This window comes from Flavobacterium olei, assembly GCF_039749035.1.
GTDB lineage: Bacteria > Bacteroidota > Bacteroidia > Flavobacteriales > Flavobacteriaceae > Flavobacterium > Flavobacterium olei.
The window spans coordinates 1-107352 of the sequence record NZ_JBDKWC010000010.1 but is presented as its reverse complement, the minus strand read 5'-3'; the positions used below and the strand labels follow the sequence as shown (position 1 = coordinate 107352).

The following is a 107352-nucleotide window of genomic DNA, read 5'->3' as shown; positions in this document are numbered from 1 at the left end:
ATTGGTAGACACGCTGGACTTAAAATCCAGTGAACAGCAATGTTCGTGCGGGTTCAAGTCCCGCTCTGAGTACTAAAACTTCAATTGGCTTTTGCTAGTTGAAGTTTTTTTTTGCGATAAATTCAAATGGTTTTAAATTGTTTATTTTTACATGATTATTTCACATGTAGTTCCAATAATATTGTAAGTTGGTAAACATTTGGATCTAAAGCCTGAACTTTTGATATTTAAGATTATCTATTATGAAAAGAATATATATACTGATCTCTTTTATGATGTTTGGATTGACTTCAAATGCACAGAATCCAGAAATTCAAAAATGTATCGAATCGTTTTTTGAAGGATTTCATCAGCGTGATTCAATTAAAATGAAGTTAGTTTGTTCGGATAAAATGATTCTGCAATCGATTAATGAAAGCACAGTGAGAGGAAATAAATTATCTGTAGAAAATACTGAACAATTTTATAAATCCATCGCGGAAATTCCTCCCAACATGAAGTTTCAGGAAAAAATATTAAATTATTCCATACAATTTGATGGTGCAATGGCTCACGTCTGGGCACCTTATGAATTTTATTTAAATGATAAGTTAAGTCATTCAGGAGTAAATGCTTTTACGCTTTACAAAGAAAAAGACTTGTGGAAAATAATCTATTTAATAGATACCAGAAGGAAATAAATTAAGCTTTTAAGAAAACTGTTTTATAATACAAACAGATATCCTTGATGATGCACTCCGGACATTTTGGCTTAGGTCTGCATATTTCTCTTCCATGAAAAGAAATTGCCATTCCAATTTCTGTCCAGATTTTTTTTGGTAGAATCGCCATCAAATCTTTTTCAATTTTATTACCATCTTTATTCTCTTTTACAATTCCAATTCTTGGTGCAACTCTAATTACATGTAAATCAGTTATGATTCCTTCAGCAGGATTCCCCGTTTCTCTTAAAATTACATTTGCTGATTTTCTTCCCACGCCTTTTAAAGCTGTCAAACCTGACATTGTTGTCGGAATATCTTTGTCATTTTGGATGACATCTGCAATTTCTAAAATCCATTTTGCCTTCGTAGCGTGATTTCGAACTTTGCTAATAAATGGCATCAATTCATCAAAATCAGTTTTGGTTAAACTATTTAATGTCGGATATTTTTCAAATAATGCCTTGGATACATTATTAATATTAGCATCAGAATCTTGTGCCGACAAAATTACCATTACTAATAATTGATAAGTATTTTCATATTCCAAAGGATGTTTTCTCCCTTTGTATTTTTTTAAAAGAGGTTTTAATTTAGTATCCCAATCTGATTCTTCTTCAAATAAATTCATTTTTTTAAACTTTAGTGTCCATAATTATTGCTTATTTACATAAAGTTAAGAATTTTTGATAAACTCCAGAATCTTTTTAATCACATTTTGATTTCCTAATATTTTTCTGTGACCAAGTCCTTCTGTTAAATAAAGTTTTCCTTTTTTTAAATTTTCGTGAATGTGAATTCCGGCTTTAACGGAAACTTCAGGATCATCTTTATCGTGGATTACCAGAACAGGAATATCGATTTCTCGTGCTGCTTTGTAAGCTGAGAAATCATCCATTTTTACTTTGTATTTATTTTCGAAATGATTTTTTAATAAAGTGCTCATTTCCTTTTTTAAACCTAATTTAGATGTAAATTCATTCAAAATATCCTGAACAATATCTCCGCTTCCAATAACTATTGCTTTCTGAACCTTCAGTCCATCTTTAATGGCATTCAAAACTGACATTCCTCCTAAAGAATGCCCTATGGCAATTTCAAATGGTCCAAATTGTTTTTCGATTTCCAAAATAGAAGCGATAAACTCAGACATTATTGTGGTTTTTCCTTTTGATTTTCCATGTGCCGGGGCGTCAAAACTTACTGTTGAATATCCATTTTTTAAAAGTTCATCAGCAATTTTAAAAAGTTGGGTTCCTCGCCCGGACCATCCGTGAACCAATAAAATTTTACGTTCACTTTCGCCGTACTTATAGATAACTATATTCTTATTTATAGTGGGAATAGTAATAAATTCCTGTATGCTTTTAGTGTCCATTTCCAATTCGCGTTTCGGAACTTTATGTTTTATTGGTGTTGTAAAAATCTTTGCCGCAAATGTTGTTCCTAATTTTGTAGATATAAGCTCGCTAATTTTCGCAGATACTTTGATAATCGCGGGAATTTTTAAGGATTTAGTGGGATTAGATGCCTTTTTTGCCATTTCAATAAAACTTATTTAGATGAAGGATATTGCCTGTTTTTTTGCTAAATTTAATAAACATAAAAGTAGCATATAAATGATTGCTTCTTAAAAATATTCACAAAATTAATTTCTGAATGGAAATATTTCATATAAGTGCCGAATGTTATCCCATGGCGAAGGTTGGTGGTCTCGCTGATGTTGTTGGGGCATTACCAAAATATCAAAAATTTGCCGGACATGAGGTACAAGTTATTGTTCCTTGTTATGATACTAAATTTAAAAGTGAAAATAATTTCGAATGTGTTCATAAGGGAACGGTAAAATTGGGAAATTTTAATTTTCCATTTAATGTTTTAAAAGAAGTAACCGGTAAACTAGGTTACGAATTACATCTGATAGAAATTAATGAATTATTTAATCGTCCAAACGTGTACGGATACGAAGACGATATCGAAAGATTTTTATCTTTTCAGATAGCAACCCTAGACTATATTCTGTCGAGAAAAAAAGTTCCTGAGGTTATCAACTGTCACGATCATCATACAGGTCTCATTCCATTTTTATTACAATTTGCCTATAAATACGACAGTTTAAAAGAGGTGAAAACAGTTATAACAATTCATAACGGACTGTACCAGGGATGGTTTGGGTTTGATAAATTATATTACCTGCCGGAATTCGATTTAAAACATGTGGGATTTTTAGAATGGAATAATTCAATCAATTCCTTAGCAGTAGGAATTAAATGTGCCAATGCCGTAACAACAGTTTCTCCAAGTTATTTAAATGAAATTAATGTTTCTGCTAATGGTTTAGAATCGTTGTTTAACTCTGTTCGAAATAAATCAAAGGGAATTTTAAATGGAATTGATTTTGAGGTATGGAATCCAGCGAAAGATAAAATGATTGAAACCAATTATTCAATTGAAGATTTTGAAACAGGAAAGAGAAAAAATAAACAAATGCTCTGCGAGCAATTTGATCTGGATCTTTCTAAACCATTATTTAGTTTTATTGGCAGATTGTTTGAAGAAAAGGGCGGAGACTTACTGCCACATGCAGCTACTTTGGCTTTATCTGAAAATTTTGAAGAAATAAATATTTTGATATTAGGTTCGGGAAATTCAGAAATTGAATCGCAATTAAACCAATTACGAAATGATTATAAAGGGAATTATAATGTGTTTATAGGCTATAATGAAGATTTGGCGCATTTAATCTACGCAGGTTCAGATTATATTCTAATGCCATCGAGAGTTGAACCGTGCGGACTAAATCAGATGTATGCAATGCGCTATGGGACAATCCCTATTGTGAGAAGAACCGGAGGTTTACGTGATACGGTTATTGATTTTGGAGATAATGGAAATGGTATTTGTCATGATCAGGCATCTGTTGCAGATATATGTTATTCTATCAATCGGGCAGTAAAACTGTATAGTGATAAGACTGAATTTAATACAGTTTTAAAAAGAGGCATGTTAGCAGACCATTCCTGGGAGAGTGTATGCCAGGAATATATAGAGATATACAACTTAATAATTCAGCAAAATGAAATTTAAAAAGAAAAATGTAGTTGCCATTATTTTAGGAGGAGGACAGGGATCGCGTTTGTTTCCATTAACAGAAACAAGATCAAAACCTGCTGTTCCAATAGGAGGAAAATACCGTTTGGTTGATATTCCAATTTCCAATTGTATTAATTCAGATATTTTTAAAATCTTTGTTCTAACCCAGTTCAATTCGGCTTCATTAAATGCTCACATTAAAAACACTTTTAATTTTAGCATTTTTAGTCAGTCGTTTGTAGATATTTTGGCAGCAGAACAGACACCCGATAATCCTACCTGGTTTCAGGGAACGGCAGATGCTGTGAGGCAATGTATGTCTCATTTTATGAAACACGATTTCGATCACGCTTTAATTCTTTCCGGCGATCAGTTGTACCAGATGGATTTTAATGAAATGCTTGAAGCTCATATTGCTGCTGACGCTGAAATTTCTATTGCAACTCTGCCTGTAAATGCCAAAGATGCTCCGGAATTTGGAATTCTTAAAACAGACCATGAAAATAATATCCATGCCTTTATAGAAAAACCAAATGCTTCATTATTACCGGAATGGGAGTCTGAAGTGAGTGAGCAAATGCAGGAGAAAGGTAAAAAATACCTGGCTTCGATGGGAATTTATATCTTTAATAAAGATCTTCTCGTTGAATTGATGGGTGATCAGGAAACCAAAGACTTTGGTAAAGAAATTATTCCGCATGCCGTGGGAAAACATAAAATCCTTAGTTACCAGTATGAAGGATATTGGACTGATATCGGTAATATAGAGTCTTTTTTTGAAGCTAATATTGGATTAACAGCCGACATACCAGAGTTTAATTTATTTGATAATGAAAATAAAATATTCACCCGACCAAGATTATTACCTCCTTCAAAATTTAGAAATTCAATTATAAATCAATCTTTAATTTCTGAGGGATGTATTATTAATGCGAAAGAAATTAAAAGTTCTGTCATTGGAATTCGCTCGAGAATTGGCGAAGGAACTATTTTAGAAAACTGCTACGTTATGGGTAACGATTTTTATCAGGATTTGGATGAATTGAACCACGAGAGCACGGTTAATAAAATTCATATGGGAATTGGTGAAAACTGCTATATAAATAACGCCCTTGTTGATAAAAATGTACGTATTGGAAACAATGTGCATATTTCCGGAGGCAAACATTTAGATAATTTTACAAATGAATTGTATAGTATAAAAGACGGAATTGTTGTTATTAAAAAAGGAGTTACGCTTTCAGATAATTTTAGAATTGAATAAAATATTAAATTAAAATTACTCGTTTCTATTCCAAAATATGACCTTAAAAACCAAATATGAATAAAGTAACCGCACATTCTCTTTTTACTGATTTTGATATAGATTTATTCAAAGCCGGAAAACACTTTAGATTATATGAAAAATTAGGAGCGCACTTAATCGAAGTTGAAGGAATAAAAGGCGTGTATTTTGCAGTTTGGGCTCCAACGGCTCATTCGGTTTCAGTAGTTGGTGATTTTAATTTTTGGACACAGGGAGAACATAATCTCAATGTAAAGTGGGATTCTTCAGGAATTTGGGAAGGTTTTATTCCGGGAGTTTCTAAAGGTGCTCTTTATAAGTACAAAATTCAATCTAATACAGATGGCATAGTTACCGAAAAAGCAGATCCATTTGCATTATACTGTGAAAAACCTCCGCATACGGCATCTGTTGTCTGGGATTTGGAGTATAAATGGAAAGATGGTGATTGGATGATAAATCGTCAGCAAAATAATGGTCTGGACAAACCTTATTCTGTTTACGAAGTACATTTAGGTTCCTGGAAAAGAGCAGATAACAATCGGTTTTTATCATATTTGGAACTTGCGGAAGATCTGGTAAAATATGTCAAAGAAACGGGTTTTACACATGTAGAATTTATGCCGGTAATGGAATATCCATATGATCCTTCGTGGGGTTACCAATTAACAGGCTATTTTGCGCCAACTTCAAGATTTGGAAAACCTCAGGACTTTATGGTTTTGGTTGATAAACTTCATGAGGAAGGAATTGGTGTTATTCTGGACTGGGTTCCGTCTCATTTTCCTGATGATGCGCATGGATTAGGTTTCTTTGATGGCTCTAACTTATACGAACATCCGGATCGTCGAAAAGGATATCATCCGGACTGGAAAAGTTTAATTTTTAATTATGGAAGAAATGAAGTCCGCGCTTTCTTAATAAGTAATGCAGTATTCTGGCTTCAAAATTATCACATTGACGGACTCAGAGTTGATGCTGTAGCTTCGATGTTGTACCTCGATTATTCCAGAGAAGAAGGAGAGTGGGAAGCTAATATTTATGGTGGCAGAGAAAATCTGGATTCTATAAGTTTTCTTAAAGAATTTAATGAAGTAATCTACTCTAATTTTGATGGAGTTCAGACTATTGCCGAAGAAAGCACTTCCTTTCCTATGGTATCAAGACCCACATCTGTTGGAGGTCTTGGTTTCGGAATGAAATGGATGATGGGCTGGATGCACGACACATTAAAGTATTTTCAAAAAGAAACTGTTTATAGAAAATACCATCAGAATGATTTAACTTTTTCGATGACGTACGCATTCACGGAAAACTTTATGCTTCCATTTTCACATGATGAAGTGGTTTACGGTAAACAATCTCTCATTTATAAAATGCCTGGTGACGAATGGCAGCGTTTTGCCAATTTGAGATTATTATATGGCTATATGTTTACTCATCCGGGAACAAAACTTTTATTTATGGGCTCGGAGTTTGGTCAAACAAAAGAATGGAACTTCGGGCAAAGCTTAGACTGGCAATTGTTAGAGTACGATTTTCATATTGGTATAAAAAGATTAATTACAGATCTGAATCAGTTATATAAATCCCGTCCTGCATTATATGAAAAGCAATTTTCGGGAGAAGGTTTCGAGTGGATTAACTATTCGGATCATCAAAATGCGGTTATGTCTTATATCCGAAAAGGAAATAATAGGGAAGAAAATGTAATTGTAGTTTGCAATTTCACTCCCGTTGTTCGCGAGAAGTATAGAATTGGTATTCCACAAAAAGGGAAAATAAATGAAATTTTTAATACAGATTCCAAATTTTATGGCGGAAGCGGTTTAGAGAATCCAAAATCATTAAAAATCGAATCTGCTGCATACGATGGCAGAGATTTTTCCGTAGAATTAATTTTGCCTCCTTTAAGTGTTACAGTTTATTCTGTAACTCCATAATTCCACACTATTCATTCAATGAGATTTTATCATTTTATGAATTTAAAATTATCAAATTGTAGATTTTAGTGTTTGTAATTTAAGACACATTCAGAAAAAACGTTTTCGTGAATAAACCTTTTATTGATAGGGCTTTATAAACTTTTTTTGTATGTTTGAAAAGAAAGATTACTTTATAAATTAACTCATCGCAAGCATGATTACAAACACATCATTAGAATATAAAGGCGATTTATATCCATCAAAAATTGTTTCTTATGAACATGAAGGAGATTCGATTTTTTTCAATACAGATAATAAAGTAATCCTTAAAGTTACTATTTTAAGAGATAGTTTAATACGTTTTAGATTTACCACAAAAGGTTATTTTAGTAACGATTTTTCATATGCTATTGATAAAACGCAACTGCATGGTTATAATTTTCTGGAACTTACTGAAGAAGAAACTTTTTTCCAGATCAGAACCAGTAAGGTCAAATGTAGAATTCAGAAATCAGACTTACGTCTTGCTATATATGATTTGAATGATTTTCTTATTTTGGAAGATGAACTGGGTTTTCACTGGGAAGAAAGTTACGAATATGGCGGGAACATCGTTAAAATGAGTAAGTTTTCTAAAGATGGCGAATGTTACTACGGACTCGGAGACAAAGCCACTCAAATGAACCTCAAAGGAAAAAGAATAGAAAATTTTGCTACCGATCAGTACGCGTATCAAAAAGATCAGGATCCGCTTTACAAAGTCGTTCCATTTTATATTGGTTTGCATAACAAGCAATCTTATGGTATTTTTTTCGATAATACTTTTAGAACTTTCTTTGATTTTTGTCAGGAAAGAAGAAATGTGACCAGCTTTTGGGCAGAAGGCGGCGAAATGAATTACTATTTTGTTTACGGCCCCCAAATGCAGGACGTTGTCACAACTTATACAGATTTGACAGGAAAACCAGAACTGCCGCCACTGTGGGTTTTAGGATATCACCAATGCAAATGGAGTTACTATCCTGAAAGCAAAGTCAAAGAAATTACTTCAAAATTTAGAGAGCTTAAAATTCCGTGTGATGCTATTTATCTTGATATTGATTATATGGAAGGCTTTCGATGCTTCACCTGGAACAAAGATTACTTTCCCGACCCTAAAAAAATGGTTGCCGAATTAGCCGAAGATGGTTTTAAAACAGTTGTGATTATTGATCCGGGAATTAAAATTGATAAAGATTACTGGGTTTATAAAGAAGCACTTGAAAAAGATTATTTCTGTAAAAGAGCAGACGGTCCCTATATGAAAGGAAAAGTCTGGCCTGGAGAATGTAATTTTCCAGATTACACAAATCCCACAGTCAGAGAATGGTGGGCTGGTTTATTTAAAGAATTAATTTCAGATATCGGAGTGAAAGGGGTTTGGAATGACATGAATGAACCTGCCGTTATGGAAGTGCCAAATAAAACTTTCCCAATGGATGTTCGTCACGACTACGACGGAAACCCTTGCAGCCACAGGAAAGCACATAATATTTACGGAACTCAAATGGCAAGGGCAACTTATCATGGTGTAAAACGTTTTGCATATCCTAAACGTCCGTTTGTTATTACAAGATCTGCCTATTCGGGTGCGCAGCGATACACTTCTTCCTGGACAGGAGATAACGTTGCAACCTGGGAACATTTATGGCTTGCCAATATTCAGGTACAGAGAATGTCAATCTCCGGAATGGGATTTACAGGTTCTGATATTGGGGGTTTTGCAGAGCAGCCAACCGGAGAATTATACGCCCGATGGATTCAGTTAGGTGTTTTTCATCCGTTTTGCAGAACACATTCGTCTGGAGACCATGGAAATCAGGAACCATGGGCATTTGATGAAGAAGTAATTAATATCACCAGAAAATTTGTCAGTCTTCGTTATCAATTACTTCCTTATTTATATACAATGTTTTGGCAGTATATTGAGGAAGGAATCCCAATGCTTAAACCGTTAGTATATTTCGATCAGGATGATACGCAGACGCATTATCGTAATGATGAATTTATTTTTGGAAATCAAATTTTAGTTTGTCCGATTCTGGAGCCTAATGCTGTAGGAAGACGCATGTATATACCAAGAGGAGAATGGTACAACTACTGGACAAACGAACTATTTATCGGTGGAAAAGAAATCTGGATTGACACGAAATTTGATGAAATTCCGGTTTTTGTAAAAGCTGGAGCGATTATACCAAAATATCCGGTGCAACAATATGTAGGCGAGTTAGAATTTGATGAGTTAACACTTGATGTTTATTACAAAAACGGCAAAGAACAATCTGCAGTTTATGAGGATGCGCAGGATGGATATGACTACAAAAAAGGACGCTTTAGCCATTTATCTCTTCGTACCATTGGTAAGGAAAAAGAATTTATAATTCAACTTCACAAAGAAGGAAAATATGATACGCCTTATAGTAAATATAAAATCAATTTAATCGGACTGCCTTTTAAAGTCGCTGAAGTCGAAATAGATAATGAAAAAGTAGATTTTTCGAAAATTAATTTTGATGAAAATAATTCATTAATCGTTGAAAAAGAGTTTAGTGAACTTCATATAATTGGTGAATAGTTAAATTTTGGTATTTTTTATGTTAATTATATAAATGTTAATTTTAAGCAAATTGTATTTTTACTTAAAAATAAGCATTATGAAAAAATATATCTTTTTAGGAATTTTTGGCGCCCTTGCTATAGCATGTGCTACGAATCCAATTACCGGAAAACAAAATTTAAATTTTGTATCAAATAATGAATTATTTCCCTCTTCATTTCAGCAATATAATCAGTTTATAACTGAAAATAAAGTTATAACTGGTACGGCAGATGCGAAGCGCGTGGAAACTGTTGGATATAAAATTAAAGCTGCAGCAGAGAAATATCTTAATTATTTGGGTCAGCCTCAATACTTAAAGGATTATCGCTGGGAGTACAAACTTGTTGATAATAAAGAAGTAAACGCATGGTGTCTGCCTGGCGGAAAAATTGTGGTTTACTCTGGTATTTTGCCTGTTACACAGAACGAAGCTGGTCTGGCAACTGTTATGGGGCATGAAGTTTCCCACGCACTTGCAAATCATGGAGCGCAAAGAATGAGTGCTGCTCAATTACAGCAAATTGGTGGTGTAGCATTGGATGCTGCAACAAGCAATAAATCTGAATCTACAAGACAAATATTTTCTCAGGCTTACGGAATTGGTTCAGAAGTAGGAGTAATGCTTCCTTTTAGCAGAAGCAACGAAAGCGAGGCCGATCAAATTGGTTTGACTTTAATGGCTATTGCAGGCTATAATCCGGATGATGCGATTGCTTTTTGGAGCAGAATGTCTGCAAAAAGTGGAGGAGCGGGTACACCTGAATTTATGAGTACACACCCGTCTGATGCTACCAGAATTGCAAATATTAAAAAGTTAATTCCTGAAGCGAGAGCGACTGCTTTAAAAGTTGGAACTATCAAATAAGTTTTAAAAAGAAGAAATATCAAAGCTGTACGTGTTGTACAGCTTTTTTTTGGTTTAATAATTTATTAATACAGTAATCCAATAATTAGTATTCAATTATCATAAAAAATAAATACATTCGTATCGCATAAAAAAAATATTTTCTAAATGAAAAACCTACAAAAAGGAGATAAGAAGTTATTAAATGCGTGGGCATTTTATGATTGGGCTAATTCAGTTTATACTTTGACAATTGCGTCGGCAGTTTTTCCCATATTTTATGAAGCTTTATTCTCAGATCGCGATCATTATATTGATGTTTTCGGGATGCATCTTAAAAATTCTGCATTAATTAGTTTTATTACTGCTGCGGCATTTTTAGTAGTTTCTTTTATTTCTCCATTATTATCCGGAATAGCAGATTATGTGGGAAATAAAAAATCTTTTATGAAATTTTTCTGCTACATGGGAGCTTTATCCTGTATGGGATTATACTGGTTTGATCTTGATAATATTTATGTTGGCTTGCTTTTTTACTTTTTAGGATTATTAGGTTTTTGGGGAAGTTTGGTTTTTTATAATTCCTATCTCCCGGATATCGCATTTGAAGAACAACAGGATAAAATTAGTGCCAAAGGATATTCTTTAGGATATATAGGAAGCGTTATTTTGTTAATTATTAATCTGGCTATGATCATGAAGCCACAAGTTTTTGGGATTACCGGAACAAGTGGGGAAGCTGCAATGAAAGCCATGCGTTATTCTTTTATAATGGTGGGAGTGTGGTGGATACTTTTTAGTCAGTATACGTATTATTATTTACCAAAAGGAAGTAAGGAAACGGGAAACAAATTAACTGGAGATGTTATTTTTAACGGATTTAAAGAATTAAAGAAAGTTTGGGCGAGTCTTAAAAATATTGTTCCGTTGCGCCGTTACCTCGGCGGATTCTTTGTCTCCAGTATGGCTGTTCAGACTGTAATGCTGGTGGCTACTTATTTTGGTGCTCAGGAAATTCAATGGTCATCTAAAGAAGAAAGCACAACCGGATTGATCATTTGTATTCTCTTAATACAATTGGTGGCTGTTGCGGGAGCGATTTTAACTTCAAGGGCGTCAGCAAAATGGGGCAATATTCCCACGTTGATAGTGATCAATATTTTATGGGCAGTTTTCTGTGGTTTGGCATTTTTCATTACGCTTCCATTGCATTTCTATATTATGGCAACATCGATTGGTCTGGTTATGGGCGGAATTCAGGCCTTATCAAGATCAACCTACTCTAAACTACTTCCCGAAACAGAAGATACGACTTCGTTTTTTAGTTTTTACGACGTAGCCGAAAAAATTGGAATCGTTATCGGAATGTGTGTTTACGGAATTATTGACCAGATTACAGGAAGTCCGCGTGCGGCAATTGTAATTTTGGCAATTTTCTTTATTACGGCTATTTTTCTTTTAAGAAGAGTAAATAAAAAAGACGTTTCTGTTTAGAAACGTCTTTTACAATAACCATATTGACGAATTGCAATAATTATTTGATTGATGATAGTTTTGTAATTCGTTTTTTTTTGAAAAATTATCCTTTTGCTATACTTCCTGAGCCTGAAACTTTGACATCCCGTTTTTCAGGGTTTCCAGTATATTTAATATCTCCTGATCCAGAAACTCGTGCCATTAAACTTTCGCTGCAGTTTATATTTACATCTCCAGAACCTGAAACATTTATTGTCGCATTTTTAGATTTCAGATTTGCTGCTTCGATATCTCCTGAACCTGAAAGTTTAATTACTAAATTATCTGAACTGCCTTTTAATTTAATATCTCCTGAACCGTTGAGACTAAGATCAAAAGAATTTGATACAACATCCAAATCAAAATCACCTGAACCGGATAATTTGGCGGAGAATTTATCGCTTTTAATGGGCGATTTGGCTATGATATCTCCGGAACCAGATAGACTAAGTTCAGAAATTTTTTCAAATGGAACAGTAATTTCTACTTTTTTTCCCATGCTCGGATGTAAATTAGTCCCCTTCTTTGTATAAATTTTCAGAACATCATCTTCAACTTCAACAATAATTGCTGACAGGATATTTTGTTCTCCTGTTATACTGATTTTACCTTCTTTTCCTGCAACTAAATCAATATCAAAAAACCCTGATATTTTAATTGCGTCATATTCTGAAGTTGTTCGGGTTTCAGTAACTACATTTCCGTTTCCGTTTATTTTTTTCTGCGCGTTTGCAGTTAAGCTAATTAAAAGTGTACCGTAAATTATTGGTAAAATGAATTTTTTCATTGTTTTGATTTTGAGATGATTAGTTTTTAAGTAGTGAAATATTTCCGTAGTTCGAATTGATATTGATCTTGTTCTGTCCTTTTTTCTTATAAAAACCGCTGATTCTTTTGCTGTTGCTTTTAATTTCTGAAACCCCTATATCCAAACTATTATCATGTTTGATATTGGAGTATTTTGCCGAGATATCAAAGTCGAAGGCATAATTGGGAACATAACCTATTGATATATCAGTATATCCGGAATTAATAGTTACATTTCCGGCTTTTTCACTGATTGTTGCAATACTAATTTTACTGTAATTAGTATCAAAACTAAAGTTGCTTGAGATTTCACCCACAATAATAGTTAAGTAATTCCCGGAACCATTTAATGAATTGATTTTTTGGAATTTAAGGGTCCCGTAATTGCAGTCGGATTTTATATTTTGTCCGTCACCAAGATTTACATCGGTATAATTTGCATTTAAATTCAGGTTTCCGGAATCATTAATTTTTAATCCCGAGTATCTGGCATCGATAGATCCGGTTTTAATGTAATCGACATTTGAATTCTGACAATAAGCAATTTCAATCTGATTGCCGGATCCATTTAGTTTTCCTAAAGTAACCTTTCCGTACTTACAGTTAATATTTGCAGTAGATTCGAGGTTTGAAGTTAGAATATTTCCATATTTATTAACCAGTTTTACCGATCCGTTTTTCGGAATTTTTATCACATAATTAATTTCAAAACTATTATTGCTTCCTTTACTTTTTAAAGATGAATGTCCAATGTTGGTCACGGCAGAAACCATTCCTTTTAGAGCTGTAATAGTTATATCAATACTGTTTAGACGTTCGCTTACCCAATTTTCATTCGGACCGTTTACTTTTATAGTAATATCAAGATCAATTTTATCTTCATCCCAGGTTGAGACAGAAATGTTGCCGTATTTATTATCAATATCGATTCCGGCATTCGAATTTACGATATATGTTTTCTTAATATTTTTTTGTTTGGTGATAAAAGTATCATCATTTGAAAATCCCAGAAGAGGAAGTAATGTAAATAAAATTAATAAGTTATAATGTTTTTTCATCAGAGGTTTTTTTAAATTTTTCGTTTTCTTCAATTCTTTTTAAGACAGTTTGCAAAAAAGAGATCCGCGTTTGAAGATTACTTATCATTGCGTAAATAATTTGTTTATTTTCACCGTTTTTTTGCAGTTCATTTATGATTTTTTGATAATCAGCATCAAAAGTTTTCATTTGATGTAAGGCATCATTTATAATCTGCTCATTTTCAGGTGAACTTTTTTCTTTTAATTTAATCAGTTCATTATCAATCAGAATATTAAAAATAGAATCTGTTCGTTGCGTTTCTTTAGAGGCAAATTTGAATTCCTTTGGTTTTTCATTTTTATAAAAAAGAGAAATTCCAATCATTAAAACAATAGAAGCAGCAATTGCTGTCACAAACCCATATCTTTTCTTTGGTTCTCTTTTGTTTAATTTCTGCAGAAAATCCATGTGATGATTGCTGTCTAATTCCTGAATATCCCATTGGTTTTCAAACTTTCTGAATAATTTGTCTAAGTCGTCTTTTTGATTTTCCATAATTCCAATTCATTTTATATTTCTTCCAATTTCTTTCTCAAACTATCTTTTGCTCTGCTCAGGGTCGTTCTGCAATTTGCATAAGTGATATTTAAAATTTCGCAAATTTCTTCCTGGTCATAACCTTCAATGTAAAAAAGAGTCAGCACCATTCTGTAATTGTCTTTCAGCTGCAGAATAGTATCGAGAACCTGTTTTACTTTTAAATTGTTCAAGTCAATATTATCAGAGATAAATCCGTCATTTTCCTCAATTTTATAAAGCTGTTTACTCAAATCTTCTACCTGAAAAGAATTGTTTTTTTTATAAAAATCGATACTGTAATTAATGATTATTCTTTTTAACCATGCACCAAAAGCCACTTCTTGTTTATAGTCATTCATTTTTGTAAAAGCCTTTAAGAAACCTTCCTGCATGACGTCTTGTGCAAAATGTTCATCTTTTACAATACGATATGCCACATTATACATCGCTTTGCAATAGCGGTTGTAAATTTCAAACTGCGCCTTTTGATTATGGTTTTTACACAGCGCAATTAGTTCTTCGATATTTTGGTTATTTTTATTCAAGTAGTAGCTTTTGGTTGTATAAAGGACTCTGCTTTTTTTGGTATGTTACAGTTTTTATAAAATTAATTTTATTTTTTTTTGAAATGATAAAATGAAACAATCAAATTCAAATTTTAGGGCTGACTTCTTTTGCATTTGGCACAATGATTGTCTATTTTTACGGCCTGCCTTGTAATAAGAAAACAAAAGATGTTTTAGGTTCAACTTAACAGAAGAAGAAACTTTTTACAGGCAGCATAAACTTTTTAATGACAAAACGACTTATATATTATTATGTCAAACCATAAAATACTTACTATTGACAATCTGTCACTTCAGGAATTCGACTCAGAGGCAGAATTAATTCCTTTATTGACACCAGAAGACGAAGAGGAAATGAACAATGAAGAGCTTCCGGTTTCGCTTCCAATTTTACCTTTACGCAATACCGTTTTATTTCCGGGAGTTGTTATTCCGATTTCTGCGGGAAGAGATAAATCTATTAAGTTGATTAACGATGCCAATGCAGGCGGTAAAATTATTGGTGTTGTTTCTCAGATTAACGAAGAAGACGAAGATCCGTCCAAAGACGATATACATAAAATAGGAACTGTAGCGCGTATTTTACGTGTTTTGAAAATGCCGGACGGAAACGTGACGGTAATTCTGCAAGGAAAAAAACGCTTTGAAATTGAGGAAGTTGTTTCGGAAGAACCGTATATGACCGCTACAATTAAGGAAGTTACAGAGGAACGTCCGGAAGAAAGTGATTCTGAATTTACGGCCATTTTAGATTCTGTAAAAGAATTGGCAATCCAGATTATTAAAGAAAGTCCAAACATTCCTTCTGAAGCTACTTTTGCGATTAAAAACATTGAAAGCCAGTCGTTTTTAATCAATTTTGTTTCTTCTAATATGAATTTATCTGTAAAAGAAAAACAAGGTCTTTTATCGATAAACGGGTTGAAGGAACGTGCATTAGAGACATTACGTTATATGAATGTCGAACTTCAGAAATTAGAATTGAAGAATGATATTCAGTCAAAAGTTCGTTTTGATTTAGATCAGCAGCAGAGAGAATATTTTCTTCATCAGCAAATGAAAACCATTCAGGAAGAATTGGGAGGTGTTTCGCAGGAAGAGGAAATGGACGAAATGGGGCTGAAAGCTAAAACCAAAAAATGGGACGAAAAAACGCAGAAACATTTCGAAAAAGAATTATCTAAAATGCGTCGTATGAATCCGCAATCGCCTGATTTTGGAATTCAACGAAACTATTTAGAATTATTTTTAGAATTGCCATGGGGTGAATTTTCGAAAGATAAATTTGATTTAAAACACGCCCAGAAAATTTTAGATAAAGATCATTTCGGACTTGATGAAGTGAAGAAAAGAATGATTGAGCATTTAGCAGTCTTAAAACTGCGAAATGATATGAAATCTCCCATTATATGTTTAACAGGACCTCCGGGAGTTGGTAAAACTTCAATCGGACGCTCCGTTGCAGAAGCATTAGGACGCGAATATGTACGTATTTCACTTGGTGGTTTGCGTGATGAAGCAGAAATAAGAGGTCACAGAAAGACTTATATTGGGGCAATGCCAGGAAGAATTATTCAAAGTCTGAAAAAAGCCGGAACATCTAATCCTGTTTTTATTCTGGACGAAATTGATAAATTATCCAGTGGAAACAGCGGCGATCCTTCGTCTGCGTTATTAGAAGTTTTGGATCCGGAACAAAACAGTTCTTTTTATGATAATTTCCTTGAAATGGGTTATGATTTATCTAAAGTAATGTTTATTGCGACTTCTAATAATATGGGAGCAATTCAGCCAGCTCTGCGAGACAGGATGGAAGTAATAAAAATGTCCGGTTATACTATTGAAGAAAAAGTTGAAATCGCAAAAAGACATTTATTTCCGAAACAATTAGAAGCACACGGATTAACTTCAAAAGAATTAACAATTGGTAAAAAACAGTTAGAAAAAATTGTTGAAGGTTATACGAGGGAATCAGGTGTCCGTAATTTAGAAAATAAAATTGCGCAGGTAATCAGAAATGCTGCAAAATCTGTGGCGATGGAGGAAGAGTATAATAAAAAAGTTACTGACGAAGATATTGTCAAAATTTTAGGAGTTCCAAGACTGGAAAGAGATAAATACGAAAATAATGATGTTGCAGGGGTTGTAACCGGTTTAGCGTGGACAAGCGTTGGAGGAGACATTTTATTTATAGAATCTTTAATTTCTGAAGGTAAAGGATCTTTAACAATTACAGGAAACCTTGGAACAGTAATGAAGGAATCTGCCACAATCGCATTAGAATACATTAAGGCGAATGCAAAGAAATTGGGGATTGCTACAGAACTTTTTCAGAAATATAATATTCACCTACATGTTCCGGAAGGGGCAACCCCAAAAGACGGGCCAAGTGCAGGTATTGCAATGTTAACCTCTTTAGTTTCTCTTTTAACACAAACGAAAATAAAGAAAAGTCTGGCAATGACGGGTGAAATTACACTGAGAGGAAAAGTGTTGCCAGTTGGCGGTATTAAAGAAAAAATCCTGGCAGCAAAAAGAGCTAATATTAAAGAAATTATTTTATGTCACGAAAACAAAAGTGATATCGATGAAATAAAAGCAGAATACTTAGAAGGATTAACGTTTCATTATGTGAAAGAAATGAGCGAAGTTTTGGCATTAGCTTTAACCGATCAAAAAGTAAAAAATGCTAAAGTGTTGAAATAATCTGAAAGTAAATTTTACACTTTAAATAAATCCGGATTCCAATTTTACCATTGGAATCCGGATTTTTTATTTCTATTACTCCATTTTAAAACATTTATTTATAAGATTTTACTACAGTAATCAATCCGATAATACAGTGAAAACATGGCATAATTGTTGATTTTATATAGTTATAAAAATTATTTTATAAGTTATATAATTTTATCTTTGCCGTTGCGTTATTCCCATATAGGAGCGCCAAGAACAAAATGCTTAAAAAAATTGTTTTACTGTTTACAATCTTCGTTTGTTCGTATTCGTTCGGGCAGGTCGGAGGGCGTTACACCTATCAATTTTTAAATCTTACCACTTCGCCGAGGCAGGCAGCACTAGGAGGAGATATTATTACAATATATGATGAAGATGTTAATCAGGCCATGTCGAATCCAGCACTTATAAACGCAGACATGGACAATCACCTGGCGATGAATTACGGTAGTTATTATGGAGAAGCTTCTTATGGTACCGCTTCGTATGCTTATACTTATGATCGTCATCTGCAGACTTTTTATGCCGGTGTAACTTATGTAAATTACGGTACATTTGAAGGTTATGATGAGAATGGGCAGTCAACATCAAATTTTACCGGTAGCGAAGGGGCGTTATCATTAGGTTATGCTTATAATGTTCCTTTTACAGATTTATATTTCGGAACCAATGTTAAGTTAATAACTTCTTCGCTGGAAAGTTATAATTCGATCGGAGGGGCAGTAGATTTTGGGTTTTTATATCTTATGGAAAAGAATAATATTAATCTGGCGCTGGTAATTCGAAATATTGGTACTCAGTTTACAACATACTCAGGAATAAAAGAAAATTTACCATTTGAAATTGTTGCCGGGGTCTCACAAGAATTAGAACATGTTCCCATTCGCTGGCATCTTTCGCTTGAAAATTTACAGCAGTGGAATATTTCTTTTTCGAATCCGGTTCGGGGAGAAACGAACATCGACGGATCAACCAATCAGGAGAAAGTTTCATTTGTAAATAATGCTTTGCGACACGTAACATTTGGAGTTGAACTTTTTCCAAAGAAAGCATTTAATTTTCGCGTGGGCTATAATTTTAGAAGAGGAGAAGAACTCAGGGTCGAAGAGCAACGTAACTTTTCTGGAGTTTCACTGGGCTTTGGTTTAAAAATGAATAAGATAAAATTTAATTATTCGTACTCAAGATATACATTGGCAGCAAATACAAGTCTTTTCGGTTTAACTTTAAATTTTCAGTAATTATATGAAACTATTCTATTTGGTTTTATTTATGACAGTGAGTTTTTTTACGGGTTCAAAACTCTCTTTCAAAGAAGATGATGCTATTTCTACTGTAGAAATGGAAAGAATTAATAACAGAATAAGTGTTATTAAAAACATGATTAATATTGATCATAAATACAATCAGAAAATTGCCTTTTTGATAGATATGAAAGTTCCTTCAGGGAAAAATAGATTTTTTATCTACGATCTGGAGAAAAATCAAGTTATAGATCAGGGGCTTGTAGCGCACGGCTCTGGTTCTGAAACAGGAATTAAAGGAATGCTTAAATTTAGCAATATGCCCAATTCCAACTGTACTTCTTTAGGCAGATATGCTATTGGTGCAACTTACAAAGGTATTTTCGGAAAAGCATATCGCCTTTTCGGATTAGAAGAAAGTAATAATAACGCTTTAAAAAGAGCTATAGTGCTGCATCATTATTCTGCAGTACCCTACGAAGAGCAGGATTATTATATCAGCAACAGCCACGGATGCCCAATGGTTAATGAGCAATTCTTCAAGAGAATAGAAAAGATAATTGATAGTTCTAAGTCGAACATTCTTATGGATATTTATTATTAAAGTATATTTTTGGGTATTATAATTAGAAAACTTTTTATTCTCCAAACAGATTGTTTCGGGAATAAAAAGTTTTTCTATTACAATATAATCGCAAAAATCATTTTTTTTTGCGTTGTTCTCTTTTTGAATTATGGACTTTATGCTGTCTTTCAATTATAAAAAAAGCCATGATTATGTTTGACTAAAAAACAGATTAGGAAGCGCGATATTTTTTCATTGTTATTTTGATGTTCCATATAAGGAGAAAGATGGCTACATTTGCAATAGTTTTGGCTGTCTATTGGTTAGAAAAAAATATTTCAAAACAATAGTCCGGTTAATTGATATATCTCAGTCGGATATTATGATGAGTATTTATTATTAGAAAAATAAACAGTCTTTAATAGAATAAAAAATTTAAAAATAAAAAATTGAGAAAAATTACCATTGCTATCGACGGATTTTCATCTACAGGCAAAAGTACACTTGCAAAACAATTGGCCAGAGAACTTGAATATGTTTACGTAGATACCGGCGCAATGTATCGTGCGGTGTCTTACTTTGCAATGCAAAATAATTTAATTGGAAGTGATTTTTTTAAAATAGATGCATTAATTGAAGCTTTGCCTCAGATTAAGCTGGAATTTAAATACAATTCAGATTTAGGTTTCGCTGAAATGTATCTGAACGGAGAGAGTGTTGAAAAACAAATAAGAACAATTGAAGTTTCAAATTTTGTAAGTCAGGTTGCCGCAATTTCTGAAGTCCGGACAAAATTAGTAGAGCAGCAACAGGAAATGGGAACCAATAAAGCTATAGTTATGGACGGTCGCGATATTGGTACAGTAGTTTTTCCGAATGCCGAATTGAAAATTTTCATGACAGCCAGTGCTGAAACACGTGCCCAAAGACGTTTTGATGAACTGCAGCAGAAGGGGGATACGGTATCGTACGAAGAAGTTTTGAAAAATGTAACAGATCGTGATCACATGGATACGCACCGGGAGGATTCGCCTTTGGTAATTGCTGACGATGCTATTGAAATTGATAATTCTTACTTAACTAAAGAGGAACAATTTTCTGCTGTTTTAGAACTTGTAAAGGATGTTGTTAAAACTGAGTAATTTTTTGTAGATAATATTTTTAATGTTAGTTTTACCGCTTCATTTTTACTAAAAAGACAAAATCATTTTATGGGTATTAAAAACAGATTGATTTTAATGAGCTTTCTTCAATTTTTTGTTTGGGGAGCCTGGCTTATAACAATTGGAAATTATTGGTTTGGAACAAAAAACTGGGAAGGAACTCAATTTGGACTCGTATTTGGAACCATGGGAATTGCCTCTCTTTTTATGCCCACTCTAACGGGGATTATTGCCGACAGATGGGTAAATGCAGAAAAACTTTACGGAGTATTACATATTTTATACGCAGTAGTTTTGTTCGGAATTGCACAAGTTACCACGCCGGATACATTTATTTTAGTAATGCTTTTGGCAATGTGCTGTTACATGCCGACAATTGCTTTAAGCAACTCCATATCTTATACTTCGCTTAAGCTGAATAATAAAAACATAGTTAAGGATTTTCCGCCCATTCGTGTTTGGGGAACCATTGGTTTTATTGTAGCCATGTGGATTACCAATTTAAGCGGAAGTAAAGCTACAGAATATCAGTTTTATATTGCCGGAATCGGTGCTTTAATTCTGGGTATTTATGCCTTCACTTTACCAAAATGTGAGCCACAGCGTTTGATTAAAGAAAATGCAACCTTAACCGAAACATTGGGACTGGAGTCTTTTAAATTATTTGTAAATTATAAAATGGCTTTGTTCTTTGTCTTCTCTATGTTTTTAGGAGGAGCACTTCAATTGACAAATGCTTACGGTGATGTCTTTTTAGATGAGTTTAAACACTTTCCTAAATATGCAGATTCATTCGTAATAAAGTATTCTACCATAATTATGTCGATTTCTCAGGTTTCTGAGACGTTGTTTATATTAGCGATTCCTTTCTTTTTAAGACGTTTTGGTATTAAACAAGTTATGCTTATTAGTATGCTGGCGTGGGTTTTACGTTTCGGATTATTTGCTTTTGGAGATCCTGTAGGCGGATTATGGATGATTATCCTTTCTTGTATTGTTTACGGAATGGCATTTGATTTCTTTAATATCTCAGGTTCTTTATTTGTAGAAAGTAATACCGATTCTAAAATTCGTTCCTCTGCACAGGGATTATTTATGATGATGACCAATGGAGTAGGAGCAGTTTTAGGAAGTTTGACTTCTGGCTGGGCAATCGATCGCTTCTTTACAAAGTCTTTTTCTAATACAACAGAATTAGCTGGATTTTTACAAACGGAAACTACTAATTATAAAATGCTGGAATTTGTAAAAAGCCAGGGAAATGAAATTTCTGCAGACGGAATATTTTCTAATCCGGTTTTAATGAAGGATTGGCATACCATCTGGCTATCTTTTGCAGCTTATGCTTTGATTATTGCAATTGCGTTTGCGGTTTTATTTAAGCATAAACATGACCCTAAGGAATTGGAGAATTTGAGTCATTAGAAAACACATATATTATATCGAACCCGACAGGCTTTTTAAAACCTGTCGGGTTTTGTTGTTTTAGAATGAATACGAAAATCTCCCTATTCTTTTTTAAGTCAGACAAACAATTTCATATTCCTCAGATCTTGTCAAAGTTTTAAAATTCAACAAAGAAAAAATCTTGAACAGTATTCATTAGTTTTTTTTAAAACTGATGGGTTTTATTTTAAATATTGATTCAAAATTATTTTGTAAGTTTAGAAAATAGTATTAATCTTGCAATATTATTAGTAAGAAATTTTTTAATAATTATTAAAAATTAAAACAACTTATTTATGGAGAATTATTACAAACCGTCCGGCAAATTTTCGTCAATTTTTATCTTGTATTTTTTGCTGGCTGTTGCCATACCATTTCCCATTTTGGGATTGATATATGCATATTGCATTTGGTACATTCCTTTTGTGTACATAAACTTTTTTATTACAATTGGATTTGGATTTATGGTTGGATTTATAATATCTGAATTCGTAATCAAAAAAGGAAAAGTCAGAAATCCGCTTTTAGGAGTATTTATCGGAGTAGCCGGAGGATTATTAGCGTTGTATTTTCACTGGGCGATTTGGATTGATTTGGTTATCAATGCCGGAGAAAGTTATGGTTCTAAGAGAATCGGGATCACAGTTAGTAATATCGACTTCCTGCAGACATTTTCATTAATATTTAGACCAGATTTAGTATTTCAATTTATGGGGGAGATAAATGAATATGGAACCTGGGGTATTCGCGGTGCAACGGTAACCGGAACTTTTCTTTGGATTATTTGGTTAACAGAACTTATAATAGTGATTGCTGTTTCAGGTTTTTTACCTTATTTGGAGGCCAAAAAACCTTTTTCAGAATCGACCAATTCATGGTATGAGGAAATGGTGCTTCCTGCATTTAGTTACATCGAAAACAAACAGCAGATCATTGCTTCGATAACACAAAGCAACCATGCCGACTTTGAATCGCTAAGCAATGAAGTTAATAAGGAAGAAGATAATCACAGTATCTTTACGCTTTATAAATCTAAATCAGGAAAAAACTACTTATCGATAGAAAACAAAACCTCAAAAACAGACAAAAACGGGAAAATATCATTTGATAATCATCAGATTGTAGAATATATTGCTATAAATAGTGAGCTTTCAAAATTATTATTGAATAAGTAATTCAAAGCTTTGTCAAAGTTTAAAAATTTGACAAAATTAATCGCAAAATAAGATTGACAAGTTCGTTTAAAACTAAAAACTTCTAATTTAATCCCGATAGTCCCGATGCTTAGGGAGAAATTATTATGTCTCGTTTTTTTTAACGAGACATAAAAGATTGCAACGGATAACGGAGCAAAAGCCCAGCAAAAACATAAATTGTCTGCTCCTGAGCAATACCCTGAGAATCATTGCTGATTTATTTTGTAAGTCCAAATATTTGTAGTAATTTTGCAGACCTTTTGGCAAAGAAGAGTTTCCTTTAGGTATCAACTATTTATGTAAAACAACTTCTGTTTTTTCTACTGCTTTATGAAACTCGAGGAAAACAGAATACAAATTTTTTATCAGCATGTCTGAACAATTAAAATCACAAGAAGAGTTTTTAGCAAATTTTAACTGGCATAACTTCCAAGAAGGAATTGATGCAGTAGATGAGAAAAACTTACAAGAGTTTGAAGAACTAGTATCAAAAACTTTCATCGCTACTGATCAGGAAGAAGTAGTTGAAGGAGTTGTTGTTAGAATTACAGATAGAGACGTTATCGTTGATATCAATGCTAAATCTGAAGGTGTTATTTCTTTAAACGAATTCCGTTACAACCCAAACTTAAAAGTAGGTGACAAAGTAGAAGTATTAATCGACATCCGTGAGGACAAAACAGGTCAATTAGTATTATCTCACAGAAAAGCACGTACTATCAAATCTTGGGATAGAGTTATTGCAGCTAATGAAACTGGAGAAATCGTTAACGGTTTTGTTAAATGCAGAACTAAAGGAGGTATGATCGTTGACGTATTCGGTATCGAAGCTTTCTTACCAGGATCTCAAATTGACGTTAAGCCAATTAGAGACTACGATGTATATGTAAACAAAATGATGGAATTCAAAGTGGTAAAAATTAACCACGAATTCAAAAACGTTGTTGTATCTCACAAAGCGCTTATCGAGGCTGATATTGAAGTACAGAAAAAAGAAATCATCGGTCAATTACAAAAAGGACAAGTATTAGAAGGTGTTGTTAAAAACATTACTTCTTATGGTGTATTTATTGACTTAGGTGGTGTAGACGGATTAATTCACATTACTGACCTTTCTTGGAGCAGAATCAACCACCCAAGTGAAGTTCTTGAATTAGACCAAAAATTAAACGTTGTAATCCTTGATTTCGATGATGAGAAAACAAGAATTCAATTAGGATTGAAACAATTAAACGCTCACCCATGGGATGCTTTAGACTCTAACTTAACTGTTGGTGATAAAGTTAAAGGTAAAGTAGTTGTAATCGCTGATTACGGTGCTTTCATTGAAGTTGCTGAAGGTGTTGAAGGTTTAATCCACGTTTCTGAAATGTCATGGTCAACTCACTTACGTTCTGCTCAGGACTTCGTGAAAGTTGGAGATGTTGTTGAGGCTGTTATTTTAACTTTAGACAGAGATGATCGTAAGATGTCATTAGGTATCAAACAATTGACTCAGGATCCATGGACAGATATTACTTCTAAATACCCAGTAGGTTCTAAACATACAGGTATCGTTAGAAACTTTACAAACTTTGGTATTTTCGTAGAATTAGAAGAAGGAATTGATGGATTAATCTACATTTCTGATCTTTCTTGGACTAAGAAAATCAAACACCCATCTGAGTTTGTAAACGTTGGTGAAAAACTTGATGTAGTAGTATTAGAATTAGATGTTGACGGACGTAAATTATCTTTAGGTCACAAACAAACTACTGCTAATCCTTGGGATCAATATGAAGATTCTTTCGCTGTAGGAACTATCCACAACGGTGAAATTTCTGAAATTGTTGACAAAGGAGCTACTGTAGAATTCGGAGATGATATCGTTGCTTTCATTCCTACTCGTCACCTTGAAAAAGAAGACGGAAAGAAATTGAAAAAAGGTGATACAGCTGATTTCAAAGTAATCGAGTTCAACAAAGAATTCAAAAGAGTAGTTGCTTCTCACACTGCTATCTTCCGTGAAGAAGAAGAGAAAAACGTGAAAGCTGCAACTGAAAATACTTCATCTAACTCTACTACAAATGCACCTGCTGCAACTTTAGGAGATAACAATGATGTATTAGCTGCATTAAAAGCTAAAATGGAAAAAACGGAGAAAAAATAATTCTTAGTTTCCTCTAAATAGAAAGTCCCACAGAAATGTGGGACTTTTTTTTTGCGAATATTTAAAGTATGTCTTTATTTATTAGTTTGAAGTCTTCTACAGGCAATTTCAATTCTAATAAATAAAGACATTTGCCATGGTTTTTAACTGTCTGTTTTTAAGGATGTAAAGGTCGTTATGAATTCTTTTTTAAACAGGAAAATTTCAATGTGCTTTCTTATTTTGATAAACTATTTGCTTAATTAAGATAAGTCGATTAAACAGACATAAATTTAATTATGTGTTTAGAGCTAATCATTATAATTTTTTGTCCTATTGGAATTTCATGAAACACTGTAATTTGATTTTAGAGTTATTTGAGATTGATATTTATAAAGCTGTTGTTATGTTAATTGTAAGCCTCAAAATTATTTCTTTTTTAATTATAATGATTTATATACTCCACATATAAATAATTATAACAATTATTCAATTTAAATCAACGTTATGAAAATTTTTAATTTGCTTTTAGTTTTTATTATAGGAGGTTTTGTAAGTTATGGACAGACTGGTATAGGGACTGTATTACCAAACAGATCTTCCCAATTAGATGTATTTGCTGCAGATAAGGGAGTGTTAATTACCAGAGTGCAACTCGAGAGTACAGTTAGCATGAATCCCATTAGCAACAGTGGCTCATTGCCTGCCAGTCTTATGGTTTTTAACGAGGCAACAGCAGGTGTTGCACCTTTTAATGTTAGTCCTGGATATTATTATTGGCACGATAATAAATGGAACAGAATCGTGATTTCCTCTGAAATAAATACTGCGACAGGTACTGTAATTTTTAATCCCACTACAAATGTTTTCACATATATTGATCAGAATGGGAGTCAACAGACCATTAATATTCAGGATTTAATTAAAGCAAATGAAACTGTAACAACATTAGTTAATAATACTGATGGTACACACGTTTATACCAGTGAGGATAATACAAAAACAACGATCGATGTCGTTGGCGATATTACAACAAATGCGTCCTCTGTCTTTAATAATAGTAATGTTTTAAATGAATTAATTAAGATTATACGTAAAGATGAGACGTTAACAAGTCTTGTTTACGATAGTGCAGCCAATACTTTAACCTATAATGCAGAAAATGGAACACCAACCGTTGTAAATTTGCTGAATATGGTACAGAAGGCAGAAACGCAAACTTCTTTGGTATATGATGCGGCTGCAAAGACACTTACATATAATCCGGAAAACGGAATACCAACCGTTATTAATCTGATTGATCTGGTTGGGGATACAGAAACAGTGACAACATTAGTTAACAATACTGATGGTACACACGTTTATACCAGCGAGGATAATACAAAAACAACGATCGATGTCGTTAGCGATATTACATCAAATGCATCCTCTGTCTTTAATAATAGTAATGTTTTAAATGAATTAATTAAGATTATACGTAAAGATGAGACGTTAACAAGTCTTGTTTACGATAGTGCAGCTAATACATTAACCTATAACGCAGAAAATGGAACACCCACCATTGTAAATTTGCTCAATATGGTACAGAAGGCAGAAACGCAAACTTCTTTGGTGTATGATGCGGTTGCAAAGACACTAACATATAATCCGGAAAACGGAACACCAACCGTTATTAATCTGGTTGATCTGGTTGGGGATGCAGAAACAGTAACAACATTAGTTAATAATACTGATGGTACACACGTGTATACCAGCGAGGATAATACAAAAACAACGATAGATGTTGTTGGCGATATCACAACAAATGCTTCTACTATATTTAAAAATACAGATGTATTAAGAGAAATAAATACAATTGTTAAAAATGCCGAAACACTAACAACTTTGGATTTTGACCCTGCAACAAGTACTTTGAATTATAATGATGAAGACGAAAAGGAGAAAACAATCAACTTGTCTTCTCTGAAAACTATTATAAAAGAGGGAAGCAATACTACAGTTTCAGGAGCTGGTACAGCTGAAAACCCATACCGAATAGATACTCCATTTCAAAATGCTAGTCAAACAACGAGTACTGCAATTGACGCATCTCCAACTACAGTTGCAATTCCGGCTGAAAATGTTCAGGGAGCATTAGTTAATATAGCAACAGAATTAAAAAATAAATGGGATTTGCAAGGAAACGCTGGTACAGTAGCGGGCACAAACTTCTTGGGGACAACAGATAATGTTGATTTAATTTTTAAAAGAAATAAATTCGTGAGCGGACTACTTAGTCAGAACAACACTTCTTTTGGATACAGAGCTTTACCAGTTAGTGATCCCTCACTGGGTGTCAACAATGTTGCTTTAGGTACAGATTCTATGTCAAAAAACGTTAGTGGAAGTAGTAATATCGCGATGGGATATCAATCTCTTTATAATAATATCAGCGGAAGTCAAAACACAGCTTTAGGAAAACAAGCACTCTTTAAAAACACCACAGCAAGCGATAATACATCACTAGGATTTAAAGCATTATTTTCTAATACTACCGGAAATAGTAATACAGCGGTTGGAAAGGAATCGCTTTTCATCAACGACTCCGGAACAGGCAATACAGCCATGGGAGTATCGGCATTATATAAAAATGTAATAGGAAATAATAATACAGCAAATGGTTTTGAAGCTCTTTATAATAATCTGGGCACCAGCAATGTTGGATTCGGATCTGGAGCGTTAAGAAATGGGGGCGCTATTGACAATAATGTTGCAGTCGGTTTTCAGGCGCTTACTTATAATACAGTGAGTAACAATACGGCAGTCGGATATAAAGCATTAGCGGCAAATACATCCGGGATAAATACATCTGTTGGGGCGCAGGCATTAACAGCCAATACTACAGGAAGTTTCAATGTTGCATTAGGGGCTCAGGCATTATTTAAAAGTGTTACTTCAAATAACAATATAGCTATTGGATATCAGACTTTATACAGTAATACATTAGGATTTGGAAATATTGCTACCGGAGCTCAGGCTTTATATACAAATACGATCGGTACTAATAATACGGCAAATGGTCATCAGGCGCTTTATTTTAATACTGGAGGATATGAAGCTGTAGCAGTAGGGAAACAATCGCTTTACTCGAATACAACCGGAGCATACAACACTGCTGTAGGTTCAGAAGCTTTATATTCAAATATTACCGGTAATTATAATACTGCAATCGGATACCGTGCACTTCAAAATAATACTACCGGGACTATGAATACTGCCAGCGGTTTAGAAGCGCTTCAATATAATACAACCGGAAGTTATAATACAGCAGATGGTCGTGATGCACTTCGCAGTAATACTACCGGTATGAATAACACTGGAATGGGATGGAGTACTATGCTATGGAATACCACAGGAAGTGATAACGTAGCAATTGGATATCAGGCAGGATTAAATGTTAATGCAACCGGAGGCGCAACAGCGACCAATGTAAACAAATCTGTTTTATTAGGAGTTAATACCAGACCCTTATCGGACAACGGAGTTAACGAAGTGGTAATAGGTTATGGGGCTCTTGGAAGAGGATCGAACACAGTTCAAATTGGAGATGCAAATATGACAAATATCGGTGGTCAGGTTCCATGGTCTAATCCTTCTGATCTTCGTTTAAAAAAAGACATTGAAACCAGTAATTTCGGTTTGAACTTTATTACAAAGATTCGACCTGTCGTTTATCATATGAAATCTGGAAATCAGAATCTCCAATCCGGATTTATTGCTCAGGAAGTGGAAGACGTAGCGAATTCTATTGGTTATGAATTTAGTGGAATTGTAAAACCTGCGGGAGAAAATGATTTTTATAGTCTACGTTACTCAGATTTTGTTATTCCATTGGTTAAGGCAGTTCAGGAGCAGCAGCAAAAAATCAATGACTTGGAGGAGCGCCTTCAAAAACTGGAAGCATTGGTAAATAAAGTAAATTAATTATAACCAATACCAAAAATAAGATCACGAATAATTACCATAAAAAAGTCCCACATTAAGTGGGACTTTTTTATGGTAATTATTTAATATGTGCAAATTAATTTTTTTTTCTTATAACCTGTTTAAAAATATTTTTTTTTGTAATTTAGATCACTGAAATTCAATTTGTTATAATGTATAAAAAAAAGATCCCCTTTATTTAAGATCCCACGCTCTGTACCAGTACAAATTAAAATTATTCAATTTTAAATATGACTGTAGTTCAATAATAATATTTTTTAAATTTTTAAAATAAACAAATTATGATATAATTCTTTTATAACCCTACTATTATAAAAATTAAATACTTCTCATAATTTATCTTCAAAACGGATATACCTTTTTTATTATCCAATTAATTTAAGCCCTGCTATATTTCTCCTCGTACTAGATAGTTATTTTAGTATTTCAATTAATTAGTTTTCAAGTTAAGAACTACTTTACCTGGATTCAATCTAGCATAGCTATGACAGCTCACTAGATATCTGTCCGAATTCATTCAATTATAGTGGTTATTTTAATTGAACCTTCTTTACTCTAAGAATATTACCGCTGTACAATTTGTTGTAATAATGCACTATATCATAAGCTGTATAATGTTATTTTTAAAGTAAGTAATAAAAAAAATAATTTTTACCTGAATTTTCTTTATAATTAAATTTATTTTGTAAGTTTACACTACTGAAAATTAGATAGTTATTATATTGGAGTTTTTGTAAGCTCTTTAATAGACGCTAAATACAAAATTGTATTTCTGACCCTGCATTTTTACAAATGCATATTATTTAAAAGTTTAAATTTTAAGTAATCACTTTAAATTTTATTTCAACACTACGCATTCCCTTATTTTATTAAATCAGAATATTGTTTTAACTGAATTATTATTTAATATGTAAATCAATAAAGTATGACAATAAATTACTCTCATTGACATTGGTTTATCAATGTTTTATTCACATCTTCTTAGACGCCTACGTTAATTTTTCTCCGAGATCTTAATTATCATAATTTTTATCCGCACTTATAATCATATCGTAAGAACTTAATTGGTCACTTTTATGTGCTAATTAAATTTTTCAAGTACTACATTTTACGCTTTTAGATTTGTTCCGTACAAGAAAATTACGATCTCATGGCAACGCTAATTTTATCCGCCATACCAATAAATTTCAATTTTTTGCACGCTAATAATTATAAATTAGGCACAGTAGTTTAAGGACTTTTACCTAATATTTTCAGTGTTTATTTTATACAGATTAACATTCACTATAAATAATTGTAACCCATTTATTAATTTAAAGCAAACTTTATGAAAATTTTACTTTTACTCTTAGTTTTTATTTCCGGAGGGTTTATTAATTATGCACAGGTTGGCATTGGTACTATATTGCCAAATAATTCCTCACAATTAGATGTTGTAGCTGCCAATAGAGGAATCTTAATTAGCCGGGTGCAGCTCGAGAATACCACAAGTATGAAACCAATTAATAATACTGGTTCATTACCTTCGAGTTTAATGGTCTTTAACGAGGCCACAGCAGGTGTTGCACCTTTTAATGTTACTCCGGGATATTATTACTGGTTTAACAATAAATGGAATAGAATAGTAATTTCGACAGAAATGAATACCATCGAGGGAACAGTAGTTTTTAATCCTGTTACCAATGTCTTTTCTTATATCGACCAGAATGGGAATCAACAGACCATTAATATTGAGAATTTAATTAAAGCAAACGAAACTGTAACAACATTTGTTAATAATGCTGATGGTACACATGTATATACGAGTGAGGACAATACCAAAACAACGATTGATGTTGTTGGCGATATTACCACAAATGCTTCTTCTGTTTTCAATAATAATAATGTTCTAAATGAATTAATAAAAATAATTCGAAACGATGAAACATTAACAAGTCTTGTTTATGACAATGCGGCCAATACTTTGACTTACAATGCTGAAAATGGAGCTCCGACAGTTTTGAATTTACTGGATTTGGTGAAAGGAGCTGAAACACAAACGACATTGGTTTATGATGCTGCAGCGAAAACACTGACTTATAATTCTGAAAGCGGAACGCCAAATGTAATTAATTTGGTTGATTTGGTTGGAGATAACGAAACTGTAACGACATTAATCAATAATGCTAATGGTACACATGTTTATACTAGTGAGGACAATTCTAAAACAACCATTGATGTTGTGGCAGATGTCACAACAAATGCTTCGACGGTTTTTAGCAATACCGCAGTTATCTCTGAATTAGTACCAATAATAAAGAGTAATGAAACATTGACAAGTTTTGTATATGATAGCGCGGCTAATACTTTGACATATAATGCCGAAAGCGGAACGCCAACGGTTCTAAATTTACTCGACATAGTGCAAGGAGCTGAAACACAAACGACTTTAGTCTATGATGCTGCCGCAAAAACCCTGACTTACAATCCGGAAAACGGAACACCAGTGGTGATTAATCTGGTGGATCTGGTAGGAAATGCGGAAACTGTTACTACATTAACTAATAATACTGATGGTACCCATGTGTATACCAGCGAAAATAATACCACCACGACAATAAATGTCGTTGACGATGTTACAACCAATGCTTCTGCCATTTTTAGCAATACAAATGTTGTAAACGAATTAATTCCAATTATAAAAAACAATGAAACACTGACCAATCTTGTTTATGACAGCACAGCCAATACTTTAACCTACAATGCAGAAAGCGGAACGCCTACTGTTTTAAACTTACTTGCTATAGTGCAGGGAGCAGAAACTCAGACGACTTTGGTATTTGATGCAGCTGCAAAGACCCTGACTTACAATCCGGAAAACGGAACACCAGTTGTTATTAATCTGGTGGATTTAGTTGGAGATGCCGAGACTGTAACCACATTAGTTAATAATCCAGACGGTACACATGTTTATACCAGTGAAAATAATACCACAACCACAATTGATGTTATTGGTGATATTACCACAAATGCCTCAACTGTTTTTAGTAATACAGCCGTTTTAAACGAATTAAATACAATAGTTAAAAATGATGAAACACTTACAACCTTGGATTATAACGCTGCAACTAGTACTTTAAATTATAAGGATGAAGACGGAGTAATCACTCCAGTCAATTTATCCGCTCTGACACCCGTTATAACAGCAGGCACTAACGTAACGATAACCGGAACAGGTTCTGCTGCAACTCCTTATATTATCGATTCTCCGCTACAAACAGCAATCCAAACCCCGAGTACCGCAATCGCAGCTTCGGCAACTACAATAGCCGTTCCTTCGGTAACCGTGCAGGGAGCGATAGGAGACTTAGCAACTGAGTTAAAGAAGAAATGGGACATCAAAGGAAACGCTGGAACAGTAGCCGGTACAAACTTTTTGGGAACTACAGATGATGTTGATTTAATTTTTAAAAGAAATAATTTTGTGAGTGGATTACTAACCCAGAATAACACTTCTTTTGGGTACAGAGCTTTACCGGTAACTGATCCTGCAACTGGTGTTAACAATGCGGCTTTAGGTACAGATTCAATGTCTAAAAACGTAAGTGGAAATAGTAATATTGCTATGGGATATCAATCACTTTATGCCAATACAAGCGGAAGTGAGAATACTGCATTAGGAAAACAATCACTTTTTAAAAACACTACAGCAGGTGATAATACAGCTGTCGGATTTAAATCTCTTTTTTCTAATACCACCGGAACCAATAATACTTCTATTGGTAAGGAATCACTTTTCATCAATGACACAGGGTCTGGTAATACAGCAACTGGTGTATCAGCGCTATATAAAAATGTAACAGGAAGTAATAATACAGCAGACGGTTTTGAAGCATTATATAATAATCTGGGTATAAATAATGTTGGTTTAGGGTCTGGCGCTTTGCGAAATAGCAGTACTTCAGATAACAATGTGGCGGTTGGATTTCAGTCACTTTTTAACAATACGGTTAGTAATAATACCGCAATTGGATATAGAACGTTAGTGGCAAATACATCCGGAATTAATACAGCTGTCGGATCGCAGGCACTTACAGCCAATACTACCGGTAGTTTTAATCTGGCAGTAGGTACACAGGCATTATTTAAAAATGTTGCCGCTAATAATAATGTGGCTCTTGGATATCAGTCTTTATATAATAATATATCTGGCTTCGGAAATATTGCTACTGGATTTCAGGCTTTATACACAAATGCGACAGGGACTAATAATACAGCTATAGGGGTCAATGCTTTATATTATAATTTAGATGGATCCGGAAATGTTGCGCTGGGATTTGAAACAGCCAGATATATTACCGCCACAGGAACTACCCAATTGTCTACTGCTAACAATAGTGTTTTTATAGGCGGGGAAGCTAGAGCACTTGCGAATTTCAGTGATAATGAAGTTGTTATTGGTTATTCAGCATTAGGAAGAGGAAATAATACAGTCCAAATAGGAAATGCTAGTATGACAAGTATAGGAGGTCAGGTTGCCTGGTCGAATCCTTCTGATATGCGTTTAAAAAAGGATATTGAAACTAGTAATTTTGGTTTGAACTTTATTACAAAAATTCGCCCTGTTGTTTATCATATGAAATCCGGCACTCAGGATTTACAATCCGGATTTATAGCACAAGAAGTAGAAGCTGCAGCCAAATCTATTGGTTATGAATTTAATGGTGTTGTAAAACCAGCAAGTGAGAATGATTTTTATAGCCTGCGCTACTCAGATTTTGTGGTGCCATTAGTAAAAGCAGTTCAGGAGCAGCAGCTAAAAATAGAGCAACGCGATGCTAAAATCGCTGATCTGGAAATACGTTTGCAAAAACTAGAGCAATTGGTAAATAAAATAAAGTAAATGTTATGAATAAAACTGGTATTTACATCATCACAGTATCGATTTGTTGTTTTATTAAAATTACAGGGCAGACATCTAATTCCGGGGAATTTATTATAACACCAAATACGATAGTATCTACAGTTGCAAATTTTAATAATACAACTGCTGGAAATTTTATAAACGATGGAACACTATATGTGTATTCAGATTTTAATAATGATGGCCTGATAAGTTTTTCTCCAATATCACAAGGACTTACGTACTTTAAAGGTAATCAGATAGCCCAAACTATTTCAGGAAATACTTTAAGTGAATTGAATAACGTTCGTTTTGAAAATAATTCAGTTCAACCGGCATTTTTGTTATCCGGTCCTATTAGTGTAGCCGGTGTTTCTGATTTTTTCTACGGAATAGTAGATAACGTTAATTATCCCGGAAGTTTTGTTTTTGAGGGTCAGGCCTCCCATAAAAGTACTAGCAATAATAGCTATGTAGCGGGATATGTAGAGCGAAATCAAAATAATGAATTTGAATTCCCTATTGGTGATGGAGGTTTTTTTAGACCTTCGGCTATTGGCTCGACTAATGCACTTACTAACTTTTTCCGAAGCAGATATTTTTTGAAGAATTCTAATGCTTTACATCCTCATAATCAGAAAGATCCCGTAATACAGATAATCGATGCAAACGAGTATTGGGAATTTGACAGTAGTCAGTCGCCAGTAGATGTTGCACTGACCTTATCATGGAACGAAGATACAACGCCAGATGAAGTTATAGACGGAGATCCCAATACTGAACTTGCCATTGTAAGATGGGACGAAACAGAAAATAAATGGAAATATTTTGCAACAGCAGTCGACGTGAGCAACAAAATTGCAACAGCAGGAATAAATAATGACGGGACTTTTACACTAGCAAGAGTTTTATCCGATAACATATCAGATGATGTTGTTGTGCACAATGGTATTTCTGCAAATGATGATGGCAAAAATGACTATTTGGTAATTGATGGCTTGGAAAAATATCCCGATAACAAACTAGAGATATACAACAGATGGGGAGTAAAGGTATTTGAAACAATTGGTTACGGAGTGAATGGTAATTTCTTTTACGGTTATTCTAATGGTAGAGCAACAGTAAAAAAATCAGATATACTTCCGACAGGAACTTACTTTTATATTCTGACTTATAAAATAAATGATAGCAAACAACACGACGAAGCGGGATATATTTATCTTAATTGATTTGGATGTTTTCTAATATTCGGTCTTCACATAAAACAAATTAATTTATTCTAAAATAATAAAACATGAAAAAATTAATACTAATAATAATGCTATTTGTGCTCTCTCTTAAATGTCTTAGTCAACAACAATCACAGTATACTCAATACATGTACAATACCATGACAATTAATCCGGGTTATACAGGTACAAGGGGAGTTGCAAGTGTTTTAGGATTATATCGTGCACAATGGGTAGGTCTTGATGGTGCTCCGCGAACAGGAAGTTTCTCTATAGAAAGTCCAATTAGCTCAAATGGGCAAGGTTTAGGTTTATCCGTGGTAAACGATCAAATTGGCCCTTCTTCAGAAACCGTTTTGACTGGAAATTATTCCTATCCGATACAACTATCTGAAACGCTTAAAATGTCATTAGGAATTAGTGCGGCAGTAGATTTTATGAAAGTCGATTTCAGTGAACTCGATATTTATGATCCTGATGATCCTTATCTTGCAGGCTCATTATCAGAAACTTCGCCAAATGTAGGGGTAGGAGTTTATTTTCATACCAATAAATGGTATGCAGGAGTTTCGATACCCCAAATTCTTGAAACCAAATTTTATGATGATGTCCAAACCTCCGTAGCGACCCAAAAAATGCATTTTTATGCCATAGGTGGTTATGTATTTGATATAAATATGAATCTTAAATTAAAACCTGCAGTGTTACTAAAGGCTGTAGACGGGGCACCACTGTCACTGGATGTATCGGCAAATTTATTAATAAAAGAGGTACTCACTCTCGGAGTTGCCTATCGATGGGACGCTGCTGTAAGCGCTATGGCAGGATTTCAGATTACATCAGGTTTTTTCGCGGGATATTCTTATGATTATGACACAGAGAATTTAGGAAACTATAATTCAGGATCGCACGAAATCTTTTTAAGATTTGATTTGTTTACACAATCGAAGTATAGATTGGTTACACCCCGATTTTTTTAATATAAACTTTTTAAAACAACTAATATGACTTGTAAAGGATTGTATATCAGTTTTGTTTTTCTTTTGATCTCTATACTTGGGAATAGTTTATATGCACAAAATAAAAAACTACAAAAGGCAAATAATTTATATGACAAACTTGCTTTTGCAGAAGCAGGTAAATTATATCAGGAATTGGTAGATAGTGGAAATACTTCCACAGAAGTATACACCAAACTTGGAGATAGCTATTACTATAATGCCGAATATGCCAAAGCTGCTCAGAGTTACTCTAAATTGATGGAAGCTTCAGCAAATAATGTTCCTCCCGAATACTATTTTAGATATGCACAGGCATTAAATAGTACCGGTAAAAGAAGTGAAGCTGCAGCTGTAATGAGAACGTATTATGCTAAAAATCAAAAAAATGATTTGAATGAGAACTGGGTTCCGGAGAAATTTCACAATCAGATGAAATTACAATCCGGCAGATATACCATCGTGCCCGTAGGAATAAATTCTCCATTTTCTGACTTTGGAACAGCTTTTAACGGAGAAGATAAAATAATTTATGCTTCTGCAAAAGATACCGGTATTATAATAAAACGAATCCATAAATGGACCGATAAATCTTTTTTAAAATTATATACTGCTGATGTAACCAGTAATGGAGAACTGCAGAATTCTAAAAAGTTAAAAGGAGAAATTAATACAAAATACCATCAAAGTACTCCTGCAATAACAAAAGATGGAAAAACAATGTTTTTTACCCGAAACAATTATACGGATGGGAAATTAAAAAGAGATAATGTCTCAAAAATAAGTTATCTTAAAATATACACTGCTTCGAATGTAGACGGAGTCTGGAAAAATATAAAAGAATTGCCTGTACCCGTTAATAGTGAAAATTTTTCATCAGCGCATCCCGCACTGAGCCCGGATGAAACTGAGCTTTATTTTGTATCCGACAGGAATAATAAATTTGGGAATTCAGATTTATATGTTGTCAATTTAAATCACGACAGAACAATTGGTAATAATCTCCGGAAATTAGGGGATGAAATTAATACCTTAGGGGGCGAAACATTTCCTTTTATAGACGATTCGAATATTTTATATTTTTCTTCTGATGGTCATCCCGGCCTGGGCGGACTTGATGTTTTTGCAGCGAAGAAAGATAAAAACGGAGTTTATCAGATAGTTAATTTAGGTGATGGGGTAAATTCTGAAAATGATGATTTTGCCTATGTTATAAATAACAGAGCAAAAAAAGGGTACTTTTCGTCAAATCGTGGTGGTAACGATGATATTTACGGGTTTACCGAAAATAGTCCTCCCTTGTTTAAAAGTGATGAACCCGAACAAATTGCGATAAATGAACCTTACATAGAAGATTTGACAGCAACTCTAAAATTAGAGCCCATTTATTTTGATTTCAATGGGTTTAAGATAAGGGAATCATCCAAAACAGAACTTAATAAAGTAATTCAGTTAATGAATGATCGCCCTCAGATTGTGGTAAAAGTTAATGCTCATACCGATTGCCGTGGTAAAGATGACTTTAATCTTCTCCTCTCGGAAAAAAGAGCAAAATCTACAGTTAATTACATTATTAATGGTGGAATTGATGCCAATAGAATTTCCGGCGAGGGATACGGAGAAACAAGAATAATAAACAAATGCAAAAATGGTGTACAGTGTACAGAACAAGAACATCAGCTTAACAGGCGGTCAGAATTTATAATTGTAAAGGATAAATAGTGCTCGATTGACTTTTCAAATTAAACCCATTTAATCCAGCTAACGGATATTCGCTCGGGACAAAATTAAATAGTAAAGATTTAAATGGATTAAGTTTATCATTTCTCTGGCATAATTTTTTTTTATAATTTTTAAAACAAAATAATTTTTCAGGATTCTTGCATACAATATTCGGTTTTGAAGTAAATTCCATAATAAAAAACTATTAGATTAATACTTGAACGAAAAAAAAATAAAAATAATTTTGATAATTAATAGGTTGTTTTACAGTGTATTTTGAGAATATTTCAGCTTTGTTTTAAAATATTTTCATATTTAATAAAACCAAAAGAATTGTTACAGCGTAAATGAGCTTATAACTTAAAAGTAATTAAATATGAAAACTAGAAATTTTTTAGCAACAGCAGTTTTAGCATTAGGATTTGTTTTTACCTCAAACGCACAGAAATCAGTAATGGTTGGAGGGGCAGCAATGTATCCAAATAAAAATATTATCGAGAACGCAGTTAACTCAAAAGATCATACAACATTGGTTGCAGCGGTAAAAGCAGCAGATTTAGTAGAGACTTTGAAAGGAACAGGACCATTTACCGTTTTTGCTCCAACAAATGCAGCATTTGATAAATTGCCAAAAGGAACTGTAGAATCTCTTTTGAAACCAGAAAACAAAAAAATGCTTCAAACTATCTTAACCTATCATGTGGTTGCAGGTAAAATGAATTCTTCTGATATTGCTGCAGCAATTAAAGAAGGAAAAGGAAAAGCAACTCTTAAAACGGTGAGCGGCGGGACATTAACTGCCTGGATGAAAGGTAAAGATTTGTATGTAACTGACGAAAACGGTAACAAATCTAAAGTTACTATTGCAGATGTTAATCAGTCAAATGGTGTTATACATGTAGTTGATGCTGTATTGCTTCCAAAAAAATAATTAAAATCTCCAAAGATAGATTACCAATGGAAAGTCCTGCAGATTATTGCAGGGCTTTTTTTATTTTTTAGCAGTCAGAGTGCTTCCCGCAGATGCGATTACAACACACACAACGGCAAGAATTTCATACAAATTTAAACTTTCCTGTAGAAATATAAAAGCGCAGATAGAAGCTGCCGCAGGTTCTAAACTCATTAAAATACTAAATGTTCTTGGCGGAAGCTGTCCTAACGCTTTCATTTCTAAAGTAAAAGGAATCGCGCTCGAGAGTAGTGCCAAAGCTACACCCATCCCGAATAATTTAGGTGTAAGATTCGAAAGTCCGTTTTCCAGAAAACCAAATGGTAAGACTAAAATTGCAGCAAACAGCATTCCCGTCGAAACTGCATAACCATCCTTCATTATTTTGGATATTTTTCCTCCCAAAACAATATATGCAGCCCAAAATGATCCCGCCAAAAGGGCACAAATAATTCCTAATGGATCCAAACGGTCATTTGTCCAGGGCGCAATTAATAAAATTCCTATTGCGGCCAAAACAACCCATCCATAATCAATCCAACGTTTTGAACCTGCAATAGCAAGCAGCAACGGACCAACAAATTCTAAAGTTACTGCCAATCCAATAGGTATTCTTTCAATGGAAAAATAAAAAATCAAATTCATTGCTCCCAAAGCCAATCCATAGGGAATTACGATTTTCCATTGCTCTTTTGTTATCTTTTTAAAATTGGGTCTGTATGCCAAAAATAGAATTAATGCCGAAATTCCAATTCGTATAGAGGCCGTGCCCGCTGCACCGATTGCGGGAAAAAGAGTTTTTGCAATTGCAGCGCCGCATTGCACGCTAATAATGGCAAGTAATACCGCCGGAACTGGAGGAAGTGTAATTTGGTTGATTTTCATAAATAAAAAGGCAGAAATTAAAGAAATTGTTCTGTTGGCAAACCAATAGTTTCTACGTTAATTTCCTAATGCTTTTTTAGTTATATAGGCGCGGTAGCCAATAATCGCCATTTGCCATTTTTTTGCCTTCGCAATATCTAAACCCTGCTTGGTAAAACTAGGCAGCAGAATTTTATTTAATTTGGCTAGGAATTTATACATAATAGATTTGTTTCTTCAAAGATATAAAAAAAGACTTTGCGATTAAGCAAAGTCTTTCTGGTTATTAATATAAGGAATGTCTTAGGCTTTTTTGTTTTCCTTTTCCATGGTTTTCATTTCTTTTTCATGCTGTTTCATTTCTTTCTCATGTTGTTTCATGTTTTTAACATGCTGTTTCATGTTTTTTTCATGTTGTTTCATGTCAAGCTCTAACTGTTTCATATCCTGCTCATATTGCTTTGTGTCCGGACCGTTTTCATTCCATTCTTTGTCAAATTTAAATTTAAAATCTGCATTAAATTTATCCATGTTGATGTTGAATTTCTCCATCGTTATGGCATATTTCTCCATTTCTTTTTCATAAATGGCAGATCTCTCAGACATTATTGCTTCAATTTGTCTTTCATAAGCTTCCATTTCAGGCTGAAATGATTCCATTTGCTTCTCAAACGCTTCCATTTGTTTTTCAAAAGCCGCCATCGCTACTTTATCTTTTGGATTTTTTGGAGCAACAGGAGGTTTTGGCATTTTCGACAAATCGATTGCGGGAGCAGCCGGCAGTGGTCCAGACGGAAATGTCGGTGGTGTTGGCGGAGTAGGAGGAACTACATCTGAATCTCCATTTGTACGAACAACGACTCTTTCATTTCTGATTATTATGGGAGTATTATGATTTCTTTCTGAGTTTATTACAACAGCTTTACTTCCGTTTTCATCTGTTCCAATGGTAAACTCACAGTCTTTAATTGCTTCATTACCATCAATTTTAATCATTTGTTTTTTCCCGGAATCAGACGTAACTTTAATTTGAATCGCTGTTAATTCCTCTTCCTTGTTTCTTTTAATATCAGAGATTTCAACATCAAGATTGTGATCTGCTTTTAATTTTTCCGGAAGTTCTTTTAATTCCTTATCGGTTGTGTTTTTAGTTATTTTAAAAGTTTCCTTAAGATTCTTAATGGTGTCTTTTGTAATTACTACAGCTTCATCCTGTTTTTTCTCCTGCGCAATTGTTTTTATTTGAAATAAAAGTACAAACGCACCAAGAGCGGGAATTACAGCATAATATTTCCACTGATTGTGTTTTTTTGATTGATTTTTGTTTAACATGACAATTCGTTTTTTGATTAATGATTGATAAAAATGATTGGTGATCGCAACACAATTTTCGTGTGTTGTAATTTTTAAAAGGGTGTACTGATAGGCTTTTTTATCAGCAATTTTTTTAGAAGCTTCGCGGTCGGCGATAAACTCAAGATTTTGTAAAATAGCTTTTTTATAAAGCCATACAATAGGATTGAACCAAAATAGAATGCAGAAGATTCTCGAAATGAGCACATCTACGGTATGTTTCTGGTCGCTGTGTACTTTTTCATGTTCTAAAATACTTTCCAGTTCTGCCGAAGTGTACAGTGATGAGTTATACACAATGTAATCGAAATAGGAGAAAGGTGCGATATTTTCATTGATATCTACAAATTTAAAATCTTCCTGTAGTTCAATTTTTTTACCTTTTAAAACCGAATTCAGACTGTAAAAATCAAATGCAAATTTGATCATAAAAGCGAGAAAACCCATTCCGTAAACGACAGTCAGAACCAAATTCCAGTTGATGTCAAAATCTTCCTGCTCTGCTGCTTTATTCGCAGACGTATATTGGGGCTCGTAAGAGACCACATTGTGGTTTGAAATCGGCATGCTTTCGATTGCCGTTCTTGTAATTAACGGCATTTCTACGGATGCAGGTGGTGCTTGTACCAAAATAACTTTGGTGTACACTGCAAAAGGAAGAATTACAGAAGTAATTAATCCGGCAAGCAAAAACCAGCGACTACTGTTAAAAAAAGTTTCTTTTCGAAGTAAAAAGATATAAGCAAAATAAAACATTGCCAGTAAACCGCTTGATTTTAGAATAAAAATGAAAAGTGCTTCCATAGTATTTTAATTATTTACCTTCTTTTGGATTTTCGATCATATTTAAGATTTCGCGCAATTCAGCGGCAGAAATTTTTTCTTCCTTAGCGAAAAACGAAACCATGCTTTTGTATGAACTATTAAAATAATTATCAATTGCGGTACTCATAAAACCTTTACGGTAATCCTCGATACTCACCGCTGGATAATATTGATGTGTGTTTCCAAAAGCATTGTGTGCTACATAACCTTTTTCTTCCAGATTACGCACTATAGTAGACAACGTATTATAATGTGGCTGATCTTCCAGAATTTCTGCCTGAATTTCTTTCACAAAAGCTTTTTTAAGCTTCCATAAAATATGCATTATTTCCTCTTCTTTATTGGTTAATTTTTGCATATTTATTTACGCGTTTCAATTTCAATAACTCCGTTTATACCCTTATCTCCGTATTTTTCAACAGCATGTGCTCCTTTTAAAACGTTCATGGTTTCAATATCTTTTGCATTAAGACTATTCATATCATAATCTGCAGGCATTATATCTCCGTTTACAACTAATAATTGCTGAAAACCCTGAGATTTCTTTTTACCGCTGTCAGATATTGAGATGCTTGTTTTTCCGTCCTTTGTAACTATTTGGGTTGATGTGCTGTTTTCTCCGTCAGTAGTTACAGTAGTTCTAATAGCTGAACTAGTAACATTGCTATTTTTTGCGCTAGCATTAGAATTAGTGTTGACATTGGTTTTCGTATTAGTTGTTGGGTTGTTGATTTGTACTGTTTTTAAAATTTTAGTTACCGATGAGTTTGTAGTGCTATCTGAATTATTTTGACCTGCGTTAATTGCAACAGCGTTACTGTTTTTTTCGTCAGTCATAATTCCAACCTTTTTCTGACCTTTTTCATCTGTTATTACAGCAATCCCAAACTCTTTAATGGCTCTGTTTCCTGCGTTTTGAATTGATTGTGAATTTTCAGCGCCATTTATGACATCGATTTTAATTGCAGTTAATTCGTTAGCAGCATTTCGCTTAATTTCAGAAGCTTCAAAATCAATATTGTGAATAGATTTTAGTTTTTCTTTAATCTCCTTTAAATCTGCGTCGGTAGAACTTTTTTTGATTTTGTAAACATCAACAGCTTCGATGTCTGAAGTACCTTTTTTAATAAGTTGTGGTTTTTCTTTTGCAATTACTTCTACCTGAAATAATAAGACAAAAGCTGCAAGCGCCGGAATTACAACATAGTACTTCCAAGAATTTCTCTTTTTTGATTGATTTTTGTTTAACATAACGATTCGTTTTTTGATTAATGATTGATAAAAATGATTGGTGATGGCAACACAATTTTCATGTGTTGTTATTTTTAAAAGCGTGTATTGATATGCTTTTTTGTCTAAAAGCTTTTTAGCGGCTTCGCTATCGGCGATAAATTCAAGATTTTGTGTTATTGCTTTTTTATAAAGCCAGACAATTGGATTGAACCAAAAAATAATGCTGAATATTCTCGAAATCAATACATCTACAGTATGATTTTGGTCACTGTGTACTTTTTCATGTTCAATAATGTTCTCTAATTCTGATGCTGTGTACAGTGATGAATTGTAGACAATATATTCAAAATAGGAGAAAGGAGCGATATTTTCGTTTATATCGATGAATTTAAAATCGGCTTGCTGCTGGATTTTTTTTCCTTTAATGATAGAATTCAAACTGTAAAAGTCTATCGCCAGTTTTATAATGAAAACCAGAAAACCAAGTCCGTAAAGCCCAAGAAGAATTTGATTCCAACTGAATTCACTTTCTTTTTCTGTAACCTGAGGCAGATTCGACTGGAAATTTTGTAATGAAGGAGCAGCATCAATCCATATCACTTTTGTGAAACTCAATAATGGCAAAATAACTGAGATTATCAAACCAGATAATAAAAACCATCTGTTGCTGTTAAAGAATGTTTCTTTACGCAATAAGAAAAAGTAAGCAAAATAAAACATAAGCATTAAACTGCTTGCTTTGGCGATATAAATGAAAATTGCTTCCATAAACAATTATTTTTCTTCGTTTTTATTTTCAATCATAGAAAGAATTTCACGCAGTTCATCTGCGGAAATTTTTTCTTCTTTAGCAAAAAAAGAAACCATGCTTTTATAAGAACTGCCAAAATAATTGTCTATCGCCGTTTTCATAAATCCTTTTCTGTAATCTTCAATTGCCACAACCGGAAAGTATTGGTGTGTATTGCCAAAAGCATTATGACCCACATATCCTTTTTCCTCCAGATTACGAACAATGGTAGATAACGTATTGTAATGTGGCTGATCTTCTGTAATTTCTGCCTGTATTTCTTTTACAAAAGCTTTTTTAAGCTTCCATAAAATCATCATAATTTCTTCTTCTTTGTTTGTTAACTTCTGCATCTTCTCTAATTTTAATTCAAACCTACAACTATTTTTCTAGTTACGCAACTATAAAAATAGTTATTTAACTAAAAATTAAGTTGAATTAGGATTTGGTGTATAGAAACTCCTTTCAAATTTAAGTTAATAAATTGAATTATAGTGTTTTAAAAATCGCAAGGTCTTTAAGAAGCTTTCTCGGTAATCAAAGCATTCTTGATCCAGACGCAGCATCCTGTTGCGAGTACACCGGCACATGCCATGAAAAGCCAGTTCGTTTGATAACCTAGTCGGCTTATGATTTCAAAACCAACTTTAGAACTAATAATATGTGCGAGACTAAAACTCATGGTATAAAGTGCCATGTAGCGGCCTTCCTGACCGTGTGGCGCGCGGCTTAAAGCAAATGCATTCGAAAACGGAAAGGTGAGGACCTCACCAATAGAAATGCAAACCATACTGACTACCAATATTCCTGCCCAGAAATTAATTAGAAGTAAAAAGAAACTCGAAGCCATTACAAAAGAACCAATAATTATAATCCGGATTTTAGCAAAGCCTTTTCGCTCCAGAAATCCAACTGTGGGCATTTCGAGAGAGAAAATTAAAAGTCCGTTTAGTGTCATTAATAATCCGGTCTGGAATTCGCTTAAGCCAAATTTCTCATTATGATATAAAGGTAAAGTTGTAAAAAGCTGAAAGAAAATCATGGCCGTAATAAAACTTACAAATAAGAAAACCCAGAAAATTTTATCATGAAAAACAGATTTAGTGTCGGTTACGCTTTCTGTTTTATCACCGTGAACTACTTTTTTCTTTTCCTTAACCAACAAAGCAAAAATCGAGATCGAAATAATACAGGACGCACCATCAACCCAGAAAAGTCCGGAATAACCAATTCCCATAATAATCATTCCGCCAAGCGCCGGACCTGCAGCAAAACCCAAATTTACAGCAAGGCGAACCAGTGTAAGGGCGCGCGTTCGGTTTTCTGGTTTTGCATACGCACCCAATGAGACAAACATCGCCGGTCTAAACATATCTGCAATAGTCATAAGAATAAACATCGCAATGCAAAGGGCCCAAAAAGTGGTAATATATTGCACAAAGAAAAGGGAAACACCACTTGTAAAAAGGCTGAAAATCATGATTTTATAAAAACCTATTTTGTCTGAAAGTTTACCGCCAAGCCAGGAACCCAACATCGAACCTAAACCAAATGCGACCATAATCCATCCCACCTGATTGTAGGTAAAATGAAGATCTTCTTTTAAATATTTAGATAAAAAAGGAAGCACCATTGTACCCGCACGATTAATAAAAGTAATAATGGCAAGAATCCAGATTTCTCTTGAAAATCCTCTAAAGTTGTTTATGTAGTGGGTTAAGGCGGTTTTAAGCATTTTTTATGATTGGTTATCACTGCAAAGTTAGGAAACTTTGTCTCGTTAAGTGGTTGTTGTTTTGTTACTTTTGAACTATTTTTGCATAAAATTTCTAAGATGAAAACTTTACATGTACTGACTTTATTGTTTGTTTTGAATTTTGGCTTTGCTCAAAAAAAGTTTAGCAAAACGGATGCGTTGAACTTTCAAAAGAAACTGAATTCAGAATATGCTGATCCTAAGACAAGTCCGCTGATGGCTGACGATTTAAAAACTTTTAAAAGTCTGGATTTTTTTCCTGTTTCTCCTACTTATTTTGTTAATGCCACATTAATGAAGGCAAAAGGCGGAAAAGTTTTTGAAATGAAAACCTCCGGAAATTACACGCCAAAATATATCAAATATGGTACTTTGAACTTTAAAATAAACGGAAAAGATTTTAAACTTGCTGTTTATCAGAGTTTAGAACTTATGGTCCAGGAAAAATATAAGAATCATCTTTTTTTACCTTTTTCTGATCTAACAAGCGGCAAACAAAGTTATATTGGGGGGCGTTATATAGATTTGGAAATTCCGAAAGGGAACACCATAGCAATCGATTTTAATCAGGCTTATAATCCGTATTGTGCTTATAATTACAAATATTCTTGTCCGTTGGTTCCACAGGAAAATGATCTGAAAGTTGAAATTAAAGCGGGTGTAAAAACCTTTCATTAATGGACTATTTCAATTTTCATACTCATCAGTTTACCAACCAGTCCAATATTTTAGAACTGGTCAATCAATATCCAAAAGATTTTGATGCAGCAATTCCTTTTTATTCTATTGGAATTCATCCGTGGTACATAGATGAAAATCGAATTGATGAAGATTTAAAAATTACAGAAGAGAAATTACAGAACAAAAACTGCCTTGCAATAGGAGAGTGTGGCTTAGATAAAAGAATTGAAGTTCCTTTTAATTTGCAAATTTCAGTTTTTGAAAAGCAATTAGCATTAGCTGAAAAATATAAAAAACCTGTCGTTATTCATTGTCTTGCGGCTTTTCAGGAAATAACAGAAATTAAAAAGAAAATGAAAATTTCTGTGCCAATGATTATTCACGGTTTTGCAAAAAACAAGCAATTGGCAGAACAATTAATTAAGGATGGATTTTATCTCTCATTTGGGAAATATTTATTAAAAAATCCAGATTTGCAATCTGTTTTTGAAAATGTTCCCAACGAACGTTTCTTTTTGGAAACCGATACAATTGAAGAATCAATAAATGAAGTTTATGAAGTAGCTTCAAAATATAAAGGGATATCTATAAATGAATTAAAAGAAGTTATTTCAAGTAATTATAGCGGTGTATTTGAAATGTAAAATGTAAAAATGTGATCCATCACAATGACAAACTAATCTGAAACCTGAAACTTAAAAACCTGAAACTTAAAAACCTGAAACAAAAAAATCAAAATAAGAAAATATGGCAGAATGGACCGAAAGAGCCGAACTTTTATTTACAAAAGAAGGATTAGAAAATTTAAAAAAATCGAATGTTTTAGTTGTTGGACTGGGTGGCGTCGGATCTTTTGCAGCTGAGTTTTTAGCGAGAGCCGGAGTTGGAAATATGACAATTGTAGACGGAGATGTTGTAGATATTACAAATATCAATCGTCAGTTACCTGCTTTACATTCTACAGTTGGAGAGCCAAAAATCAAAATTGTAGGTGATCGTTTAATGGATATCAATCCCGAACTAAATCTGACGCGTGTTCAGGAATTTCTTTCCCCGGAACGTGCTTTTGAAATCGTTTCTCCGGAATTTGATTATGTTTTAGATTGTATTGACAGTATCACGCCAAAATTAAATTTAATTCTGGCAGCAAAACGCAAACGCGTAAAAATTATAAGCAGTATGGGCGCGGGAGGCAAAATGCTGGCTTCAAAAGTAAAAGTGGCCGATATTTCTAAAACGGTAAACTGTTATTTTTCCAAAGCGATTCGTAAACGTTTAAAAGAATTCAAAATCAATAAGTTGAAAGTAGTTTTCTCATCAGAAATTCAAGATGAAAAAAGCTTAAAATTAACAGACGGAAAAAACTATAAGAAATCTTTTTACGGCACAAACAGCTATATGCCGGGATTATTTGGCTTACATGCCGCAGAAACAGTGATACGTTATTTAATATCTAAATAAGGTGCTAAGTTGCTAAGATTCTAAGGGACTAAGGTTTAGAACCATGATAGAAAGCTTAGAACCTTAGCGTCTCAGAACCTAAGAACCTTTAAAAAATGATTAAAACAGTAATTTTTGATATGGACGGCGTGATTGTCGATACAGAACCCGTTCATCGTTATGCTTATTATTTACAATTTTCAGAATTAAATATTGAAGTTCCCGAAGAAATGTATACCTCGTTTACGGGATTTTCGACCCGAAATACATTTCAGACATTAAAAAGTCATTTTCCTTCTGTAGAACAAGAAGTTGAAGATTTAATTCAGAGAAAAAGAAATATATTTAATGATGCTTTTGATACTAAGGAAGATTTATTTCTTCTGGACGGCGTAGAAGATTTAATTAAAGATTTATATCATAATGGAATTCAATTGATTTTAGCATCTTCAGCTTCAAAAGTAACCATTCAACGTGTTTTTACAAGATTCAGTCTGCATCCGTATTTTACAGACATTGTAAGCGGAGAAGATTTTCCACAGTCTAAACCAGATCCGGCTATATTTATTCACGCGGCATCTTTGTCTAAAGCTCCCAAAGAAGAATGCATTATAATTGAAGACAGTACAAACGGTATAAAAGCGGCAAAAGCTGCCGGAATTTACTGTGTTGGTTATAAAAGTGAACATTCTAATTTACAGGATTTATCTCAGGCTGATTTGGTTATCGATCATTTTAAGGAATTAAATGCCGAAAAAATAGCGCGTCTTAAACCCTAATTATTAAAATTTTAACATTTGTTCCCTTATTGAATTCGTAAATTTGAACAAAACAAATAAACTGTAAAAATGAAAAAACTACTTATTGCTTTAGCCCTGATCCTGGCGCCATTAGCATCAGAAGCACAAGTAAAAACGCCACAAGCTAGTCCAAAAGGATATATCAAACAAACTGTTGGTTTAACAGATGTAGAAGTTACCTATTCAAGACCTGGAGCAAGAGGAAGAGCTGTATTTGGAAATTTAGTTCCGTTTGGTAAATTATGGAGAACCGGAGCGAACGAAAATACCATTATCAACTTTAGCGATGATGTAGTAATTGACGGGAAAACGCTTAAAAAGGGAAAATACGCGCTATATACAGTGCCAAGAATTGAAAGCTGGGATGTGATTTTTTACCTTTCTACAGACAACTGGGGACTGCCGGAAAACTGGAGTGAGTCTTATGTAGCTTTAAAAACTACTGTAAAAGAAGAAGCATTACCAACACCGGTAGAAACATTTACAATCGGAATTAACGGTTTAGATCCCAATTTTGGTTACTTAGATATTGCCTGGGAAAACTCTCATGTGTCATTAAAATTTGAAGTTCCAACAGCTAAGACAGCCGTTGCAAGTATTGAGAAAACTTTGGCAGGACCAAGCTGGAACGATTATTATGCAGCATCTCAATATTTATTCCAGTCAAACGGAAATCTGGATACAGCAAAAACGTATGTAGACAAAGCACTTGACATGAGTACAGATAAACCATATTATGTTTTAAGATTGAAATCTCAGATTCAGGCCAAACAAGGTGATAAAAAAGGTGCGGTAGAAACAGCAAAAGCTTCTCTGGCAGCTGCAGAAGCAGCTAATAATGCAGATTATATTAAATTAAATAAAGACAGTATCGCAGAGTGGAGCAGATAAGGTTTTAAGATTTTTAAAATAACAGATTCCAAAACTTTCGGGTTTTGGAATTTTTTTTTTGCACTAAAATAGACAGACTTGTCTGTATATATTAATTATTATTTATCTTTGCAGTGTTAAATAAATCGATATGCAGCCAAAAGAGAGAATTTTAGAAAAGACTTTTACCTTATTTCATAAGCAAGGTTATAATGCGACTGGAATAAATCAGATCATTGAGGAAGCCAAAGTGGCGAAAGCAAGTTTTTACCAGCATTTTAAATCAAAAGAAGATTTATGTGTAGCTTTTTTAGATCAGCGCCATTCTTTTTGGTTTGAGCAACTGTTGAAATTTATTGCAAATGCTGAAGATTCAAATGCTAAGATTACTGCATCTTTCGACTTTTTAATTTTCATGAATAAAAATGAAAATTTCAGAGGCTGCAGTTTTTTAAATATACTTTCGGAGATTCCATCTGAGAATGTGAAAATTCTAAATGTCATTCAAAATCATAAAAATGATTTGAGAGTTTTTTTTAAAGATATCCTAAAAGATGATTTAATATCAGATCATGTATATCTGCTATTTGAAAGCTGCATAATCGAAAGTCAGCTATTTAGAACCAATCAGTTAATAGAACAATCAAAAAAAATAATTCAAACTTTAATTCAAAAATAAATGGAACAAAAACTACCATTGCCTCCTTTCACTTTAGAAACGGCGTTAGAGAAAATTCAATTGGCAGAAGATGCCTGGAACAGTCAGGATCCTGAAAGAGTTTCAAAAGCGTACACTGTAGACAGCGAATGGCGAAACAGGGATAAATTTGTAAACGGACGTGACGAAATCATTCTTTTTCTTACGGAAAAATGGAAAAAAGAGAAAAACTATAAGTTAAAAAAAGAATATTGGGCTCATACCGAAAACAGGATTGCTGTACGATTTGAATATGAATATCAAGATATTGAGGGAAATTGGTTTCGCGCGTACGGAAATGAAAATTGGGAATTTGATTCCAATGGTCTCATGCAGAAAAGATATGCCAGTATAAATGACCTTCAAATTTCAGAAGAAAACAGGAAATTGTAATGGTAAGATTGCTTAATTCAAACTCGGCGGTTCCGGAATCTTAACTGTTTTTTTAATTTTTTTAATCAACAGATAAAATGTGATTCCGCCCAGGATTATAAGCAAAGCAATTTGCAATTGACCTATAGCATTGTTTTTATTATACATTGCATTTGCGGCCGCCAGTTTGGATTTTCCTTCTTCAATCTGAATCTGAGAAAGAGATTCTAAAATTTGTAACGCTTCTGAACTCGTAGTAGTAATTTTATTCCAATTTTTGTTCTCGGCGTGTTCGTTTATCTTTTTGCATGAAAGTAAAAAAGTATCAAAATATTGTTTTTCTTTATTAGTGAGAACAGTTTTAGAATAAAGGTCATCAATATTATGAATAATATCTAAAGTGTGAATGATCTCTGTTTTTTTGGTGCTGTCATTTAAATCCCGTTTTTCAGCTTCCGCTTTAATAAAATGAAGTTCTTTTGAATATTGAAAAATATAATGCGCCACAACCAGTCTGTCTTTATAAATGGCATTTATATTTTCGTTTACATTTTTAGAATTTTGAAGTGTATTAAAGTTACCTAGCAAAATAATGAGCATTACAACAAGTAAAACAAAAGCGGCTTTTGTTTTATTGGTATATCTTTTTTGATCTTTCATAAATTTCAATTTAGAGGTAACTTATTCAAAGATAAAATTTTAATTACCGCATTTATCGTTCTGCAACTTTATACAATAGCTCCACATTTTTAATGGAAGCAATTGGAGCGATATTCAAATGCGTTTGTCCTTTAATCACATAAAAATAATAAATACTGTTTGTTCCAATCAGATGAACCTGTTGTGATCCTTGATCATTAAAATTAATTTTATAATTGTATTTCAACGCTTTATTTTCAATGCGTTGCGATGTAAAATAGCCGCTTGCAAGTCCTGTTCCAACAAAAAAAGATAAAAGAACCACAGCAAGAACTTTTAAAGATACCATGTTGAAGTAATTCATTTTCTCCTCAACAGAAAAACCTTCTACAGATTTTAAATCAAATGCTTTTTGGGTTTTGGGATTTTGATGATTTTTAAAAATATATTTTGGAAGATAATAAGACGTAATAAAAAAGCAAAGTACAGCAGCTAAAATAATAGGATTTGAAGTTATATAAGCAATCGGACTTATTAAAATATCCATTATTGTGGAGAACTTCAAGATATTGATTCCTAATTGATAGTAGGAAATGCTGTCTTTTAGAATTCCCATCACAATTAAAAACAAATAACCAAAAGGCAATAATTTTGCTAAATCATCAGAATTTCTCATCTCTATTTTTCAGTTAAAAAATTAAATTAGTTTTTGCTAATGTCTTACAACTTACTAAAATAATGTTTTTTACTTACAAAAATTTAAAAACAGTTTTCGAATCATTTTATTCAAGTATTAAATCATTATTATCCGACTTTCCTCTAAAAAATAGATATTGTATTAATACCGCCAGTACAATTGTCAAAATGGCTCCGATAAAATTCAGCCATAAATAGCCTAGTTTTTCCTGAGTGTAAATCATAAAATAATAGATTACAAAAATTGTCAGCTGACTTATTATAGCGCTGATAAACATAGGCTTCGCCTGAACTTTTTTAGAATAAAAAGCAACTAAAAATATTCCTAAGACGGTTCCATAGAAAATAGATCCAATTATGTTTACCAGCTGAATTAAATTTTCAAATAAGGTACCAACACAGGCAAAAAGTATGGCCACTATTCCCCAAAAAAGAGTAAAGAATTTCGTGACATTCAAATAATGTTTTTCGGATCTTTCAGTTTTCTGATTTCGTTTGTAGATGTCAATTGCAGTTGTAGAGGCAAGCGCCGTTAGTCCCGAAGCAGTTGAAGACATGGCAGCAGAAAGAATTACAGCCAACAGCAATCCGATAAGACCTTTTGGTAAATAGTGCAGAATGAAATGAAAAAAGACATAATCTTTATCATTTGTTTCCATATTACTGTCGGCTCTTAAAATAATTTCTTTTGCTTTTTCGCGAAGATCTTTTTCTTTATTGGACAATGCAACCAGTTCTTTACGCAAAATCGGATTGTCATAATCCTGGTTCAACTGATCGATGTACAATAAATTAATTACTTTTTTATCCTCTGAAAGTTTTTCCAGTTTCTGTTCCAAAGTATGATATTCCTGCTTGAAAGCAGATTTTTCAATAGCAATTTTATTGTTTGGATTAAAATTTAAAGGAACCGGATTGAACTGAAAAAACACAAAAACCATAACTCCTGTAAGAAGTATAAAAAACTGCATCGGTACTTTTAGAAGTCCGTTCATAATCAATCCCATCTGACTTTCGCGAACCGATTTTCCCGAAAGATAACGTCCAACCTGAGACTGATCTGTGCCAAAATAGGCGAGCGCAAGAAAGAAACCTCCAGTGATTCCGCTCCAAAATGTATATTTTTCCTCGGGATTGAAAGAGAAGTCTACGATATTCATTTTATCATTTGCACCCGCAATGTGCAACGCGCTTGTAAACGTCATATCGTTTGGAAGATAATGCAGTATCAGGAAAAATGTAATACACATTCCCGACATAATTACAAACATTTGTTGTTTCTGCGTAACGTTAACTGCCTTTGTACCACCGGAAAACGTATATATGATTACCAAAACTCCAATCATTATATTCATAAAAGTCAAATTCCATCCTAAAAGTGCAGAAAGAATTATTGCCGGCGCGTAAATGGTTAATCCCGTTCCTAAACCTCGCTGTACCAAAAATAATATAGCAGCAAGCGACCGAGTTTTAACATCAAATCTTTTTTCTAAAAATTCGTAAGCAGTAAAAACTTTGCTTTTATGGTACAGGGGAATAAATGTGAGACAGATGACGATCATGGCAATGGGCAAGCCGAAGTAAAATTGTACAAACCCCATTCCGTCATGATAGGCTTGTCCAGGCGTCGATAAAAACGTAATTGCACTGGCCTGTGTTGCCATTACCGAAAGTCCTACAGTATACCACGGCGTTTCATTATTACCTAAAATAAAATCTTCTACGTTTTTACTTCCCTTGGTTTTCCAGGAGCCGTAACCAACAATAAATAATAATGTTACAATAAGTACGATCCAGTCAAATAGCTGCATAGGTTATGAGTATAATTGCATGATTAAGAAAAATATGGCAATGTAAATTGCATTAGCTACTAAAACATAAGTGTAGCTTTTTTTCCATTTTTTTGTTTTTTTAGCTTCCATTTTTATTGCTTTAACTCTTGTTTTGGAGCATCTATTGGCTGTTTAAGCGAAATGATATTCGATAATAATCGATACGCGCCGGATACGCCCTCCGGTAATTCCCTAAAGAAACTTAAACCTGTGTAAATATAATATCCTTTTCCGTATGGCGCGACTAATAAAGCACCATTTTTAGGAGATTCTCCTTTGTCGTGTGAAGATATAATAGGAGTGAAGGCGGCATCGTACTCATTTGGATAGTACAAGCCCTGTTCCTGCGTCCAGCCTTTAAAATCATTTTCTGAGATTTTATTCGGCGTATTTAAAACAGGATGATTTGGTGCAAGGAAAGTAATTTTAGCATTTTCTTCGGTTACACGATCGTTAGATAATTTTAACGGATATGGAGCAATTTTATCTGTTACGAGTTTTCCGTTAGTGTTGTATTGCACAATCATGTTTTTTCCGCTTTTCACAAAATTAAAAAGTATATTTTGCTTGTTTGCCAATGCACTGACTGTATTATAAGCACGAACTCCGGTAATCACGGTAGTAAAAGAGTCTAACTTTTGAGGCGTGATTTCTTCCGGTTTTAGTATCGAGACTTTATATCCCATTTGGGTTAAACTTTCTGGAACTTCATCGCCGGCACCCATTATATAGGCAATCGCATCTCCCGAAGTTTTTAAATCCATTCGTATGAATTTAGATTCCGCTGCTTTTAAAACCATCTGTTTGGTAATATGGCTGAAATCGATGATGGTCTGGTCTTTGTCAAAACGTTTATTATCAACTATTGCAATACTTTTTGCGGTTACCTCTTCGGAATTTACCGGTGGTGTTACTTCAAAATAAAATATTTGTTCGGTTCCTTTTTTGTCTAATGCAAACTGGATTTCTTTCGGAGAAACGTTCCAGCTTTTAGGAAGATCCAGTTGCAGATTACCTTTTACATCGTCTTTTCCGGCACGAACTTTTACCGGTATCATTTTGGTTTTAGTATCTCTAAAAAGCAAAACTCTTTCCAGAATAGAAGTGGTAACCTCGGGAACAATATCCAGAAAATTATACATTTCACCTTTAACACCATCATTGTATTTGTACACAACGGTTCTTTCAAACGGAATGTCAACGCCACGTATTCTGATATTAAAAACCACTTTAGTTTGTCTGATAATATCCGGAATACCAATGTTTTCCTGATTCGAAACGGTATACATTCCAACCGCTGCTTTCTCTTTTAACCAATATGGCTGCGTGTATTCTATATTTTCAGGAAGTTGTATTTGTAAATTGATTCTCTGATCATTATTATTTTTTAAAATGCTATTTTGAATAGTAGTTTTGTTATCAGGTAATGTTGTAACACTAATTAATTGCATGTCGACAGCACATCTGTTAATTGCTTCAAGACTTAATCTTATTGTACTTCCCGGAGTCGCTTCCTGCTCATTTGAAACGGCTTCAAGATATAAACCTGAACAAGACGCGATAATGTTTTTTACCGCAGCAGATTTAATTGTTTTCCAATGATTTTCATCTAAAGCCTCAATCATGGAATATGCTTTTACCAAATCCGGAATACTCGCTGAAGGATTGCTGAAATTATATTTTGAAATTATCGAAGTAATTAAGTCACCAATTAGTTTCCCATTTTTAACACGGTTCCAGGTCGTATCAATTCCGTCAAATAAATTATCGCGGTCTCTTGGATTTTCGCCGTTAATAAGTTCGAGATATTCTGTTTCTTCACCACGAACTCCTGTGCTTCCAAAACCTTGAGACTGATGACGGCTTCTGCTTAAAGCGGCAATTTCCTGATTTGATTTTCCAAGTTCGCTATAATAAACACCCGTTTCTAATTTTGCGAATTTAGATTTGTCAGCAGCGTCAAATTTTTCCTGACTTCCGTAAAACCACCACGAAGGATTAAAATACTGACGTTTTATCTGCCAGGGAGTAACATACTTTAATTGTTCGGGATACATTTTGGGATCATTTGCTAGTTTAAAACTTTCCACACTTAACATTGCCGAAGAAGTATGATGTCCGTGTGTAGTACCCGGTGAGCGATGGTCAAATCTGTTGATGATAATATCAGGCTGGAATTTTCTGATCGTCCAGACCACATCTGCCAGAACTTTTTCTTTATCCCAAATATCTAAAGTTTCGTCGGGATTTTTAGAAAAACCAAAATCATTTGCTCGTGAAAAAAATTGCTCTCCGCCATCAATTTTACGTGCTTCAATTAACTCCTGAGTTCTTATAACACCTAATAATTCTCGTAATTGAGGACCAATTAAGTTTTGTCCTCCGTCACCTCGGGTCAGAGATAAATAACCCGTTCTGGCATTCCTTTCGTTGGCTAAATACGAAATCATTCTGGTATTTTCGTCATCAGGATGCGCGGCAAGATAAAGTACAGAACCTAGAAAGTTTAACTTTTTAATTTGATTGTAAATTTCAACAGAATTTAATTTTTGAGGCTGCTGCGCAAAGGAAATTTGAAAACCGATAAAAAATAAAAGAATGATTTGAATCTGTATTTTTCGCATGGTAAAAGTGAATTGTTTTCTGAAATCGTTCCAAAAATACTAATTATTTTATGGAACATTAATTAAATGAAATGTTAACGCACAATTATTATACCTTTTGAGATAAATTCAAAAAAAAAGCTGCCGGTAAAATTCCGGCAGCTTTGAAAATATAGCTGAAATAAAGTGGGGAATTTATTTCAATTTATTCTCTGTGTCAACATAATTTCCTGTAATGGTTACGTTACTTCCTTTTGTAACTTTACCATAAATAGTTATAGAAGAAGTGCTTCCCACAAAATTGATTTTTGCACCACTGTTTAATCTTAAATCACCCCAGATTACAACTGAACCTTCAATTTGCAAGACAGCATTAGTATTTATAATAAGCTCTGTTGGAGACGATTGCTGGTATTTACCCTGAGATAAGCTTCCTCTCATGTTAAAAGTACCGCCACTGTTTAAGGTAAGATTACTTAAAACTGCGATTGAACCGCAATGCGTTAAAACTGCTCCCGAATTTACAATTGCAGAATTGATAGCAGTTGCTCCCTGATACGATTTTATTTCATTAGAATTTAAGATCAGATCTCTGCCTTGATTATATACTCCGTAAGAAGAACAACTTGCAAAAGCAGTATTTGGTTTTTCCATTTTAATGATTTTCAAACCACCCGTTCCACTGGCAACATAGATATAATTTCCGCTTGATTTTACGTAGTTGGATGAACCTGCAATTCCCACAGAACCTAATAAATTAAGCTGAGTAGCCGATTGATATACATTAAGACCCAAAGCTCCGTTGGCTACAAATGCATATCCGTCATTTAAAGAAACAGCATTTGTTACATTGTCTTCAGCAGCAGCTGTAATTCCCAATGTTTGTAATTTCGAACCGCTGTTAATGTCGTAAACGCCAAGTCCGTTTGCGCCTTCAGAAACAAAAAGTTTTGTTCCGTCGATGTCCATTGTTCTTTTTGCACCACTTATATCTGTAGAAGTTTTAAAAGTTTTTTGCAGAGCAAGTGTAGACTGGCTGTAAATATTAACACCCTGAGTTCCGCTTAAAGTCACAACTTTATCACTTGTTAATGCCATTGAACGTAAATCTGATACCGCTACTTTACCTGTAATTTCTTTTGTGGAAGTACTTAATTTAAATAAGCTTCCGTTATCTCCTGTTACAGCAAAATAATTAGAAGCATTTGCAGCAACATCTGTTGTAACCCTGCTCTCTAAGTAATTGGTTTTCAATTTATCAGTTAGTAATCCTGAGCTCAATTCCATGTTAAATGCAATTGCAGGATTTGTTTTTAAAAGCGGATCTTTGTCTGTATCTTTTGCTGCTCCTATAATTAGATTTGCTCCTGTAAAAGTAAGGGAGGTAATATCGGTGTTTGGAATTAAGGCAGAAGTAACCAATTTTGGTTTGTAAGGATCTGAAATATTGATCACATCAATTGCTCCGGAATAAGCATCGCCTCTCATAATATAAGAAACGTAAGCATAGTTGCCGTTTACTGTAACGTGACTTGCCTGCAGCGTTCTTCCGTTCGCATCAACCGGAGGTTTTACTTCTGCAATCTGAACCAATGGAAAAGTGGTGTTGGCTGTCTCAGCAGATTTTCCTGTCACAGAACCGTTTTCGATTGAAATAACTCCTGAATTAGTTAAATCAAGTCTTTTGTTTAGTGAAGATTGATCTGAATTAATTGTAATGCTATTTAACGATTGGTTGTCGTTTTGGTTATCATCGTTATTGTCACAACCTATTAATAGTGACATCGCTAAAAATGAAAGTAAATAAACATTCTTTTTCATAAATTTATTTTGTGGATTTTTAAAATTCGGTGCAAATGTAAGCCATAATTATATTGATATACGACATTTTTGCAATGAAAGTTCTTGCAACACAGTGATTTATATTAAATGTTTAATGTTTTAACAAAGAAGTGAACAAACAAATCATAAAAAAAGAGAGTATCGTTTGTATTGATACTCTCTTGTGTTGATTTTTAGTAATTTAGCATTATCTTCTTCCGTGTCCATGTCCGTGATCGTGATCATCTCTGTCGTGACGGTCGTGTTTGTCATGATGTCTATCATGTTTATCGTAATGTTTGTAATCTCTGCGATCGTAACGACGATCATTATATCCGTAAACAGGTCTTGGTTTGTATGGTCTTTGCGGTGCACCGTGATATCCTTTGTAATATTTTACTCTGTGTCGGTCAAAATAGGTGTAAGGGGTTCTTCCGTGGTAATCTGTCAGAACTACTTTGTAACCTCCGTATAGATCATAATTTCTGTATTGTCTTGGTAAATAAGTGGTTCTTACCCATCTTCCTCCTCCAAAATAGATAAACTGAGAGGCACGCACATCGTAGTAGGCTTCAATATCAGGAAGATAATAATATTCCATTTCTGAATATCCTGAAGGCCCCCAGGCCGGCGGATTTCCTATATTAACGTTAATCGATACCTGGGCTTGCGTGGCGTTTGCAACCAATAAAAATAATCCGGCGATTGCTAATTTTATCGTTTTCATCTTTTTTGTTTTTAAATGTTAATCTTGTATTAAGATATTCATATACTGTGCCAAAAAAAATATTGGGATGTATTTTATCGCTTAAAAATGCATTTCATCGAATGAACTTAAAGAGAAAGAAAATGTAATTTATTGATATATAATTTTTTACTATTTGTAATATTTAAAAAAAATAAAAATAAAAAATTATCTGTAATCTACAATTCTTGGTTTGGCCAGTTCAAAATTCTGCATTCTGTAATCTGTCGTTTCAAAAGTATTAGTTTTAAATACATTGTCTCCCTGCAGAGGAATACTTGGATAATAGGATAGGGAGAGCTGAAAGGAACTAAAAACCAAATAGTCATTACTAACCACCAAACCGATAGTAATTTTCGAATATGGCTTGCTTTTAGTCATACCCACTTCCGGACTTCCTAAAACAGCTATCGAATAATTAAAAAATGGGTTTAGACGAAATCCCCACAATTCATGAGGGGAGTAGGTTTGTGTCTGAAGCGAAAGAACCGCTTTACTGGTACCGTAAACCGCACTGTTAAATCCGGCAATTCCGTTTAAGTCGTTTATATTGAGCTCATCTCCAATTATATTATCACGATTTGCACCAACAACCACTTTCGGATTAACAAATTGTCTTAATTTCCAATTTCCTATAGTGTATAACTTTGTAAAGTAATTTGCCTCAAAAGAAAACGTAGTCTGATAGGTTTTTGACTGATGGAAGAAAGTCCCGGCCTCAAAATTCATACTTAAAAAACCAAGACGATAATAGTTTCCAAAAGAATATTGGGCGCCTGCATAAGGTCTCCAGTACTTATTCTTGTACTGGTAACCAAATGTTAATCCGTAGATTCTTCCTGTGGCAACGTCTTCTGTTTGTCCGATTCTAAAAATGTAACGGTCCTGAATAAACTTTCGCGTATTAAGTCCGATACCGGTTAAAATCAGTTTTTCATCAGAATAATAATGATCCGGATCGTATATATCACTTGGCGTCTCGCTAAAATTTTTATTCATAAACCGACCCGTAACAATAAGGTTGGTAATCGCTTTGTGCGGATCTTCAAAAACTTTAAAAGCCCTTCCTGCCCATGCATCCTGAGACGCGTATTTAACGGACTGATAGGCATAAGCAAGATCTGGAGCCTGAAGCGTATCGCGACGATAATACTCATCAACATATAATCCGCCGGCCCATTTGGTTAAAGGAGAATAAAAATCACGTTCAATATCAATACTTTTGATGTAATTTTTATCTAAATCCATTTTATAATGCAAAACAGTACCTATATAGGTATTTTTTATATTTGGAATTGTATAAGTCGCCTCATTTGCATTTCTACCGTCATCGAAACGATTCGTAAATCGATACTCCAGCTGTTGTCCGGACCCGAAAAAGTCTTTTTCCTTAAAACCCACAGAAACCTTGTTGCTGGAAATGGAGAATCTAGGGATCGTACTCCAGGAATCTAGAACGCGAATCGTAACATCAACAGAATCTGAAGCAGCTCCTACAGTCTGATTTGAAATACGGACAGCTGTAACATACCTTTGGGCACGAATCAAACGTTCGGATTCGAGAATTTTATAAGTATTATAAGGCTGATTTCTCTTAAAAAGCAATAGATTATAAATTGCAATTTTCTTGGTTTTGAGATGTAGACGGTTACCGGTTCTTTCTCCCCAGTTTTTTGGTGCCTGAGCCGTATCTGAAACAGAATGACCAAAGGGATCCATTGTTATAATGTTTATTCTACGGATTATTTTTCCGTCATATCTTGTAGAATCAATAGGAACAAGCAATTCTTTTTTCTTTTTTGATTTTTTAGATCTGAAAAAAAGTTTATGCATGGTCTGCGTAAATTTATTTTTCTTAGAATAATTTCTAATTTTATTATAAATTTCTGTAGAATCTTTTTGAGTTTTAGGTTCTTTTTTAGCTTTATCAACCTGCGAGAATCCACTTTGTATACAAAAGCAAAACAAAATAAAAAGCAGTATTTTTTTATATAAAGACATTTGGTATTTTTCTTCAGATAATTTTAAAATATTTTTGAATAGAACGAATAATTAAAAAGTGTTATAGAAGTAAACGCTTATTTTAATTTTCTGTTGCGACTTTTCTTTTTCTCCAGGTAAATTTTCTTGGGACATGATTTCCCATTAGATAACCCCACGGGGAAAGAGAATCAATTCGGTCAAAAATAATTTTTAAAATAGCCAGAAGCGGGATTGCTAAAAACATACCCGATATTCCCGCGGCGGCGCCTCCGACAATAATTCCCATAATCGAAACAAAGGCGTTGATTTCTACCTTAGAATTGATTATTAGCGGAACAAGAAGATTGTTATCTATTAACTGCACAATTACATTGACAATTAAAATTCCCAGTATCATTGACATTTCTGCAGAACCTGTTAGAGAAGCCACCAGTGTGATTATACCTGCAATTGCAATTCCGATATACGGAATCAAATTTAAAATTCCCGTTATTAAACCTAATAAAATAAAATATTTAATTCCGATAATCCATAGTCCAAGACTTGTCAGAACGGCAACAACAATCATTTCAATTATTAAACTGACAATATAATTGTTTATGGAAACTTTTATTTGTGAAAGAATATCTACCAGGGTTGCATGATTTTCTTTATTAATTAATTTCGCCAAAAAAAGTTTAAAATGCTCTTTATAAATTAAAAACAGAAAGGTATAGATAATAATAATAGTGCTGTCCAAAAGAACATCGCTTATAGAAACTATAAAAGATCCCAACTTTGCCTGACCACTTTTAACAGAGTCATTAGTCACGGTCTCCAGATATTTTTTCTGTTCGCCAATACTAATCTGAAAATTTTCTCTTATAAACTTATGGATCTGAATGATAAAGGAGTTGGCATTTTTTCTTATAGTATCAAAATCATTTGCCATGTAGGTAACCTGATAAGAGATAAAAACTAAAATTCCGATAATAAAAGAAAGAAAAATTGCCATACAGACAATTCCCGCCAAATGCCTTGGAAACTTAAGCTTTGTGTGCAAAAAAGTAAAAATTGGCAAAAGTAAAACGGCAAATAAAAATGCCATTAAAACAGGAGTAAGAATATCTTTTCCTGTGCAGAAGATAAATGCAAAGCAAATTAAAGTTACAAGAATAAAGGAAAGTTTTGCATAAAATGGTAGAGTTATTGGCCTGGTCATTATATATTGGATTAAGCTGATTTATAAAACAAATATTACACATTATTTGCTTTTTTATGTTCCAGCTTTTTTCCCGGCCGTTATAAAATTCCCATTATAATTAGTCAAAAAATTCTTTATCGTCAAATTTTGCTGTAATTATTGAAATTCCTTTTTGCAATAATAAGTTATTTGGAAAAATTATTTTTTCTCCTTCTTTGGTTTTCAGACTGACGTGGAATGTATTAATATCTTCAATTTCAGCTTCAATTGGAAAATCTTTATCGTGTATTTTGATTGTATCGCCAATTCTGAAAGGAAATGAAAAAAACAAAATCATTCCCGAAGTAATATTGCTCAAAATAGACCATTGTGCAAACATGGCCACACCAATTACAGTCGCGATAGAGGAAACGGTTATAAAAATATCTTTAGTTTCGACACCCCAGATCACAATTAGCGTTGTGGTAACCAGTATATTCATAAAAATATTAATATACTTGATGACCAGATTGGTACGATGTTCAAACAAATGACTTGTAGCGGCAAAACGTCTCACTAAATTTGCAATCACCATTCGCAGCACAATCAGAACTCCGAGGAGAATGATGGTGGCTACTATTTCGCGGCTATATTCTTTAAAAGAAAACATAAAAATAAATTTACACTAATGTACTCAAAAATTCATAAACTTTTGCTGTGGGAAGTCCCATAACATTGGTATAAGAGCCTTCTACTTTTGCAACTGCCATAAAACCAAACCATTCCTGAATTCCATAAGCGCCCGCTTTATCGTAAGGTTTGTAATTTTCGATGTAATACAAAATGGCTTCATCAGATAAGTCATTAAAAGTAACTTTTGTAACATCATTTATGATGGTAGAAGCAGAGCTGGTTTTAAAACATACAGATGTAAACACTTCATGCGTAGTATTCGACATGGATTTAATCATGGCAAAAGCTTCTTCAGCATTTTTTGGTTTGCCTAAAGCTTTGCCCTGATGCCAGACAATTGTATCGCTGGTCACCAAAATCTCATTTTCTTTCAATTCACCATCAAATGCGTTTGCTTTAAGTTCAGCAAGATAATCAGTAATTTCAACCGCTTTAAGCTCTGGTGGATAAATTTCTTCAATATCTTTTAAACGAATTTCAAAATCAAGATCTAAATCCTTAAAAAACTGCTGCCTGCGCGGAGAACCCGAAGCCAAAATGATTTTATATTTTTTTAATTTTTCTCTAAGCATTGTATTTGATATTTAAAGCAATAACCAGAATGGATAAAATGCCGAAGAATAAAATAAGTTTTAAAACAGTACTCAAATGATGAAAATCTTTTTGAGTCTTAGCGGTGAATATTTTCACAATAAAATACAATAGTGGCGCTAAAACGGTCGCAAATGCATACAATATAGTAATGTATAATTTATTCTGCATAAAATACATATTACTGTAAAGAGCTGCTGCAATAAAGGCCACCACAGCAAAACCCAAGGCGATTTTTGCGGCTCTGTTGATTCCTATTGCAACAGGAAGCGTATTCATTCCCATATTATAATCGCCATTTACATCTTCGATATCTTTTATAATCTCACGAATAAAATTAATCATAAACGCAAAGAGGGCATAGTCGGTTAAAATAGAAAACAGACTTGCCATTTGTGCCTGATTTTCGCCGGTCGTGGCCGGAAAAAGATCAAAAACTCCAATAATTAAAACGCTTGCCGCTAAAAGTAATGCCACAACAAAATTGCCTAAAATCATAATCTGCTTTAGTGTGGTAGCATAAAAATACAATAGAGAAGCTATTAAAATAAATAGTGATGCAAATGTTGGTCTTAAAATAATATTGGACAAAAGGAAACCAAGTGCAACACCTGAAACATTTAAACCAATATAAATATTATAAGCGGCAGTTTCGGTAATTCCTTTACCCACAACCACATCATTAGGTTTATTGATGCTGTCGGTTCCTACATCATAAATATTATTTATCACATACCCGGCCGCGGCCAGTAAAACGGTGCTTAATACCAATAATCCATATTGCCAGTCAGACAATGCCAGCGGAACATTTTGCTGTTTTAAAAATGCATACCGGAAAAGAAGCTGCATAAATGCCAGCATTAATAAATTTTGATAGCGAATGAGTTTTAGGAATTTCATTTTTTTTAAGAGGCTAAGTTGTAAGATTCTGAGGTGCTAAGTTTTTTTCAACAGTGAATTTTAATTAAATCATTAATCATTTTGTCCATTAAAATACTCCATCCATTTCCCCTGGACTTTCATTACCTGTTCAATAACATCTCTTGCCGCGCCGCGTCCGCCTTTTACGTGCGAAATGTAGCGGCAAATATTTTTAATTTCGGGACTTGCATCCTGCGGACATGTAGGCAGTCCGACTAACTTCATTACATGAAAATCGGGGATATCATCGCCCATGTACAAAACATTCTCATGCTTAATAGCATTACTATTTGTATATTCATTAAAAGTTTTTACCTTATCGGGACTCCCTAAGTGAATATCTTTTATACCAAGATTTTGGAGGCGAATACGAACGCCTTCGTTGCTTCCGCCAGAAATAACACATACATTATAACCACTTTCAATTGCTGCTTTCATTGCATAACCGTCACGAATATTCATGGTTCTCAGCATTTCGCCTTCGTTGGTTACCAAAACAGAACTGTCCGTTAGTACGCCGTCGACATCAAAAACAAACGTGGTGATGTCATTCATTATTTCCTTATAACTTTTTGCCATTATCTTGTATAGATTGTGTTAGAATTTTATAAATATTTTTTTGATTTTCATTTTGTATAAAAGCCAGATGCGCATCTGTTGTCACGTTATCGTGGCGTTTGGCCGGACCTGTTTGCGCTTCTAAAGGAGATAAAGTTTTCATTTTATCGGCAGTTTCCAGTATCAGTGGTTTTAAGATTTCAAACGGAAGCTGATTTTCTTCGCAGATTTCCTGTCCGATCTGATAGAGATGATTCGTAAAATTATTGACAAAGACAGCCGCAACGTGCAGTGCTTTTCTTTGCTCTGAACTTATGGAATAAAGGGCTGTAGATACGCTTTTTACAATACTTTCCAAAATTTTGTAATCTGCTGTGTTTTCTGCTTCGAGACAAAACGGAATATCCGAAAAATCAAGTTCCTTATTCTTAGAGAAAGTCTGTAACGGGTAAAATACGCCTCTTCGGTTTTTCTGATCCAAAACCTCTATGGAAGAAGTTCCTGAAGTGTGAACAACCAGTTGATTGTTAAAAGGCAGTGCAGAAGATACTTCGCTTATAGCATTATCTGACACTGCAATTATATGTAGATCAGCAGTTTGTAATTCGTTAAAATCTGTTACGATTTTTTGTGGTTCAATCAAATGATATAAAGTTTCTTTCTTTCTTGAAAAAACTTGTTTGATCTCAACAATCTTACTTGCAGAAAAAGCATTTATTAAGTGTTGTGCAACATTGCCGGAACCTATTATAGTTATCTGAATCATATTCGCAAAATTAGTATTATTTTTTAATGAATTCAAGATAGGTAAAGTATTAGCTGAGATTTTACAGAATTGAATCTTATTTCTTATACTTAAAGACTATCTCTTATTATTTGATGGTCGTAAAATTTAAATTTTCTAATTCCATAAAGAGAAGATAAATAGAAATTTGTTTTTTGTAGGTTTAAACTTTCTGCATTATCAATTGGTTTAAAATTTCGTATTTATTTTTGGTTTTTATTAACAAAAGCCAAAGTCCTCCAATCAACATTTTTAAGTACTTTTGTCGCACTTTAAACATAATGTAATTCCTTAAAAAATGGGTAAAAAATTAGTTTCATTTTTGCTTTCTGTTCTCTTTTCTACACGATTAATGGCCATTCTTTTTTTAACATTTGCAATTGCGATGGGTGTTGGAACTTTTATCGAAAGTAAATACAATACCGACACTGCCAGAATAGACATTTATAATACGTGGTGGTTTGAAGCAATTATGTTGATCTTCATGCTGAATTTCTTCGGAAATATAAAAAGATACCAGTTACACAAGAAAGAAAAATGGGCAACTCTATTACTTCATATTGCTTTTGTTTTTATTCTGTTAGGTGCATTTATTACCCGTTATGTTAGTTATGAAGGAATGATGCCTATCCGCGAAGGAGAAGCGGAGAACCGTATTTATTCAGATAAAATGTTTTTGACCGCAATGGTTGATGGTGAATATAAAGGTGAAATGAAACGCAAAACTGTCGAGAAAAGCTTATTATTATCTCCGGTAAGAAACAATGATTTTACAATTACTGACAATTTTGATAACGCTCCTTTTGAAATTACATATTCAAAATACATCTTTGGAGCTGTAGAAATGGTTAAGCCAGACCCAAACGGAACTTTATATCTTAAAATGGTTGAAGCTGGAGCAGGCGGCCGTGAAGAACATTACTTAAAAGAAGGTGAAGTTCAGAACATTCACAACGTTTTATTTGCTTTGAACAAACCCACTGCTGGTGCCATAAATATCAATACTACCGGCGAACAATATACAATTCAGACTCCGTTTGAAGGTGAATTTATGCGAATGGCCGATAAGCTAAAAGGAACCGTTACGAAAGATAATGTACAGCCTCTTATGATGCGTTCCTTATATAGTATTGGTGACATACGAATCGTATTTCCGGATCCTGCTATGAAAGGAAAAATAGACTATAAGGAAAGTACAGATTACAAGGCTAAAAACCATACTGATGCCTTAATTGTTAAAGTAAAAGCGGATGGTCAGGAAAAAGAAGTAACTCTTTTTGGCTCTAAAGGAAATGTTGGAGAACCTAAAACAGTTAAAATTGGCAATAAAGATTATTCATTGTTTTTTGGAAGTAAAGCTTATGTTTTGCCTTTTAAAATAAAACTGAATGATTTCATTGCTACGAAATATCCTGGTACCGAAAAAAGTTATTCTGCTTTTGAAAGCAAAGTGACCGTGCAGGATTCAACAGAAACTTTTGATGCTGACATTTATATGAATCACGTTTTAGATCATAAAGGATACCGTTTTTTCCAATCTTCATTTGATCCGGATGAAAAAGGTACAGTACTTTCTGTTAATCACGATTTCTGGGGAACATCAATTACATATTTGGGTTATTTTATGCTTTTCTTTGGTTTGATGGCGATTATGTTTACCAAGAATTCCCGTTTTACAGATTTGAAACGTAAATTAGACGGTATTCAAAAGAAAAAAGAAAAACTAATTACTATTTTAGTTTTAATGATTAGTTTGAGTGGTTTTGCACAGCAAACACCTCATGTTCATTCACACGGACACGATCACAACCATGCTGCAGATCCAAATGATCACGCAAATCATGTAACAGCTCCGCCAAGTCAGAGACAATTAGATTCGTTACTGACTATCTATAAAGCGCCGGAATCTCATGCAGCCAAATTTGGCCGTCTGATTATTCAGGATGCCGGGGGAAGAATGAAACCGATTAATACTTTCTCATCTGAATTACTTCGAAAAGTTAGTCACGATGATAAATATAACGGAATGAATTCAGATCAGGTTTTCCTTTCTATGACGCAATATGCTCAGGTTTGGATTCAGATTCCGCTGATTTATATTAAGTCAGGAAATGACAGTATTCGTAAAATAATCGGAATTGATAAAGAAGCAAAATATGCTCCTTTTGTAAAATTCTTTGATGAGCAGGGAAATTATAAATTATCTCCTTATTTAGATGCAGCTTACAAAGCGGCAAATCCGAATCAGTTTGAGAAAGATTTTATCGAAACAGATAAAAAAGTAAACCTAATGGAATCTGCATTAAGCGGCAGCATTCTGAAAATTTTCCCGGTTCCAAATGATCCAAATCACAAATGGGTTTCTTATTTAGAACGCGATGTTGCAGGTTTTAAAGGAATGGATTCCACTTACGTGAAACAAATCCTGCCCTTATACTTTAGTGCTTTAAACAACGGATCTATCCAGAAAAACTTTGATACCGCTGATAATCTTGTGGAAAGTATAAATGGTTTTCAAAAGAAATTTGGAAGTAAAGTAAGACCAAGCGAGCAAAAAATTGATGCGGAGATTGCTTATAATAAATACGATGTTTTTAAAGTTTTGCCTTATTGGTACATTACAGCTTCAATCCTGATGCTTATTTTTACAATAATCAATATCTTTTTTGAGAAAAAATGGCTTCGCGTAACCGTGAATGTTTTTCATGTCATTGTCGGGTTATTGTTTGCCATGCATACCTTAGGATTAATTGCGCGTTGGTATATTTCGGGACATGCACCCTGGAGTAATGCATACGAATCGATTGTCTATGTGGCATGGGCGACAATGTTCTTCGGATTGGCTTTCGACAGAAAATCAAAATTGACTGTTGCTTCATCTGCTTTCGTGACAGCAATGATCTTAATGGCAGCGTATATGAACTGGATCGATCCCGAAATTGCAAATTTACAGCCGGTTCTTAACTCTTACTGGTTAATGATTCACGTAGCAGTTATTGTGGCAAGTTATGGTCCATTTGCTTTGGGAATGATTTTAGGTTTTGTAGCATTACTGCTGATTTTCTTTACTAATTCTAATAACAAAGCCAAAATGGACTTGCATATTAAAGAGGTAAGTTACATCAATGAAATGGCTTTAACGATAGGTTTGATTATGTTAACCATTGGAAATTTCCTTGGAGGACAATGGGCAAACGAAAGTTGGGGACGTTACTGGGGATGGGATCCAAAAGAAACCTGGGCTTTAATCTCTATTATGGTGTATGCCTTTATTATTCACGCACGTTTTGTGCCTGCAATGCGAGGAAAGTGGATTTTCAACCTAATGAGTATGTTTGGTTTTATCTCTATTTTATTTACGTATTACGGGGTAAATTTCCACTTAGTGGGTCTGCATTCTTATGCAAGCGGAGAAGCACATTCGCTAAACTGGATTTGGTATTCTTTGATTGTAATTTCAATAATTGGAGCCATAACATATCCAAAATATCATAAATATTACAAAACAAAAAAAGTAAAGAAATAATTTAAAGTAATAAATTATTAATTCACACCAAAAGGTTCATTCTTATAGATTGAACCTTTTTTTTGTTGAAAACCTCGATATAATTTTTAAGTAATTTTAAAACCATTTAAGACCAGAAAACTTATTATAATTACTATCAACATCATAAGAAAAATCATGTGACTTAGCAGTGTCAGTAATAGAGTTTTAATGAGTGAAAGTTTATTAAAAAATTGAATATTAGTCCAAACCATCAAAAGTACATCAAAAATATAGAGAATTTCGTTGATATTGTTAGTTTTAGAACTTCCGTTAAAGTAATAAAACAGTGGAAATGCCAAGATGTGTAACACTAATCTCTGTGAAGCTTTATAGGAATTTAAAACAAAATATTCGACAAAATTATATTCCTGCTTTCGAAAACAAATATAAGTTCCGATTGTAAACAGTGGAATTGTAGCAATGGTTATCCACGAGAAATGGGTTGTCAGCCATTCATTGTAATTGTCCATATCGATTGTCAGATTATTTGAAATATTCTGATACAAATGAACGTTAAAAAAATGATGCAAAACTCCGTAAAGAGTTGCCAGAACTACTACCAAAGAAACCGGTTTAAAATGTCTGACCCGTTTTCCTTCAATAAATTCACGTATGGAATGTCCTGGACGGGTAAATAATTGTTTAACGGAGTACGGAATTCCATCATCAAAATGCAATAAACTATGTTGAATATCATGCCACAAAAAATGAAAATTTATTTTGTGAGTCTCGGAAGTCTGTCCACACTTGTTACAAAAATTTCCCTCAAATGCATGCTTACAGTTTTTACAGATAATTTTCATTTATCACATTTAGATTTTAAAATTTTGAGTTCATCTGGAAACATGATCGTAAGAATGGGTGAGAGGTATCAGCAAAACTGCCATTTCATGTAAACATTCTTCATACAATTAGTCTTTCATTTAAATAAAAATAATAAAAAAACGCATATCAAATTAATTTAATATGCGTTTTTGATTAATCAAATCTTTTTGTTTTTAAACTTTTCCGAGAGTGTAAAGTTGTTCCATTGTTGGAGTTAAGCTTCCACCTGCCGGCTCAAGAGTAATTCCAAAAGCCTCTGCAGAATCGGTCTCACTAACTGCAAATATTCTTTGCTCATTTTGTTCAAAATTATCCAGCAAACCAATACTTGTTGGCGTAAGAACCGGACTTAATTTTAAAGACCAAACCTGATATACCATTCCTTTTGGAGGTGTTGGCAGACCCGCAGCATCAATATAAGTCGTTTTAGTTTCCTTATTCCAGTACACTTTGGCAAATGATTTTGGAGAAACGGTCTGACCTCCAAGAGTTACCCCCGTATTTCTAATATCTCTTACGATGCCTAAGTTTTTCTCTGTTTCTTTATTTTGCTGGCTTAAGTACGCATACTCTCGTTGAATTTTATTTTTCTCAGTTCCAACAGAAGAGATGGCTTCTTTTGTTTTTGTTAATTCTAAAGTCTGATATCCCAAACCAAGTAATAATAAAACTGCGGCCGCCCAGCCCACATATTGTGACCAGTTGGAGGTTGGTTGCATCTCAAAGACTTTACCGTGTTTAAGTTCGAGTCGGGCTTTAATTTTCTCAAAATTTTCCACAGAATGGAAAGGAGAGAAGCTTGACGAAAGAGCTATAATCGCTTTTTCTATCGAAATAATTTCCTGATCTACTTCCGGGTTGCTTTTTGCAAGTTCAGCGATTTCAAGATTTTCTTTTTCGCTCAACAAGCCATACACGTACAACTCCAGAATTCCTGATTCTATATATTCTTGTGCTTCCATTATACTTTTAAATAATTACGTAAATCGTTAATACAGTTTCTGTTTTGTGTTTTGATAGTTCCCAGTGGCATCGCCAGTTCTTCTGAAGCTTCTTGTTGGGTATATCCTTTAAAGAATAGTAAATTAATTATTTCGATACATTTTGGTTTCAGTTTCTTTACGAATTCCTGAATTCCAATCGCGTCTATTTTATGACTTAATTTATTGCTCTCGTCTAACAGATTTACGAAATTATCCGAAGAAAGGTTTTTTTGGCTGTTATTATAATTTTTAGAACGAAGTTTATCTATCGATGTATTTCGCGCTATATTAAGGATCCACGTGTAAAATCGGCCTTTACTTTCGTTATAAGAATCGATGTTTTTCCAGATTTTAACAAAAACATCCTGAAGTACATCTTCTGCTTCTTCGCGATTTTTGATGAGGACATGAATGACAGAAAATAAACTTTTAGAATACATGTCGTATAGATGTGTAAAAGCCTTTTCGTCCTTTTTATAAATTAAAACTAACAATTCTTCCTGACTCATAGATTGGGATTTTTAAGTTTAAATATTAGAAGTTGTAACATAATTAAGTAACAGATATAAAGATAATTTATTTTTTTGTGATTTATTTTATTTTTTTTAACAGTCTAAACCCTAGAAAAATAAGGGGTTTAAAAAAAAGATAGATTTTTTTTACATTTTGTAAAACCAAAAATAATCCTGTTACGTAAATGTAATTAAGAAACGGAATTAAAAAAAAGAATAAGGAACTAACTTATTATTAAAAATTGGCAGTTGGATTAATAGCTTTTTTATCGCTCAGCGCTGCTCAATAAAGATTTTATTTAGTAAGTGATAAAAATTATTTAATGACATAATATGCTAAGTTATGAATATATTAAAGCTTTTCGTTTTACTTGTTTTTGTTTTGATATTCTTAATCATTTACAATTGATAAAAAATAATATAAGTTCTTTTTACAATAAAGTATGATATAGTTGATAAACCCGGACTTCCAAACGAAGATTTTTTTAATATCTCAGGGCGAACGTTCAGGATACAATTACATATACAAGCCATTTGAAAATATATAAAGTTCGTCCGGGCATTTGGGGGTTAAAGAAATTTTCAACATAACCGGGTTATCAACTATAATTTAATAAAGTTATTACTCTAAAAGATTGCATAATAATTAATTCATGGTTTGATTTGTTTGTATGGGGAGAAGCCTAACGTCTGATTAACGTTAGGCTTCATTTTTTTTATTTAACTTTTGATTAGTAAAAATTAAGGATATTAAATAGTTTTAATGACACGGATTTAGCTAATTTTATAAAAAATTACAAGATGAAAAAAATACTATTTTTAATGCTCGGAGCTGCTTTTTTGTGTGGTACACATTTACAAGCGCAGACCAGTAAGAACAAATTATCTAAAACAGATAAGGTTATGGCAAAAGAAACAATTTATCAGTTTAAAGTAGAAGATTTATCAGGAGACACTTTTGATTTTGCGTCTTTAAAGGGTAAAAAAATCATGATTGTAAATACTGCTTCAAAATGTGGTTTAACACCTCAGTACAAAGATCTTGAGGCTATTTACAAAGAATACAAGGACAAAGGATTTGTAATTGTGGGTTTTCCTGCAAATAATTTTGCTTCTCAGGAACCTGGAACAAATAAGGAAATCGAAACTTTTTGCCAGCAAAATTACGGAGTTACATTCCCGATGATGAACAAAGTTTCTGTAAAAGGCAGTGATATGTCTGAAGTTTATAAATTTCTGACTCAAAAATCTAAAAATGGTTTACAGGATTCAGAAGTAGAGTGGAACTTTCAAAAATATTTAATTAACGAAAAAGGAGAATTAGAAAAAGTGATTAAACCTAGAACCTTACCTACAGATCCTGAAGTTATCAATTGGATTAAGAGTTAATTTCAATTTATATTTTTTATAACCGCAAAGTTCTTGTGAACTTTGCGGTTAAATTTTATCTCAAAATAAGCTGCATAAAAACTAAATCCAGCCAGTGATCAAATTTGTAACCCACTTCACGAATTGTACCTGCAGCAACAAATCCGAATTTTTCGTGAAAAGCGATACTTCCGGCATTATCTGCATCGATCGCACCAATCATAACATGGTAACCTTGTTCTTTTGCCAGACGAATCAATTCGGTTAATATCTTGGAGCCAATTCCTTTACCTATTATCGTATCAACAACATACACAGAATGTTCAACAGTGTACTGATAACCTATTTTTTCCCTAAATTGCCCGTAACTTCCAAAACCAACCACTTCGCCATCTAAATCGGCCACAACTACAGGAAGATTTTTGGCTGTTTTATCCTCAAACCATTTTTTTTGTACGTCGATAGTTTGAATTTCATAATTATAGTTTGCAGTGGTATGCAAAATAGAATAATTGACGATTTCAAGTATTTTTTGCAAATCGTCTGCTGTAGCAGGTCTTAAAATGATACTCATTGGTAATTATTGTGGTTATTTTTTATTTAATTCTGTTAATAAAAGATCTGCTTCTTTAGCATCCCATCCCATTTCTTTTGCGATGACTTTTGCCCTTTTGGTATATTCTAAAGCTTTCTTCTTATCTTTTATCTTATTATAAAGTTTGCCTAAAAGCAGATTTCCGTCATACGCATCATTTAATTCTATGGAATGAGTGACCCAAAAAATTGCTTTTTTTAAACTCTCACTATCATTAATATGTTTGAAATAGGTATTTCCAATCTCTTTTAGAAAAACCGGATCATTCCAGACTAATTTCTCCGTATCCTGAAGTGTAACTTTTTTATAAAAATTCCAGTTTTCTGTTCTTTCAGCCAAAGTTAAATCAAATTTAAAAACCAAAGAATCTGTCTTCTGCAATCTGATGGATTTGGCAACTTCTCGTTGCTTATAATAGTTTATAGTATCTAAATTGTCAACCAAAGGTCGAAGCAGCTCATTGACAATACTTTCAATTTTGCGGTCTACACGATTTTGAGAAGCCACAGCTGAAAATTCTTTTTGATGTTGCAAAACATATTGAAACTCCCGTGATTTAATATCGGTAACGCCATTTGCAATTACCCGCCAGTTTAACTCGCTAACCAGTTGTGCATCAGATTGTGTGTTTAAATAAGTATGAGTTGCAGGAGATAAATCAATTCTGTCTTTTCCCTTTTTTAAAGTATTCAGATAAGTGAAAAATTTATCTGAATTGGATGGGTCAGCCAAAAATCCTTTTTCCAGATAAGGCAACTGCATTTTAGGATTCAAAGCATAATGAAGTTCTTTTATAAAGTCAGCTTTTTTCCACTCGCCCTTCAAAATATAAATTAAATTTTCGTCGCTGTCCAGAAACAGAAAGGAGGGAAGAGATTTAGTACCAAATTGATTTTTTAAAGCAATTCCTTCTTCTTTTTCGATGTTCTTATACGTACAGACAAAATTTTTATTCAGAAAATCAATAACAGCAGGATCGCTCAAAACTTCAGCTTTCATTATATTACAATGCGGACACCAATCTGCGTACAGCATAACAAAAACAGGTTTATCTTGTTTTTTAGCATTTTCTAAAGCCAATTTGTATGGCACATCAACTGGAGCAAATTGATTTTGAGAAGTTAAAGTCTGAAAAGCTATTGATAAAAAAAAGATAAGGGAAAAACGCATATCAGATCCGGCATTTTATTAATATTCGATTTTACAAATATATTTCGTTTTTCGGTAAACACCCTTAATATATTCCTAATTATAATCTAAATCAACTGCGAAGTTTGTAACTTTGTAAGCAAATAAAGAATCAGCCAACAAGCAGGTTTTCTTTAGAAAAAGTAATAAACGACCGGAATGATTTACCCCAAAATAGCGCTTGCACAAAGCATTATCGAAATTTTATCTGCCAAAGGCATTATTAATATCATTATTTCTCCAGGATCAAGAAATGCACCGTTAACCATCGGTTTTGCTCAAAATCCTAATTTTAAATGTTACAGTATTGCAGACGAACGTTGTGCTGCATTTTTTGCTCTTGGCATTGCACAGCAGACCCAAAAACCGACAGCTCTGGTGTGCACATCCGGATCCGCTTTATTGAATTATTATCCGGCTGTAGCCGAAGCTTTTTACAGTCAGATTCCGCTTATTGTAATTTCTGCCGATCGTCCGCAAAGTAAAATTGATATAGGCGACGGACAAACCATCCGTCAGGAGAATGTTTTCGCTAATCATTCCGTTTTCAATGCAAATCTGACAGAGGATGCATCGGAAGAAAATGATTTAAAAATTAATCTGGCGATTGAAACGGCAATTCTTAAGAAAGGTCCTGTTCATATTAATGCGCCTTTTGAAGAACCTTTATACGAGACAACAGAGACACTTTCTGTACACCCAAAAATTACAGATTTGCAACTGGAGGAAACGGTTCAGAAAATAGATAACAGCGAAGAATTTGTTTCCGTATGGAATACCGCCAAGCGAAAACTGATCTTGGTGGGAGTTAATCAGACCAATTTAATCGATCAGGAAATAATCGACAATTTAGCTGCAGATCCGTCTGTAGTTGTATTGACTGAGACGACTTCTAATCTGCATCATACCACTTTCATCAATTCAATAGATACTTTAATAACACCTTTTGATGATTCTGATTTTAAAGAATTTAATCCGGAAGTTTTAGTGACTTTTGGAGGAATGGTAGTTTCAAAGAGTATTAAAGGATTTTTGCGAAAATACAAACCAAAACACCATTGGCATATTGATACGTTACGCGCTTACGATACGTTTAGTGCGCTAACCAAACATTTTGAAATGCAGCCGAATGATTTTTTTAAAGACTTGCTTTCAAAAACTTCTTTTGTAAAAAGTAATTATTTTAAAAATATAGATGCGGTTTACAAAACCAGATTAGAAAGAAGAATATCATATTTGAGTAAAATCGAATTTTCTGATTTTAAAGTTTTTGAAAAAGTAATCGAATCACTTCCCAAAGATAGTATGCTGCAAATCAGTAACAGTTCTGCTATTCGTTATGCACAGTTAATAGATATCGACGATTCTATTGAGGTATTCTGCAATCGGGGAACAAGTGGAATCGACGGAAGTACCTCTACAGCAATCGGGGCCGCTGTGGGAAGTGCCAAACAAACTATTTTTGTAACGGGAGATATAAGTTTTCTGTATGACAGCAACGCTTTGTGGAATTCTTATATCCCGAAGAACTTTAAAATTATTTTAATTAATAATGGAGGAGGGGGAATCTTTAGAATTTTGCCCGGTCATGAAGAAAAACCGGTGTTTAACACCTATTTTGAGACTTCTCATAATCTTACAGCAGAACATCTTGCCAGAATGTATCATTTAAATTATTTTACAGCGAGTGATGTAAATTCATTAGAAAATAGTATTGAAGCTTTGTATAACTCAGATGTTGAACCTGCAATATTAGAGGTTTTTACGCCGACCCACGAAAATGACAGGATTTTGAAAAACTACTTTAAACATCTTGTATAATTTATAGGAAAAATAATGTTAAAATAATTGTTTAGCGTTTTGCTTTGCTCTAAATTTGGTTCAAATAATAACCATTAAATTTATTGTATGAGCAAGAGAGAAGAATTAATTACAAAGTACACGACCGATTTAAAGGAAAAATGCGGCGTTACTGCAAATGTAGATTTGTTGACTAAAGTTACTATTGCGTGTGGTCCTGCAATCTATAATGATGATGCATCGACGGTGGCTTCCTCACAACAGTCTGAATTAGATACGGTAAAAAACAATTTCTTAATTAAGAAATTAGGTTTAAAAGATGGTCCTGAGTTAACTGCCGGAATTGATGCCGTTATGGAAAAATATGGCAAGTCTAACAAACACAAATACAGAGCGGTAGTTTATTATTTACTGACCCTGCATTTTAAAAAAGAAAGTGTTTTTAAATAAACATTTTACTTTAAAAAAAGATTTCCCTTTGCATGCTTGTAAGGGGATTTTTTTGCTTTTAAGCATTATATTTATTTTGTTAAAATAATATTCTGAATACCATTCTCAAACTTTGTACCTTTGCATTTTAAAACTTAGTTGCTTTTGCAGCTCAGAAACTTATACAGAATGCTAGAAATAGGAAAATACAATACCCTAATTATATTACGTGATACCAAAGTAGGTTTGTTTTTAGGAGATCCCGAAAATGATCCCGAAGGAATTCACGATGTTTTACTTCCAAACAAATATGTGCCAAAAGAATTTGAAATTGGCGAAGAACTAATTGTTTTTGTTTATTTGGATCACGAACAACGCCCTGTGGCAACGACCTTGGTTCCCTATATTTTATTAAATGAATTTGCGCTTTTAAGAGTAAACTATATTAATAATGTTGGTGCTTTTATGGACTGGGGAATGGAAAAAGATATTCTTGTTCCGTTTAAGGAACAAGCCCGTCCGATGGAAAAAGGAAAACGTTATCTTGTTTATTTATACCTGGACAAACAGACCAATCGTCTGGTGGCGTCCAGTAAAACAAATCAGTTTTTAAATAACGACCAACTGACCGTAGAAAAAGGAGAAGAAGTCGATTTGATCGTTTCTCATATTACAGATATGGGAATCAATGTTATAATAAATGAACGCCATAAAGGCTTGTTGTACAAAGATGAAGTGTATGATGACGCGATCAGAACCGGTGACAGAATGCGCGGTTATATTAAAAATATTCGTCCTGACAATAAAATAGATGTGGCATTACAGGTGCAGGGATTTGAAAGTATTGAACCAAATGCCGAAATAATTCTGAACGAATTAAGAGCCAACAGAGGTTTCCTTCGTTTAAACGATAATTCTCATCCGGAAGATATTAAAACGGTGTTGAAAATGAGTAAAAAGTCATTTAAAAAAGCAATTGGAACTTTATACAAAGAAAAATTAATTGAAATTAAAGAGGACGGAATTTATCTGGTAAAAGAAAATTAAGAATTTTTCAACTTTTAAATCATAATCAGAATTGAGTATTTTTTTTTTTTCAAAAACTCTAAGTTATTATAACACAAAAGGCTGCCCATTTGGAGCAGCCTTTCGCTTTTTATTCTAGTTTTAAAAAAAATTGTAATTAAAAAAAAACAGAAATAAAATAATTCGAATCCATCTCAGGATAATAGCTTTATAAATTTTAGAGATCACCCCATTGACGGTTTGTCTTTTAAACAATCAATGTATTAATCTTTAGAAGCAAAACATTAAATTTCACGGCTAATCCATTGGTTTATAAATAACTTTTAGAAAGTATAATTAGTACTTTTTCCTTTTTCGTTATCCTTAATATACTAAATATATATACAATTCTAACATTTAACCTTAGGTGTTACTATTTTCGTTTTGCAGTTTCGACAAACACATAAATCATTTGCTCTTTTAATTGAGGTTTGTTACTTAAAACCCTAAAAAAATGAGCGACAAATTTTTTAAATTTTCTCAAAAAAATCATTTTTTAGGTTAATAAATCAGTGAAAGAAAATCAATCAGAAATCATCGAAATTAAATTGTATATCATTGATTTCTAGGGTGTAAAATTAATTATTATTTTTCGAAACTAATGTTAAAAAATGTTATTTTTTGTAAGTAAAACCTAAATGTTAACATTAGAAGTCATTTTAGTAAAAGACTTACGACAAATTGAGTAGGTAAAATAGTAAAAATGCTTTATTTTTACCGTATAATTATTTTAAATAAAATTGAAATGGATTGGATTACAGCCCGCGAATTTGAAGATATAACTTATAAAAAATGCAACGGAGTAGCAAGAATTGCTTTTAACAGGCCAAATGTAAGAAATGCATTCCGACCTAAAACTACCTCAGAATTATACCAGGCTTTTTATGATGCACAGGAAGATACTTCAATAGGAGTAGTATTGCTTTCTGCAGAAGGTCCGTCGACAAAAGACGGTGTATATTCTTTTTGCAGCGGGGGAGATCAAAATGCACGCGGTCATCAGGGCTATGTGGGTGAAGACGGACAACATCGTTTAAATATACTTGAAGTACAGCGTTTAATTCGCTTTATGCCAAAGGTAGTTATTGCAGTAGTTCCAGGCTGGGCAGTTGGAGGCGGACATAGTTTACACGTAGTTTGCGATATGACGCTTGCCAGTAAAGAACACGCAATTTTTAAACAAACCGATGCAGATGTAACCAGTTTTGACGGCGGTTACGGATCGGCATATCTGGCTAAAATGGTGGGGCAGAAAAAAGCACGCGAAATTTTCTTTCTGGGAAGAAACTATTCTGCTCAGGAAGCAATGGATATGGGAATGGTAAATGCTGTAATTCCGCATGATGAATTAGAAGATACTGCTTACGAATGGGCTCAGGAAATTCTTCAGAAATCTCCAACCTCTATAAAAATGCTGAAATTTGCAATGAACTTAACAGACGACGGTATGGTTGGTCAGCAGGTTTTTGCAGGAGAAGCAACACGTTTGGCATACATGACCGAAGAAGCTAAAGAAGGAAGAAATGCTTTCTTAGAAAAAAGAAAACCAAATTTCGGCGAGAATAAGTGGCTGCCGTAAATATTTTAGATTTCAGATTGTAGATTTTAGAATTTAAAATCTTAACCCAATCTGAATTACAATCTAAAATCTAAAATCAAAAATCTAAAATTAAATAGAATGAAACATTGGATTGAAGCCGCCAGATTGCGCACATTGCCTTTATCAGTTTCGGGAATTATTGTTGGAAGTATCTACGCCTTATCAAATCCCACTGAAACCATTAATACGCCAACGGAAGTTTTTAGCTGGAAAGTTTTTGGATTCGCACTTTTGACGACATTAGGTTTACAGGTTTTGTCGAATTTTGCAAACGATTACGGTGACGGAGTCAAAGGAACCGATAATGCAGACAGAGTAGGGCCGCTGCGTGCTATTCAGAGTGGTAATATTACGCCGCAAGCCATGAAAAAAGCTATAGTTATAACAGCGATTCTCACTTTATTATCTGCGGTAATCTTAATATATTTCGCTTTCGGACAAGATAATTTTGGCTATTCTATTTTCTTTCTTTTACTTGGAATTGCAGCTATTGCATCTGCAATCAAATATACCGTGGGGAACTCTGCTTACGGCTACAGGGGATTTGGAGATTTATTTGTTTTCGTTTTCTTTGGATTGGTAAGTACTTTAGGAGTAAACTTTCTATATGCGAAAGAAATTGATCCGCTTTTAATTCTTCCGGCAGTTGCAATTGGTTTGTTGAGTGTTGGTGTATTAAATCTGAATAATATGCGCGATCAGGAATCTGATAAAAAAGCAGGTAAAAATACGATTGTGGTACAAATGGGAGCTCAAAAAGCCAAGATCTACCACTTTACTTTAATTATCACCGCCATGCTTTGTGTAATTGTATTTGCTGTTTTAAGCGGTTACAAATTCGATCAATATCTTTTCTTATTGGCTTACATTCCGCTAATTAAACATTTAAATACTGTTTGTAAAAATCAGAATCCAAAACTTTTAGATCCGGAATTAAAAAAACTGGCTTTAAGCACCTTCTTACTTTCTTTATTGTTGACAATATGTATGATCTCGCTGATTTCAGACATAATCGTAAACTTGTTTTTAGGAGGAAGATAAAATTACAACATAAACTAAAAATCGTACCATCATGAAAATTACATATTACGGACACGCTTCATTAGCAATTGAAGTGGGAGGAAAAAATATTATTGTAGACCCGTTTATTACAGGAAATCCATTGGCTTCTGCAATTGACATCAAAACATTAAAAGCAGATTATATCTTACTTACACACGCACACAGTGATCACGTGTTGGATGTCGAAGATATTGCAAAAAATACAAATGCTGTTATTGTTTCTAATGCAGAAATTGCAACTTACTATGCGAAAAAAGGCTTCAACTCCCATCCAATGAATCATGGAGGAAGCTGGAAATTCGATTTCGGAAAAGTAAGATATGTAAATGCAATTCATTCAAGCAGTTTTCCTGACGGTTCTTACGGGGGAAATCCGGGAGGTTTTGTTATCGAAAGCGAGCATAAAAATATTTATATTGCGGGAGATACTGCGTTAACCTACGATATGAAATTAATTCCACTTCGTACAAAACTGGATTTGGCGATTCTTCCAATAGGTGATAATTTTACTATGGATGTTGAAGATGCCATCATCGCATCTGATTTTATTGAATGTGATAAAATTTTAGGCTATCACTTTGATACATTTGGCTATATCGAAATTAATCACGAAGAATCAATTCGTAAATTTTTCGACAAAGGAAAAGATTTAATGCTTTTACCAATTGGAGAATCAATAGAATTATAAGATCATTGTACTTTAATTTTAAAAGCATCCTGATTGAAGTTTGATATCATTCCCCGCTAAGTTTCAATCTTAAGCGAAATCGGATTGTGATCCTTAGTAAAGTCGGATTGTGATCTTAAGTGAAATCGAATTGTGATTCTGAGCGAAGTCCGCTTGTCATCCTGAGCGAAGTCGAAGGAAAACAAAAGGTGTGGACAGAGTACGCATTTCTGTTAGAAAGTTATTTGGCATAATCTATGTTATTGAATAAAAGTTTTAAATAAAATCATTTTAATCTGTGAAATCTGTAGCAACCCAGACATCACGTCTGACTTTCAAAAAAATAATTTTAGCCGCATTCATTACTGTCTCTTTCAACGCATTTGCGCAGAAAGATGGTTATTGGGACAAAGAACGAGCTACTACCAAAGAAATAATGGTTCCTGCACGTGACAGGATTTCTATTTCTACAGAAGATTTACCTGTCGGAACTACAGAAATCGTATACCGAATTACACTTTTAGACAAAAATCAGGAAATGGCCAACAGTCTGGTTTCTTTATTAAAAGCAATTCCGGATCCTACAGGCATTAGTCAGGGATCTGCGGGGGCAGTTTTTTTGATGTCAAAAATTTCAGGAGACGATCAATGTACCTATTCGATATTTACATCAAATGAAAATGCAAAAAAATATATTGCGGATGGTAAAATCGATAAAGCTTGTTATTCGCAGGCAGAACCGGTTAGCAAAGATGCTAAAAGATTATCTGTCAATAAATCATCTTGTTTAAAGGAAAATATCAGCACAATCTGGTTTGGCTTCGAAAGTAAAAACTGGCTATTGAGTCAGAAAGTAGTTCTGGAAGTGGTGCCCTGGGTTGACACGAAATTAAGCCGTGGATGGAATCAGGACAACAAAAATGAAATTATAAGTTTGTGTAAAACATCTACGATGGCACAAAAAATGGCCAATTCCGATGATTTTTGTGTTTGTATTTTAAATAAAATCATGAAACAATATCGTTATGATGAGTTTCAAAAATTATTAGCAGTTGAGAAAACCAAAGTGTACAAAGATTTTGGAAATGCCTGTTATAAAGATGCTGATATATCTAAAAATGTTTTCAATGATTTAAGAGCACAAACCGCCTGTTTAATCAAAGCTCAAAAATACAACGAGGCAATTCCGAAATTGAATACTATTGTCAACGAAGGAAAAGCGACCGCAATAGATTACAGTTCATTAGGTTATTGTTATATTTTGACAAAACAATATGCCAAAGCGCTAAAAGTATTGCAGGAAGGCGAAAAACTTGACGATACAGAGTTATTGGTAAAATTAAATCTGGCGCATACCTATTTGCTTAACAGTGATTACAGTGCAGCGAAAGCAATTTACAAAAAATATCAGACTCAAAACGTGACAGATAGTGTCAGCTGGATTGAAAAAACAAAACGTGATTTTGCTGTTTTTGAAAAAGCCGGACTTCCGTCTAAAGATTTTGAAAAAGTTTTAAAACTTTATAATTAATACCAAAGATTGAAAGCATCCTACCATAAATATTTACTGGAGTTTAAAAGACCATCCGGAACTTCACGGGGCATTATGACCGAAAAAGAAACCTGGTTTATTGTTCTGGAAGAAAACGGAAAAAAAGGTATTGGAGAGTGCGGAATATTACGTGGCTTAAGCGCAGACGATCGCGATGATTATGAAGCACAATTAAAGTGGACATGCGACAACATTAATTTAGGCGAAGCGGAACTCTGGAAGGCCTTATTGGAATTTCCATCTATCCAGTTTGGTGTAGAAATGGCTTTTTTATCGCTAAAAAGTCAAAATCCGTATGTTTTATTTCCTTCTGACTTTACCACAAACGTGCGCTCAATTGACATAAATGGTTTGGTCTGGATGGGCGAATCTGCCTTTATGAAACAGCAAATTGAAGATAAATTAGCGGAAGGCTTTAATTGTATAAAACTAAAAATTGGCGCAATTGATTTTGAAAAGGAATTAGAATTATTAGCCTTTATCCGCAGTCATTTTTCTCCTGAAGAAATTGAAATCAGGGTGGATGCAAACGGTGCTTTTTCATCAAAGGAAGCTTTAGATAAACTGAAACAACTCAATCAATTCCAGCTTCATAGTATAGAACAGCCAATTAAAAAAGGAAATATTTCTGACATGGCTTTGTTATGTGAACAAACGCCGTTTCCTATTGCTTTGGACGAAGAGCTTATTGGTGTCTTTTCATTTCAAGAAAAAGAAAAATTATTGCAAAAAATAAAGCCTCAGTACATTATTTTAAAACCAAGTTTTATCGGAGGCTTCCGTGGTACTCAGGAATGGATAACATTGGCTGACAAATATAACATTGGCTGGTGGATTACATCGGCGTTGGAAAGTAATATCGGACTCAATGCAATTGCGCAATGGACATTTTTGCAGAATTCTAAAATGCCTCAGGGTTTAGGTACCGGAGCATTATATACTAATAATATAGATTGCCCGCTCGAAGTTAAAAATGGACAATTGTGGTACGATACTTCAAAAGAGTGGCAATTGGATTTTTTAAACAGCTTTTAAATTCCTTTTTACTGCCTGGTTTTTAAACTCGCGAGATACCGAGATTAAAGTGTTTTTATTTATAAAATTGATTTTACAGATTAAGTGCTGGAATAAAAATGAGTAACTTGCAGTAAAATTAATTTACTTTTAAAATGGTCGAAATAGAAAGAAAATTTCTTGTCAAATCTGATGACTTCAAAAATCAGGCTTTTGCCCAAAATAAGATTGCTCAAGGGTATTTGAGCTCTGTACCTGAACGCACAGTGAGAGTTCGAATTAAAGGCAATAAAGGTTTTATCACTATAAAAGGTTTGAGTCAGGGCAAGGGTATGTCTCGTTTTGAATGGGAAAACGAAATTCCCGTTGATGAAGCGACTGAACTTTTGAAACTTTGTGAAAAAGGTAAAATCGAAAAAACGCGCTACGAAATAAAATCAGGAAATCATGTATATGAAGTCGACGAATTTTATGGCGACAACGAAGGTTTAGTAATGGCAGAAATCGAATTGAACAGCGAAGAGGAAACTTTTGAAAAACCGGAATGGCTGGGCGAGGAAGTAACAAATGACGAAAGATATTATAATGCCTACTTAAGTAAAAATCCTTTTAAAGACTGGCAAAAATAAAATGACAGAATTAATATATGACCTTATAATTGTGGGCGGAGGACCAATTGGTCTCGCCTGTTCAATTGAAGCCGAAAAGAAAAATCTCAACTATCTAATTATTGAAAAAGGGGCAATTGTCAATAGTATTTTCAATTATCCACTTTATATGACTTTTTTTTCTACAGCAGAAAGACTGGAAATTGGTGAAATTCCTTTTAATTGTTTAGCGCCAAAACCCGGACGTCAGGAAGCTTTGGAATACTATAGAAAAATTCATCGTTATTTTAAATTCAATATTAATTTATTTGAAAAAGTAATTGACGTCAACAAAAGTGATACCCTTTTTAAAATAGAAACAGACAAACAGAATTACGAATCTAAGAATGTTGTGATTGCAACCGGTTTCTACGATATTCCGGTTCAAATGAATATTTTAGGAGAAGATTTACCAAAAGTACGACACTATTATAAGGAAGCACACGAATATGCCTTCAGAAAAGTGCTTGTTGTAGGAGCAAATAATTCCTCTGTAGATGCCGCTTTGGAATGCTGGAGAAAAGGAGCCGATGTTACAATGGTGATTCGTAAAAACGAAATTAATGACCGTGTGAAATATTGGGTAAAACCTGATATTGAGAATCGTATTGCGGAAGGAAGTATTAAAGCGTATTTTGAATCGAATATTACTGAAATTCGCGAAGGTGAAGTCGAAATTGAAACACCAAATGGCAAAGTCGCAATAGAAAATGATTTTGTTTTAGCATTGACAGGTTACAAACCGGATTTGGATTTTCTGGAAAAAGTTGGAATTCAGCTTTCAAATGACGAATTAAAAATTCCGCAATACAATCCGGAAACAATGGAAACCAATGTCCAAGGCTTATTTTTAGCCGGTGTTGTTTGCGGCGGAATGCAGACTCACAAATGGTTTATTGAAAATTCAAGAATCCATGCCGTTATAATTGTTGATTATATATGTTCTAAATAAAAAAATATTCAGAAACCTAGTATTTTCATTAAACATTCGACTTCGCTCAGTACCAAAAATGGCTTTTTAGTATATCATTCTGAACGAAGTCGAAAACTTTTTAATGATTGATTAAGAACTGCAGGATAACATAGAGCAGCCTACTTTGGTTCTTGCCCAGTCTGGTCGTCTAGCAAACCATTTTTCAAATTCCGGCTGTTCATCATAAGGATTTTTTAAAAGCTGAAATAATTCATCAATTAAAGTATAATCCCCTTTATCTGCGGCATCGATCGCTAATTGTGACATATAATTTCTCAATACGTATTTTGGGTTAATTTTATTCATTTCCACAGTACGTTCCTGATCTGAGAATTCTTCAGGCTGAAGTCTTTTGAGGTATACTGAAAACCATTTTTGCCATACATCTAATGTGTTTTCCTTAATTTCTTCCGGAATATAAAAAGCAAATTCTACTTTTTTGATTGCATTTTCAACAGAGTCGTCTTTTTGGATATGGCTCAGATTTCTGAAAAATATTGTCATATCTGTTTCAGATAATCGTAAAATTTCTTCAAGACCCTGAATAATTTTATCGTCAGATTCTCTTGAAGTAAATAGTCCTAATTTACTTAAAAACATTGTTTTATAATCGTTATCAAAGTCAGTCATAAACGAATCTAAAATCTTTTCAAGAGGTTCTGCTTCATTAATCAGAGGATAAAGTGAATTGGCCAGTTGATACAAATTCCACTGTGCTACCTGAGGCTGATTTCCAAAGCGATATCTTCTGTTTTGACTGTCTGTAGTGTTAGGTGTCCAGTCAGGATCGTAATTTTCCAGCCAGCCGTAAGGTCCGTAATCTATTGTAATTCCGTGCACAGACATATTATCGGTATTCATAACTCCGTGCACAAAACCAACACGTTGCCAATGCAAAATCATTTCACGGGTAGTATCTGCGACTTTTTTAAAGAATTGCAAATATTGTTGTTTTGGCTCGCCCGCGATTTCAGGAAAATAATGCTGAATTGTATATTCTACAAACTGTTTAAGATTTTTAAGCTCATTTCGCGCTGTAAGCATTTCAAAACTTCCAAAACGGATGAAAGACGGGGCTACACGGCACACTATTGCACCTTTTTCATAAGCAGGATTTCCATTGTATAAAATATCCCTTAAAACCTGATCTCCTGAAAGAATAAGAGAAAGAGAGCGGGTAGTGGGAACACCGAGATGATACATCGCTTCGGCACATAAATACTCTCTAACAGAAGAGCGCAAAACAGCCAGACCATCTGCGGTTCTGGAATAAGGTGTTTTTCCTGCACCTTTTAATTGTAAAGTATAAAACTGATCGTTGTTTTCCACTTCAGTCAAATTAATTGCGCGGCCATCGCCCAATTGACCCGCCCAGTTTCCAAATTGATGTCCGGCATAACACATCGCAAAAGGACGTGTTTCAGAAAGAATTTCTTTCCCGGAAAAAACATTTACAAACTCTTCATTCTGAATTTCTTCTTTGGCAATTCCGACTAATTCTGCTACTTCTTCAGAAGCGTGAATTAACTCAGGATTTGCAGGTTGTGTTGGATTTACATACGAAAACAAGGTATTCTTAACCTGACGGATCTCGTTTGTCGGGTCAGGGTCTGCGGGTAATTCAGCAGTAAATCGATTTTTTATTTTTAGATTTTTCATTTGTTTTTTCTTTTGATTTTTTGATACTTGGTTTTTAGTCAACTTAGAATTATGACTATACTACTAAGAATTAACTACTTTGGACTAAGAACTAACTTATCAGCATACATTTTTTTAAGCTTCTGGATTTTCGGATCAATAACAAGCTGGCAATATTGAGCATCCTGATTTTGATTGTAATAATTTTGATGATCATCTTCGGCTGTGTAAAAAACCTGAAATGCTCTCAATTGCGTAACAATCGGATCTTCAAAGGCAGGCTGAACTTCTTTAAACACTTTTTCTGCAATTTTTCTCTGTTCCTCATTGTGATACAAAATGACAGATCGATATTGAGTTCCTTTGTCACCGCCCTGACGGTTTAGAGTTGTCGGATCATGACTTGTCATGAATATAAAAATTAAGTCGTGATATGAAATTATGTCAGGGTTAAAGGCAACCTGAATCACTTCTGCATGTCCGGTCCTGCCAGTACAGACTTCGCGATAAGGCGGATTTTTAATAAATCCGTCTGAGAAACCTGATTTAACTGATTCTACACCTTTCAAACGCTGAATTACAGCTTCTATACACCAAAAACATCCGCCACCAAAAGTAGCAACTGATACATTATCCATATATTATATTTCCATTGATAGTTTAATGCCTATTAATCCGATAGAATATTATGATAATTTATTAATAAAAAGTTCTTTTTAACTAAAGATACTAAACGGTATTGTAATGTTTGAAGTTTACTATTGATAAATTCGCAATTTTATAAAAAAGCGATATATTTGCAGTCAAACACAAGGCACAACTAATGAATAGCAAAAATAGTACCATCACACTGGAAACTTATTTTCAGGAATTTAGACAGCATATTGTCGGTATCAATCAGGAATTTACATCACCTTATGGCAGAAAATCAATTGTTTACACGGACTGGACTGCCAGCGGAAGATTATACCGCCCGATAGAAGAAAAACTGCTGAATCAATTTGGACCTTTTGTTGCGAATACACATACTGAAACAACGGTTTCCGGTACTGCAATGACCAAGGCATATCATCATGCAAGACATATAATTAAGCGTCATGCCAATGCCAATAGTGACGACGTCTTGATTACTGATGGTACAGGAATGACAGGCGTTATTAATAAATTTCAAAGAATTTTAGGACTGAAAATTCCTGAAAACCTTAAAAATTTCACGAATATTCCCGCAGAGAAAAAACCAATCGTTTTTATTTCTCATATGGAGCACCACTCTAATCAAACCTCGTGGCTGGAAACTATTGCAGATGTCGAAATAATTCCGTCTTGTGAAAAAGGACTTTTTAATGTTGAAAATCTCGAGATATTATTGCAGAAATATAACGACAGAACAATTAAAATTGCCTCTGTTACAGCGTGTTCCAATGTTACCGGATTGAGAACTCCATATCATGAAGCCGCAAAATTAATGCATCAGTATAATGGGGTTTGCTTTGTGGATTTTGCCTGTTCCGGACCTTATGTAGAAGTTGACATGCATCCTGCAGATCCGGAATCGTATCTGGATGCTGTTTTTATGTCTCCGCATAAATTTCTGGGAGGTCCAGGCACCTCGGGAGTTTTAATTTTTAATAAAAAGTTATACAAAAATATGATTCCGGATTGTCCTGGCGGAGGAACGGTGAGCTGGACCAATCCATGGGGAGAGCATAAGTACATCGATAATATCGAAGATAGGGAAGATGGCGGAACTCCGGGTTTTCTTCAGGTTATTAAGACTGCATTGGCCATTGAACTGAAGGAAGAAATGGGAATCGAAAACATGATGCAGCGCGAGCATGAAATCGTGGACTATGTTTTTAGCGAATTGGAGCCGGTTGAAAATATTAAAATTCTGGCAGGACAACACAAAGATCGTCTTGGCGTAATTTCTTTTTTTATTGATGATCTTCATTTTAATCTCGGAGTTAAAATTTTAAACGATCGTTTTGGAATTCAGACCAGAGGAGGATGCAGCTGCGCAGGTACTTACGGTCATTATTTATTACATGTAGATCAGGAAACTTCTAATAAACTGGTAAACGAAATTACAATTGGCGATCTGATTAAAAAGCCAGGATGGATTAGAATGTCAATTCACCCGACAACTACAGATGCAGAAATTGCTTTTGTTTGTACTAGCATAAAAGAACTGGCTAAAAATCATAAAGAATGGGCTTTGGATTATTCTTATGATAAGGAAAGAAATGAATTTATTCATAAAAATGCTACTTCCTTTGAAGACGAATTGGTAGAAAGCTGGTTTAAATCTTAAAAATAAAAAATCCATTACGTTGTGCAATGGATTTGAAGAGATATTTATTTAGTTTTCTGAAATTTATCTAATGAAGACAAAGCTTGCTTTTGTACTTTTTTCTGAAAGAAACCTGTCCAGCCAAGTAGATAACCAACTGTGCCAAAAGCTTGTTTAGACCATTTCCATACATCAAAATTATCTGTATGTTTGATAATTAGACCATCTTGAAAAACAAATTGGGCGCCAATTTTATTAATAACTTTTCTATTGGTTTTACTAAAATTATAAGTGGCGATCCAGTTTGCAGAACCGGTGGAATCATCTGCTTTTACATATGAAAACTCGATTCTTAACTTGCCTTTGCTTTTTATAAGAAGCATTTCCCACATTTTAGAAACCTGTTCTCCTTTTAGTAAACCAAATGCGGGATCAATAAAATGAATTTTAGGATGATAACATTCACTCATTGTTTTTGCATCTGCATTTGCAAAAGCAGTATAAAATTTAGTAATTAAAGCTTCGTTAGCATTCATAAAAAAGAAATTAAGCTATAAATGTAAGATTAATTAAATAAAAAAGATATTATAAGGCACTAATTTCTTTGGCCGTATCGTATGATTTTTTGGTTTTATCGAATGCTGTCGAAAAGTAATTCATTTTATTATGTGCCGTAAAATGTCCGGTTTGATTTCCAAATGCATCCGGGCCGCCGACAATTATAAACCGAACAGCGTAGATGTCATTTTTTTTAAGCTTTAGCCATTCTGCCGGTGTAAAATAATAATAAGACGTTGTTTTTCCGTCTGAAGATTCTTTTACGTTTTTATCTGTGCACGCTATAACATCTGCATTGGCGAGATCTACATATACGCCGCCCGCAATTCTGGCTTTATCATTTGAAGTAGAAACCGTTAATTTTAAAAGACCTCCTTTTTCTGTTTTTGCTATCTGAACTTTAATCTCGCCTGTAAAAGCATATTTTTCGCAGATAAAAGTATATTCCTGCGTCGCCGGGTAAGAAGCTGAACCTTTCACGGTTATAGTCTGCTGTGCAGAAGCAAAAGTTGAAATAAGAAATAAAAAAATAAGCGGTACTTTAAAATTCATAATTTAAATGTTTATTGATCGGCTAATTTGGCATCAAATTTATCATCCCAATCCATTGATTTTATTGCAGAAACAAGATTCTCATCATTTACAAAAATGCGTAATTCTTTGTTGGCTACTTTTTTGGAATACATGGCGTGGTAACGATAAATAACTTCATTTTTAGTTTTGTATACTCCGTCTAATTTTAGGTCGATAAAACTTCCGTAGTATTGTCTAAATCTCTGGCAGGTTTTGGTTAAACGCTCTTCGGTCGTATTATCCATAACCGACTTAGTTACTTCTGTTTCGTTAAAAGGTTTAAATTTAGACGTATTGCAAGTTTCCAAAACGCGTTTTCCTAAATCATACGCTTTTCGCTCCTGATTTGCATTTACATCGGCTCCGGTAACTTTTTTAATTTTTAAATCTTCTGTATCTCTGCTTACTGTTTTCGATTTACATCCAATTAGTAACAACAAACATATAATCAATCCTGCTTTCTTCATAATCATTTAAGTTATTTTTAATAATAAGTTAGGATCGGGACAATTTTCAATATAAAAATTCAGGTCTTTTGTATTGCAAACACCAGGATAATCTCCCCAGTAATCTTCTATTTTATGAATAATCTGAAAATGCACATGAGGTGCATAATCTCCATTTACCGAGGCTTTTCCGAGGGTAGCAATTTTATCTCCTTGTTTAAAATGGTCTCCGATATTTAAATTTTCTATACTTTCTAACGATAAATGTCCGTATAAAGTATAAAATTTTTCATTTTCAACTTCATGTTCTAATATAATGGTAGGACCATAGTCTCCTAATCCTTCATTATTTTTAAAACTGTGAATTTTTCCGTCCAACGCAGCCAGAACAGCGGTTCCGGCTTCTGCCCATAAGTCTAATCCGATATGGATATTACGTTCCGGTTTTGAATTGTTAAAAAAAATCGGACTTCTTTGGTATAAATATCGTCCTTCAATATATCCGCCAAAAGCTACTTTTGCATTTTTCTCTTTTAAATATTTAATAATGTATTTTTCAAAATCTTCAGAATTATCCAGATTTGCATTTTTTAAATCCAGATTTGAAACAGACAAGTTAAGAGGCGTATACTCCGAAAAATCGATGGCAGCATCAATAACTTTAGTAGGTGGTAAAGCGTTTAAAATAGAGGTTAGGGGTTTCATAAATTAAGCAACTTTGTTTATAATTATTAATTCATTATGTACTTCAATGCGGGGCAGCATTTTGGTTTTGAATATTTTAGGATCTACTTCGGCAATATATTTTTTATTACGAACATTGTGTGCCTCGTCTAAAATCATGGTATTAAACAAAACAAATCCGTTTTCTTTTAAAATAGCACAAATCCGGTCTGTAAAAAACTTTTCAAACAAAAAATTAGGCATGTTAGTATCCTCAAATATATCGATTATAATAAGATCGTATTTTTCTTTTGTTTTTAAAACAAACTCAAATGCATCGTCAATTACAACGTTTAGTTGCTCAATCTGATGGAGATTAAAATATTGATTGGCTATCTGAATCATTTCAGGATCAATTTCTACTCCCGTAATTTTTCCTTTGTATTCAATTTCGTTTACCAAAGTCTTTACAACACTTCCGCCGGCCACTCCAAGTAAGAGAATATGATCCATTTTCAGAATTTTATCATAACCAATATTTCGAAGTCCATACCTTAATATTCGCTGTAGACTTCCGTACGAATAATTCGTATTTTCAGTATCTAAAACCAACTCTCCGTTTGCCCACGTAACTTCAATCATTTTACTTCGGGCAGATTTTTTTTTATATATTTTGACTGGTAAAATATAACTGAAAAATTTTCGAATCATTTTGAATGCTTTTACTCAAATTTAGCATTTAATCTTTTATTTTGCACGAAATAATAAAGCTTTAATGAAAAAACTATTGTACAAATTCTTATTTTTTAAGCTAATGGGCTGGAAAATAGTGGGAATGGAAAATGCGGAGGTAAAAAAATGTGTACTAATGGTTATGCCTCATACCAGTAATCATGACTTTTACATTGGTCTTTTTACCCGTGGAATCTCAGGACTGGAAATGAATTGGGTTGGAAAAAAGGAATTATTTCGATTTCCATTCCACTATTATTTTAAAAATGTGGGCGGCGAACCACTCGATCGTTCAGGCGGACTAAACAAAGTCGATGCGATAGCTGCGATTTTTGAGAGAAAAGAAGTTTTTCGTCTGGCGGTTGCTCCCGAAGGAACACGTAAAAAAGTAAACGAAATTAAAACCGGATTTTATTTTATAGCGCTTAAAGCGAAAGTGCCAATCGTAGCTGTAACTTTTAACTGGGGCAAAAAAGAAGTAAATTTTGCGAAACCATTTTTTCCAACCGGAGATTATGATGCTGATCTAAAAATTTTAAAAAAGCATTATGAAGAGGTTTTAGGTAAAATACCTGAAAATGGTTTCAAATTATAAGATATATGCGAATTTTTCAAATGCGTGAGAATCGCGTATTTGAAAAATTTCTTTAGTGGTGTTCAAATATGCGTTACTTCTTAATTTATGGAGAATACGTTTTAAAAGTTCCATTTTTATAAAGTAAAACAATTTTCTCGATTTCATCATTTCCTAAAATCAAACTGGACTTTAAAACCTCCGGCGATTTTTTTTTCTCTTCCACTTCTTCACCATTTATTTCTCCTAAAGAAAATAAATCCTGATTTGAATTTTCTTTTAAATTTTGATTTGATGAAAATGGAGTAGAAGCTTTTATATCTTCAGGAATAGCCTGGTTATTATTTTTCGGAAAACTTCCTTTACCCAATAGCATCCAATACAAATCTACCTCTGGAAAAACTTCCAGAATTTTTAGAACAAAATCTAAACTTGGCTTATTTCTGCCAGACAAAAGGTGAGACATACTCGAACGCTGAACGCCAATTTTATCTGCAAATGCAGAGGCATTAAGTCCGTAATAATCCAGTACAAGTTCAAGTCTTTTTACAAAGTCATCTATGTTTACCATTGTAAATTCGTTATTAAAAAATGAGTATTTACAAATGTAAACAATTTATGTTGTGGAAACAATTTTACACTTGTTAAAATCTTAAACTGGTAAATTTATATAAAATTAAAACATTAGATGAAATTACTTAAGTAATTGAAAATGAAGTTTTACACTATAAATCTTAACATTGTAAATTATTGTGGAGTCAGAGACACTATAACTTTCAAATACCATCAGAATTAATGTTTACAAAATTAAATTACTTCATTTTTTAGATGTTTACAAATGTAAAAATAAAGATGTTTACTTTTGTAAACTAATCAAAACACAATGAATTTAGAAGAACTTTTTGAACAATATAAAGAGCAATCTATCTCAGGAAGATATTTGACGCTCGATCATATTAAACCACTTTTAGATAAATTAAACACAAGCGATCAGGTACAAAAAATTGGTGAGTCGGTTTTAGGTGAACCTATATATAGTTATCAAATTGGTCATGGAGAAACCCGTATATATTTATGGTCTCAAATGCACGGTAACGAAAGTACCACAACCAAAGCACTATTCGATTTCATCAATTTTTTAAATGGCGATAGTGATTTGGCAAAAGTGATGCTTAAAAATTTTACCTTTTATGCTATTCCGATTTTAAATCCTGACGGGGCGAGACTTTATAAACGTGCAAATGCGAATGAAATTGATTTAAACAGAGATTCACAAGAGCTGACGCAACCCGAAAGTCAGCTACTACGAGAGGTTTTTGAGCGCTTTAAACCCCATTTTTGCTTTAATCTTCACGATCAGCGCACCATTTTTGGCGCAGGGACAACCGGTAAACCAGCGACAGTTTCATTTTTAGCACCATCCTATAATGAAGAGAGAGAGGTTAATGAGAATCGTTTAAAAGCTATACATGTGATAGCGGGAATCAATAAAGAACTTCAAAAATATATTCCCGAGCAAGTGGGTCGCTTTGATGATTCCTTTAATATTAATTGTATCGGAGACACTTTTCAATTTTTAGGCGTACCGACTATATTATTTGAAGCAGGACATTATCCAGGCGACTATGAAAGGGAAATTACCCGTAAGTACATATTTTTCTCGTTAATTTTGAGCTTTCAACTTATTTCCGAAAACGATTTAGTTGATAATCGATTTGGTGAATATTTGAATATTTCACAAAATAACGTGGTTTTTTATGATTTTATGTATAAAAATGTCAAAATAAATTATGATGGTATCGAAATTATTACGAATTTTGTCGCACAATACAAAGAGGAATTAATCGAAAATAAGATTCATTTTAACGCTTACATAGTTGAAGTAGGTGAGTTGGAAAATTATTTCGGACATTTCGAATATGACGCAAAAGGCGCAGAATATTCTGATGAAACGGGAAATTTTCCTATAAGTGGTCAACAGGCAAATTTTTATTTAAATAAAAATGTTAAATTTGTTAACGGATTAATAAAAAGTTAATTTTTATGTGAATTTGTTGTTTTTTATATATAATTTTATACTTTGTAATAGCAATTAGTAATATTAATTAAACAATTATGAGTAAATTTCGTTTAGATGAAGTAGATCACCAGATTTTAGATATGTTAATAGACAATACGAGAGTTCCGTTTACTGACATTGCAAAAAAATTATTGATATCTGCTGGAACAGTACATGTTAGAGTAAAAAAGATGGAAGACGCAGGTATTATCATGGGTTCTTCTTTAGCCTTAGACTACGATAAATTAGGGTATTCATTTATTGCTTATGTAGGTGTTTTTCTGAATAATACGTCTCAAACAAAATTTGTATTAGAGCGAATTAATCAAATTCCATTTGTTACCGTAGCTTCTGTTACTACAGGTAAATTTAATATCTTTTGCAAAATCAGAGCAAAAGATACTAAACATGCAAAAGAAGTTATCTTTATGATTGATGATATTGAAGGTGTTTACAGAACAGAAACAATGATTTCACTAGAGGAAAGTATTAATGACAAGAAGCGTTTGATGCATACTATTTTTAAAAATATGTAAGAAGTTTTCTTGAATGCTATATCAAAAATATAACCTCAAGTTTATTCTTGGGGTTTTTTTATGACCAATTAACCAACCAACTATAAAGCGAATTTATGTATACGTTGCCGAAAATCGAACGTTTTAATCAGGACGTTCTCTCCAAATACCACATTTATAACAGTGTTTTTATAACATTGCCATTTGATTCTATAGATAATACAGGAGTTCTACTTCCTTTATTTACAGAGACTTGTGAAACAGGATTTAAAAAACAAGAGACGCCGAAAGAAATCGTAAATTTCTTTTCGGATAAATTCCTGAACAATGCTTCTGAAAGCGAAAAGATCGATTTAATGTTTCGTTTTATTCAATATATAGAGCGACAAATTGTATTGTTTGATGCTATTGAAGATGCTGCTTTCCCTGAAGTTAACAATATGGAAGGACGCGGATCTTTAAGAGATATAAAAGAAAAGTCTGATGCTAAAGAAAAAGATCACGAACTAATTGAATTTCTGGAGAATTTCAATGTTCGCACTGTTTTAACTGCGCATCCAACACAGTTTTATCCGGGACCTGTGTTAGGAATTATAAACGATTTGACCGAAGCTATTCGTCAGAATGATTTACTTCAAATTAAGCAATTGCTGGCTCAGCTAGGGAAGACTCCTTTTATTCAAAACGAAAAACCAAATCCCTATGATGAAGCTGTGAGCTTAATCTGGTATCTTGAAAATGTTTTTTATGCGACGGCAGGAGAAATTGTTCATTACCTTCAGAAAAATATTTTAGAAGGGAATGCCATCCAAAATCAATTAATTAAATTAGGTTTCTGGCCAGGTGGTGACCGCGACGGAAATCCTTTTGTTACTACAGAGATAACACTTAAAGTTGCAGATCGTTTACGTACTTCTATTTTAAAGTGTTATTATATTGAAATGAGAAACTTAAAACGCAAGTTAACTTTCTCAGGCGTAGATACTTTGGTATCAGAACTTGAACATAAACTTTATCGTTCTGTTTTTTATTCTAAAGGTGAAATTTTTATTACACTAGAGGAATTATTAACACAATTGGATAAGATTCGAACTATAATTATTGAGAAACATCAGTCATTATATTTAGATGAGCTAGAAGCGTTTTTAGTAAAAATCAATTTGTTTGGATTCCATTTTGCGACTTTAGATGTTCGTCAGAATAGTAAAATTCACAATATTGTATTTAAAGATGTAGTGAATTATTACCTGAATTCTGGTTCAGAAGTTTTTCCTAAAAATTATTTTGAACTGACAGAAGCGCAAAAAATAGATGTCCTTTCTAAAGTAAAAGGAAATTTAAATCCGGCTGATTTTGAAAATGAAATTACACAATCGACTTTAGAATCTGTTCACGCCATTAAAACCATTCAGAAAAACAATGGAGAGGAAGGCGCAAACCGTTACATTATAAGTAATAACGAAAGTGCATTAAATGTAATGGAAACCTTCGCGATGATTCGTCTGAATAATTGGGAAAATCCGACAGTTGATATTATTCCACTTTTTGAATCTGTAGATGATTTGCAAAACGCGCATTCAATAATGGAGCAATTATACACAAATCCGGAATATTCCAAGCATTTACAATCTCGAGGAAATAAGCAGACTATTATGCTTGGTTTCTCTGACGGAACTAAAGATGGTGGTTACCTAATGGCAAACTGGAGTATTTACCAGGCCAAAATTTCGTTGACTGATATTTCAAGAAAATACGGAATCAAAGTCATTTTCTTTGACGGACGTGGCGGACCTCCTGCTCGAGGCGGTGGAAAAACGCATAAATTCTATGCTTCTCTGGGACCAAAAATTGAAAACAACGAAATACAGATTACAGTTCAGGGTCAGACAATTAGTTCTAATTTTGGAACTTTAGATTCTTGCCGTTATAATATCGAAAACTTATTAAGTGCCGGTGTAACAAATCAGGTATTCAGTAAAGGAAAAAATGAATTAAGTCCGGAAGAGACAGAGATTCTGACTCAGTTGGCTAATTTAGGTTATGATAAATACCTGAGTTTTAAAAATCATCCAAAATTTATTCCTTATCTGGAAAAAATGAGTACGCTGAAATATTACTCCAAAACAAATATCGGAAGCCGCCCATCTAAAAGAAGCAAATCTGAGCAATTGGATTTTGCAGATTTAAGAGCAATTCCATTTGTTGGTTCATGGAGTCAGTTAAAACAAAACGTTCCGGGATTTTTTGGTGTAGGTTCTGCACTAAAGCATTTTGAAGAATCCGGACAATGGGATAAAGTGAGTGATTTATATCATAATTCATTATTTTTCAAGACCTTACTTGAAAACAGTATGATGTCTCTGGCAAAATCATTTTTACCATTGACAGCTTACATGAGAAATGATCCTGAGTTTGGTGAATTCTGGCAGATCATTTTTGATGAATTTTCAGAAACAAAAAGATTGTTGTTGAAAATCGCTGGTCATAAAACTCTAATGGAAAATTATCCTGATGGTATCGCTTCTATTCAGATCAGAGAGCGCATTGTTTTGCCATTGCTGACAATTCAGCAATATGCCTTATTGAGAATCAATGAGTTAAATAAAGAAGAAGTTCCAAATGAAGAATTGATAAAAGTGTATGAAAAAATTGTGACCAGATCACTATTCGGAAATACTAATGCAAGTAGAAATTCAGCTTAAAAAATAAAAAATGAAAGCAGCAGAATTATTAGAAAATGAATATGCCGGAAATTTTGGTACTTATATCAAACAGGCTGGAGATGGAATTTTAATTGAAGAATTGGAAATTTCTCTTCATGAATTTATCAGATTTGTTCAAAATATTCCGATGGATAAATTTGATTATCGCTACGCGGAAGGCAAATGGACAATAAAAGATATTATTCAGCATTTAATGGATTCGGAACGAATTTTTGCTTACCGCGCTTTGCGTTTTTCAAGAAATGACCAAACGTCTTTGGCAAGTTTTGAGGAAGACGATTATGCTAATAATACAGATTCTAACAGAAGAAGTATTCAGGAATTACTGACTGAATTTTCAGCGCTAAGACATTCAACTTTACTGTTTTATAAAAGCTTATCTGAAGAACAACTTAAGAAAATTGGAACAGCTTCTAATAATCAAATTTCTGTACGTGCTTTAGGTTTTGTAATGATTGGACATCAAAAACATCATCAAAAAGTTTTTGAAGAAAGATATTTATAAAATTTTATATCTATAAAAGTTAACCCGACAGATTTAAAATTTGTCGGGTTTTTTATTTTATGATATCTTTTAAATAAAATGGATTAAGAATTTAATTCTAATTTTTTTATTCTCGAAGTGATCGAACCGTTATTTCTTCCTAGCAATAAAGCAATTTCTTCTACTTTTTTTCCTTCGCCGTAAAGCTTTCTAAGTTTTGAATCTTCCTGATCTTCCCATTTTTTATAGGCTTCAGAATATACTTCCCGAACTTTTTCAACAGAATAAGATTTGTCATTCTTACTATCATTTTGTTTAGCTTTCTCTATAAACGCCAGACCAAATCGAATTTTATCATATGACATTTTTTCTTCAAAATAATCAAAATATGATTTTAATGCATTTGGATTTTCTAATTCGATTTGGGCCTGCTGAATTTTTGAAATTTCATCTTCAGAAACAAATTGGCTTATATCTATATTATATCCGTCAACATATAATTTCGCTAAATGCGAAATTATGGTGGTAGCACTTAAGTTACGTTGCTGTGCAATTTCCTCAATTGAAATTCCGTTTTGAAATAATTCCAATGTTTTTTTATAGGTATTATCTTTTTTCTCTTTTTTTACAACCGATTTATTTCTTTGAAATTCAATTATGGCTTTTATAAATTCAGAACCATATTTTTCCAGTTTTGCTTTTCCAACACCTTCAACAGCTAAGAAATCTTCATCTGTCATAGGTCTTAAGACTTCCATTTGTCTCAGCGACGCATCACTAAATATTACATACGCCGGAACTTCTTCTTCCTGCGCAATTTCATATCGAAGTTTACGAAGTGTTTCAAACAGAGAATTTTTAGCGGTTTTGGCATTGGCAACTTTAACTTCGTTTTTATCAATTACTTTTTTGACAACCGTTGTTAGTTTTACTTTTTCTCCTTCATATAAAACCTTCTTCGCAAAAGGAGTAAGGAGAATTTTATTATGCTGATGAAATGCAATTTCGCAGTAACCTAAATTGATTAACTGAATAAGATATTGATTCCAATCGTACCAGGAAATGTCATCACCAATCCCGTAGGTTTTAAGTGTCTGATAATTTTTTTCGTAAATATAGGCGTTTTTAGATCCTCTTAAAAAGTCGACAATAACGGCGAGTGATTCAGATTCCTTTAAACGGGTGATAGCAGATAAAGCTTTTTGAGCCAAAACTGTTCCGTCGAAAAAAATGGGTGGATTTTGACAAATGTCACAATTTCCACAGTTCTCTGTTACCAGTTCTCCAAAATAAGAAAGCAGAATCTTTCTGCGGCAGCTTACAGCATCTGCATATTGTTTCATGCGCTCTAATTTGGCAAGCTGTACATCTGAATTTAGTCCTTCGGATGCAAATTTCTGAAGCTGAATTACATCTGCATAACTTTCAAACAAAACCGTTTCTGCAGGAAGTCCGTCACGTCCCGCACGGCCAATTTCCTGATAATAACCTTCAATATTTTTTGGCAGATTGTAATGAATGACCCAACGAACATTAGATTTATCAATTCCCATTCCGAAAGCTATCGTTGCACACACCACCTGACAATCGTCATTTATAAACTGATCCTGCGTTTTTGCTCTTGTATCATTATCTAAACCAGCATGATAGGCTTTTGCACTAATACCGCTTTTCTTTAATTTTTCTGCAAGTTCTTCTGTTGTTTTTCTGCTTAAGCAATAAATAATACCCGATTCATAAGGTTTCTTTTCTATGAAATCAATAATTTGTTTGACCCGATCTAAAGCGGGACGTACTTCTAAACTTAAATTTGCCCGATCAAATGACGCTATAAAAGTCTTTGGCGCTTTTAAATTTAATTGTTTTACTATATCTGTACGGGTTGCTTTATCTGCTGTTGCTGTCAGTGCGAGAACTGGAGTAGAAGGGAAGCGGCTCTTTAAATAGCCCAAATTGGTATAGGCCGGTCTAAAATCATGTCCCCAGGATGAAATACAATGTGCTTCATCAATAGCAATTAAACTGATATTCAGTTCATTAAATACGACATCTAAATAAGATAAACTTTCGGGAGCAATATAAACAAGCTTAAAAGTGTTGGATTTTAGATTATCAATATAATATTGCTGTTCCTGAGACGACTGACTACTGTTTATATAGCAGGCTGCAATTCCGTTTGTTTTCAGACTATCGACCTGATCTTTCATTAATGCAATTAAAGGAGAAATGACAATTGTAATTCCAGGTAAAATTAAAGCCGGAAGCTGAAAACAAATTGATTTTCCACCACCTGTCGGCATAATCGCCAGGGCATCTTCACCACCTAAAATTGTATTAATGATAGTTTCCTGATTGGGCCTGAATTTTTCAAAACCAAAATTTTCTTTTAGTGTGGCGTGTAATAGTTCCGAAGTCATTTTTGAAATAATATAAATATTTGCAGAAAGATAAAACTTAAAAATAATCCTACAAATTTTAAAAGGATTTATTTGAAATAAGATAATGTGAAAAAAAAAGGAACTCGTTTGAGTTCCTTTATATTTTAAAGAGATAAATTAATCTTCATCTTCTTCGTCTTCATCATAATCAGTGTCCGCTTTTTCGTTGTCATCGTCGTCATCGTCGTCGTCTCCACCGTCAGAATCTGGTTTGTCAATATTGTCATCTTCGTCTTCATCGTCGCTAATATCGTCGTCCAGATCCAGACCTTTTACTGGCGCAATTGCATCTACATCAACATCTAAATCATCATCTTCATCGTAGTTTTCAATTCTGTCAGCAAGTTTAGTACTAATTTTAACTAAGTAAATTGTATCTTCAGTACGAACTTCAACAGCTTCGATTAATTCGTTTTTAGCATTTCTAAAACGAATTACATCTGAATCATCATAACCATCAGGAAATTTTTCAACCAAAAGGTTTAGAATTTCATTGGTAAGTTTAGCGTAGTCTACTATAACTCTCTTCATAAATTATTTTATAAATCTAATAAATAGGCAAAAATTAATGGTGCAACAATTGTCGCATCCGACTCAATAATAAATTTTGGGGTTTTAATGTCTAATTTACCCCAAGTGATTTTCTCATTAGGAACTGCTCCTGAATAAGAACCGTAACTTGTTGTAGAATCTGAAATTTGGCAGAAATAACTCCAAAACGGAATATCATGCATTTCCATATCCTGGTACAACATAGGTACCACGCAAATAGGAAAATCTCCTGCGATACCACCACCAATTTGGAAGAATCCGATTCCGTTAGAACTGTTTTTTGGATACCAGTCTGCAAGGAATGTCATGTATTCTATACCGGATTTCATCGTAGATGCTTTTAAATCACCTTTGATTACGTATGATGCGAAGATATTTCCCATTGTACTATCTTCCCATCCCGGAACGATAATTGGTAAATTTTTCTCAGCAGCTGCATACATCCAGCTATCTTTTAAATCAATTTCGTAATATTCTTCTAAAACACCTGATAACAACATTTTATACATGAACTCATGTGGAAAATAACGTTCTCCTTTATCATCTGCATCTTTCCAGATCTTGTAAATATGTTTTTGCAAACGACGGAATGCTTCATGCTCTGGAATACAAGTATCTGTAACACGGTTTAATCCTCTTTCTAATAACGCCCATTCATCTTCTGGTGTAAGGTCACGATAATTTGGTACTCTTTCATAGTGTGAGTGTGCAACCAAATTCATGATGTCCTCTTCAAGATTGGCACCGGTACATGAAATAATTTGTACTTTATCCTGTCTAATAATTTCGGCAAAAATTTTACCAATTTCTGCTGTACTCATAGCGCCAGCCATACTTACCATCATCTTTGCACCATTTGCCAGCTGTTGTTCGTATGCTTTTGCAGCATCCACAAGTGAAGCAGAATTAAAATGCAAATAATGTTTTTCAATAAACTGACTGATTGGTCCTTTCATTTCTTTTGTTTTTTGTTTTTTTTTGAATTAAAAAGTTTAACCTTTTTGTATGTAACCGCAAATTAAGAATTTTATAAATACTTATGAAACTTAATTTAGCGTTTTTTTTATAACTTTTTTTTGTAACCTAAAATTTTCAAAACATCATCAGAAGTCTGTTGTTCTGAGAAAACTTCGGTAGCCAGAATTCCATTTTCATCACGATCGATTAAAATATGTTTTGGCTGCGGAATCAAACAGTGGTGCAGACCTCCGTATCCTCCAATGGTTTCCTGATAAGCTCCGGTATTAAAGAAACCGATATATAAAGGTTTCTCTTTGTTATACTTAGGCAGATAAATGGCGTTCATATTTTGCTCAGAGTTGTAGTAATCATCACTGTCGCAAGTTAACCCCCCCAAAAGTACCCGTTCGTAAGTATCGTTCCAGCGGTTAACTGCCAGCATAATAAAACGTTTGTTGATCGCCCAGGTATCCGGCAGAGTAGTAATGAATGACGAGTCAATCATATTCCATTTTTCTCTGTCATTTTGCTGTTTTTGGTACAAAATCTGATAGATTGCACCACCACTTTCACCAACTGTAAACGAACCAAATTCTGTAAAAATATTAGGAACGTCAACCTCTGCTTCATCACAGGCAATTTTAATCTGATTGATAATTTCATCAATCATATATTGATAATCATAATCAAAAGCAAGCGAGTTCTTAATTGGGAATCCGCCGCCTATATTAAGACCGTCCAGAGTTGGACATTCTTTTTTAAGAGCAATGTAAACTTTAATACATTTTACAAGCTCATTCCAGTAATAGGAAGTATCGTTAATTCCGGTATTGATAAAGAAGTGAAGCATTTTAAGCTCCAGTCTGTCATTTTCCTGAATTTGTTTTTTATAAAAAGAAACAATGTTTTTGTATCCAATTCCTAATCTTGAGGTATAAAACTCGAATTTAGGTTCTTCTTCAGCAGCAATACGGATTCCAATTTTGAATTTCCCTTTAATTTCTGACTGAAGTAAATCTAACTCCTCATAATTATCAATAATCGGAATTGTATTTTTATGTCCGTTATTTATTAATCGAGCGATATTAGAAACGTATTCATCTCTTTTAAAACCGTTACAGATCACATAAGTACTTTTGTTGATTTTTCCGTTTTCCAGCAAATTTTCAACAATGTTAACATCAAACGCAGACGAAGTTTCGATATGAATGTTATTCTTGAAAGCTTCATTCATAATATATTCAAAATGAGAGCTTTTTGTACAATAACAATAATAATACTTTGCTTCGTATTTGTTCTTTTCCATCGATTTTCTGAACCAGGCTTTGGCCTTATTAATGTTTTCAGAAATCTGAGGTAAATAAGTAAATTTTAATGGAGTTCCATATTGTTCAACCAATTTCATTAAATCAATATTATGAAATTGAAGGTTGTCTTTGTTTAACTTAAATTCTTCCTGAGGGAAATAGTATGTTTGATTTATTAAGTCCGAATATTTTGTATTCATTTATATGTCAACGTTTAGAGATTGTATTTTAAATTTAAGGATTTTTAATGGTAAATCTCAATTCAAACTCTAATATTGGCAAATATTATTGGTAATTTTTCATGCTCGGCCTTTGAACATTGAAAAACATCAAAACACAACGGACTTTTACTATTGTAAAAACGGTTCAACATTCTAAGTAAAGAACTGTTGAGTCGGTTTCTGTAAGAGCTAAAGCGCCTTTGCTGCTTGTTTGTTTTCATGTGGCAAATGTAAAAAATAAATTATACCAAATGCAATGCTTTTGATTAAAAAAAGTTTAAGATTTATAATCCTCAAACGCTTCTAGAATCAATTTATTTTCAACGGATTGGTTAATTTTTATTTTTCCGATACCTTCAATTAATGCAAACTGAATTAAACCATATTCATTTTTTTTGTCATGAATCAGTAATTCAAGGATTGGTTCAATGTCAATTTCTTCAAAAATAACATCATCATAAATGCCTTTAATGATGGTTTTGATTTCTATATATTCCGGTTCTGAAATCAGATTTTTTTTAAGGGAGATATAACTTTCCAGAATCATTCCGACAGCGATCGCTTCTCCGTGAAGTAAAGTGGTTTTCGATTCGCTTTCCAAAAAGTAACTTTCAATAGCATGTCCTAAAGTATGTCCAAAATTTAATGCTTTGCGGATGTTTTTTTCTGTCGGATCCTGAATAACAATTTCATTTTTAATTTCTACAGAACGATATATTAATTCATCCAAATCATCAAAAATAATGGATTTCAGATCTGAAAACTGCCTCCAGTAAGGAGCATCAAAAATTAATCCGTGTTTTAGCATTTCTGCCAGGCCCGAACGCATTTCACTTTGCGATAAAGTTTCGAGATATCCGGTATCAATTAAAACCATTTGAGGAACGTTGATTACTCCGATCTGGTTTTTTAAATTCCCTAAGTCAACACCTGTTTTTCCTCCGACAGAAGCATCAACCATAGATAAGAGGGTGGTAGGAATATTGATAAAATCAACACCACGTTTAAAAGTCGACGCTACAAATCCGCCCAAATCCGTTACAACACCCCCTCCCAGATTTATAATAAGAGATTTTCTGTCTCCACCCAGCTCGGTAAGTATGTTCCAGATTTCTATACAGGTTTCGATATTTTTATTGGCTTCACCAGCTTCAAATTCAATAATTTCAATTGCAAGTTCTGTTTCCAGTAATGGAATAAATTTTGGCAAACAATATTCATTGGTCTGATCGTCAACAATTATAAATAGGTTTGAATATTTGGTTTCACGTAAATGTTTATTTAAAGCTTCGTATGCATTGTCGTTAAAATGTACGAAATAATTATTGGCCTGAATCGATTGCATATAGATATAGTTAATTGAAAGCACAAAATACGGCATTTTCAGCTAAATAATATTCAAACTTTTGCTCTAATTTTGTTGGAAAAGCACTCTTTTAATTTGTTTTTTGTTTTAAGATCGCATCTTTGTGTTTAATTTAGTTTTGCATTTAAAACATCTTATTATTAATATGCAAAAATTGAAGCTTGTTTGGTAAAGAATATTCAAAACAGTCTCTATATTTGCATAAAAAATAAATTTAATGGAAAAGATATTCGATAATACCCAGGTTGCGTTCTCTCTTAAAAGCGATACGGAACTAGACAGAGCTTATTTTCTTTTTAAAATGATTGACAGCGAGCCTTTAGTAAGAATTGGAACTGCTGTAACAAATTTTGCAATTAAAGCTCATTTGCCAGTAGAAGGATTAATTCGTGCAACTGTTTTTGACCATTTTTGTGGTGGTGTTAATGAAAATGACTGTCTAACTGTGGTAGATAAAATGTTTACCAAAGGGGTTTCGTCTGTTTTGGATTATTCTGTTGAAGGAAAAGAAGAGGAAGAACAATTTGACGCTGCGTTGGAAATGACGTTAAGAACAGTTGATTTTGCCAAAGAACGTCTTGCAATTCCGTTTGCAGTCTTTAAACCTACTGGTTTAGGGCGTTTTGAATTATACGAGAAACTTGGAGAAAAGCAAACTCTAACTCCTGCAGAGCAGACAGAATGGGACAGAGTGGTGGCTCGTTTTGATAAAATTTGCAGTGAAGCCCATAAAAAGGATGTTGCTTTATTAATTGATGGAGAAGAGAGCTGGATGCAGGATGCTGCAGACGAACTGGTTACCAATATGATGCGTAAATACAATAAGGATAAGGCAATTGTATTTAACACGCTTCAAATGTATCGTTGGGATCGTTTGGATTACCTAAAAAAACTTCATGATATTGCTAAAACCGAAGGATTCTATATTGGAATGAAACTGGTTCGTGGTGCTTATATGGAAAAAGAAAACAAACGGGCCGAAGAGAAAGGATACGTTTCTCCAATTTGCGTTTCGAAAGAAGCGACTGATGTTAATTATGATAATGCAGTTCATTACATGTTGGACCACATTGAAAAAATGGCCATTTTTGCGGGAACTCACAACGAATTGAGCTCGTACAAATTAATGGAAATGATGGCTCAAAAAGGAATTGCTAAAAATGATTCCATAATATGGTTTGGACAATTATACGGAATGAGCGATAATATCAGTTATAACTTAGCGGAAAACGGCTATAATGTTGCGAAATATTTACCGTTTGGACCTGTAAGAGATGTTATGCCTTATTTAATTCGTCGTGCTGAAGAAAATACTTCTGTTGCCGGACAAACAAGCCGCGAATTATCTATGATTAAAGCAGAACGCAAACGCAGAAAAGAAAAATAATCGAGATTTAGTCCGATCCCGAAGCTTTGGGACGGGATAGATTTTAGTCCCGAGGCTTCGGGATAGATTTTAGATTTTAGATTTTAGATTTTAGATTTTAGATTTTAGATTTTAG

91 protein-coding genes are annotated in these 107352 nt (G+C 33.6%); 46 read left to right on the top strand and 45 right to left on the bottom strand.

Going from position 1 to position 107352, the window contains the following annotated elements; genetic code table 11:
- Positions 1-242 precede the first annotated feature (242 nt).
- Positions 243-680, top strand: a complete 438-nt coding sequence (locus ABEB31_RS21510; RefSeq protein ID WP_347053726.1) for a nuclear transport factor 2 family protein — start codon at positions 243-245, stop codon at positions 678-680.
- A gap of 1 nt (position 681) precedes the next feature.
- Here ABEB31_RS21510 and ABEB31_RS21505 read toward each other — a convergent pair whose 3' ends face one another.
- Both ABEB31_RS21505 and ABEB31_RS21500 read right to left on the bottom strand, forming a co-directional pair.
- Positions 682-1332, bottom strand: a complete 651-nt coding sequence (locus ABEB31_RS21505) for an endonuclease III domain-containing protein (protein WP_347053725.1) — start codon at positions 1330-1332, stop codon at positions 682-684.
- A gap of 45 nt (positions 1333-1377) precedes the next feature.
- Entirely contained in the window at positions 1378-2244 is an 867-nt protein-coding gene (locus ABEB31_RS21500; protein WP_347053724.1) for an alpha/beta hydrolase, read from the bottom strand.
- A gap of 116 nt (positions 2245-2360) precedes the next feature.
- Here ABEB31_RS21500 and ABEB31_RS21495 point away from each other — a divergent pair, with 116 nt between their 5' ends.
- The 6 genes from ABEB31_RS21495 (at position 2361) to ABEB31_RS21470 (ending at position 11980) form a co-directional block, all read left to right on the top strand.
- Positions 2361-3788, top strand: coding sequence for a glycogen synthase (locus ABEB31_RS21495; RefSeq protein ID WP_347053723.1), 1428 nt, complete (start codon positions 2361-2363; stop codon positions 3786-3788).
- Positions 3778-5058, top strand: coding sequence for a glucose-1-phosphate adenylyltransferase (locus ABEB31_RS21490; protein ID WP_347053722.1), 1281 nt, complete (start codon positions 3778-3780; stop codon positions 5056-5058). Before ABEB31_RS21495 ends, ABEB31_RS21490 begins: the two co-directional genes overlap by 11 nt.
- 56 nt (positions 5059-5114) lie before the next feature.
- Positions 5115-7022 (top strand): 1,4-alpha-glucan branching protein GlgB, encoded by a 1908-nt coding sequence (gene glgB / locus ABEB31_RS21485; RefSeq protein ID WP_347053721.1) that lies wholly within the window; start codon positions 5115-5117, stop codon positions 7020-7022.
- A gap of 196 nt (positions 7023-7218) precedes the next feature.
- On the top strand, positions 7219-9618 hold the full coding sequence (locus ABEB31_RS21480; RefSeq protein ID WP_347053720.1) for a glycoside hydrolase family 31 protein: 2400 nt from the start codon (positions 7219-7221) through the stop codon (positions 9616-9618).
- Between the two features lie 79 nt (positions 9619-9697).
- Positions 9698-10507, top strand: coding sequence for a M48 family metallopeptidase (locus ABEB31_RS21475; protein ID WP_347053719.1), 810 nt, complete (start codon positions 9698-9700; stop codon positions 10505-10507).
- A gap of 147 nt (positions 10508-10654) precedes the next feature.
- On the top strand, positions 10655-11980 hold the full coding sequence (locus ABEB31_RS21470; protein ID WP_347053718.1) for an MFS transporter: 1326 nt from the start codon (positions 10655-10657) through the stop codon (positions 11978-11980).
- Positions 11981-12065: 85 nt separating this feature from the next.
- Here ABEB31_RS21470 and ABEB31_RS21465 read toward each other — a convergent pair whose 3' ends face one another.
- The 4 genes from ABEB31_RS21465 to ABEB31_RS21450 are packed head-to-tail and all read right to left on the bottom strand — an operon-like array spanning position 12066 to position 14952.
- Positions 12066-12788, bottom strand: a complete 723-nt coding sequence (locus ABEB31_RS21465) for a head GIN domain-containing protein (RefSeq protein WP_347053717.1) — start codon at positions 12786-12788, stop codon at positions 12066-12068.
- 19 nt (positions 12789-12807) lie between these two features.
- A complete protein-coding gene (locus ABEB31_RS21460) occupies positions 12808-13866 on the bottom strand; it encodes a hypothetical protein (RefSeq protein WP_347053716.1) in 1059 nt (352 codons plus the stop codon).
- A complete protein-coding gene (locus ABEB31_RS21455; RefSeq protein WP_347053715.1) occupies positions 13850-14383 on the bottom strand; it encodes an anti-sigma factor in 534 nt (177 codons plus the stop codon). The genes ABEB31_RS21460 and ABEB31_RS21455 overlap by 17 nt, the downstream gene beginning before the upstream one ends.
- 14 nt (positions 14384-14397) lie before the next feature.
- Positions 14398-14952, bottom strand: a complete 555-nt coding sequence (locus ABEB31_RS21450; protein WP_347053714.1) for an RNA polymerase sigma factor — start codon at positions 14950-14952, stop codon at positions 14398-14400.
- Between the two features lie 273 nt (positions 14953-15225).
- Here ABEB31_RS21450 and lon point away from each other — a divergent pair, with 273 nt between their 5' ends.
- From lon to ABEB31_RS21425, 5 genes are all read left to right on the top strand, one after another.
- A complete protein-coding gene (gene lon, locus ABEB31_RS21445; RefSeq protein WP_347053713.1) occupies positions 15226-17679 on the top strand; it encodes an endopeptidase La in 2454 nt (817 codons plus the stop codon).
- 248 nt (positions 17680-17927) lie between these two features.
- Positions 17928-18947, top strand: a complete 1020-nt coding sequence (gene porQ, locus ABEB31_RS21440; protein ID WP_347053712.1) for a type IX secretion system protein PorQ — start codon at positions 17928-17930, stop codon at positions 18945-18947.
- A gap of 4 nt (positions 18948-18951) precedes the next feature.
- Entirely contained in the window at positions 18952-19554 is a 603-nt protein-coding gene (locus ABEB31_RS21435) for a murein L,D-transpeptidase catalytic domain-containing protein (protein WP_347053711.1), read from the top strand.
- A gap of 410 nt (positions 19555-19964) precedes the next feature.
- Positions 19965-20657, top strand: a complete 693-nt coding sequence (cmk, locus tag ABEB31_RS21430) for a (d)CMP kinase (RefSeq protein ID WP_347053710.1) — start codon at positions 19965-19967, stop codon at positions 20655-20657.
- A gap of 69 nt (positions 20658-20726) precedes the next feature.
- Positions 20727-22103 carry a nucleoside permease gene (locus tag ABEB31_RS21425; RefSeq protein ID WP_347053709.1) on the top strand — a complete coding sequence of 459 codons (1377 nt, stop codon included), beginning with the start codon at positions 20727-20729 and terminating at the stop codon, positions 22101-22103.
- Between the two features lie 328 nt (positions 22104-22431).
- Here the strand turns inward: ABEB31_RS21425 and ABEB31_RS21420 are convergent, their stop codons facing one another.
- Positions 22432-22557 (bottom strand): hypothetical protein, encoded by a 126-nt coding sequence (locus ABEB31_RS21420; RefSeq protein ID WP_347053708.1) that lies wholly within the window; start codon positions 22555-22557, stop codon positions 22432-22434.
- Positions 22558-22588: 31 nt separating this feature from the next.
- Here ABEB31_RS21420 and ABEB31_RS21415 point away from each other — a divergent pair, with 31 nt between their 5' ends.
- The 8 genes from ABEB31_RS21415 (at position 22589) to ABEB31_RS21380 (ending at position 39194) form a co-directional block, all read left to right on the top strand.
- Positions 22589-23299, top strand: a complete 711-nt coding sequence (locus ABEB31_RS21415; protein WP_347053707.1) for a hypothetical protein — start codon at positions 22589-22591, stop codon at positions 23297-23299.
- 391 nt (positions 23300-23690) lie between these two features.
- On the top strand, positions 23691-25469 hold the full coding sequence (rpsA, locus tag ABEB31_RS21410; RefSeq protein WP_347053706.1) for a 30S ribosomal protein S1: 1779 nt from the start codon (positions 23691-23693) through the stop codon (positions 25467-25469).
- Positions 25470-25955: 486 nt separating this feature from the next.
- Entirely contained in the window at positions 25956-29411 is a 3456-nt protein-coding gene (locus ABEB31_RS21405) for a tail fiber domain-containing protein (protein WP_347053705.1), read from the top strand.
- A 1348-nt stretch (positions 29412-30759) separates the two neighbouring features.
- Positions 30760-34314, top strand: coding sequence for a tail fiber domain-containing protein (locus ABEB31_RS21400; protein ID WP_347053704.1), 3555 nt, complete (start codon positions 30760-30762; stop codon positions 34312-34314).
- 5 nt (positions 34315-34319) lie between these two features.
- Positions 34320-35543: a T9SS type B sorting domain-containing protein gene (locus ABEB31_RS21395; RefSeq protein WP_347053703.1), complete on the top strand. Its 1224-nt coding sequence runs from the start codon at positions 34320-34322 to the stop codon at positions 35541-35543.
- 65 nt (positions 35544-35608) lie between these two features.
- On the top strand, positions 35609-36523 hold the full coding sequence (locus ABEB31_RS21390) for a PorP/SprF family type IX secretion system membrane protein (RefSeq protein WP_347053702.1): 915 nt from the start codon (positions 35609-35611) through the stop codon (positions 36521-36523).
- A gap of 24 nt (positions 36524-36547) precedes the next feature.
- Entirely contained in the window at positions 36548-38263 is a 1716-nt protein-coding gene (locus tag ABEB31_RS21385; protein WP_347053701.1) for an OmpA family protein, read from the top strand.
- Between the two features lie 376 nt (positions 38264-38639).
- On the top strand, positions 38640-39194 hold the full coding sequence (locus tag ABEB31_RS21380) for a fasciclin domain-containing protein (protein WP_347053700.1): 555 nt from the start codon (positions 38640-38642) through the stop codon (positions 39192-39194).
- A 60-nt stretch (positions 39195-39254) separates the two neighbouring features.
- Here ABEB31_RS21380 and ABEB31_RS21375 read toward each other — a convergent pair whose 3' ends face one another.
- From ABEB31_RS21375 to ABEB31_RS21345, 7 genes are all read right to left on the bottom strand, one after another.
- Complete coding sequence (locus ABEB31_RS21375) at positions 39255-40100, bottom strand: EamA family transporter (RefSeq protein WP_347053699.1); 846 nt, start codon at positions 40098-40100, stop codon at positions 39255-39257.
- 57 nt (positions 40101-40157) lie between these two features.
- Positions 40158-40301, bottom strand: coding sequence for an SsrA-binding protein (locus ABEB31_RS21370; protein ID WP_347053698.1), 144 nt, complete (start codon positions 40299-40301; stop codon positions 40158-40160).
- A gap of 81 nt (positions 40302-40382) precedes the next feature.
- Entirely contained in the window at positions 40383-42236 is a 1854-nt protein-coding gene (locus ABEB31_RS21365) for a M56 family metallopeptidase (protein ID WP_347053697.1), read from the bottom strand.
- Between the two features lie 10 nt (positions 42237-42246).
- Complete coding sequence (locus tag ABEB31_RS21360; RefSeq protein ID WP_347053696.1) at positions 42247-42615, bottom strand: BlaI/MecI/CopY family transcriptional regulator; 369 nt, start codon at positions 42613-42615, stop codon at positions 42247-42249.
- Between the two features lie 2 nt (positions 42616-42617).
- Positions 42618-44258 carry a M56 family metallopeptidase gene (locus ABEB31_RS21355; RefSeq protein WP_347053695.1) on the bottom strand — a complete coding sequence of 547 codons (1641 nt, stop codon included), beginning with the start codon at positions 44256-44258 and terminating at the stop codon, positions 42618-42620.
- A gap of 6 nt (positions 44259-44264) precedes the next feature.
- On the bottom strand, positions 44265-44633 hold the full coding sequence (locus ABEB31_RS21350; RefSeq protein ID WP_347053694.1) for a BlaI/MecI/CopY family transcriptional regulator: 369 nt from the start codon (positions 44631-44633) through the stop codon (positions 44265-44267).
- A 164-nt stretch (positions 44634-44797) separates the two neighbouring features.
- Positions 44798-46015 (bottom strand): MDR family MFS transporter, encoded by a 1218-nt coding sequence (locus ABEB31_RS21345; protein WP_347053693.1) that lies wholly within the window; start codon positions 46013-46015, stop codon positions 44798-44800.
- A gap of 99 nt (positions 46016-46114) precedes the next feature.
- On the opposite strand from ABEB31_RS21345, the gene ABEB31_RS21340 reads away from it, so the two are divergent.
- The 7 genes from ABEB31_RS21340 to ABEB31_RS21310 all read left to right on the top strand — a co-directional run bounded on the left by ABEB31_RS21340 (position 46115) and on the right by ABEB31_RS21310 (position 50917).
- Complete coding sequence (locus tag ABEB31_RS21340) at positions 46115-46714, top strand: DUF1684 domain-containing protein (protein WP_347053692.1); 600 nt, start codon at positions 46115-46117, stop codon at positions 46712-46714.
- On the top strand, positions 46714-47361 hold the full coding sequence (locus tag ABEB31_RS21335) for a TatD family hydrolase (protein ID WP_347053691.1): 648 nt from the start codon (positions 46714-46716) through the stop codon (positions 47359-47361). Before ABEB31_RS21340 ends, ABEB31_RS21335 begins: the two co-directional genes overlap by 1 nt.
- Before the next feature lie 103 nt (positions 47362-47464).
- Complete coding sequence (locus tag ABEB31_RS21330) at positions 47465-48178, top strand: tRNA threonylcarbamoyladenosine dehydratase (RefSeq protein WP_347053690.1); 714 nt, start codon at positions 47465-47467, stop codon at positions 48176-48178.
- Positions 48179-48273: 95 nt separating this feature from the next.
- Positions 48274-48936, top strand: coding sequence for an HAD family hydrolase (locus ABEB31_RS21325; RefSeq protein WP_347053689.1), 663 nt, complete (start codon positions 48274-48276; stop codon positions 48934-48936).
- A gap of 69 nt (positions 48937-49005) precedes the next feature.
- Positions 49006-49848: a DUF2911 domain-containing protein gene (locus ABEB31_RS21320; protein ID WP_347053687.1), complete on the top strand. Its 843-nt coding sequence runs from the start codon at positions 49006-49008 to the stop codon at positions 49846-49848.
- Positions 49849-49978: 130 nt separating this feature from the next.
- A complete protein-coding gene (locus tag ABEB31_RS21315; protein WP_347053686.1) occupies positions 49979-50506 on the top strand; it encodes a TetR/AcrR family transcriptional regulator in 528 nt (175 codons plus the stop codon).
- Entirely contained in the window at positions 50507-50917 is a 411-nt protein-coding gene (locus ABEB31_RS21310; protein WP_347053685.1) for a DUF1348 family protein, read from the top strand. It abuts the gene before it with no gap.
- A gap of 12 nt (positions 50918-50929) precedes the next feature.
- Here ABEB31_RS21310 and ABEB31_RS21305 read toward each other — a convergent pair whose 3' ends face one another.
- From ABEB31_RS21305 to ABEB31_RS21245, 13 genes are all read right to left on the bottom strand, one after another.
- Positions 50930-51556 (bottom strand): MCP four helix bundle domain-containing protein, encoded by a 627-nt coding sequence (locus tag ABEB31_RS21305; protein ID WP_347053684.1) that lies wholly within the window; start codon positions 51554-51556, stop codon positions 50930-50932.
- A 52-nt stretch (positions 51557-51608) separates the two neighbouring features.
- Positions 51609-52211: a hypothetical protein gene (locus ABEB31_RS21300; protein WP_347053683.1), complete on the bottom strand. Its 603-nt coding sequence runs from the start codon at positions 52209-52211 to the stop codon at positions 51609-51611.
- Positions 52212-52317: 106 nt separating this feature from the next.
- Positions 52318-54042, bottom strand: coding sequence for a sodium:solute symporter family protein (locus tag ABEB31_RS21295; protein WP_347053682.1), 1725 nt, complete (start codon positions 54040-54042; stop codon positions 52318-52320).
- A gap of 113 nt (positions 54043-54155) precedes the next feature.
- Entirely contained in the window at positions 54156-56687 is a 2532-nt protein-coding gene (locus tag ABEB31_RS21290; RefSeq protein ID WP_347053681.1) for a PIG-L family deacetylase, read from the bottom strand.
- A gap of 174 nt (positions 56688-56861) precedes the next feature.
- Positions 56862-58487 (bottom strand): LVIVD repeat-containing protein, encoded by a 1626-nt coding sequence (locus ABEB31_RS21285; RefSeq protein WP_347053680.1) that lies wholly within the window; start codon positions 58485-58487, stop codon positions 56862-56864.
- A 208-nt stretch (positions 58488-58695) separates the two neighbouring features.
- Complete coding sequence (locus ABEB31_RS21280) at positions 58696-59214, bottom strand: hypothetical protein (RefSeq protein WP_347053679.1); 519 nt, start codon at positions 59212-59214, stop codon at positions 58696-58698.
- Between the two features lie 186 nt (positions 59215-59400).
- Positions 59401-61233 carry a hypothetical protein gene (locus ABEB31_RS21275; protein WP_347053678.1) on the bottom strand — a complete coding sequence of 611 codons (1833 nt, stop codon included), beginning with the start codon at positions 61231-61233 and terminating at the stop codon, positions 59401-59403.
- 82 nt (positions 61234-61315) lie between these two features.
- Positions 61316-62416, bottom strand: a complete 1101-nt coding sequence (locus tag ABEB31_RS21270; protein ID WP_347053677.1) for an AI-2E family transporter — start codon at positions 62414-62416, stop codon at positions 61316-61318.
- Between the two features lie 100 nt (positions 62417-62516).
- Positions 62517-63047 (bottom strand): mechanosensitive ion channel domain-containing protein, encoded by a 531-nt coding sequence (locus ABEB31_RS21265; protein WP_347053676.1) that lies wholly within the window; start codon positions 63045-63047, stop codon positions 62517-62519.
- 10 nt (positions 63048-63057) lie between these two features.
- The gene (locus tag ABEB31_RS21260; protein WP_347053675.1) at positions 63058-63642 is read right to left on the bottom strand and encodes a Maf-like protein; all 585 of its coding nucleotides are present in this window, start codon (positions 63640-63642) and stop codon (positions 63058-63060) included.
- A complete protein-coding gene (locus ABEB31_RS21255; RefSeq protein WP_347053674.1) occupies positions 63635-64561 on the bottom strand; it encodes a geranylgeranylglycerol-phosphate geranylgeranyltransferase in 927 nt (308 codons plus the stop codon). The genes ABEB31_RS21260 and ABEB31_RS21255 overlap by 8 nt, the downstream gene beginning before the upstream one ends.
- A 72-nt stretch (positions 64562-64633) precedes the next feature.
- A complete protein-coding gene (locus ABEB31_RS21250; RefSeq protein WP_347053673.1) occupies positions 64634-65161 on the bottom strand; it encodes a KdsC family phosphatase in 528 nt (175 codons plus the stop codon).
- Positions 65145-65906 (bottom strand): Rossmann-like and DUF2520 domain-containing protein, encoded by a 762-nt coding sequence (locus ABEB31_RS21245; RefSeq protein ID WP_347053672.1) that lies wholly within the window; start codon positions 65904-65906, stop codon positions 65145-65147. Before ABEB31_RS21245 ends, ABEB31_RS21250 begins: the two co-directional genes overlap by 17 nt.
- Positions 65907-66222: 316 nt before the next feature.
- Here ABEB31_RS21245 and ABEB31_RS21240 point away from each other — a divergent pair, with 316 nt between their 5' ends.
- Positions 66223-69450, top strand: coding sequence for a cytochrome c biogenesis protein CcsA (locus ABEB31_RS21240; RefSeq protein ID WP_347053671.1), 3228 nt, complete (start codon positions 66223-66225; stop codon positions 69448-69450).
- Positions 69451-69536: 86 nt separating this feature from the next.
- On the opposite strand, the gene ABEB31_RS21235 is transcribed toward ABEB31_RS21240, so the two are convergent.
- The 3 genes from ABEB31_RS21235 to ABEB31_RS21225 form a co-directional block, all read right to left on the bottom strand.
- Positions 69537-70175 (bottom strand): DUF3667 domain-containing protein, encoded by a 639-nt coding sequence (locus ABEB31_RS21235; RefSeq protein WP_347053670.1) that lies wholly within the window; start codon positions 70173-70175, stop codon positions 69537-69539.
- 294 nt (positions 70176-70469) lie between these two features.
- Positions 70470-71258 (bottom strand): anti-sigma factor, encoded by a 789-nt coding sequence (locus tag ABEB31_RS21230; RefSeq protein WP_347053669.1) that lies wholly within the window; start codon positions 71256-71258, stop codon positions 70470-70472.
- Positions 71258-71788: an RNA polymerase sigma factor gene (locus ABEB31_RS21225; RefSeq protein ID WP_347053668.1), complete on the bottom strand. Its 531-nt coding sequence runs from the start codon at positions 71786-71788 to the stop codon at positions 71258-71260. The genes ABEB31_RS21230 and ABEB31_RS21225 overlap by 1 nt, the downstream gene beginning before the upstream one ends.
- An 804-nt stretch (positions 71789-72592) precedes the next feature.
- On the opposite strand from ABEB31_RS21225, the gene ABEB31_RS21220 reads away from it, so the two are divergent.
- Positions 72593-73180: a glutathione peroxidase gene (locus tag ABEB31_RS21220; protein ID WP_347053667.1), complete on the top strand. Its 588-nt coding sequence runs from the start codon at positions 72593-72595 to the stop codon at positions 73178-73180.
- A gap of 55 nt (positions 73181-73235) precedes the next feature.
- On the opposite strand, the gene ABEB31_RS21215 is transcribed toward ABEB31_RS21220, so the two are convergent.
- Together ABEB31_RS21215 and ABEB31_RS21210 are read right to left on the bottom strand one after the other, a co-directional pair.
- Entirely contained in the window at positions 73236-73733 is a 498-nt protein-coding gene (locus tag ABEB31_RS21215; protein ID WP_347053666.1) for a GNAT family N-acetyltransferase, read from the bottom strand.
- Positions 73734-73748: 15 nt separating this feature from the next.
- Positions 73749-74924 (bottom strand): thioredoxin family protein, encoded by a 1176-nt coding sequence (locus ABEB31_RS21210; RefSeq protein WP_347053665.1) that lies wholly within the window; start codon positions 74922-74924, stop codon positions 73749-73751.
- A 177-nt stretch (positions 74925-75101) separates the two neighbouring features.
- On the opposite strand from ABEB31_RS21210, the gene menD reads away from it, so the two are divergent.
- The 10 genes from menD to ABEB31_RS21160 all read left to right on the top strand — a co-directional run bounded on the left by menD (position 75102) and on the right by ABEB31_RS21160 (position 85730).
- A complete protein-coding gene (menD, locus tag ABEB31_RS21205; protein WP_347053664.1) occupies positions 75102-76763 on the top strand; it encodes a 2-succinyl-5-enolpyruvyl-6-hydroxy-3-cyclohexene-1-carboxylic-acid synthase in 1662 nt (553 codons plus the stop codon).
- Positions 76764-76850: 87 nt separating this feature from the next.
- Positions 76851-77192: a DUF2853 family protein gene (locus ABEB31_RS21200; protein ID WP_347053663.1), complete on the top strand. Its 342-nt coding sequence runs from the start codon at positions 76851-76853 to the stop codon at positions 77190-77192.
- A gap of 168 nt (positions 77193-77360) precedes the next feature.
- A complete protein-coding gene (locus ABEB31_RS21195; RefSeq protein ID WP_347053662.1) occupies positions 77361-78218 on the top strand; it encodes a CvfB family protein in 858 nt (285 codons plus the stop codon).
- A gap of 763 nt (positions 78219-78981) precedes the next feature.
- On the top strand, positions 78982-79815 hold the full coding sequence (locus ABEB31_RS21190; RefSeq protein WP_035681238.1) for a 1,4-dihydroxy-2-naphthoyl-CoA synthase: 834 nt from the start codon (positions 78982-78984) through the stop codon (positions 79813-79815).
- Between the two features lie 99 nt (positions 79816-79914).
- Entirely contained in the window at positions 79915-80877 is a 963-nt protein-coding gene (gene menA, locus ABEB31_RS21185; protein WP_347053661.1) for a 1,4-dihydroxy-2-naphthoate octaprenyltransferase, read from the top strand.
- A 31-nt stretch (positions 80878-80908) separates the two neighbouring features.
- Complete coding sequence (locus ABEB31_RS21180; RefSeq protein ID WP_347053660.1) at positions 80909-81586, top strand: metal-dependent hydrolase; 678 nt, start codon at positions 80909-80911, stop codon at positions 81584-81586.
- Between the two features lie 277 nt (positions 81587-81863).
- Entirely contained in the window at positions 81864-83096 is a 1233-nt protein-coding gene (locus ABEB31_RS21175; RefSeq protein ID WP_347053659.1) for a tetratricopeptide repeat protein, read from the top strand.
- Between the two features lie 9 nt (positions 83097-83105).
- Positions 83106-84152, top strand: a complete 1047-nt coding sequence (locus ABEB31_RS21170; RefSeq protein ID WP_347053658.1) for an o-succinylbenzoate synthase — start codon at positions 83106-83108, stop codon at positions 84150-84152.
- A 134-nt stretch (positions 84153-84286) separates the two neighbouring features.
- Positions 84287-84760 (top strand): CYTH domain-containing protein, encoded by a 474-nt coding sequence (locus ABEB31_RS21165; RefSeq protein WP_347053657.1) that lies wholly within the window; start codon positions 84287-84289, stop codon positions 84758-84760.
- Position 84761: 1 nt separating this feature from the next.
- A complete protein-coding gene (locus ABEB31_RS21160) occupies positions 84762-85730 on the top strand; it encodes a YpdA family putative bacillithiol disulfide reductase (RefSeq protein WP_347053656.1) in 969 nt (322 codons plus the stop codon).
- 111 nt (positions 85731-85841) lie between these two features.
- Here ABEB31_RS21160 and ABEB31_RS21155 read toward each other — a convergent pair whose 3' ends face one another.
- Entirely contained in the window at positions 85842-87410 is a 1569-nt protein-coding gene (locus ABEB31_RS21155; RefSeq protein WP_347053655.1) for a protein adenylyltransferase SelO, read from the bottom strand.
- Between the two features lie 74 nt (positions 87411-87484).
- Positions 87485-88027 (bottom strand): peptide-methionine (S)-S-oxide reductase MsrA, encoded by a 543-nt coding sequence (gene msrA, locus ABEB31_RS21150; protein ID WP_347053654.1) that lies wholly within the window; start codon positions 88025-88027, stop codon positions 87485-87487.
- A 185-nt stretch (positions 88028-88212) separates the two neighbouring features.
- On the opposite strand from msrA, the gene ABEB31_RS21145 reads away from it, so the two are divergent.
- Positions 88213-89700 carry an aminotransferase class V-fold PLP-dependent enzyme gene (locus ABEB31_RS21145; RefSeq protein ID WP_347053653.1) on the top strand — a complete coding sequence of 496 codons (1488 nt, stop codon included), beginning with the start codon at positions 88213-88215 and terminating at the stop codon, positions 89698-89700.
- 44 nt (positions 89701-89744) lie between these two features.
- On the opposite strand, the gene ABEB31_RS21140 is transcribed toward ABEB31_RS21145, so the two are convergent.
- The 5 genes from ABEB31_RS21140 to ABEB31_RS21120 are packed head-to-tail and all read right to left on the bottom strand — an operon-like array spanning position 89745 to position 92630.
- The gene (locus ABEB31_RS21140; RefSeq protein WP_347053652.1) at positions 89745-90215 is read right to left on the bottom strand and encodes a nuclear transport factor 2 family protein; all 471 of its coding nucleotides are present in this window, start codon (positions 90213-90215) and stop codon (positions 89745-89747) included.
- 49 nt (positions 90216-90264) lie between these two features.
- Positions 90265-90789: a hypothetical protein gene (locus ABEB31_RS21135; protein WP_347053651.1), complete on the bottom strand. Its 525-nt coding sequence runs from the start codon at positions 90787-90789 to the stop codon at positions 90265-90267.
- Between the two features lie 11 nt (positions 90790-90800).
- On the bottom strand, positions 90801-91277 hold the full coding sequence (locus ABEB31_RS21130) for a hypothetical protein (RefSeq protein WP_347053727.1): 477 nt from the start codon (positions 91275-91277) through the stop codon (positions 90801-90803).
- Positions 91278-91283: 6 nt separating this feature from the next.
- Complete coding sequence (locus tag ABEB31_RS21125) at positions 91284-91961, bottom strand: peptidoglycan DD-metalloendopeptidase family protein (RefSeq protein WP_347053650.1); 678 nt, start codon at positions 91959-91961, stop codon at positions 91284-91286.
- A 3-nt stretch (positions 91962-91964) separates the two neighbouring features.
- Positions 91965-92630, bottom strand: coding sequence for a spermidine synthase (locus tag ABEB31_RS21120; RefSeq protein WP_347053649.1), 666 nt, complete (start codon positions 92628-92630; stop codon positions 91965-91967).
- A gap of 64 nt (positions 92631-92694) precedes the next feature.
- Between ABEB31_RS21120 and ABEB31_RS21115 the strand changes: the two genes are divergently transcribed.
- On the top strand, positions 92695-93246 hold the full coding sequence (locus ABEB31_RS21115) for a 1-acyl-sn-glycerol-3-phosphate acyltransferase (protein WP_347053648.1): 552 nt from the start codon (positions 92695-92697) through the stop codon (positions 93244-93246).
- A gap of 85 nt (positions 93247-93331) precedes the next feature.
- Here ABEB31_RS21115 and ABEB31_RS21110 read toward each other — a convergent pair whose 3' ends face one another.
- Positions 93332-93796, bottom strand: a complete 465-nt coding sequence (locus ABEB31_RS21110) for a helix-turn-helix domain-containing protein (protein ID WP_347053647.1) — start codon at positions 93794-93796, stop codon at positions 93332-93334.
- Between the two features lie 312 nt (positions 93797-94108).
- On the opposite strand from ABEB31_RS21110, the gene ABEB31_RS21105 reads away from it, so the two are divergent.
- The 4 genes from ABEB31_RS21105 (at position 94109) to ABEB31_RS21090 (ending at position 99027) form a co-directional block, all read left to right on the top strand.
- A complete protein-coding gene (locus tag ABEB31_RS21105) occupies positions 94109-95263 on the top strand; it encodes a M14 family metallopeptidase (protein ID WP_347053646.1) in 1155 nt (384 codons plus the stop codon).
- Between the two features lie 77 nt (positions 95264-95340).
- On the top strand, positions 95341-95820 hold the full coding sequence (locus ABEB31_RS21100) for an Lrp/AsnC family transcriptional regulator (RefSeq protein WP_007805990.1): 480 nt from the start codon (positions 95341-95343) through the stop codon (positions 95818-95820).
- A gap of 95 nt (positions 95821-95915) precedes the next feature.
- A complete protein-coding gene (locus ABEB31_RS21095; protein WP_347053645.1) occupies positions 95916-98501 on the top strand; it encodes a phosphoenolpyruvate carboxylase in 2586 nt (861 codons plus the stop codon).
- Between the two features lie 10 nt (positions 98502-98511).
- Positions 98512-99027, top strand: a complete 516-nt coding sequence (locus ABEB31_RS21090; RefSeq protein WP_347053644.1) for a DinB family protein — start codon at positions 98512-98514, stop codon at positions 99025-99027.
- 83 nt (positions 99028-99110) lie between these two features.
- Here the strand turns inward: ABEB31_RS21090 and recQ are convergent, their stop codons facing one another.
- The 5 genes from recQ to aroB form a co-directional block, all read right to left on the bottom strand.
- Positions 99111-101423 (bottom strand): DNA helicase RecQ, encoded by a 2313-nt coding sequence (recQ, locus tag ABEB31_RS21085; RefSeq protein ID WP_347053643.1) that lies wholly within the window; start codon positions 101421-101423, stop codon positions 99111-99113.
- Positions 101424-101561: 138 nt separating this feature from the next.
- Positions 101562-101975 (bottom strand): DNA primase, encoded by a 414-nt coding sequence (locus ABEB31_RS21080; protein WP_347053642.1) that lies wholly within the window; start codon positions 101973-101975, stop codon positions 101562-101564.
- An 8-nt stretch (positions 101976-101983) separates the two neighbouring features.
- Positions 101984-102952 carry a deoxyhypusine synthase family protein gene (locus tag ABEB31_RS21075; RefSeq protein WP_347053641.1) on the bottom strand — a complete coding sequence of 323 codons (969 nt, stop codon included), beginning with the start codon at positions 102950-102952 and terminating at the stop codon, positions 101984-101986.
- A gap of 107 nt (positions 102953-103059) precedes the next feature.
- Positions 103060-104463: a type III PLP-dependent enzyme domain-containing protein gene (locus ABEB31_RS21070; protein ID WP_347053640.1), complete on the bottom strand. Its 1404-nt coding sequence runs from the start codon at positions 104461-104463 to the stop codon at positions 103060-103062.
- 298 nt (positions 104464-104761) lie between these two features.
- The gene (gene aroB / locus ABEB31_RS21065; protein WP_347053639.1) at positions 104762-105829 is read right to left on the bottom strand and encodes a 3-dehydroquinate synthase; all 1068 of its coding nucleotides are present in this window, start codon (positions 105827-105829) and stop codon (positions 104762-104764) included.
- Between the two features lie 238 nt (positions 105830-106067).
- Between aroB and ABEB31_RS21060 the strand changes: the two genes are divergently transcribed.
- Positions 106068-107237, top strand: coding sequence for a proline dehydrogenase family protein (locus ABEB31_RS21060; protein ID WP_347053638.1), 1170 nt, complete (start codon positions 106068-106070; stop codon positions 107235-107237).
- Positions 107238-107352: the final 115 nt, after the last annotated feature.

Bases quoted from the DNA above. Each gene is read 5' to 3' on its own strand.
- ABEB31_RS21510 (WP_347053726.1), top strand. From the start codon at position 243: ATGAAAAGAATATATATACTGATCTCTTTTATGATGTTTGGATTGACT.
- ABEB31_RS21505 (WP_347053725.1), bottom strand. From the start codon at position 1,332: ATGAATTTATTTGAAGAAGAATCAGATTGGGATACTAAATTAAAACCT.
- ABEB31_RS21500 (WP_347053724.1), bottom strand. From the start codon at position 2,244: ATGGCAAAAAAGGCATCTAATCCCACTAAATCCTTAAAAATTCCCGCG.
- ABEB31_RS21495 (WP_347053723.1), top strand. From the start codon at position 2,361: ATGGAAATATTTCATATAAGTGCCGAATGTTATCCCATGGCGAAGGTT.
- ABEB31_RS21490 (WP_347053722.1), top strand. From the start codon at position 3,778: ATGAAATTTAAAAAGAAAAATGTAGTTGCCATTATTTTAGGAGGAGGA.
- glgB (WP_347053721.1), top strand. From the start codon at position 5,115: ATGAATAAAGTAACCGCACATTCTCTTTTTACTGATTTTGATATAGAT.
- ABEB31_RS21480 (WP_347053720.1), top strand. From the start codon at position 7,219: ATGATTACAAACACATCATTAGAATATAAAGGCGATTTATATCCATCA.
- ABEB31_RS21475 (WP_347053719.1), top strand. From the start codon at position 9,698: ATGAAAAAATATATCTTTTTAGGAATTTTTGGCGCCCTTGCTATAGCA.
- ABEB31_RS21470 (WP_347053718.1), top strand. From the start codon at position 10,655: ATGAAAAACCTACAAAAAGGAGATAAGAAGTTATTAAATGCGTGGGCA.
- ABEB31_RS21465 (WP_347053717.1), bottom strand. From the start codon at position 12,788: ATGAAAAAATTCATTTTACCAATAATTTACGGTACACTTTTAATTAGC.
- ABEB31_RS21460 (WP_347053716.1), bottom strand. From the start codon at position 13,866: ATGAAAAAACATTATAACTTATTAATTTTATTTACATTACTTCCTCTT.
- ABEB31_RS21455 (WP_347053715.1), bottom strand. From the start codon at position 14,383: ATGGAAAATCAAAAAGACGACTTAGACAAATTATTCAGAAAGTTTGAA.
- lon (WP_347053713.1), top strand. From the start codon at position 15,226: ATGTCAAACCATAAAATACTTACTATTGACAATCTGTCACTTCAGGAA.
- porQ (WP_347053712.1), top strand. From the start codon at position 17,928: ATGCTTAAAAAAATTGTTTTACTGTTTACAATCTTCGTTTGTTCGTAT.
- ABEB31_RS21435 (WP_347053711.1), top strand. From the start codon at position 18,952: ATGAAACTATTCTATTTGGTTTTATTTATGACAGTGAGTTTTTTTACG.
- ABEB31_RS21425 (WP_347053709.1), top strand. From the start codon at position 20,727: ATGGGTATTAAAAACAGATTGATTTTAATGAGCTTTCTTCAATTTTTT.
- ABEB31_RS21420 (WP_347053708.1), bottom strand. From the start codon at position 22,557: ATGTACACAAAAGGAATGTACCAAATGCAATATGCATATATCAATCCC.
- ABEB31_RS21415 (WP_347053707.1), top strand. From the start codon at position 22,589: ATGGTTGGATTTATAATATCTGAATTCGTAATCAAAAAAGGAAAAGTC.
- rpsA (WP_347053706.1), top strand. From the start codon at position 23,691: ATGTCTGAACAATTAAAATCACAAGAAGAGTTTTTAGCAAATTTTAAC.
- ABEB31_RS21405 (WP_347053705.1), top strand. From the start codon at position 25,956: ATGAAAATTTTTAATTTGCTTTTAGTTTTTATTATAGGAGGTTTTGTA.
- ABEB31_RS21400 (WP_347053704.1), top strand. From the start codon at position 30,760: ATGAAAATTTTACTTTTACTCTTAGTTTTTATTTCCGGAGGGTTTATT.
- ABEB31_RS21395 (WP_347053703.1), top strand. From the start codon at position 34,320: ATGAATAAAACTGGTATTTACATCATCACAGTATCGATTTGTTGTTTT.
- ABEB31_RS21390 (WP_347053702.1), top strand. From the start codon at position 35,609: ATGAAAAAATTAATACTAATAATAATGCTATTTGTGCTCTCTCTTAAA.
- ABEB31_RS21385 (WP_347053701.1), top strand. From the start codon at position 36,548: ATGACTTGTAAAGGATTGTATATCAGTTTTGTTTTTCTTTTGATCTCT.
- ABEB31_RS21380 (WP_347053700.1), top strand. From the start codon at position 38,640: ATGAAAACTAGAAATTTTTTAGCAACAGCAGTTTTAGCATTAGGATTT.
- ABEB31_RS21375 (WP_347053699.1), bottom strand. From the start codon at position 40,100: ATGAAAATCAACCAAATTACACTTCCTCCAGTTCCGGCGGTATTACTT.
- ABEB31_RS21370 (WP_347053698.1), bottom strand. From the start codon at position 40,301: ATGTATAAATTCCTAGCCAAATTAAATAAAATTCTGCTGCCTAGTTTT.
- ABEB31_RS21365 (WP_347053697.1), bottom strand. From the start codon at position 42,236: ATGGAAGCACTTTTCATTTTTATTCTAAAATCAAGCGGTTTACTGGCA.
- ABEB31_RS21360 (WP_347053696.1), bottom strand. From the start codon at position 42,615: ATGCAAAAATTAACCAATAAAGAAGAGGAAATAATGCATATTTTATGG.
- ABEB31_RS21355 (WP_347053695.1), bottom strand. From the start codon at position 44,258: ATGGAAGCAATTTTCATTTATATCGCCAAAGCAAGCAGTTTAATGCTT.
- ABEB31_RS21350 (WP_347053694.1), bottom strand. From the start codon at position 44,633: ATGCAGAAGTTAACAAACAAAGAAGAAGAAATTATGATGATTTTATGG.
- ABEB31_RS21345 (WP_347053693.1), bottom strand. From the start codon at position 46,015: ATGCTTAAAACCGCCTTAACCCACTACATAAACAACTTTAGAGGATTT.
- ABEB31_RS21340 (WP_347053692.1), top strand. From the start codon at position 46,115: ATGAAAACTTTACATGTACTGACTTTATTGTTTGTTTTGAATTTTGGC.
- ABEB31_RS21335 (WP_347053691.1), top strand. From the start codon at position 46,714: ATGGACTATTTCAATTTTCATACTCATCAGTTTACCAACCAGTCCAAT.
- ABEB31_RS21330 (WP_347053690.1), top strand. From the start codon at position 47,465: ATGGCAGAATGGACCGAAAGAGCCGAACTTTTATTTACAAAAGAAGGA.
- ABEB31_RS21325 (WP_347053689.1), top strand. From the start codon at position 48,274: ATGATTAAAACAGTAATTTTTGATATGGACGGCGTGATTGTCGATACA.
- ABEB31_RS21320 (WP_347053687.1), top strand. From the start codon at position 49,006: ATGAAAAAACTACTTATTGCTTTAGCCCTGATCCTGGCGCCATTAGCA.
- ABEB31_RS21315 (WP_347053686.1), top strand. From the start codon at position 49,979: ATGCAGCCAAAAGAGAGAATTTTAGAAAAGACTTTTACCTTATTTCAT.
- ABEB31_RS21310 (WP_347053685.1), top strand. From the start codon at position 50,507: ATGGAACAAAAACTACCATTGCCTCCTTTCACTTTAGAAACGGCGTTA.
- ABEB31_RS21305 (WP_347053684.1), bottom strand. From the start codon at position 51,556: ATGAAAGATCAAAAAAGATATACCAATAAAACAAAAGCCGCTTTTGTT.
- ABEB31_RS21300 (WP_347053683.1), bottom strand. From the start codon at position 52,211: ATGAGAAATTCTGATGATTTAGCAAAATTATTGCCTTTTGGTTATTTG.
- ABEB31_RS21295 (WP_347053682.1), bottom strand. From the start codon at position 54,042: ATGCAGCTATTTGACTGGATCGTACTTATTGTAACATTATTATTTATT.
- ABEB31_RS21290 (WP_347053681.1), bottom strand. From the start codon at position 56,687: ATGCGAAAAATACAGATTCAAATCATTCTTTTATTTTTTATCGGTTTT.
- ABEB31_RS21285 (WP_347053680.1), bottom strand. From the start codon at position 58,487: ATGAAAAAGAATGTTTATTTACTTTCATTTTTAGCGATGTCACTATTA.
- ABEB31_RS21280 (WP_347053679.1), bottom strand. From the start codon at position 59,214: ATGAAAACGATAAAATTAGCAATCGCCGGATTATTTTTATTGGTTGCA.
- ABEB31_RS21275 (WP_347053678.1), bottom strand. From the start codon at position 61,233: ATGTCTTTATATAAAAAAATACTGCTTTTTATTTTGTTTTGCTTTTGT.
- ABEB31_RS21270 (WP_347053677.1), bottom strand. From the start codon at position 62,416: ATGACCAGGCCAATAACTCTACCATTTTATGCAAAACTTTCCTTTATT.
- ABEB31_RS21265 (WP_347053676.1), bottom strand. From the start codon at position 63,047: ATGTTTTCTTTTAAAGAATATAGCCGCGAAATAGTAGCCACCATCATT.
- ABEB31_RS21260 (WP_347053675.1), bottom strand. From the start codon at position 63,642: ATGCTTAGAGAAAAATTAAAAAAATATAAAATCATTTTGGCTTCGGGT.
- ABEB31_RS21255 (WP_347053674.1), bottom strand. From the start codon at position 64,561: ATGAAATTCCTAAAACTCATTCGCTATCAAAATTTATTAATGCTGGCA.
- ABEB31_RS21250 (WP_347053673.1), bottom strand. From the start codon at position 65,161: ATGGCAAAAAGTTATAAGGAAATAATGAATGACATCACCACGTTTGTT.
- ABEB31_RS21245 (WP_347053672.1), bottom strand. From the start codon at position 65,906: ATGATTCAGATAACTATAATAGGTTCCGGCAATGTTGCACAACACTTA.
- ABEB31_RS21240 (WP_347053671.1), top strand. From the start codon at position 66,223: ATGGGTAAAAAATTAGTTTCATTTTTGCTTTCTGTTCTCTTTTCTACA.
- ABEB31_RS21230 (WP_347053669.1), bottom strand. From the start codon at position 71,258: ATGGAAGCACAAGAATATATAGAATCAGGAATTCTGGAGTTGTACGTG.
- ABEB31_RS21225 (WP_347053668.1), bottom strand. From the start codon at position 71,788: ATGAGTCAGGAAGAATTGTTAGTTTTAATTTATAAAAAGGACGAAAAG.
- ABEB31_RS21220 (WP_347053667.1), top strand. From the start codon at position 72,593: ATGAAAAAAATACTATTTTTAATGCTCGGAGCTGCTTTTTTGTGTGGT.
- ABEB31_RS21215 (WP_347053666.1), bottom strand. From the start codon at position 73,733: ATGAGTATCATTTTAAGACCTGCTACAGCAGACGATTTGCAAAAAATA.
- ABEB31_RS21210 (WP_347053665.1), bottom strand. From the start codon at position 74,924: ATGCGTTTTTCCCTTATCTTTTTTTTATCAATAGCTTTTCAGACTTTA.
- menD (WP_347053664.1), top strand. From the start codon at position 75,102: ATGATTTACCCCAAAATAGCGCTTGCACAAAGCATTATCGAAATTTTA.
- ABEB31_RS21200 (WP_347053663.1), top strand. From the start codon at position 76,851: ATGAGCAAGAGAGAAGAATTAATTACAAAGTACACGACCGATTTAAAG.
- ABEB31_RS21195 (WP_347053662.1), top strand. From the start codon at position 77,361: ATGCTAGAAATAGGAAAATACAATACCCTAATTATATTACGTGATACC.
- ABEB31_RS21190 (WP_035681238.1), top strand. From the start codon at position 78,982: ATGGATTGGATTACAGCCCGCGAATTTGAAGATATAACTTATAAAAAA.
- menA (WP_347053661.1), top strand. From the start codon at position 79,915: ATGAAACATTGGATTGAAGCCGCCAGATTGCGCACATTGCCTTTATCA.
- ABEB31_RS21180 (WP_347053660.1), top strand. From the start codon at position 80,909: ATGAAAATTACATATTACGGACACGCTTCATTAGCAATTGAAGTGGGA.
- ABEB31_RS21165 (WP_347053657.1), top strand. From the start codon at position 84,287: ATGGTCGAAATAGAAAGAAAATTTCTTGTCAAATCTGATGACTTCAAA.
- ABEB31_RS21160 (WP_347053656.1), top strand. From the start codon at position 84,762: ATGACAGAATTAATATATGACCTTATAATTGTGGGCGGAGGACCAATT.
- ABEB31_RS21155 (WP_347053655.1), bottom strand. From the start codon at position 87,410: ATGAAAAATCTAAAAATAAAAAATCGATTTACTGCTGAATTACCCGCA.
- msrA (WP_347053654.1), bottom strand. From the start codon at position 88,027: ATGGATAATGTATCAGTTGCTACTTTTGGTGGCGGATGTTTTTGGTGT.
- ABEB31_RS21145 (WP_347053653.1), top strand. From the start codon at position 88,213: ATGAATAGCAAAAATAGTACCATCACACTGGAAACTTATTTTCAGGAA.
- ABEB31_RS21140 (WP_347053652.1), bottom strand. From the start codon at position 90,215: ATGAATGCTAACGAAGCTTTAATTACTAAATTTTATACTGCTTTTGCA.
- ABEB31_RS21135 (WP_347053651.1), bottom strand. From the start codon at position 90,789: ATGAATTTTAAAGTACCGCTTATTTTTTTATTTCTTATTTCAACTTTT.
- ABEB31_RS21130 (WP_347053727.1), bottom strand. From the start codon at position 91,277: ATGAAGAAAGCAGGATTGATTATATGTTTGTTGTTACTAATTGGATGT.
- ABEB31_RS21125 (WP_347053650.1), bottom strand. From the start codon at position 91,961: ATGAAACCCCTAACCTCTATTTTAAACGCTTTACCACCTACTAAAGTT.
- ABEB31_RS21120 (WP_347053649.1), bottom strand. From the start codon at position 92,630: ATGATTCGAAAATTTTTCAGTTATATTTTACCAGTCAAAATATATAAA.
- ABEB31_RS21115 (WP_347053648.1), top strand. From the start codon at position 92,695: ATGAAAAAACTATTGTACAAATTCTTATTTTTTAAGCTAATGGGCTGG.
- ABEB31_RS21110 (WP_347053647.1), bottom strand. From the start codon at position 93,796: ATGGTAAACATAGATGACTTTGTAAAAAGACTTGAACTTGTACTGGAT.
- ABEB31_RS21105 (WP_347053646.1), top strand. From the start codon at position 94,109: ATGAATTTAGAAGAACTTTTTGAACAATATAAAGAGCAATCTATCTCA.
- ABEB31_RS21100 (WP_007805990.1), top strand. From the start codon at position 95,341: ATGAGTAAATTTCGTTTAGATGAAGTAGATCACCAGATTTTAGATATG.
- ABEB31_RS21095 (WP_347053645.1), top strand. From the start codon at position 95,916: ATGTATACGTTGCCGAAAATCGAACGTTTTAATCAGGACGTTCTCTCC.
- ABEB31_RS21090 (WP_347053644.1), top strand. From the start codon at position 98,512: ATGAAAGCAGCAGAATTATTAGAAAATGAATATGCCGGAAATTTTGGT.
- recQ (WP_347053643.1), bottom strand. From the start codon at position 101,423: ATGACTTCGGAACTATTACACGCCACACTAAAAGAAAATTTTGGTTTT.
- ABEB31_RS21080 (WP_347053642.1), bottom strand. From the start codon at position 101,975: ATGAAGAGAGTTATAGTAGACTACGCTAAACTTACCAATGAAATTCTA.
- ABEB31_RS21075 (WP_347053641.1), bottom strand. From the start codon at position 102,952: ATGAAAGGACCAATCAGTCAGTTTATTGAAAAACATTATTTGCATTTT.
- ABEB31_RS21070 (WP_347053640.1), bottom strand. From the start codon at position 104,463: ATGAATACAAAATATTCGGACTTAATAAATCAAACATACTATTTCCCT.
- aroB (WP_347053639.1), bottom strand. From the start codon at position 105,829: ATGCAATCGATTCAGGCCAATAATTATTTCGTACATTTTAACGACAAT.
- ABEB31_RS21060 (WP_347053638.1), top strand. From the start codon at position 106,068: ATGGAAAAGATATTCGATAATACCCAGGTTGCGTTCTCTCTTAAAAGC.